Origin of the sequence: Thorsellia anophelis DSM 18579 (assembly GCF_900111395.1) — a bacterium.
Taxonomy (GTDB): domain Bacteria; phylum Pseudomonadota; class Gammaproteobacteria; order Enterobacterales; family Thorselliaceae; genus Thorsellia; species Thorsellia anophelis.
The window spans coordinates 173014-279850 of the sequence record NZ_FOHV01000001.1 but is presented as its reverse complement, the minus strand read 5'-3'; the positions used below and the strand labels follow the sequence as shown (position 1 = coordinate 279850).

The 106837-nt window shown below is 37.1% G+C and carries 100 protein-coding genes, 1 tRNA gene and 6 pseudogenes (1 of these 107 cut by a window edge); 36 read left to right on the top strand and 71 right to left on the bottom strand.

Going from position 1 to position 106837, the window contains the following annotated elements:
* From BMW37_RS01220 to BMW37_RS15855, 10 genes and pseudogenes are all read right to left on the bottom strand, one after another.
* Positions 1 to 2613: pseudogene (locus tag BMW37_RS01220) on the bottom strand (hypothetical protein); the annotation flags it as partial.
* A gap of 745 nt (positions 2614 to 3358) precedes the next feature.
* Positions 3359 to 3883 (bottom strand): hypothetical protein, encoded by a 525-nt coding sequence (locus tag BMW37_RS01215; RefSeq protein WP_093316912.1) that lies wholly within the window; start codon positions 3881 to 3883, stop codon positions 3359 to 3361.
* 105 nt (positions 3884 to 3988) lie between these two features.
* On the bottom strand, positions 3989 to 4513 hold the full coding sequence (locus tag BMW37_RS01210) for a hypothetical protein (RefSeq protein WP_093316909.1): 525 nt from the start codon (positions 4511 to 4513) through the stop codon (positions 3989 to 3991).
* 96 nt (positions 4514 to 4609) lie between these two features.
* Entirely contained in the window at positions 4610 to 5140 is a 531-nt protein-coding gene (locus tag BMW37_RS01205; protein ID WP_093316907.1) for a hypothetical protein, read from the bottom strand.
* 373 nt (positions 5141 to 5513) lie between these two features.
* On the bottom strand, positions 5514 to 6821 hold the full coding sequence (locus BMW37_RS01200) for a hypothetical protein (protein WP_093316904.1): 1308 nt from the start codon (positions 6819 to 6821) through the stop codon (positions 5514 to 5516).
* Positions 6822 to 7114: 293 nt separating this feature from the next.
* Complete coding sequence (locus BMW37_RS01195; RefSeq protein ID WP_143047583.1) at positions 7115 to 8185, bottom strand: hypothetical protein; 1071 nt, start codon at positions 8183 to 8185, stop codon at positions 7115 to 7117.
* 16 nt (positions 8186 to 8201) lie between these two features.
* A complete protein-coding gene (locus tag BMW37_RS01190; protein ID WP_093316898.1) occupies positions 8202 to 10763 on the bottom strand; it encodes an inverse autotransporter beta domain-containing protein in 2562 nt (853 codons plus the stop codon).
* 194 nt (positions 10764 to 10957) lie between these two features.
* Positions 10958 to 11293: a hypothetical protein gene (locus BMW37_RS01185; protein WP_093316895.1), complete on the bottom strand. Its 336-nt coding sequence runs from the start codon at positions 11291 to 11293 to the stop codon at positions 10958 to 10960.
* 84 nt (positions 11294 to 11377) lie between these two features.
* On the bottom strand, positions 11378 to 11845 hold the full coding sequence (locus BMW37_RS01180; protein ID WP_093316892.1) for a hypothetical protein: 468 nt from the start codon (positions 11843 to 11845) through the stop codon (positions 11378 to 11380).
* A gap of 785 nt (positions 11846 to 12630) precedes the next feature.
* Positions 12631 to 12786, bottom strand: a complete 156-nt coding sequence (locus tag BMW37_RS15855) for a glycerophosphodiester phosphodiesterase family protein (RefSeq protein ID WP_143047582.1) — start codon at positions 12784 to 12786, stop codon at positions 12631 to 12633.
* 517 nt (positions 12787 to 13303) lie between these two features.
* Here BMW37_RS15855 and BMW37_RS01175 point away from each other — a divergent pair.
* Both BMW37_RS01175 and BMW37_RS01170 read left to right on the top strand, forming a co-directional pair.
* On the top strand, positions 13304 to 13978 hold the full coding sequence (locus BMW37_RS01175) for an AAA family ATPase (RefSeq protein WP_093316889.1): 675 nt from the start codon (positions 13304 to 13306) through the stop codon (positions 13976 to 13978).
* Between the two features lie 191 nt (positions 13979 to 14169).
* A complete protein-coding gene (locus BMW37_RS01170; RefSeq protein WP_218139435.1) occupies positions 14170 to 14772 on the top strand; it encodes an HD domain-containing protein in 603 nt (200 codons plus the stop codon).
* 124 nt (positions 14773 to 14896) lie between these two features.
* Here BMW37_RS01170 and arcA read toward each other — a convergent pair whose 3' ends face one another.
* From arcA to xseB, 3 genes are all read right to left on the bottom strand, one after another.
* Positions 14897 to 15667, bottom strand: a complete 771-nt coding sequence (arcA, locus tag BMW37_RS01165; RefSeq protein ID WP_093316965.1) for a two-component system response regulator ArcA — start codon at positions 15665 to 15667, stop codon at positions 14897 to 14899.
* 187 nt (positions 15668 to 15854) lie between these two features.
* A complete protein-coding gene (gene ispA, locus BMW37_RS01160; RefSeq protein WP_093316886.1) occupies positions 15855 to 16811 on the bottom strand; it encodes a (2E,6E)-farnesyl diphosphate synthase in 957 nt (318 codons plus the stop codon).
* 162 nt (positions 16812 to 16973) lie between these two features.
* Entirely contained in the window at positions 16974 to 17213 is a 240-nt protein-coding gene (gene xseB / locus BMW37_RS01155; RefSeq protein ID WP_093316883.1) for an exodeoxyribonuclease VII small subunit, read from the bottom strand.
* Between the two features lie 338 nt (positions 17214 to 17551).
* On the opposite strand from xseB, the gene mutT reads away from it, so the two are divergent.
* Positions 17552 to 18007: an 8-oxo-dGTP diphosphatase MutT gene (gene mutT / locus BMW37_RS01150; RefSeq protein ID WP_245710988.1), complete on the top strand. Its 456-nt coding sequence runs from the start codon at positions 17552 to 17554 to the stop codon at positions 18005 to 18007.
* 62 nt (positions 18008 to 18069) lie between these two features.
* Here the strand turns inward: mutT and BMW37_RS01145 are convergent, their stop codons facing one another.
* The 3 genes from BMW37_RS01145 to mngA form a co-directional block, all read right to left on the bottom strand.
* Complete coding sequence (locus tag BMW37_RS01145) at positions 18070 to 19206, bottom strand: glycerate kinase (protein WP_093316880.1); 1137 nt, start codon at positions 19204 to 19206, stop codon at positions 18070 to 18072.
* Between the two features lie 52 nt (positions 19207 to 19258).
* A complete protein-coding gene (mngB, locus tag BMW37_RS01140) occupies positions 19259 to 21979 on the bottom strand; it encodes a mannosylglycerate hydrolase (protein ID WP_093316876.1) in 2721 nt (906 codons plus the stop codon).
* Between the two features lie 68 nt (positions 21980 to 22047).
* The gene (gene mngA / locus BMW37_RS01135) at positions 22048 to 23988 is read right to left on the bottom strand and encodes a PTS 2-O-a-mannosyl-D-glycerate transporter subunit IIABC (RefSeq protein ID WP_093316873.1); all 1941 of its coding nucleotides are present in this window, start codon (positions 23986 to 23988) and stop codon (positions 22048 to 22050) included.
* A gap of 239 nt (positions 23989 to 24227) precedes the next feature.
* Here mngA and BMW37_RS01130 point away from each other — a divergent pair, with 239 nt between their 5' ends.
* The 7 genes and pseudogenes from BMW37_RS01130 to BMW37_RS15840 all read left to right on the top strand — a co-directional run.
* Positions 24228 to 24950, top strand: a complete 723-nt coding sequence (locus tag BMW37_RS01130) for a GntR family transcriptional regulator (protein ID WP_093316870.1) — start codon at positions 24228 to 24230, stop codon at positions 24948 to 24950.
* Between the two features lie 89 nt (positions 24951 to 25039).
* Positions 25040 to 25116, top strand: a tRNA-Pro gene (locus BMW37_RS01125).
* Between the two features lie 250 nt (positions 25117 to 25366).
* Complete coding sequence (locus BMW37_RS15850) at positions 25367 to 25459, top strand: hypothetical protein (protein ID WP_425441738.1); 93 nt, start codon at positions 25367 to 25369, stop codon at positions 25457 to 25459.
* Positions 25460 to 25704: 245 nt separating this feature from the next.
* Positions 25705 to 25830 carry a hypothetical protein gene (locus BMW37_RS15685; protein ID WP_281241253.1) on the top strand — a complete coding sequence of 42 codons (126 nt, stop codon included), beginning with the start codon at positions 25705 to 25707 and terminating at the stop codon, positions 25828 to 25830.
* 23 nt (positions 25831 to 25853) lie between these two features.
* A complete protein-coding gene (locus BMW37_RS01120) occupies positions 25854 to 26177 on the top strand; it encodes a phage integrase central domain-containing protein (RefSeq protein WP_425441741.1) in 324 nt (107 codons plus the stop codon).
* A gap of 117 nt (positions 26178 to 26294) precedes the next feature.
* A pseudogene (locus BMW37_RS15845) lies at positions 26295 to 26825 on the top strand (DNA primase); the annotation flags it as partial.
* Positions 26826 to 26978: 153 nt separating this feature from the next.
* Positions 26979 to 27961: pseudogene (locus BMW37_RS15840) on the top strand (DNA primase family protein); the annotation flags it as partial.
* Positions 27962 to 27969: 8 nt separating this feature from the next.
* On the opposite strand, the gene BMW37_RS01110 reads toward BMW37_RS15840, so the two are convergent.
* On the bottom strand, positions 27970 to 29277 hold the full coding sequence (locus BMW37_RS01110; RefSeq protein WP_093316863.1) for an IS4 family transposase: 1308 nt from the start codon (positions 29275 to 29277) through the stop codon (positions 27970 to 27972).
* A gap of 164 nt (positions 29278 to 29441) precedes the next feature.
* Here BMW37_RS01110 and BMW37_RS01105 point away from each other — a divergent pair.
* A pseudogene (locus BMW37_RS01105) lies at positions 29442 to 29858 on the top strand (winged helix-turn-helix domain-containing protein); the annotation flags it as partial.
* 373 nt (positions 29859 to 30231) lie between these two features.
* Entirely contained in the window at positions 30232 to 30465 is a 234-nt protein-coding gene (locus tag BMW37_RS01100; RefSeq protein ID WP_093316858.1) for a hypothetical protein, read from the top strand.
* A gap of 450 nt (positions 30466 to 30915) precedes the next feature.
* On the opposite strand, the gene BMW37_RS01095 is transcribed toward BMW37_RS01100, so the two are convergent.
* From BMW37_RS01095 to BMW37_RS01070, 6 genes are all read right to left on the bottom strand, one after another.
* The gene (locus BMW37_RS01095) at positions 30916 to 31548 is read right to left on the bottom strand and encodes a hypothetical protein (RefSeq protein ID WP_093316855.1); all 633 of its coding nucleotides are present in this window, start codon (positions 31546 to 31548) and stop codon (positions 30916 to 30918) included.
* A gap of 1500 nt (positions 31549 to 33048) precedes the next feature.
* Positions 33049 to 33642 carry a hypothetical protein gene (locus BMW37_RS01090; RefSeq protein WP_093316852.1) on the bottom strand — a complete coding sequence of 198 codons (594 nt, stop codon included), beginning with the start codon at positions 33640 to 33642 and terminating at the stop codon, positions 33049 to 33051.
* An 811-nt stretch (positions 33643 to 34453) separates the two neighbouring features.
* Positions 34454 to 35908: a Fic family protein gene (locus BMW37_RS01085; protein WP_093316850.1), complete on the bottom strand. Its 1455-nt coding sequence runs from the start codon at positions 35906 to 35908 to the stop codon at positions 34454 to 34456.
* Positions 35901 to 36530, bottom strand: a complete 630-nt coding sequence (locus tag BMW37_RS01080) for a DUF4062 domain-containing protein (protein WP_093316847.1) — start codon at positions 36528 to 36530, stop codon at positions 35901 to 35903. Before BMW37_RS01080 ends, BMW37_RS01085 begins: the two co-directional genes overlap by 8 nt.
* Before the next feature lie 475 nt (positions 36531 to 37005).
* Positions 37006 to 37254 carry a transposase gene (locus tag BMW37_RS01075; RefSeq protein WP_143047581.1) on the bottom strand — a complete coding sequence of 83 codons (249 nt, stop codon included), beginning with the start codon at positions 37252 to 37254 and terminating at the stop codon, positions 37006 to 37008.
* 304 nt (positions 37255 to 37558) lie between these two features.
* Complete coding sequence (locus BMW37_RS01070) at positions 37559 to 38122, bottom strand: hypothetical protein (RefSeq protein ID WP_093316842.1); 564 nt, start codon at positions 38120 to 38122, stop codon at positions 37559 to 37561.
* 748 nt (positions 38123 to 38870) lie between these two features.
* On the opposite strand from BMW37_RS01070, the gene BMW37_RS15410 reads away from it, so the two are divergent.
* Positions 38871 to 39098: a hypothetical protein gene (locus BMW37_RS15410; RefSeq protein ID WP_245710987.1), complete on the top strand. Its 228-nt coding sequence runs from the start codon at positions 38871 to 38873 to the stop codon at positions 39096 to 39098.
* Between the two features lie 105 nt (positions 39099 to 39203).
* On the top strand, positions 39204 to 39419 hold the full coding sequence (locus tag BMW37_RS15405) for a hypothetical protein (RefSeq protein ID WP_245710986.1): 216 nt from the start codon (positions 39204 to 39206) through the stop codon (positions 39417 to 39419).
* A gap of 195 nt (positions 39420 to 39614) precedes the next feature.
* Here BMW37_RS15405 and BMW37_RS01060 read toward each other — a convergent pair whose 3' ends face one another.
* A complete protein-coding gene (locus BMW37_RS01060) occupies positions 39615 to 42083 on the bottom strand; it encodes an autotransporter outer membrane beta-barrel domain-containing protein (protein ID WP_093316840.1) in 2469 nt (822 codons plus the stop codon).
* 442 nt (positions 42084 to 42525) lie between these two features.
* Here BMW37_RS01060 and BMW37_RS15400 point away from each other — a divergent pair, with 442 nt between their 5' ends.
* The 3 genes from BMW37_RS15400 (at position 42526) to BMW37_RS01045 (ending at position 44155) form a co-directional block, all read left to right on the top strand.
* Positions 42526 to 42732, top strand: a complete 207-nt coding sequence (locus tag BMW37_RS15400; RefSeq protein WP_093316837.1) for a DUF6500 family protein — start codon at positions 42526 to 42528, stop codon at positions 42730 to 42732.
* Between the two features lie 734 nt (positions 42733 to 43466).
* Complete coding sequence (locus BMW37_RS01050; protein ID WP_093316959.1) at positions 43467 to 43652, top strand: type II toxin-antitoxin system HicA family toxin; 186 nt, start codon at positions 43467 to 43469, stop codon at positions 43650 to 43652.
* A gap of 86 nt (positions 43653 to 43738) precedes the next feature.
* Entirely contained in the window at positions 43739 to 44155 is a 417-nt protein-coding gene (locus BMW37_RS01045) for a type II toxin-antitoxin system HicB family antitoxin (protein WP_093316835.1), read from the top strand.
* A gap of 623 nt (positions 44156 to 44778) precedes the next feature.
* Here BMW37_RS01045 and sgrR read toward each other — a convergent pair.
* Positions 44779 to 46491 (bottom strand): HTH-type transcriptional regulator SgrR, encoded by a 1713-nt coding sequence (sgrR, locus tag BMW37_RS01040; protein ID WP_093316832.1) that lies wholly within the window; start codon positions 46489 to 46491, stop codon positions 44779 to 44781.
* A 559-nt stretch (positions 46492 to 47050) separates the two neighbouring features.
* Between sgrR and BMW37_RS01035 the strand changes: the two genes are divergently transcribed.
* Together BMW37_RS01035 and BMW37_RS01030 are read left to right on the top strand one after the other, a co-directional pair.
* Positions 47051 to 48304, top strand: a complete 1254-nt coding sequence (locus BMW37_RS01035; protein ID WP_093316830.1) for a DUF1479 domain-containing protein — start codon at positions 47051 to 47053, stop codon at positions 48302 to 48304.
* A gap of 244 nt (positions 48305 to 48548) precedes the next feature.
* The gene (locus tag BMW37_RS01030) at positions 48549 to 49784 is read left to right on the top strand and encodes an ABC transporter substrate-binding protein (protein ID WP_093316828.1); all 1236 of its coding nucleotides are present in this window, start codon (positions 48549 to 48551) and stop codon (positions 49782 to 49784) included.
* A gap of 191 nt (positions 49785 to 49975) precedes the next feature.
* Here the strand turns inward: BMW37_RS01030 and BMW37_RS01025 are convergent, their stop codons facing one another.
* From BMW37_RS01025 to rpsT, 4 genes are all read right to left on the bottom strand, one after another.
* Positions 49976 to 50269, bottom strand: coding sequence for a hypothetical protein (locus tag BMW37_RS01025; RefSeq protein WP_093316826.1), 294 nt, complete (start codon positions 50267 to 50269; stop codon positions 49976 to 49978).
* A 141-nt stretch (positions 50270 to 50410) separates the two neighbouring features.
* Positions 50411 to 51151, bottom strand: coding sequence for a pyruvate formate lyase 1-activating protein (gene pflA / locus BMW37_RS01020; protein WP_093316823.1), 741 nt, complete (start codon positions 51149 to 51151; stop codon positions 50411 to 50413).
* A 192-nt stretch (positions 51152 to 51343) separates the two neighbouring features.
* On the bottom strand, positions 51344 to 53623 hold the full coding sequence (pflB, locus tag BMW37_RS01015) for a formate C-acetyltransferase (RefSeq protein WP_093316956.1): 2280 nt from the start codon (positions 53621 to 53623) through the stop codon (positions 51344 to 51346).
* Between the two features lie 457 nt (positions 53624 to 54080).
* Entirely contained in the window at positions 54081 to 54344 is a 264-nt protein-coding gene (rpsT, locus tag BMW37_RS01010) for a 30S ribosomal protein S20 (protein ID WP_093316821.1), read from the bottom strand.
* A gap of 388 nt (positions 54345 to 54732) precedes the next feature.
* Here rpsT and mdh point away from each other — a divergent pair, with 388 nt between their 5' ends.
* From mdh to BMW37_RS00990, 4 genes are all read left to right on the top strand, one after another.
* Positions 54733 to 55671, top strand: a complete 939-nt coding sequence (gene mdh / locus BMW37_RS01005; RefSeq protein ID WP_093316819.1) for a malate dehydrogenase — start codon at positions 54733 to 54735, stop codon at positions 55669 to 55671.
* Between the two features lie 131 nt (positions 55672 to 55802).
* Positions 55803 to 56615: a hydroxyacylglutathione hydrolase gene (gloB, locus tag BMW37_RS01000; protein ID WP_093316816.1), complete on the top strand. Its 813-nt coding sequence runs from the start codon at positions 55803 to 55805 to the stop codon at positions 56613 to 56615.
* 412 nt (positions 56616 to 57027) lie between these two features.
* Positions 57028 to 58431, top strand: a complete 1404-nt coding sequence (locus BMW37_RS00995) for a transglycosylase SLT domain-containing protein (RefSeq protein ID WP_093316814.1) — start codon at positions 57028 to 57030, stop codon at positions 58429 to 58431.
* A 112-nt stretch (positions 58432 to 58543) separates the two neighbouring features.
* A complete protein-coding gene (locus BMW37_RS00990; protein WP_093316811.1) occupies positions 58544 to 59008 on the top strand; it encodes a GyrI-like domain-containing protein in 465 nt (154 codons plus the stop codon).
* Between the two features lie 215 nt (positions 59009 to 59223).
* Here the strand turns inward: BMW37_RS00990 and BMW37_RS00985 are convergent, their stop codons facing one another.
* The 5 genes from BMW37_RS00985 to BMW37_RS00965 form a co-directional block, all read right to left on the bottom strand.
* A complete protein-coding gene (locus tag BMW37_RS00985) occupies positions 59224 to 59790 on the bottom strand; it encodes a peptidylprolyl isomerase (protein ID WP_093316808.1) in 567 nt (188 codons plus the stop codon).
* Between the two features lie 22 nt (positions 59791 to 59812).
* Positions 59813 to 60118 carry a DUF167 family protein gene (locus tag BMW37_RS00980; protein ID WP_093316806.1) on the bottom strand — a complete coding sequence of 102 codons (306 nt, stop codon included), beginning with the start codon at positions 60116 to 60118 and terminating at the stop codon, positions 59813 to 59815.
* Positions 60108 to 60659 (bottom strand): YggT family protein, encoded by a 552-nt coding sequence (locus tag BMW37_RS00975; RefSeq protein ID WP_093316803.1) that lies wholly within the window; start codon positions 60657 to 60659, stop codon positions 60108 to 60110. The genes BMW37_RS00980 and BMW37_RS00975 overlap by 11 nt, the downstream gene beginning before the upstream one ends.
* A 94-nt stretch (positions 60660 to 60753) precedes the next feature.
* Positions 60754 to 61605: a pyrroline-5-carboxylate reductase gene (gene proC, locus BMW37_RS00970; protein ID WP_093316801.1), complete on the bottom strand. Its 852-nt coding sequence runs from the start codon at positions 61603 to 61605 to the stop codon at positions 60754 to 60756.
* A gap of 21 nt (positions 61606 to 61626) precedes the next feature.
* Positions 61627 to 62373, bottom strand: a complete 747-nt coding sequence (locus BMW37_RS00965; RefSeq protein WP_093316954.1) for a YggS family pyridoxal phosphate-dependent enzyme — start codon at positions 62371 to 62373, stop codon at positions 61627 to 61629.
* Positions 62374 to 62783: 410 nt separating this feature from the next.
* Here BMW37_RS00965 and rdgB point away from each other — a divergent pair, with 410 nt between their 5' ends.
* Complete coding sequence (gene rdgB / locus BMW37_RS00960; RefSeq protein WP_093316798.1) at positions 62784 to 63398, top strand: RdgB/HAM1 family non-canonical purine NTP pyrophosphatase; 615 nt, start codon at positions 62784 to 62786, stop codon at positions 63396 to 63398.
* An 8-nt stretch (positions 63399 to 63406) separates the two neighbouring features.
* Positions 63407 to 64558 (top strand): radical SAM family heme chaperone HemW, encoded by a 1152-nt coding sequence (gene hemW / locus BMW37_RS00955; RefSeq protein ID WP_093316796.1) that lies wholly within the window; start codon positions 63407 to 63409, stop codon positions 64556 to 64558.
* Between the two features lie 491 nt (positions 64559 to 65049).
* Here hemW and BMW37_RS00950 read toward each other — a convergent pair whose 3' ends face one another.
* The 3 genes from BMW37_RS00950 to rplM form a co-directional block, all read right to left on the bottom strand.
* Positions 65050 to 66288: an MFS transporter gene (locus BMW37_RS00950; RefSeq protein ID WP_093316793.1), complete on the bottom strand. Its 1239-nt coding sequence runs from the start codon at positions 66286 to 66288 to the stop codon at positions 65050 to 65052.
* Between the two features lie 169 nt (positions 66289 to 66457).
* Positions 66458 to 66850 (bottom strand): 30S ribosomal protein S9, encoded by a 393-nt coding sequence (gene rpsI / locus BMW37_RS00945; RefSeq protein ID WP_093316791.1) that lies wholly within the window; start codon positions 66848 to 66850, stop codon positions 66458 to 66460.
* Between the two features lie 15 nt (positions 66851 to 66865).
* Positions 66866 to 67294 (bottom strand): 50S ribosomal protein L13, encoded by a 429-nt coding sequence (rplM, locus tag BMW37_RS00940; RefSeq protein ID WP_093316788.1) that lies wholly within the window; start codon positions 67292 to 67294, stop codon positions 66866 to 66868.
* A gap of 343 nt (positions 67295 to 67637) precedes the next feature.
* Here rplM and BMW37_RS15835 point away from each other — a divergent pair.
* Positions 67638 to 68351, top strand: a pseudogene (locus BMW37_RS15835) (tRNA nucleotidyltransferase/poly(A) polymerase-related protein); the annotation flags it as partial.
* A gap of 552 nt (positions 68352 to 68903) precedes the next feature.
* On the opposite strand, the gene mltF reads toward BMW37_RS15835, so the two are convergent.
* From mltF to coaE, 3 genes are read right to left on the bottom strand one after another with little or no spacing between them, the layout of a single operon-like run.
* Entirely contained in the window at positions 68904 to 70382 is a 1479-nt protein-coding gene (gene mltF, locus BMW37_RS00930) for a membrane-bound lytic murein transglycosylase MltF (RefSeq protein WP_093316783.1), read from the bottom strand.
* 53 nt (positions 70383 to 70435) lie between these two features.
* The gene (locus tag BMW37_RS00925; protein ID WP_093316781.1) at positions 70436 to 71176 is read right to left on the bottom strand and encodes a cell division protein ZapD; all 741 of its coding nucleotides are present in this window, start codon (positions 71174 to 71176) and stop codon (positions 70436 to 70438) included.
* 1 nt (position 71177) lies between these two features.
* Positions 71178 to 71819: a dephospho-CoA kinase gene (gene coaE, locus BMW37_RS00920; protein WP_093316778.1), complete on the bottom strand. Its 642-nt coding sequence runs from the start codon at positions 71817 to 71819 to the stop codon at positions 71178 to 71180.
* A gap of 632 nt (positions 71820 to 72451) precedes the next feature.
* Between coaE and BMW37_RS00915 the strand changes: the two genes are divergently transcribed.
* Positions 72452 to 73597: a chorismate mutase gene (locus BMW37_RS00915; RefSeq protein ID WP_093316776.1), complete on the top strand. Its 1146-nt coding sequence runs from the start codon at positions 72452 to 72454 to the stop codon at positions 73595 to 73597.
* A gap of 116 nt (positions 73598 to 73713) precedes the next feature.
* Here BMW37_RS00915 and lexA read toward each other — a convergent pair whose 3' ends face one another.
* The gene (gene lexA / locus BMW37_RS00910; RefSeq protein WP_093316773.1) at positions 73714 to 74337 is read right to left on the bottom strand and encodes a transcriptional repressor LexA; all 624 of its coding nucleotides are present in this window, start codon (positions 74335 to 74337) and stop codon (positions 73714 to 73716) included.
* Between the two features lie 322 nt (positions 74338 to 74659).
* Here lexA and nhaA point away from each other — a divergent pair, with 322 nt between their 5' ends.
* From nhaA to BMW37_RS15055, 4 genes are all read left to right on the top strand, one after another.
* Positions 74660 to 75850, top strand: coding sequence for a Na+/H+ antiporter NhaA (gene nhaA, locus BMW37_RS00905; RefSeq protein WP_093316770.1), 1191 nt, complete (start codon positions 74660 to 74662; stop codon positions 75848 to 75850).
* Between the two features lie 346 nt (positions 75851 to 76196).
* Entirely contained in the window at positions 76197 to 77597 is a 1401-nt protein-coding gene (locus BMW37_RS00900; protein ID WP_093316767.1) for a Do family serine endopeptidase, read from the top strand.
* Between the two features lie 727 nt (positions 77598 to 78324).
* On the top strand, positions 78325 to 80433 hold the full coding sequence (locus BMW37_RS00895) for a hypothetical protein (protein WP_093316764.1): 2109 nt from the start codon (positions 78325 to 78327) through the stop codon (positions 80431 to 80433).
* 984 nt (positions 80434 to 81417) lie between these two features.
* Positions 81418 to 81573: a hypothetical protein gene (locus tag BMW37_RS15055; protein ID WP_177168548.1), complete on the top strand. Its 156-nt coding sequence runs from the start codon at positions 81418 to 81420 to the stop codon at positions 81571 to 81573.
* Positions 81574 to 81676: 103 nt separating this feature from the next.
* Here the strand turns inward: BMW37_RS15055 and BMW37_RS00885 are convergent.
* The 30 genes and pseudogenes from BMW37_RS00885 to rpsJ form a co-directional block, all read right to left on the bottom strand.
* Positions 81677 to 81943 (bottom strand): annotated as a pseudogene (locus BMW37_RS00885) (type II toxin-antitoxin system RelE/ParE family toxin).
* 134 nt (positions 81944 to 82077) lie between these two features.
* Positions 82078 to 83070, bottom strand: a complete 993-nt coding sequence (gene dusA / locus BMW37_RS00880; RefSeq protein WP_093316952.1) for a tRNA dihydrouridine(20/20a) synthase DusA — start codon at positions 83068 to 83070, stop codon at positions 82078 to 82080.
* A gap of 72 nt (positions 83071 to 83142) precedes the next feature.
* Positions 83143 to 83559, bottom strand: a complete 417-nt coding sequence (gene rplQ, locus BMW37_RS00875) for a 50S ribosomal protein L17 (protein WP_093316761.1) — start codon at positions 83557 to 83559, stop codon at positions 83143 to 83145.
* Positions 83560 to 83595: 36 nt separating this feature from the next.
* Positions 83596 to 84585, bottom strand: coding sequence for a DNA-directed RNA polymerase subunit alpha (locus BMW37_RS00870; protein WP_093316759.1), 990 nt, complete (start codon positions 84583 to 84585; stop codon positions 83596 to 83598).
* 30 nt (positions 84586 to 84615) lie between these two features.
* Positions 84616 to 85236, bottom strand: a complete 621-nt coding sequence (gene rpsD / locus BMW37_RS00865) for a 30S ribosomal protein S4 (RefSeq protein ID WP_093316756.1) — start codon at positions 85234 to 85236, stop codon at positions 84616 to 84618.
* A 30-nt stretch (positions 85237 to 85266) separates the two neighbouring features.
* Positions 85267 to 85656 carry a 30S ribosomal protein S11 gene (gene rpsK / locus BMW37_RS00860; RefSeq protein ID WP_093316753.1) on the bottom strand — a complete coding sequence of 130 codons (390 nt, stop codon included), beginning with the start codon at positions 85654 to 85656 and terminating at the stop codon, positions 85267 to 85269.
* 15 nt (positions 85657 to 85671) lie between these two features.
* Positions 85672 to 86028 (bottom strand): 30S ribosomal protein S13, encoded by a 357-nt coding sequence (gene rpsM, locus BMW37_RS00855; protein WP_093316751.1) that lies wholly within the window; start codon positions 86026 to 86028, stop codon positions 85672 to 85674.
* A gap of 135 nt (positions 86029 to 86163) precedes the next feature.
* Positions 86164 to 86280: a 50S ribosomal protein L36 gene (gene rpmJ / locus BMW37_RS00850; protein WP_093316748.1), complete on the bottom strand. Its 117-nt coding sequence runs from the start codon at positions 86278 to 86280 to the stop codon at positions 86164 to 86166.
* Between the two features lie 23 nt (positions 86281 to 86303).
* Positions 86304 to 87629: a preprotein translocase subunit SecY gene (gene secY / locus BMW37_RS00845; protein WP_093316746.1), complete on the bottom strand. Its 1326-nt coding sequence runs from the start codon at positions 87627 to 87629 to the stop codon at positions 86304 to 86306.
* A 7-nt stretch (positions 87630 to 87636) separates the two neighbouring features.
* Complete coding sequence (gene rplO, locus BMW37_RS00840; protein WP_093316743.1) at positions 87637 to 88071, bottom strand: 50S ribosomal protein L15; 435 nt, start codon at positions 88069 to 88071, stop codon at positions 87637 to 87639.
* Between the two features lie 3 nt (positions 88072 to 88074).
* Positions 88075 to 88254, bottom strand: a complete 180-nt coding sequence (gene rpmD / locus BMW37_RS00835) for a 50S ribosomal protein L30 (RefSeq protein WP_093316741.1) — start codon at positions 88252 to 88254, stop codon at positions 88075 to 88077.
* Between the two features lie 16 nt (positions 88255 to 88270).
* On the bottom strand, positions 88271 to 88771 hold the full coding sequence (gene rpsE / locus BMW37_RS00830) for a 30S ribosomal protein S5 (RefSeq protein WP_093316739.1): 501 nt from the start codon (positions 88769 to 88771) through the stop codon (positions 88271 to 88273).
* 12 nt (positions 88772 to 88783) lie between these two features.
* Positions 88784 to 89137 carry a 50S ribosomal protein L18 gene (gene rplR / locus BMW37_RS00825; RefSeq protein WP_093316736.1) on the bottom strand — a complete coding sequence of 118 codons (354 nt, stop codon included), beginning with the start codon at positions 89135 to 89137 and terminating at the stop codon, positions 88784 to 88786.
* Between the two features lie 9 nt (positions 89138 to 89146).
* Positions 89147 to 89680 (bottom strand): 50S ribosomal protein L6, encoded by a 534-nt coding sequence (gene rplF, locus BMW37_RS00820; RefSeq protein ID WP_093316734.1) that lies wholly within the window; start codon positions 89678 to 89680, stop codon positions 89147 to 89149.
* A 13-nt stretch (positions 89681 to 89693) separates the two neighbouring features.
* Positions 89694 to 90086: a 30S ribosomal protein S8 gene (gene rpsH, locus BMW37_RS00815; RefSeq protein WP_093316731.1), complete on the bottom strand. Its 393-nt coding sequence runs from the start codon at positions 90084 to 90086 to the stop codon at positions 89694 to 89696.
* A 31-nt stretch (positions 90087 to 90117) separates the two neighbouring features.
* Positions 90118 to 90423: a 30S ribosomal protein S14 gene (gene rpsN / locus BMW37_RS00810; RefSeq protein WP_093316728.1), complete on the bottom strand. Its 306-nt coding sequence runs from the start codon at positions 90421 to 90423 to the stop codon at positions 90118 to 90120.
* Positions 90424 to 90433: 10 nt separating this feature from the next.
* Complete coding sequence (rplE, locus tag BMW37_RS00805) at positions 90434 to 90973, bottom strand: 50S ribosomal protein L5 (protein ID WP_093316726.1); 540 nt, start codon at positions 90971 to 90973, stop codon at positions 90434 to 90436.
* 30 nt (positions 90974 to 91003) lie between these two features.
* Positions 91004 to 91318, bottom strand: coding sequence for a 50S ribosomal protein L24 (gene rplX, locus BMW37_RS00800; protein ID WP_093316723.1), 315 nt, complete (start codon positions 91316 to 91318; stop codon positions 91004 to 91006).
* Positions 91319 to 91328: 10 nt separating this feature from the next.
* Positions 91329 to 91700, bottom strand: a complete 372-nt coding sequence (rplN, locus tag BMW37_RS00795) for a 50S ribosomal protein L14 (RefSeq protein WP_093316721.1) — start codon at positions 91698 to 91700, stop codon at positions 91329 to 91331.
* Between the two features lie 209 nt (positions 91701 to 91909).
* Positions 91910 to 92167 carry a 30S ribosomal protein S17 gene (gene rpsQ, locus BMW37_RS00790; protein ID WP_093316718.1) on the bottom strand — a complete coding sequence of 86 codons (258 nt, stop codon included), beginning with the start codon at positions 92165 to 92167 and terminating at the stop codon, positions 91910 to 91912.
* Entirely contained in the window at positions 92167 to 92358 is a 192-nt protein-coding gene (rpmC, locus tag BMW37_RS00785) for a 50S ribosomal protein L29 (RefSeq protein ID WP_093316716.1), read from the bottom strand. Before rpmC ends, rpsQ begins: the two co-directional genes overlap by 1 nt.
* Positions 92358 to 92768: a 50S ribosomal protein L16 gene (gene rplP, locus BMW37_RS00780; protein WP_093316713.1), complete on the bottom strand. Its 411-nt coding sequence runs from the start codon at positions 92766 to 92768 to the stop codon at positions 92358 to 92360. Before rplP ends, rpmC begins: the two co-directional genes overlap by 1 nt.
* A 12-nt stretch (positions 92769 to 92780) precedes the next feature.
* The gene (gene rpsC / locus BMW37_RS00775; RefSeq protein WP_093316711.1) at positions 92781 to 93485 is read right to left on the bottom strand and encodes a 30S ribosomal protein S3; all 705 of its coding nucleotides are present in this window, start codon (positions 93483 to 93485) and stop codon (positions 92781 to 92783) included.
* Positions 93486 to 93502: 17 nt separating this feature from the next.
* The gene (gene rplV / locus BMW37_RS00770; RefSeq protein ID WP_093316708.1) at positions 93503 to 93835 is read right to left on the bottom strand and encodes a 50S ribosomal protein L22; all 333 of its coding nucleotides are present in this window, start codon (positions 93833 to 93835) and stop codon (positions 93503 to 93505) included.
* Between the two features lie 14 nt (positions 93836 to 93849).
* The gene (rpsS, locus tag BMW37_RS00765; RefSeq protein ID WP_093316706.1) at positions 93850 to 94128 is read right to left on the bottom strand and encodes a 30S ribosomal protein S19; all 279 of its coding nucleotides are present in this window, start codon (positions 94126 to 94128) and stop codon (positions 93850 to 93852) included.
* A gap of 24 nt (positions 94129 to 94152) precedes the next feature.
* Positions 94153 to 94974: a 50S ribosomal protein L2 gene (gene rplB / locus BMW37_RS00760; protein ID WP_093316703.1), complete on the bottom strand. Its 822-nt coding sequence runs from the start codon at positions 94972 to 94974 to the stop codon at positions 94153 to 94155.
* A 19-nt stretch (positions 94975 to 94993) separates the two neighbouring features.
* On the bottom strand, positions 94994 to 95296 hold the full coding sequence (gene rplW / locus BMW37_RS00755) for a 50S ribosomal protein L23 (protein ID WP_093316701.1): 303 nt from the start codon (positions 95294 to 95296) through the stop codon (positions 94994 to 94996).
* Positions 95293 to 95898, bottom strand: a complete 606-nt coding sequence (gene rplD / locus BMW37_RS00750) for a 50S ribosomal protein L4 (protein WP_093316698.1) — start codon at positions 95896 to 95898, stop codon at positions 95293 to 95295. Before rplD ends, rplW begins: the two co-directional genes overlap by 4 nt.
* Before the next feature lie 16 nt (positions 95899 to 95914).
* Complete coding sequence (gene rplC / locus BMW37_RS00745; protein ID WP_093316696.1) at positions 95915 to 96544, bottom strand: 50S ribosomal protein L3; 630 nt, start codon at positions 96542 to 96544, stop codon at positions 95915 to 95917.
* A 28-nt stretch (positions 96545 to 96572) separates the two neighbouring features.
* Entirely contained in the window at positions 96573 to 96884 is a 312-nt protein-coding gene (gene rpsJ, locus BMW37_RS00740) for a 30S ribosomal protein S10 (protein WP_001181005.1), read from the bottom strand.
* 346 nt (positions 96885 to 97230) lie between these two features.
* On the opposite strand from rpsJ, the gene BMW37_RS00735 reads away from it, so the two are divergent.
* From BMW37_RS00735 to mscM, 5 genes are all read left to right on the top strand, one after another.
* Positions 97231 to 98544 (top strand): DUF3748 domain-containing protein, encoded by a 1314-nt coding sequence (locus BMW37_RS00735; protein WP_177168547.1) that lies wholly within the window; start codon positions 97231 to 97233, stop codon positions 98542 to 98544.
* A 234-nt stretch (positions 98545 to 98778) separates the two neighbouring features.
* Complete coding sequence (locus BMW37_RS00730; protein WP_093316692.1) at positions 98779 to 100044, top strand: MdtA/MuxA family multidrug efflux RND transporter periplasmic adaptor subunit; 1266 nt, start codon at positions 98779 to 98781, stop codon at positions 100042 to 100044.
* A 76-nt stretch (positions 100045 to 100120) separates the two neighbouring features.
* On the top strand, positions 100121 to 103366 hold the full coding sequence (locus tag BMW37_RS00725; protein ID WP_093316950.1) for an MdtB/MuxB family multidrug efflux RND transporter permease subunit: 3246 nt from the start codon (positions 100121 to 100123) through the stop codon (positions 103364 to 103366).
* 1 nt (position 103367) lies between these two features.
* Entirely contained in the window at positions 103368 to 106544 is a 3177-nt protein-coding gene (locus BMW37_RS00720) for an efflux RND transporter permease subunit (RefSeq protein WP_093316691.1), read from the top strand.
* Positions 106529 to 106837: the start of a miniconductance mechanosensitive channel MscM gene (gene mscM / locus BMW37_RS00715; protein ID WP_245710985.1), read on the top strand. Its footprint extends 3048 nt past the window's final position; only the first 309 of its 3357 coding nucleotides appear in the window; it begins with the start codon at positions 106529 to 106531; its stop codon lies off the right edge, out of view. The genes BMW37_RS00720 and mscM overlap by 16 nt, the downstream gene beginning before the upstream one ends.

The following is a 106837-nucleotide window of genomic DNA, read 5'->3' as shown; positions in this document are numbered from 1 at the left end:
AGGATCACTGCTTTGCCATGTATATGTACTGTTAATGTTGATATCATTCCAACCTAAAATATTCAACACAAACTGCGCATTTTTAAAGCCCGTTTTCGGGAAGCCTGCATCAATACTAAACGGTGTTGCACTTGGATTTTGTACGGTATTAACGTTCGCAAACTTCGTGATAGACAACGTCGGCATTGGTAAGTCTGGGTAGAACCATTTTTTCACTTCAAATTGATAGCGTAATGGACTGCCCGGCACGCCCGCTTTCGGCGTTGCAATAATCGCGATTGGTGTTGCTTTTGCTGGCTCTTTCGCTAAGGTCACTTCACCTGCTGCGTTCACAGTAACTAGATCCGTTTCCCCTCCGGCGGCAAGTTCAGCCGTCCAAGTATATTGATCATTGATGGTCTTGGTTGCATCCCATGCATCAGCGATATTTAATTTAAATTTCGCATCTTTAAAGCCCGTTGTCGGGAAGCCTTCATCCAAACCAAACGGTTGTGCACTTGGTGCAAGCGGCGTAGTAATATTACTAAACGCGGTTGCCGCAGGTTTTGCTGGCATTGGCCTATCAGGATCAAACCAGGTTTCAACTTTAAACTTATAAGTTAACGGCGGATTGGTGCTGCCTGCAGGCGGTCTTGCCGTAATCGTGATCTCTTTCGCACTATCAGGTTTCGCGACTAAAGTGACAATACCCGCATTGGTTACCGTTGCTAAAGCAGGATCGCTACTTTCCCATGTATAGGTGCTGTTAATATTGATGTCATTCCAACCTAAAATATTCAACACAAACTGCGCGTTTTTAAAGCCCGTTTTCGGGAAGCCTGCATCAATACTAAACGGTGTTGCACTTGGGTTTTGTACGGTATTAACGTTCGCAAACTTCGTGATAGAGAGTGTTGGCATTGGTAAGTCTGGGTAGAACCATTTTTTCACTTCAAATTCGTAGCGTAATTCACCACCAGGGATACCTGGTTTTGGCGTGGCAATAATGGCGATTGGCGTCGCTTTTGTAGGTTCTTTGACTAAGGTGACTTCACCAAAATCAGGCCCGAATTCATTCACAGCCACTAAATCGGTTGTACCACCAGAGGCAAGCTCTGCTCTCCAAGTGTAATTCGAATTACCACTGCCTGTATCATCCCCGACATTGATTCTGAATTTCGCATTCAAGAAGCCCGTTTGTGGGAAGTTTTCGGCGTCGCCTAGTGGTTTAATTGGGAAGTTAGCTGCCGCTAACGGTGTGCTAATTGAGTAAAAACGAGTAGTAAGCTTATTACCTTCCTCTGGCAGCTTATCATTTGCAACCACTCCTACACTACCTGGAATATTATCGTCATTGATAGCACGTACCGCAAATATAAATGTTTTACCCGCTTGTGATGCGGTTATCGGGAATACTTGAGAGGTGCGCCCCGTTTCAGCATTAAAGGTACCATTAAATTCTGTTGTACTATCATACACCGATAATGAACCAGCAATCGTATCTTCAAAGAGAGATGAGTATGTCGAACGGTCGCGTGCGCCACCATCGGCATCATAGCGATAGCTTACTGTCCAGTTAGTGTTTTCACCAAAAATCCCTTCTACTTGTAAATCATTTATCCTTGGAATTGGGTACGCCGCGCTACCATCTAGATTGCGTACACAAACCTGATAGGCAGTTGCCTTATTATCGATATAACTGCTGGATGGCGCTGTGCCACCTGGTGTTAAGCTTGTGCGTTGATATTGATTACGTGTTGCAACCGTGTTACCCACTTCTGCCGCCCAATAGAAATCACTACTAGACTGCCCCGCCCAACGAGGAGACGCATTCGCATAATAATTTAAATCACCCCATTCATTCCATAATCGGCCATTGGCACTTCTTTCAGTGCCACTCGATAGGTGTTGTTCAAAAAGAGGAATAGCATAGTTTCTTTCAGGCTCACGCTGACAATAATAAGCAATATTTGGCCACTCACGGTTATAATCGCCACCATGAATAAACCAACGTTCTAAGGTAAAGGTATATTCAAGCTTATTGAAGCTAGCGCCCAGCGCAAGTGGCGAATTAGGGGTTGCAGTAATTTTGATAGGAGTCGTAGCATTTGCAGGCATACTTTCTAGCTTAACAATACCATCTGATGAAACACTGGCTAAAGTGGGCTCAGACGATTCCCATGAATAATTGCTTGCCTCAATTGGCGTTTGAATTGCAAATTCAGCCCCTTTAAAGCCTGTTTTTGGGAAACCTTCATTAAGCTTGAATTTAGCGCCATTGGCAACAATTTGCGGCGCATTGCCAATTTGCACCTGAAAGGTATGTGTAAAGAACTGGCTGGTAATACCATCTTCCGTTATATTTGTTCGCGGATAGCCTGCATCGGTTGTGGCTTTAACCGGCACGGCCACTTGTAATGTTAATCGTTTACCTGCATACGTTGAAAAGTCCGCTAACGCCTGCGCATTGGTGATTTCAGTTAGGCCATCAAACCATTTATAAATCACTGCATTTTTTTCTAAGTCCGCAACAGTCGCAGTCGGATTAGGATCACTATCCACATCGCTCACAACGGCATTACTCAACACGCCACTAAACTCAATATCTCGCGGCGATTGCGTGCTCTCAACCAAGATAACGTCTTCAGGTTTATACGTTGAGGCATTGATTACGGTTTTGACAGTAAAATTCGTAGATTCTACTTGTGGCGCAGTTCCCATGATAGGTTCAGCTGTCGTCACAAATTTGCTCACTGCCAAGATTTCATGTGAAATAACCGTAGCAAAAGAAACCGCGATAAACATCGCAATTCGAGACGGGGTAAATAATGGAGTTGTCGCTTTTATTTTCATCATTTGTCCATTTTATGTATTCAAAGTATTCTTTTATTAAAATTGGAGAACACTTAAGGTGATCCACTTTATTTTTAACAATTTTGTTATGTGCATTAAAGTTAAGGGAATATCAATATTAAAAATAATATTCCCCAAACATCCCACTAATAAAAATCATTACTTACTAGTAAAACTAAAAATATATTTTTCCATCATTAAGCCTGATGTTTTACTCTCTAGTTTGAGTTATGTTGCTTATTTCAATCTGAATCAAAAACTATATTTATCACTTATTACAATAATGACTCAAACTAAGAATAATGCTAAATATTCATTTAACATTTAATTTGAGAATATGCTCGCTCAAATAACACTTAGAGTAATTAAGACTTATCTACCCGAGACTAGTTTATTTTCTGTTAATCAAACAACACCTAATAAACTATTTAATCCAATAGTTTAGTTATCCCAATTATTAGTCCTAAATTTGGTTTGTAATATGCTCTTTGTACGAGCTTATACAATTTAAACTCAAATCATAATATTAAAGAGTAATGACACAGGGAGGTGGAGCTAAATTTGTAACGTTAACTATCCTTAAATCCCCATTATCAACACTACCAAGGTGTATACCATGAGTTTGAGTTGCATTTGCTGGCAAATTTACCCAATATATTGTTCCATCAAGCCATTTACTATTTGGATTTAAGCCAGGCCTCCCCCCCCATTCACTTACTAAACTTCCTACTCTACGTATAGTATGTGCGCCATTCGTGGTTGATGTAGTATTTGTTAAAGGTTTTTTCCCTAAATATGATAAGTTAACTTCCTCAACATTCGGTAATCTCCAGCCAGCACCCTGTAATTGACAAAATATAGCTGGATTTAGTGTAGGAGAAGTTAATTGCGCCCCCGTACCATTCGCAGGAAAGCTTACACCGTTAATAGTTCCCGCATTCCAATATCCATTGATTGTTACAGCACTATATGCAGCGCTGTGCAATAAAAATAGTGATAACGCAGTGATGAATTTTGTGTGTTTAAGTTGTTTGCAAAGAAAATTTTTCATGATTTTTTCCAAGTAATATTTGATAATAAGTAATAAACGACAATGCGATTTATTTCAGTTCGTTAACTAGTTTTTAGTTAGCTTAACGTGACATAATCAGTAAATTTAGAGTGTTCTGACGCATGCAACACTATGAAATGCCTCAGCAACTGGGCTACCCAAGCCCCCTCTCCCATCGAGGGTTACTATATGTCTGACTCCAATTGATATTGGCTCTTTAACCCAATAATTATCGATTATCCAACCGGCACCACTATAAACACTTAGTTTGCCTCCCCATTCCGTAGCTAAACTTCCTGACCGACGAGTACTATAATCACCGTTAGTAGAATTATTATTCCCAGAGAGTGGTACTTTATTCAGATAAGCAATATTGAAATCAGCTATTTCAGGAAGACGCTTGTTATTTCCCTGTAATTCACAAAATCTATCAGGGTTAGTAGCAGGATCAGCTTGTTGCATGGGTGTACCATTCGCATTGATTGTGACGCCTCTTATCACGCTTGCTTCCCAAAAACCTTGGGTTTGCACTGCAAACACTGATGAAGTAAAGAGTGCAACGCCGAGGGCGCAGCTGATAGTGGTGATTGTTTTTATTCTTTTGGTTGAGTGTTGGTGTAATGTATTCATTATTCTATTCCTTATATTAATGTCCATTCTCTTTGAATGTTGCAACATGCCTATTGCTAGCTGACGTGTGCGACATCAAATCGTTTATTTACTGAGTTATATATCTTGTACACACATAACATTCTGTTGAGTCGTTGGTACTGAGGCACTAAGCGTCCCAGCAGTTGGGCTGTTCAATAACACAAAATGACGCTGTGTCGTATTCATTGGCTCTGCAACCCAATATGAACCAGAGACCCACGGCGAAGATGTGTATAGGCTCGGTTGACCGCCCCATTCACTTATCACACTGCCCACTAATCGTAAATTAGCAGCACCATCGGTTGTATTGTTATTCCCCGACAACGCTAACTTCGTTTTATAAGCAACATTCATTTCGCCCATACGCGGCAATCGGGCACCTACTCCATTTATTTCACAAAGAAAATCAGGATTGGATAATGGCGTTGCAAGTTGGAGTCCGGTGCCATTAGCAGAGAACGATTTACCATTAATTACCCCTGTTGCCCAAAATCCTTCTGCTGTCACCGCAAATGCGCTTTGTGCAAATAAGCTACAACAAACTCCTGCAACTAGCATAGTAATGGGGAATTTCGCCTTAAACGTTTTATGTAGTATTGGTTTCATGGTTTATTTCCTCTTTTTAAACGACTGTTCATGCTGTTTTTCTCTATTTTTTTATGCTTGTTCATAGTTAATCAGGTCAATACTAAAATAGGTAAAGTAGCCTATTTTTAGATTTAAACGATGAATTATTTCATCGTTATTTACTTGTTATTTAATGCCCTTTTCATCAAGCATTGTAATAAATACATACTCAAATCATAATTTTCAAAATGGCTCGCGATAACATAAATTCTGCCAAATACTTAATGTCTTACTCCCAGACTGAAAGCCATTTTGAAAATAATCAAAATGATTTATTCTGTTAAGGAGTGCGCATTACCTGCGCACTCCTTGTTTTAATCATAACAACTTGAATAATGACTAGCTTGCTAGATTATTCTGATGTGCCGTCATCCACAGAGAATTTAATTCTAAATCCTTGCTCATTCAGACCTAATGCATCCGCACCTGGCGTTAAGTTAAGTGCATCAAGAATCGCTGTGCTGTCTTTCACACGATCCACAACTGAACCATCGTTATCCGTTTCTGCACCATCACCATTCAGATCACCTGCGCTACCAGCAACATTACTGTTTCTTAATGTGCGGAACGCCATTTCGCCATCATTGTCGATTTCAAATGGTGTACTATTATCTTGATCTACATAAGACCAAATTAATGTATCAGCGTATTCACTAGTCACATCTGTCGTATAATCTGTTACAACGGTTGAACCTTCGATTTCAGTTGCTAAGACAGTTGCGTAGTAAACAGTATCAGTTTTAAGGCTAAGACCCTGACCAGCATTCATGTCTAGGTTGTCACCAAAAATATCCGAAGCAGGTACTGTTGAGAAATCAGGTGCTGGACCGCTTGGATCCGCTTTATACGCTAGATACGCATCGTTGTACGCTTTATTGGTGTGAATAACTAGACGTAGATCAGCACCAGTTTTTGGTTCTACACCTGGGCCGCCATCACCTGGTGGAATGATTTCTGGGTTAGGACCTGGATCTAGTGGATCTACTGGACCACCCGGATTTTCAGGATCGACTACCTGACCTGCGAATTCCAACACGTTTGGCACTAAAAGTTTATTATTACGATCGGGATCACCTGTTGCGGTCATCGGCATAATCACTGCCGCAATTTGGTAATTCAAATCCCCTAATTTCAAGGTATACTCACCTTTGTCATTATCAGCAGTCAATTTTGTCCAGTTCGCTTCAACATCCCCAAGAGTGATCTCACCCGCTAGAGAAGGATCGGTTTCAATCATTTTGTACCACTCGATCACAACTTTACCGCCATTTTTTCTATCTTTACGATCACCTTCTTTATCGCCATCAAGATCAACAAACATTAACGAGCCACCCATCTTATTCACGCCAGGCACACCAGGTGCAGGTGCTGTATTTTGTGCTGATTTAGTTTCAATATCGCTTTGATCAAGTGGAGTCCACTTATCTTTAAAGAGATAACTAGTCGCGTCAGGTAGATCAAAAAAGAGGGTTGAATCTACCTGTAACGTCTCCGTACTTGACTTTACGTGCACGTAAGGAATAAACGGTGGTGCACCTTTAATGGTGCTGTTAGTCGTTTTTACGCTTACTGCCGCAGAAAAAGCTGTTCCACTCACTAAGAGTGATGACAGACCTAATGCCAAAACAAACGGTTTTACTTTCATACTAATTGATTTCATAAATGCTCCTCAGATAAAAAATATTAATTTCCGTATAAATACGTCAATTATTTGTTTTTACTGTTACCAGTAATTTTTTGTTACTACGTTTACTTCTTTAAATAGACTGAATAATTAAAATTGCGTTATTAATAAATAACCATGTTTTAACTATATTTTTGACTCCATTTTTTAAAACACTTTTTAATAACTGCTTTAAATAAAGTGTTTACTTTTTTTAAAATAAATATGTTAAATACCGTTTTTAATATGTGTATTTAATATGATTTATTTATAACAACTATTTTTATCATTTACTCGGTGATTGATATTTCAAATTTCATCCCTTGCTGACTTTGATGCTCAATACTTTTTGCTAATGTTGCTGGTTGAGTAACGCCATCTTGAGATTGTTCGTTATTTAATTCTTGTGTTTTAAATTCGAAATAATCTTTATCTTGCGTTTTAATATAATTCGCCTCAACAACAACACGATTAGATGCATCATTTACATCAACAAGCTCCCAAACAAGTTTGTCTTTATATAAACCGGTAATGTTAGCTCCGCGTATATACCCACCCGGATTTGCCGGATCGGGTTCTTTAGCAAACACTTTCACGGCATAGTAAGTTTTTACTTTTAACTTACCCTCCGTTTGGTCAAACGGTAGCTCTTCATATTCATACGCTTGTTTTGCTGGTGCAATATTTTTGTATAACACGATTTCAATATCATCGGTTGGCTGAATAACCCCACACTCTTGACCAGGAACGGTGGGTTGTATCACCACATTTGTGATGTTATTGACACCTAATATATAGCCATTATTAAATGCTGTGCCCGCAACTTGATTCTCAAACAGCATTTCTTGGCCTTGTGGCACTAGTGTGTGGGTAGTTCTTAAGTCAAACACCTCAAGAGGCTCCGCCGTCGTATTTGGATCGCCCGTTGTGGTCATCGGCTTAATCGAGATCCCAATAATCTTACCAGCATCTTCTGGCTGAACTTCATAGGTGAGTCCACCTGTTTTGAAAGGGGTACCATCACCGTCCAGAACAAAATTACCTTCAGCATCTTCTGTTAAGAAGTACCAAGAAATCTTTGCTTCCATTTCTGCTTTAGTAGACTCATTAGCCCAGTCTAAATCCGTATCAAGCAACCGATAATCGATAGTCAAAGTATTTCCCGTATAAATTACACCATCAGTACATGCGCTATTAGTCGTTACTGTCACTTCAATCCCCGGTGCATGACCTAATAAAGGACCAGGTAAGGCATCAGTTGACATATACGTTCTTCCAACTACATCTTCTGCATAGACGCCTTGGATGCTGCTTGCAATCAATAATCCAATCATTAAGGGCTTAATTAGTTTATGTTTCATCATCATCATTAACCCCTTAGCCTTGACCATTTAAAAATTGATATCCGTTGTATTCTTCGACCGCCTCAACAGCTGCACCACTATTTTCGCAATAGACATTAGTGTTTTCATCTAATACACCGTCTGGATTCCAATTACTGAGATCAATGCTTGGCATGAGTCTTAATCCTTGTTCAGTTTCCAGCGGGTGTCTGACTAAATTCCCCCAGCTGAACTCATTGTTATCAAAGTTTGTACGTTGCGTAGAGAACATCGCATAGCCCATACATCCTTCAAGATCGACTTGATTATTAGCTCCATCCACGTAATGCCATCTTATTGTATCCACAAATTGTCCTGTCACTTCGTTATTGTCTTGATCTAATATCACCACTTCATAATAGGTATCAATCTTCAAATTATCGTTTGGTGTCATCGCTGTTGTACGTGGTTGTTTACCATCTATGCCTCGTTCAAAGAGTTGAAACGATACGCTACCGAGTGTGTAGAACCGATTAAAATATCCATCATGGAAAATTGGATCTACTTTTTCACCCTCTATGACGCTGTAACCAATTTGAATTTTCACTGGAACATTCGCAAAATTAATCGCTGATACTATCCCATACTCAATACCATTGATTTCTATACCATTTTCATCTGATATTAAATCTTGCTTAACTAACAATAGAGTACTTTCATTCCCAAAATTACCATTTATCGTATTGATAAATTCTTCGGTACCATCAGGACTCATTACTCTTATCCACCATTGTCCATCAGTAAATTTGAGCATTTTCTCAATACCAGCTTCATCAAACTGCACCGCCTTAACTGACAGTTGCAAGATCTCATCAGAGGTATAATCACCAAATTGACCTGAAGGAATCGCAGAGACAGAAGTTGCCCTGGTTTCAGTATCAATAAACTTAAGTCGTGTCCTCGCTAATCCACCTGTACCCATACGCATATTTAATTCGAAAGGAATAGTGGAAACGGTCATCCCTGCTTGGTTAGTTACTGTTGCAATAATGATGTAATTATCTAAATCATCCGGTTTAAAATTCAGTTTTAAATCATTATTACTCAAATCTTGTGGGTCAAATCCCGTTGTTACGTCACGACCTAATTTGGTTTTAATACTCCAAACGACTTTAACAATTGGTGTTTTACTTGTCGTGAGCACTTGCAATGGCAAGGTCTCGCCCATCTCCATTGAATATGGCGTTGGTAAATTCCACATCACTTGGAAGATATTTTGGCGATATTCAAAGACAATGTCGTAGTTACGATCAACTAAATCATAACGACTACCTTTTAAGCTACGAGTTGCCGCAACATTATCAGGATCAAGTTGCTTTTCTAATGGCGTACCAAGCTGTAAGTTTAAATTCATATCTAAACGTGTATCTTTTTCGCCATCATCACCAAAACGCTGTGCTGCTTTGAAAGTCACCAATGGGATTGGGGTATAATCCAATCCAATCGATATGGCTTTTGGATCATGTTGTAACGCTTCTTTGTTTTCGCCAAATAGCCCTACTTGGTCACCAAAATATTGCTCATACTTTAGTGATGCACCTAATTGTTCATAGTTAGGCAAATACGCTTGAGCACGGATGTCAAAACCTTGCGCTGGGCGTTCTTCGAAATCTAACAACACATCAGACTCTTTCCAGTCAGATAGCGGTGTATAGTAGTTAGCCGCTAACTTTAGATTATCCATCCACAATTCTGTTCCTAAACCTAACCGTGTGTTGCTCCCAGTAAAATCATGATCAATAAAGGCGTTAGTCCCTAATAGATAACTATCTTGCTCATAACGGTAACCAAAACCAAAGTTACCAATGGTGCGTTCACGATTTTGGCTGTTGATACCAACTTGTGAAAAGAAAAGGCTCTCTTTATCATCATACCAAGGGCTTAATAAAGATAAGCTTGAGCTTCTTAAGCTGCCATCTTCATCAATCGAGATATTGACCGAACCTTTACCAAACCTACCGAGTAATTCATTAGCACCTTTTTCAATTGGTTCCATCAGCGCTTGTTTAGCTTGGTTTTTCGCCCAGGTCTCTGCATCATCTAGCACGATTTCTGGGGTTAAATTACTCCAATCTTGTGTTGCAACAGATTGGGCAATATTGGCAGTATTTTCTTCCGCTGTGCCTGTGACATAACGACCCGCAGGTGTTGTATTAATTAGCAGCTCGGTTGCCGTTTCGTTGCCTAATTCACGTGTACTGAGTTCAGGCAATGCGGTAATAGCTGAAACTTCTTCTTGTTGAGTCTGTGAAAATAAAGGCGACGTTTTAGGTAACACAATCGATTGTGCTGCCGCTAATATTTCTATGTTGTCTACTTGGCCATGGTTCAACTTGCGTAATGCATCCACGGTGATCCCGCTTTGCAATGCCAATTGGTAAAGACTAATGTCACTAGGCGCGGTATAAATTGCTGTCTCACCCTCAATACCAGCAACTTCTACTATGCCGTTGTTTATCTCGACTTCTGCGTGTGCCAGATTCGTCAATGGACAAAGGGAGAGCGCGAATAAGGCTGCTGCAGTTAATTTATTGTTGTCAATATATTTCCTTATCATTTACTCATCCTTTTTATGAAAATTATATTCTTAGTATTTAAACGATTTTGTACGTGCATATGGATGTTGTTTTCTACTCTTATGGTGTTGTCTATAACCCACCGTAATGCATTAAATCTTACAGTTCGGTGGTAGATACTGGTCATGTGGCTGCCAGTCATATATTCAGTTTGCATTGCATATCCACACCCTCATCAAAATAGTTTCCATTTCTTTGCATTATTCGCTATTAGTGTCTCTAACATTTCTTTGTGAACACGGATCTCAATTTCGTATTCATTAATTTTTCTATTTAATAAATCGTGTTGCTCTTTTAACTGACTATTTTCATATTCCACTTGTGATATAGTCAGTTTAGGTTTCTCCGGTTCATCAAACAGTTCATTCACAAAGCTCCGCTCGGTTGAATTAAATATTTCAACTAATTGTAGTGGAGTAATGTTGTAATCGCGGCAAATACACTCTGCTGATATCCCACCTAAAAATTCGTCTAATATTCGGTCTTTCTCTTCATGCGTTAATACCGCCATAACACCTTAATCCCTTATGCCTACCTGTTATCATTCAACCTGTTACAGATTTACTGTCTCTTGAAAGATAGCTCGTATAGATAACTACTTGAACGCACTATCCGCTACTTGCAGTATGCGTTTTCGACTCAATTTAGTTCGTTGCTGATTGACAGGCACAGGAATACGCAGCCAAGATGAGTAATATCTGACTGTTTTGGTTTTGGTTGTATTTACCGTTTCAGATTGAATATAGGGAGCGGGGTCATCTAAGATGACGGCAATAGCCTGACTGCCTAATTTAGTATTAGAAATGTGTTCGATACGGTTTGTTGGGTTCTCAGTATCATTTACTAAATGCGGGTACAATACAATAGCTAGCCCAGTAGGCGTAACTTTATATTTAGTTAATGCTGAATTTAAACAAATGAGTCTGTTTTGATTTGTTCGAAGAGAACTTAATGCTTTTTTATGCGAAGTATAGGGAAGCGTTAAATGTGTTAAAACATTTAAATTTGTAAGAAATGATCGCTGATCGCTGATCGCTGATCGCTGATCGCTGATTATACTCAACTTCTCTAGACATATCAAGCCTCAAAGTGGTATTCAATGATTGATTTGGTGTTAATTTTAACATAAATATTATTCTAATAAGGTAATTGCTACAGTTTACATGCTCAATATCTGAGCTACATAGATTAAAACTTAACTAAATATTACCATTTGAATTACTTAATTACAATAAGCAATGATAATAAATAATTAAGGTTTTGTCAGCTGCATTCTTTATTCTTATTAATTCAAAAAGTTACTTAGGTAATTATTTAAAAAAATATCAATCAGGCTAAATACTCATGCCTATAGATTTTATATTTAATAAAAAAATAGACAGGTTGGAATATTTTTCGATTTTATATAAGAGAAGGAATTATGTTTATGTATATCCAGCTAACATACTGTGAATACACATTAAAAATAATTGATGCTTTATAAATATATAAAAATTAACTTGTTGTAGAAACTTACTGCAAACTAGGATGCGATCGCTCACCTAAACAATCATTTAACTAAATCAGCTATTTGGGAAAACTATATACTAGCTTTATGTGGCTGAGTTTGTTTGCCTGCAAGTAATGTTTTAAAAGAAAATGAAAAATAAGAGGCGCTTAATTTCGATGTTTACCACCAAGCCAAGTTGATAGATTATTTCAGCAATTTTTGCAAAAGTAGCTAAGCATTCACTTTCGAACGGTTTAGTATACCCAACGTCCTGTATCTAAATTAGAAAGTGTTTGCTAGGAAGTTTTCGCTTCAAGTGCATTAAAATTCGTTGTATGGTTCAATTTATCATGATGGGATTAGAACGCAACATCATATTCAGAGAGCGTTACATCAAACTTCACCATTTTATGACAATACTCAGCATCGATTCGCAGCGAAGCTAACGTATTTTCAGGTGTGTATTTTCCAGCACCACGATGTGTCGCACTATTGGAGTGAAGTAATAAGGCCAATGTGACTGTGACATATCAATTTTCTTATAAATTAATCTATACAATTTACCTATAGTTAAGCAAGTAAATTGGATATCAATCGCTGTTAACTCTTTGTACCACTATCTATCATAATAAGTAGAATTAGCAATATTTGATTGTTATATTAATAGAAAGTCATCTGGGAATATGTCAATTTAACCATATTCAAAAAGTTAACAAGCCAACTTAAGTCTACCCTCATCTCCTCGACATAAAAGTGCAATATAAAATCAATAATTTTGTCACAATTATTGACTATCATCTTTAATCAAGAAACCTGATAAATGATATTTGTAAGATAAACATATCAATTACTTAGGACTAGTAAGAATATTTGTTCCCATCCCTATTTAACTCGATTGTTATTCTGTTTGACTATCGAAGTTAAATAGCTGATTTTTGCATTTAACACATTAATGCTAGCGACTAATTAATTGTTTTTAGTCTAGTAATGATGAGATTAACGTTATCAGTTTTGACTAAAGGAGATATTCTAATGGCGAAATTAATTTATTTAATGGGTGCGTCTGGATCAGGTAAAGATACTTTACTTAATTATTTAAAAGCACACAACATTAAGGACCTTGAACATAAGCAATTAAAAACCAGAAAAAATCCCCCTACCACCATAAACCCTCCCCATAGTATTTTTACCGACAATAAACAAAAAATAATCGTTGCTCATCGATATATCACGCATAATCAAGAAAGTTGTGATGAAAGTCATATTTTTTTATATGAAAATGATTTTCAGTTTCGCTTAGAAAATAGTTTTTTTGTTATGGCGTGGAAGTCAAATAACCTTAAATACGCGGTAGGCCGAGAGGTCTATCATTGGGTGAATGGTGGTCATAATGTTATTGTTAATGGCTCGAGAGCGTATTTACCTGTGGCAAAAAAAATATTTGGGGATTCATTAATTCCAATTTGTTTGAATGTGCCTGAAGCAATATTAGTAGAACGTCTACTCAGTAATGGTCATGCAAGTCAACGGGTAATAGAACAACGTTTAAGTCAAGCTAGAACATATGCTAATGGTTTACCTAACTATACTCATTTTATTGATAATGACTGCGATATTAAAACCTTAGCTATCCGTCTATACCAAATACTTAACACTGTTGATGATGAAAGTGCAAATTTCAGGCTTTATGAAGAGTTGAGTGATTAGTCTTGTATTTCAAATATTAAGATATCACAGGGCAGAATAATTTTTACTATTTAGACGTGATAAGGACAGATATTCAATTGCAAACATATCAGTAAGTGAGCTCAGATATTTGATGCTTATTTGCAATAACTTTATGAAAAAATAATTCACGTTAAATTAATTTATAAACAACCCTTAAATGAGAACACATTATGCCTACGATAAATCAACAACCAATTAACCTATCTCTTATGCCATTTAATTCAATCGAAGAAATTAAGGTATTGATGAATAGCTTTGGCGATACACAATATTACGGCTCGCCTGTTAGCCAATTAGAACATGCTCTACAATCAGCAATGCTTGCACAAGAAGCAGGTGAAAATGCCAAATTAATTACAGCATCTTTATTACATGATCTTGGTCATTTAGTATTATATTCAAACCAAATCAGAAATGAGATAAAAACCAATCAAGATTATCAACATCAAGAGCTTATAGCAACTTTATTGGTTAATCTTTTTGACGAAGAGGTGATCGAGCCAATTAGATTACATGTTGATGCCAAACGATATTTATGCGCGGTTAACCCTCTTTATGAAGAACAACTTTCACCTGACTCTATCCATAGTTTAGAATTACAAGGTGGGCGATTTAACGAGGAAGAAGTGGAAGCATTCCGCTCAAATGTGCATTTTGAAGATGCTGTAAAATTAAGACTTTGGGATGATGAAGCAAAAACCCCTAATACAATCACCCCTAGCCTCGATTATTTTCTATCTATTGCTGAGTCGATTAAAAAAATTCGGAATTAAGACTTTTTATTCGATTTTAGATGTGTTGCGAGTCAGATAACACCAGTTAAAGTCATTTGACTCACAATACACCTTATAAGTTAATATTTGATGGTAAAACAATTAATAAATCTAAACTAGCCACTTATGCCTGCAAATCTCCTGTAAAACGATATCCTTCACCATGTACGGTTGCAATGACCTCAGGCGTCTCTGGATAGTTTTCAAAATATTGCCTAAGTCGCCTAATAGTCACATCAACTGTTCTATCATGCTCTTTGAACTCACGGCCAGTCATTTTTTCAAGTAATATCTGCCTAGTTTGAATTTTGCCGGGATGAGTGCATAAGTGATGAAGCGCTCGATATTCGCTTCTCGGTAATTGAAATGCCTCTCCTGTAGGGCTAATTAATTGATGACTATCAGTATTGAGCTGCCATCCAAAAAAATTAAAATGCTGACTGATTGATGATTCTTCTGCGGCATTTAATTCATTTTGTTTCAAAATCTCTTCAGTACGCTGTTCAGCTTGTTGTTTCACTTTCATTGTACGTTGTAATAAATTACGCACTCGAATGGTTAATTCTCTTGGATTAAATGGTTTAGTGATATAATCATCCGCTCCGATTTCAAGACCTAAGATCTTATCAATCTCATTATCTCTACCGGTTAAAAATATCAGCCCTGCATCAATTTTATCTCTAATTTCACGAGCTAAAGAAAGACCATTTTTACCTGGTAAGTTAATATCTAATAAAACAAGATCGACCGCTTGCTTATCGAGAAATTCTTGCATTTGGTTCCCATTACTCGCTAACAGAACGGCATACCCTTCTGCTTCAAATAGAGCTTTTAATGTATTTCTTGTCACGATTTCATCTTCAACAATGAGAAGAGTGGGTATCGCATTATTCATCATGTTTGCACCTGCTTGTTATTTTGATGTTAAGACAAACTTATCCTTATCTCTAATCAATATCATGGTTTGTTGAAGGTGATATTAACGGCATTGTAGTCTAGTAACATTGATTTAACGTAATTTACTGACAATTTTTTTAGAATATTCTTTGTTCTCGTTAGATTGAGCAAAAAGCGTATTACCTCTAATGCTTACGCAAAATAATAAAATCGGCCAAATCAGTGAGTTGATTTAAGGCTATTTCATTTTTCTCAGACATTAAATCATCAACGCTAGCAAGAGCTTGCTTGGCCTCAATAATTAGCGTATTTGCCATTTCCATTGCCCCCTCTAAACCTAGCAAACTTGGGTAAGTATTTTTACCTAATAATACATCCGCCCCTGCTTGCTTGCCTAGAATTTTGGTATCTCCTATCACATCTAATATGTCATCTTGTATTTGAAAAGCAAGCCCAATAGCTGATGAATAAGTGTCTAGATGTTTGCCTATTGGGCTATTTTCTAGGTTTGCTGCAACGACAGGCATCATAACCGAGGCACGGATCAATGCCCCGGTTTTCAATTTATGAATAGCTTTTAACTTATCGAGGCTAATCACTTTTTTTTCACTGAGTAAATCAAGCATTTGACCACCACACATCCCTGCAGCCCCACTTGCTTGTGCTAAGTGTTGAATTAATTTAATTTGTCTATCAGGCTCTATAGGTAAACTATCTGCTGATAGGCGTTCGAATGCAAAAGTTTGCAAGGAATCTGCTGCTAAAATAGCGGTCGCTTCACCAAATTGAATATGGCAGGTTGGATGTCCGCGTCTTAATTCATCATCATCCATAGCTGGCAAATCATCATGTATCAATGAATAGGCATGAATCGATTCTATGGAGGTCGCGATTGCATTAGCGATATCATCAGAGACATTCAAAAATTGACACGTACTATAGACCAGATATGGTCTTAAGCGTTTACCGCCAAGTAAAAGGCCATAATGCATCGCGTTAAAAAGCACATCAGGTACATTTTGCTCTATTTTCAAACGATTTAAATCTGCAGATAAAACACAATCTATTTTGCGTTGTATCTCTACAAGGGTTTGATTGAATCTGTTTAATGATGTACTTGGTGGAGTAACGTCTTTTTGCATACCGTGATTCCATTTGTCAGGATTGATTTTATCGAAAGTCATAATAATTTAAGACATAATATCAGTCATACATTTGATTTGCGCGCATAAAAACTAAAAAAAACATTAAATCATTATCTTAACAATCAATAGTGTAATATAAACTTCAATTTAAAAGACAGTTTAAAAATCCGTTAATTGACTATTTTCATCTGGGTTAAGTAAGATTTTGACACGCTGTTCTGCTGCTTCTAATGTTTTTTGGCTCTGTCTTGCAAGTGATATTCCTCGTTCAAACTCTTTAAGTGACTCTTCTAGCGGTAATTCACCTGTTTCTAATTTAACAACAATACTTTCAAGAGCTTTCATTGCATCTTCAAATGATAAGTTCTCAGATTTTTGCACTTCAGATTGTGTAGGCATACTTTCTCCTATAGATAATTAATGTAAACATGCACCTAGGTTGGGAATAATTTTTCTATTGATTATCTTACCACAGCCTAGCATTAAAACCGATTTTTTCACTAGTCTGATGGTCTGTTTGAATCAAAAAATGCATCATACTGGCAGCTCACCCCTTAGCAAATCTATTTTTATGCAATAACAGTCCACTTGCTTAATTTCTTTTAGTCCAAATATCCGCTAATATGTTAAATTAGGTTGATCAAAATACGTGACTTAACTTAAGGTAATCAAAAGGGATGAGTTAGAACCTGATTGACATCGAAAAATAAACAATAGCAACATACTAAGGATATCACTTGGCTGACATACTTTCTGATATGAATAGACACTTAAATAACGAACAAAATATTGCAATCGGCATTATCATCAATACAAACAATGATATTTTTGTTGCAATTAGACCGGATGGTAAATCGTATGCTGGATTGTTTGAATTTCCGGGTGGAAAAGTCGAAGCTGACGAAGACATTCAAGATGCACTGCGAAGAGAATTGATGGAAGAAGTAGGTATATATGCAACTAAAATTGAGGATTTTAGTGTAGAGAAGAGCGTCGTATCTGAGTCTCTATGCTTAATACTCCATTTTTTCCTTGTTACGGCTTGGGAAGGAGAGCCTTTTGGAAAAGAGGGGCAAACCACTCAGTGGATAGCAGCAAATACTCTTATTCCAGACATGTTTCCTCCTGCAAACCAAGATGTCATCCTTAAATTGCAATCTGATATCATCCATCTAAACAAAAACAATCAATAATATCTAATGGCATTAAAAACACATCCTTCTTTAATGCCATAGCATGCTTTTGTGGTAATGAATCACTTAAATTGCATTTTAGTCACCGCGGCTACTGATACAGCAGTGTGATAAAGTGAATTAGACGCTGCCTGTAATGTGGCCTCAAGCGATTTGAGGGACTGTATTGATGGGAAAACGGCATCAAAATAGTCCCTTAATTGATCAGATTCATCTCCTACAACACCACATAAACCAATAACAGGTATGTTTGCTTGTTTGGCAATTTTAGCCACACCAAGTGGGGTCTTGCCTTCTAGGGTTTGATTGTCCATCTTCCCTTCCCCCGTGATAACCAGATCAGCTTGTTGAATAATCACATCGTATTTTAATTCATTCAATATGAATTCAATACCAGAGACAATCTTTAGTTTTGGATGAATAATCGATAAGCCATAAGGCGCCCCTCCCGCTGCTCCCATCGACTGCTTAGATGAACACACTGTTTCAAACTCAGTTTCTATTTTAGAAGCAAAATGCATTAACGCGCTATCTAGCGCATACCGAGTTGATTCATCCGCCCCTTTTTGTCCACCAAAAATATGACTTGCGCCATTAAGACCGCATAATGGATTATTTACATCACACGCAACAATTAATTCAACCTTAGATAATCTAGGGTCAATTTCACTCAGATCGAGCCTATCAAATTCCGTGAGTGCTAAACCACCTGGCGGCAAATTTTGACCTTCGATATTAGTCAACTTTCCACCAAGCGCTTGGATAATGCCCGCACCAGCATCGTTCGTTGCACTGCCTCCAAGGCCAATAATAATTTTATTAACTCCTTTATCTAGTGCTGCTAAAATGAGTTGTCCTGTTCCGTAAGTGGATGTAATACATGGATCCCTTTGACTTTCGGATAATAAAGGTAGACCAGAAGCTGCAGCCATTTCAATTACGGCAGTTTTTCCATCATCAATGATTCCCCAATTTGCATCAACTTCTCTAAGCAAAGGGTCAAGCACCTTCGTTTGATAAGGGTTCCCTGTTTTAGCGTATAAAATTGCCTCAACCGTTCCCTCACCTCCATCTGCTAGGGGCAAAAGGCTATATTTTGCCTCTGGAAAATGGTTTACAAACGCCATTTTAATGATTTCAGCAACGCGAGTTGCCGATAAACTTTCTTTATACGAATCTGGCGCAATCACAATATGCATAAGATACTCTCCTTATTTAATCAATAGGCCGTCAATTGACGGCCTATTTAATTTAAGAAGTTTGTGTGAGTTTCACACTAAAACTTCTGACCTGGTTTGGTTTAAATACCCCAAGTCCATTATTAAGGTTCTTTGATTCTGAAAGTTCTTTTTCAGCTAAGTTAACTTCTGCTAATTTCGCATGAGGAAGGTTAATCTGTAACGCTTTCTCTTCTGAACTATTAGAATGCGATGGATTGAACCACCGGATGATTATCGTTTCATCCTGCTCAGCTTTTTTAATTGCACTTAAGGTTAATTGAGTGGGCTGCATTTCGAGCAAGCTGAATTGAATCGGTGTTTGAAATGCCTCTAAATTAAGCTTCATCGCATCATACGGTATTTTGTTATAATAACAAACAGGTGTATTAAACGCTTTAGCAAGACGCATCACCTCGACCGAATCAACACTACCATCAAAAATTCCAAGACCAATTCTTGCATGATAACGACCTCTCATCTGGGAATCTGGTGTAGGAAGCTTGATTCCTGATGGGCGACCTGGGCGTAAAAGTAGATTCTCTTTGCCAAGCACCCCTATGGACCTAAAGAGAGTTAAAGCAATCGCTTGGTATCCTTGATGTTCAATAACCTCAAATTCTCTTAACCCTTCTGTAAATAACGCCATCGTTTGAGTTTTTTGTGCATCGTTTGTCTCTTCTACTGCAACAAAATTGAGTAACTGCCAAACTGGGATCGGAGCTTCTTTCCATCCTTCCTCTTCCCAATAATTCATTGCATCATCCTTCACAGGACGTGAAATTGTACCAAACTGAGTATCTGCAATGACATTTTGACTTATCCATTGGTAAGGAAATAAAATTCTGACTCTGTGGTCATCTGCTTGGTTATGCCATTCTACTTCAATTGCAATTTTAGGATCGCCCGCTGTTAATGTGACAGTAAACATCACCTCTAATAAGCCATCTTTAATTTTTTGAGCCCTTGATTGCAAATTATTTGGTACAGGCATAGAAATGGCAATACGTGCCTTTTGCTGCCAAGGAGTAGCACTGAGTTTAATGTCTGCTTGACAATCCAGGTTATTAAGTAACCATTCTTCACGTGAAGGAGAATAATCATATTCATCCCCATCGTCAGATCCTTCCTCAATTAACAACGCATTATCAAATCGTTGACCCGTACTGTTATTAATAACATTGATTGTGCCATTTTTATTTAATTCTATTTGATAAAACTCATTTTCAATTTTAAGATGAGATTCAATCATTGATGGCACAGGTATAACACAAGCAGCGGCTTTCTCTACCGTAGATTTTTCAATGCTAAGGGCAGTGTACCCCATAGCAGGTAAGTCAATTGATAATTGGATGTCATATTCCATGAAAGGATCATAATTACCATAATGAACAATTTGTCTATCTACAAGACCAGGATCAATTTCTTTTGCAGTTAAAATCGCATAAGAAACGGATCTGCCTTCGGCATCAAAAATTTGAAAATCTGTTGCTCTGATTCGTATCGTTGCATTCACAATTTCTTTGCGTGAGTAAGGTAAAAAATTAAAAAAAGCTAATCTATCCCTAACCCCTTCTCCAAATGAATTTGGTATTTTAGGCATGTTATCGACAATTTTTCTTAAATAAAACTGCAACAAATTTTCTGCCATATCATCAGCAAGCCAAAATCTTGACTTTATCTCTTGATGTACAGGATCGCTACAGCAACAGCTAATACTGTCATGCGCATGATTTTTCATGATCTCTTTCCACATCTTTTCAATTAGACCATGGTGATATTCACACCCTAATGCATAAGCGATAGTCGCAGCCGGTTCAAGTAAATTAGAAATTTTATTTTCGACCCTCGCATTATCAAGCTTAATATCCATCCGAGTAGAAGAGATAGTTCTATGGACTCGCATATATTTACCATCATTAAATTCACCCGTTAAGCGTGGTAATTGCGTTTTTTGAGCTTTTAGTTTGTCAAAAATCGTTTCAAATCGGCTGAGTAAAAAAGTACGTTCTGGAAATATCTCTTTTAAGAGTTCAATAATCTGGAATATATTTTGTTGAATTGGCATTTGATCATGCCCATTTGGTAATAATAAATCCCCACTGAATGATGCTTTTTCTAATACTTCAAGGTAACTATTTAATCGTTTATAGAGCGCTTCTTTATCTTCAGGTAGATATTTCCCTATTGCATAACCTAGCGGTAGCACTTGTGCAATGACTTCACTTCCATCTACTGATTGCCAGACAAATTCAGTATGGTGCGTACCATGTCTTTCACTACAGCCACGCCAAAACATCGCTGTGTCTATACCAAATCCATTTAAGATCTGTGGTAAAGCCTGACTCATACCAAATGAATCTGGCAAGTAGCCTATTTCCATCACCTCGCCAAATGGTTGGCAATCTTTCATCCCATATAATAAATTCCGGGTAATCGATTCAGCTCCAACCATCATTAAGTCAGTTTGGGTATACCAAGGTCCAATAATTAATTTTTTTTGTTGAACTAATCTTTCTACTCGCTCTTTTGCTTCAGGTTTTACCGCAAAATAGTCTTCCAATATGGCGGTTTGCCCATCTAAAACATAAAAAGGATAATCAGGATCATTTTCTAATCGCGTTAAAATTTCTTCCATGTTATTAACTAATAGCACACGAGAATGTTCAGCGGTAAAATACCATTCTCTATCCCAGTGCATGTGCGGTGTGATATGAACATTAATCTGTTTTTCACTGACCTGTTTTGTATTCATTATGTTATCCTCAAGACTTTTAGACTTTTTAAATCTGCCTATGGCTCATGCCATAGGCATAACCTACTTTAAACTGCAAATTTACCAGATGAAACAGCTTGTTTACGCCATGCAATAAGCGTGATTGTCGATATTAAAGCACCTAATAAAGCAGCGCCGAACCAAATACCAGCAGAAGCAAAAGCGCCTAATGGATTATCGGTCAATAAAAACATAGAGAAGATCCCTGCTCCTGGTGTCGATAAACCAATACTTGCCCATCCAACTAACGCTCCTGTTACAGCTGAGCCTAGTAGAAATGAGCCAATGACTCTGATAGGATCTTCAATTGCCATTGGTATAGCCCCTTCCGTAATCCCTGCTAAGCCTAATAGCCATGTTGATTTCCCTGTTTCAATCTCAAAATCTTTGAACAGTCTTGGTGCTATCATGGTAGAGGCGGTCACCGTAAAAGCAGAAACCATTTTCACAGAAGCAAAGATAGCGTAAGGTCCATACACACCATTTGCCATGGCGCCTAAGCAAAATGCATAAGCAGCTTTATTAACGGGTCCACCAAGATCGAATGATACGAAGCAACCAATAATTAAACCTAACAATAGCGCATTACTACCAGATAAAGAATTTAACCAAGTTGTGAGACCTGTATTAATTAAAGCAACAGGTTTACCTACCACGAAAAGCATTAAACTACCGGCGATTAAGGTACCGATAACAGGGTAAAGGTAAAAACTTAAAAATCCATTGAACGTTGGTGAAAGACGAATATGTTTTTTCACATAGCGCATGACATAACCTGCAATCAGACCACCAACCACTCCTCCTAGAAAACCAGAGCCAATTAAATTTGCAGCAACACCTGCGGCAAATCCTGGTCCTAATGCTGGTTTATCGGCAAGTGAATAGGCCGTATATGCAGATAAAACAGGCACCATTAATACGCCAAGTAAATTACCGCCAAGTTTTCGATATAACCATAGCCATGAATTTTCAGTTTCATAAACTTCCTGTAGGCCAAAAATTTGCGTGATCAAAACAGCAACAGCAAGTACAGTCCCTCCAGCAACAATGAGGGGAACCGCAAAAGAGATACCACTTAATAATGCTTGTTTCAATTCTGTTTTAACCGACACTTTTTGTTCAACTGGAGTACTTGTTTCTGTTACATTGGCTTGTCTAGGATTATGTTTAGCTTTTTCAATCACCTCTTGAATAATACTCTCAGCACGTTTAATAGGTTCAGCAACAGGGACTTTAATGGTAGGTATACCTGCAAAACGTTCAACTTCTTTTATCGCGACTTCAGCGGCAAAAATACATGCTGTTGCATTTTGCAAATCCTGATTAGAAATACGCCCTTCAATTCCATTGGCACCTTGTTTTTCTACCACAACACGAATACCAAGCTTTTTTCCCGCTTTTTCAAGATACTCTGCCGCCATGTAGGTATGCGCAATGCCTGCAGGACAAGCTGTCACACAAACCACTGTTAATTCTGAGCTGTCATTTTGAACTAAACTTTCTGTTTGGGTTGATTCTTCCGATTGTTTAGCAATGTTTTGGGATAACAACTCAAATAAATTAGCAGGACTTACCGCTTGAACAATTGCTTCACGAGTGTCATCATCGACTAAAGCGGTTGTAAGCTGAGTGAGTAACTGAATATGAGTTGTTCCAGCTTCGGCTGAAGGAATGGCAAGCAAAAAAACTAAATTAACTGATTCATCCCCATCAATCCCCTCCCAGTCAATTGAACCCTCTATGGTCGCGACTGCAAAAGCCGCTTCTTTAACACTTAAAGATTTACCATGTGGAATAGCTAATCCTTCACCAAGTGCTGTAGGTCCTTCACTTTCACGTTGCATAACAGCATTTAAAAATTCAGTTTTATCTGAAATTTTCCCTTGCTGATAAAGTTTGTCAATTAAGGCATTAATTGCCTCATCACGAGTTTTAAAGGGAGATTTAATTAAAATTAAATCTTGGTTTGTTAAGGCTGAGAGATTCATAGTTTTTCACCTCTATTATAGGTAAACTGTATCTAATATTAGCTAACGCTGTGTACTTTTTATAGCAAAAAAGCCTTGTGACTCGCTATAATCGCCAATTAATCGTACACTACTTCCTAAATAATAATACAAATTTAATACAAAAATAAGACAATTATCACATTTTTTCCTAAATTTTGCCAATATGTCGGCATAAAAAGTCAAAATAACAAAAATTGTCATATAAATAGAGGGTAATTATGGCTAAACAACCAATGTATCGGGTTATCGCTAATTCAATTAAGGAGCAAATCAAACGAGGGGAATTAGCGCCTGGAGATGCTATTTTTACCGAAGCTGAACTGTGCAATATCTTCAGTGTAAGCCGAGTAACAGTTAGGCAAGCCATTAAAAATCTTATTGAAGAGCGTGTCTTAGAGAGTATACAAGGTAGTGGCACGTATGTAAAAAAAGCACTCGTTGACTATGATATTTATCAAATGACTGGATTTGAAGAGAAATTCGATACAAGCAGTCAGCACACTCATAGTGAAATATTAAAGTTTGAAATCATCAAACCCAACAAAAACATAACAAATACATTACAACTTACCGAGGAAGATAAAGTATATTATGTTAAGCGAGTGAGATTCATCGACAAAAAAGCCATTACTCTCGAAGAAACTTGGCTCCCTTTAAAACTTTTCCCTGATCTCACCTATGAAATCATGCAAGGTTCAAAATACCATTATATCGAACAAATAAAAAAATTAGTGATTGATAGAAGTGAACAGGAAATTTTGGCTGTCATGCCAAGAGAAGATGTCTGTACGCATTTAGATATTCCTATTGAACAACCAATCATTGAAAAAATTACAATAGGTTATTTAGAGTCAGGGGTTATCTTTGAATATAGCCGAAACTTTTTTAAATCATCGGAATACAAATTCACTCTGACAGCAAAAAGAAAAAGCCTACGTTAATCATGAGAAACTCGTTTTGATTCATTTTTAATCACTTAATTAACGTGCGCTTGCATTTATCAATAGGTTCGTTATCATGTTGAGATTATCGGCGTGTAGCGCAGCTTGGTAGCGCATCAGCATGGGGTGTTGAGGGTCGGAGGTTCAAATCCTCTCACGCCGACCAAATCAATAAACGCTCATTAAAATTTAATGAGCGCTCACAAACAAGAAACCCGCACCAATACTAGATTGTTGTTTTTTTTATACCTTTTAGTCGCTATTTTCAACCTTCAATAAGCGGCCTCGGTTTGATTTTTTGGTAACACGTGAAATAACATGAAAACGAATTACTAAAAAACGTGTTACTAAATTGAGGAGCTAAAGGATGACAAAAAAACACACCATTAACCGACACCCAAATTAAGACCATCAAATTGATTGATAAAGACCTTACCTTATTTAATGGTGGCGGGCTTGAATTATTAGTAAAGCCTAGTGGGGTGAAAATATGGCGTTATCGGTGGTAATCACCACTACGGGTAAGCGTTCAATTATTACAATTGGTAAGTGCCCCTCTATTTCTCTTAAACTAGCCCATCATGACTAACTAATAATGACATCATTAGTTACCCCAGAGAGGCTAAAAAGCAAGAAAAAGATAGCGTGTTAATTAGATTTAGTAATACGTTTGAAAAACGTCGAGTTAGATTACTTTCAAGTAAAGAAAACCAAAGGTATATCAGAGAATACCCTTAAAGATTGTTGGCGCACTATGGAAAAATACATTTTTCCTCCCCTTGGTAAAATTCCTATACTGAAGTTACTTCAAATTGCAGGAGCAGATATTACTCCGCTTGCCATTCAGTGGGCGTTAAGTAATGCTAAAACCTGCATCTAGATTTCCATTGAGTATATAATGATATTACCTACCCTATCATTATAGGAATGATGAAACCACTTACCGCTACTGGTAAGTTCGAAATGGTAAAGAGAGTGATCCAACGAGTTAATAAGATTTTATTTCATGCCATCCATGCAGGATTAATTCACGCCAACCCCGCTGCGAATATTAGCAAGGCCTTTGAAAAAACCAAAGTAAAACACCACCCAAGTATCTCGCCAGAAGAATTACCCGAACTAATGAAAACTCTACAAGTGGCTAGTGTTAATCTACAAACAAGGTTAGTAATTGAATTACAGCTATTAACAATTACAAGGCTATCAGAAGCCTCAGGTACAAAATAGGACGAAATAACCCTTGATAAAGGGCTTTGGATTATTCCGACAGGTAGAATGAAGATGAAGCGTGAACGCGTCATAACTGGTAGCTGATTCTTTGGGGTGGCTTTACCTATCACCAACATGATAAGCAATAGCCACGATAATAAGCCTAATGGATACATAAAAAGCGCAGTGCGTAATTTATTGAGTACAGCCACCCCAAATACCCACCCCTATTTGATAAAAAAGGGCTATGACAATGTAAGGGTAAAGGTTCTACCAGATGGCAAGGCAATTATTCCACTGGTCACGCTTAAGGGGGAAATAACAGGGGCGCAAACAATCACCCTAGAGGGCGAAAAACGCCTTTTAACGGGTACTAAAAAAGTAGGAAAGTTTGCTTTAGCAAGTAAACTAATTGAGCAACCAAGTAGCGTAATTATTGCGGAGGGCTTTGCTACCGCCCTAGCCCTTAAGTCTATTTCAGATGATACCGCATTGGTATTATCAGCTATTGACGCAGGTAATTTAATTCATGTGGCTAGAGTGATAAGGGAAGCCATGCCAGAAGTAAAAATCATTATAGGGGCTGATAACGACTTGCTGAAAGATAGCAATATCAACACTGGCAAGGCAGAAGCAGAAAAAGCCGCCTTAGCGGTTAATGGGTGGGTAGCATTACCACCAACACCCCATAAAGCAGACTGGGACGACTACCGCCGTGATAATGGCGTAGAAGCAACCAGAAAGGCATTTAATGAATTGCTTTACCAACCAGAGGAGCAAGCCCCAAATAAAGCCCCTAACACTGAAAATGGTAAAACTTTGGATCTTAGCAATAGTAAACCTAAAAAAACCTTACCACTTTCACAAATGGGTGCAAGTCAAAGGGGTGAGGTATTACTTCACCGCTATGGGGGTGATCTCGCTTTAGAGGAACTAACGGAGCTTGTACACTTTTATGACGGTACAATGTGTAGACCTATTACCGATAGGGAATTAATGCGCGAAATGGTGGCAGTATTTATTGAAGCTGATGAGCCTTATACAAGCAAAGGCGTACAATCAGCCGTTGACGCATTAAAATTACAGTTGCCCCTAATGAGCAAGCCAATAAGCAATATTATAGGGTTTAAAAATGGCATATTTGATTTAGAAAAAGGGGAATTTAGGGCGCATGATAGGCACGATTGGCTAGTTGTTTCTAATGATATTACTTTCACCCATGCAGAAGCAGGGGAAACTCTAGCCACGCACGCACCTAATTTTTGGCAATGGCTTAATCGAGCCGCCGCGCACGATTCACGCAAAAAGGAACGTATTTTAGCCGCGTTATTCATGGTGCTAGCAAATCGGTATGATTGGCAATTGTTTTTAGAGATTACAGTCGCGGGCGGGAGTGGTAAAAGCGTTTTATCAGATATATTCACTTTACTGGCGGGAAAGGTAATACCGTATCAGCTAACATGGCGGCATTAGAAAACCCAAGAGAACGGGCGCTAGTGGTAGGTTATTCGTTAATCATCATGCCAGACCAAACGCGTTACGTTGGGGACGGTTCGGGGCTAAAAGCGATTACAGGTGGCGATGAGGTGGCAATAGACCCTAAACACAAACAACCCTACTCAACGCGTATTCAAGCGGTTGTGATTGCAGTTAATAATAATGCTATGAGCTTCAGCGATAGAAGCGGGGGCATTTCCCGCAGGCGTGTAATATTTAACTTTTCAGAGGTGATCCCAGAGAAAGAGCGTGATCCATTATTGCGCGATAAGATAGCAAAAGAGCTACCGATAATAATTACATACGATAGTCCTTAAGCTCGTTTTTTGTGCAGATATGATTCTAAGTATTTGATTTGGCAGTAAGGGATCAGATCTGATGTAAACATCTCAGTTTCTCTATCTCGTTTCGTATTAGATCTCCTACAATTCTTCGAAATAAATGAGAAAATTTCATCTAATAAACTGATATCTTGCTCATCTGATTTAAGATAATTCATTAATTTAGGAAGCCAGCATATGCTGCTTCTGCAGGTTTTCTGTGTTGAGATAATTGTTTGCCATAAAATTCCTACAGATAAGGCAACGTAACGCTTTATTATCAAGGTCAACAAGCTTGCCCATATCAGCGTTTTAACAATATTAGGATTTACTGTATTGACTTTCTTTAGACTGCAAAAAGATTTTAATTCTTTGAAAAATAGCTCAATTTGCCATCTTAAACCATAAAGGGACAGGACTTTTTCACCTGTAAATTGGCCTCTGTTCAGGTTCGTAATTAGGTAACCTTTGCCCTTTCTTTTTCTATCATAAAATTGAATGACTCTGAATGGAGTATTTGTTTTTATCCATTGTACATCCATGTCAACGAAATCATGGTCTTTAGATTTTAATTCTTTCAATTTCATTTCGTTATGAAAAAGCTCTGTACCCATTTCATTGTATTTTGCTACCACAAGAGGATTGATATTTGCTTTTGCCCTAACCACAAAAAAGCCACCTGATTGGCTTATTTTTTCAAGATAACCGATGTCAAAATAACCCGCATCCATCATTACTAAAGTTTCTTTTAGTCCTTTTTCAGAAGGCCTATAATTTTTCTCGCTTTCTTTATCCGCATCAAGCGCAATATAGTGGGCCACGCCTTTCACTAAATCCATCGTCAAATGGCACTCTATTGCTGCGGGTGCTGTTTTTGTAAAGCGACCAGGGAATTCCTCTTTTAAGCGAGGATTTAAGGTTAGGGAAGAACCGTCATGTAAAAATATGTTTTTAAAAGGAGTTTCTTTGGGTAGCGCTTGTTTAAAAGGCGCAAGAAAGAGCGCTTTAGTTGCCTCTTCAACCATGGATTGTATAAATGTGGTGCATTCAGCTTTTTTAATTTGATTGTGAAAAGGTTTGTATTGACTTGTTTCTTGTTCACTATCCATTATTCTCAAAATATCTGCTAAGTTAGCGTGATCTTTAAAGCTAAGCGTTTGAATTAAAGTACTTAAAAAACATTCGGGTTGCAACAATCGTATGCGTTGCATGAACTTTGTTTTCCTTGCAAATTCTCTAATCGATATTTTATCAAAAAATGATTTAAGTGGGCGTGAAAATGTGATAAATTCATTGTTCATAGGAACCTCTTTTTATGAAAATTGTATGTGTGAGAAACTACATTTGATCATAAAATTGGTTCCTTTTCAATTTTTTCCGCAAAAAAAAGACGTTAAAATTCCCATTAAAATCAAAAATATAATAATTTATTATAAAATCAATTACTTATAAGATCCGTCGAATGATAATAATCAGACATCTATTAGCAAGATTCAGCCTAGCCAGTGAAGCGAAAGCCTTACTTATTGAACAACAATTATCAGAGGAAGCACTGGATATCAAACGTGGCACTGATTCGCTAGTGGACTTTTGCGGGTATTTATTCGCGTCAATGGATTGCGAGGGCATGCTTATAGGCAATGCGGAAATCATTCCCTTTAACCCAAAGCGATACTTATATCACGCTTACTTAGCTTTCATGCGAGGAAATAACCTAGCGAAACCCGTATCATTGACACGATTCGGTATAGATATAAAGGGGGCATTAGCAGAACACAGCAAGGAATACTTACGCAAAAGGACTAAGGCAGGTATTCGCACTAATCTAAATTTAGATGCTGAAAATGCTAATGATTGGCTACCTCAAGCAAATGATAATTAAGCACACCCCAGTGGGGGTAAAATTATAGGAAAAACTGTTCATACTGTTCACCTTTAGTATAAATTATTGTAAATAAAAATAAATAACGGTGAACAGTTTACTTTAAAGTGTTCACCAAGTATTCACCACTGTTCACCTTTAATTTTTTATGGTGATGAGTTAATACTTAAGTGGTGAATACTTGGTGATGAGTTAAGCATAAACTGCACCCCTTAACTAACTGATATTAAATATTAATAATGGCGGGTGAACACGGTGAACAGTTTTTAGATAAATTTTACCACTAGGGGGTGGATAGGATACTAAGCCCACTTAAGCATAAAGTTAATTATGTTACACGGTAATAAATAATAACTAATTTGAGGTATTAACTATGGCAGGTAGTAAGATCACCAACGCACAAAGACAACAAGCCTACAGAAAAAGGCATAAGGCTAATAATGGCAGGAGAATAGATGTGCAATGCTCATTAGATGCCGTTTTGCATTTAGATTTAATTGAGAAGTATCAAAATAAAACTAAAAAGCAGGTGATAGAGGATTTACTTGCCCAAGAAGTTAAAAAGATATGGAATGAGCCAACATTCAACACAAACGACTATATTTAATCACACGGTAATATCACCTTTTCAGCTAGCCAAGAAAAAATCTTTCACTGGCTAGCTAATCCATTCAATCGATAGTATTACTTCATTCTTTCAATAGATTTTCAAGCAAGTGCCAACAGATTACCATCAAAGCGTCAACATGGTTACAACAGATTCACAACAAATCAGCCTATTTTGTATTATATTCTATCAGTCTTTATTACACGGTAACAGATACGCATTTAGAAAGTACGCAGATGGTACGCAGGGAAACCATACCCCTTTACACCCGTTATATAATTAGCTGTATTTAAAGCAAGCCTTAAGTTTAAGAGCATGTGCCATTGCAGACATTAAATGAGGAGTAAAATTAATTAGGAGCGTTTAAAATTAAACCAGTCCAATGCCAGCTTTAAACATCAGCATTGAACATACAAGAAAGGAAAAGCAAATTAATAATCACTAAATAGATTAAGATTTACTTGGTGTGGGAGTTGATGGGGTTGGGACTAAATCTCTTATACAGGCAACGTTGTAGAGCGAGTTTACATTGGTCGCTACATTACTATTAAGAGCAGTGTCACTTGGTGGATACGCTGTTGTACCAGTCGCGCCAAAAATAAATCGTCCATAACCACCACCATATTTCCAATTCTGACCATTATTGCCACCAGCAGGATAATTTATAACACTAATTTCAGTCGACCAATAATTCCCAGCTTCCCACCCGTTAGAGTATTTTGACACATCTCCCCATTCGTTATAGAGAGAGCCATTAACATTTCTAGTGGTATCATTAGGTAAGCGTGCTTTAGTCGTATCATTATTGATGTATTGTGACCAATGCGCTGGTGCTTGAGGTTGATAACTTGCGCCAGGTGAAAGACTTTTAGTTTGAGCATGAAATTCCCCTATTGAGGGTAAACGATAGCCACTGCCTTGAGATTTACAAAAGACATCTGGATTATTTGCGGCGGTTTTTTGTTGAATTGAGTTACCCACTAAATTCATTCTAGTAAGTGCTACTGGTGGCATAGGTGTGCTAGGCCAAAACTCATTTGGCATAACTAATGTATAACCATAAGTTTTTGGAGATGCTTCCAAAGAAGTTAAACATATAACCGTAGAAAAAACAATCGAGGCAGAAACTAGATATAATAATGGCTTAGTTGCGGTGTTGCGGTGTTGCGGTGTTGCGGTGTTGCGGTGTTGCGGTGTTGAACTTTAACATACTTTCACCTTTAAAATCAATAGTTAACATAAAAAATAAGCATTTAAAATGCAATTAGATACAAATAAACCCTAGCGTTAACTTTGGTTTACATTGAGAAATATTTTATCATACAGCTCTATTTTTATGCAAGTAATTATTAAATGGTAATAAACAGTGTTAACTCGTTAGGTATAGGGTAGCTTTTAACCAGATAAGCATATTTAAGATAAAGATCACTTTTAGATTATTTGGAGCTAAGAAGTTAAATACGACTAAATTATTAAAAACTTACTTTGTTTAGGCTAATTAACTTTCAATGATAGAAGTGCTGGTGTTATGCTTATCATGTAATTGATATTATTCTTTAACGTCAATTTTAGTAATCACATTAGTCCCCCTTAAATTGGAAGTAAAACAAGAAAACCTTAGACCATTACTTTTATCGAAGCACCTAAAATGGGTAACACGGCGAAATCAACCGCCCAAACCTCTATGGTGATAATCGCCATTCATCATTAAAGCTATTTCAACCGCTCAAATTGGGCAGGTCAAATCAACCATAACGGAAAACGTTATATTTCACCTGTACTAAAAACCTAATGAAACCTAATATTCAATTTATCTATTGGCAAGGCAAGCTACCTAACAAAACATAACGTTCAAAATACGAAATACTGTCAAAAGTTGACATTAAAAATAGATTTTTAGCATTTTGATACTTGTCAAAACTTGTCATTTAAAATGCTTAGGTTGTTAATAAATATTCAGATTGGAGACTACCTATCTGTTAACAAATATCAACATTCAAAATCGCTAACAGGTCATTTAGGACTTGATAAAACCTGATATTCAAAATAGCTATTTTGTGATTTAGAACTTAACAAAAGTTAACATTCAAAATTGACTAAGCACCCTATAAAATGATTACTTAAGCCTAGCCAAGAGAAAATCTTTCACTGGCTAGCTTATCGATTCAATCAGCTATCAACCTAACCCCATCAAATTACCAACAGATTACCAACGCTAATCGGTACACAGTAAAGCCTAGCGGTGAGGTTGTGCCAACAGATTACCATCAAAGAAGCCCTATTTTGCATTATATTCCACTAGCAATTATTACACGGTAACAGGTACGCATTTAGAAAGTACGCACATGGTACGCAGGGAAACCATACCCCCTTACAGTGCCTCACCTATATAATTAAATATATTGAAAGAGAGCTTTAAAGTTAACAGTATGCAACTTTGCAGATATTAAATGAAGAACAAAATTAATTGGGAGCGTTCAAAATTAAACTGGTCCAATACCTACTTTAAACATAAGCATCGGACATACAAGAAAGGAAAAGTAAATTACATTAAATCAATCAAATTAACAATCAAACAAAAGACTATGATTTACTCGGTGTAGGTGTTGAAGGTGTCGGAACTAAATCTCTTATACAGGCGACGTTGTAGAGCGCATTTACATTGGTATATACAGTGTAATCAGCACCACCGCTACTTGGTGGATATGATGTTGCACCAGTCCCGACAAAAATAATTCGTCCATAACCACCACCAGCAAACCAATTTTGAAAATTATTGCCACCACGAAAATTATTTAAAACACTAATTTCAGTCGACCAATAATTCCCAGCTTCCCACCCGTTAGCATATTTTGATACATCTCCCCATTCGTTATAGAGAGAGCCATTAACATTTCTAGTGGTATCATTAGGTAAACGTGCTTTAGTCGTATCATTATTGATATATTGTGACCAATGCGCTGGTTCTTTAGGTTGATAACTTGAGCCAGGTGAAAGACTTTTAGTTTGAGCATGAAATTCCCCTATTGAGGGTAAGCGATAGCCACTGCCTTGTGACTTACAAAAAACATCTGGATTATTTGCGGCGGTTTTTTGTTGAATTGAGTTACCCACTAAATCCATTCTAGTAAGTGCTACTGGTGGCATAGGTGTGCTAGGCCAAAACTCATTTGGCATAACTAATGTATAACCATAAGTTTTTGGAGACGCTTTCAGATAGGGTAAATATAAAATTGTAGAAAAAACAATCGAGGCGGAAATTAGATAAAATAATGGCTTAGTTGCGGTGTTGCGGTGTTGCGGTGTTGAATTTTAACATACTTTCACCTTTAAAATCAATAATTAACATATAAAACAAGCATTTAAAATGCAGTTGGATACAAATAAACCTTTGCGTTAACTTTAGTTTACATTGAGAAATATTTTATCATATAGCTCTATTTTTATGCAAGTAATTATTGGATGAAAATAAACGGTGTTAACTCGTTAAGTATAGGATAGCTTTTAACCAGAATAAGTATATTTGAGACGAAAAGAACTTTTGGATTATGTGAAACTAAAAAAGTTATATGAGCCTAAATTATTAAAAACTTCCTTTATTTGTTCGAATTAACTATCAATGATAGAAGCACTGACGTTAATCTTGTTATGTAATTGATATTATTCTTTAACATCAATTTGAATCCCCTACTCAAAATTGCAAGTAAGACAATAACACCTTAAGTCATTGACTTTATTTAAGTGCCTATTTTTGATGCTACGGCAACATTAATTACTCAAATTGAGAAGGTGAAAAATACTATAACACTACATAGTGATAATTACTATTCAGTAGTTACAGGAGTGACCTACAAGGCGTTATTATTGAGCCTGTTATAAAAACCTATTAGTCAATCTAGCTAATGACTGTAGTGGCAAACTACCAAGCAAAGCATAATATTAGAACTTAAGAGGTTGTCAAAACTTGATATTCAAAATAGTTATTCTGTTATTTATTCTTTTTGTCATTTAGTTGCTGCCTGACTTGTAACCCAAGCGGAGTTAATCGATATTTTTGGAGGCTGCTAGTGGGTTTTTCTGGGATGGTCATTTCCACCAACGCTGGTGTTATTCCAAGCGCAGGTTTTAAATAGTGCTTACGGAAGTGCTCAGCGTTTTTCAGCCCCATTAATTTCATTAATTCATCACGGCTATGTTCTTGGCTCATCAAATCGATCATTTTTATTACTTCCGTGGTGACTTCCGTGGTAACTTCCGTGGTGACTTCCGTGGTGACTTCCGTGGCAAAGAGTGTCAAAGTCACTCCTGACATATTATCTGAGTGCCATTTTGGAGAAGGCAGCCCAGCATTTTTACAAGCTTCCTGAATAACTACACTTCCACGACCAAGCTTTTCCATATAGCCTTTGAGGTATAAGATGTGCGCGATATCAGGATTACGCAATACCGAAATATGACCTTGTTCAATTTTAAGTTCATCAATACCTTGTGGAAAAGCTCCCGAATTCCAGATTTTTAACTGTACGGGACTGATCTCAACCTTAACTCCACCTGAAAAGTTGCTGTAATCTCGGTGAGCGAACGCATTCACAATCGCTTCACGTACTGCTTGCTCTGGATACATAGGTAACTCTTCGCGCTGATTATTGCCTGTTCTAAAATGTGCTCGCAATGGCGTATTACGCATAATAAAGGTAATTATCTGTTCGATCACTGTAAACATTGGTCCATCAAAATGCTGTAAATCTTGGTATTCGTCATCAGCCTTATGACGATAACAAACCGCGCGGACGCGTGCTTGCGGATGGCGTTTACCTGGAGAACTGGCAAGTAATACATCAGCGGCATTAGTTAAGCGCCCATACTTGGCCAAAGATAATAATTGCAACTGGTGTAACAATCCTTGTTCTGATTGCAGGATTTCTTTAGGGATGCGCTTAGCGGAAAGTAACTTCTTACAAGCACTAACAGATAAATCCTGTTCATTTAGTTCAGACGAAAACAAACGCTCCCAACGAGTAGGCTCTATTTGCTTACGCATAACCATATCACGAATAGTATCGATATCGGCTTTTTGAACTTGCTCATCTATAAGTGTATAAATATCACTATTAAAGGCATACGGAATATCTTTTCCAGCAGGTACTTCAATAATTAATAGCTGTTTGTTTTCGACTTCCTGTAACTCAACAGAAAACAGTACTGGTGGTTTAATAGATGATTTAAGTTGGCTTTCTAGTTGTTCTCCCACTTGTGTGGCATTGGCAATACCCTTTATTTGTCCTTTATCATCTATACCGCAAAGCAAGTAGCCACCTTTAGTATTTAAAAAGGCGCAGACTTGTGGACCACAGTATTTTAACTCGTCGCTTTCAATATATTTAATAGTTTGATTTTCTCCCAGTGACAGTAAATTTTTCAATTTTTCGACCGTTTTACTCATGAATTACTCCTACCGAAGCGCTAACCTGACTGACATTTTGAAAATGTTCAGTAAGGCGCTGCTCTAGATCTTGATATCGAGAAAATTGAGCGACCACAAAAAGATTTGCGTCATCATCGCGATCGAATTTTTGCACCCAATTGCCTTGGCGATCATCAAGTGGTAATTGTTCCATAGTAGCATCCTCATATAAGTCGACTACCTTAATACTAGAAATTGACGATGCGCCTTTTCGAAGATTCAGCTCTGAGCGCTGTTCTCTGGTTTTATAGCCTAAATCAATCAATAAGCGACGGGCAAACACAACTTGATCGTGCGCCAAAAACCAACGTGGTTTATTAAGTTCAATGGCTTTTTTCATCTCTTTATGGGTAATAGATAAACCCGTCTGGTCAACACCACTGCCGTATTGCGGGGTTATGATACCAATAAACAGGTTACATTTTTCTACTGCTTTTAGGCAGCTTTCAAAAGCGGTTTCGTTAGAGGAGACTGGCACTGTGCCTTTATGCGACATCCAAACTTCATATCCAAAAGCGGTTAGCAGCGAATAGATGCGGTCAAGTAGTTCCTCCACGCCATATACGGTGGATGACACCATTACAGTGAGCTTTTTACTCATAGTTCAAACCTGCCTTTGTTTATATTCTTATTCACAACAAAAATCTCAGTCAACTCATATGTTAGCTTTACTGCATCGCAATTAATGCAACTAGCGTTTGTTATAGAGCAAATCTAATCCTTGATCCAATTTCACTGTAATTGTTTACACATTTGCACAGCGATACTCGTGCTTAGATTAATTTCTAGCATCATTTATTTAATCCACCGATTCAATGCACTTGATTCTAACAGATCACAACATCTCGACAATGCTTTTTAAGCATAAACACAAGTATTTAGTACCAACGTTTACCCTATCACGATTATACTTACTCTCAAATAATGGCACTTAATCGGATATTATTGGATGTATTTTTCGATATACCCCTAATGATACGATATAGAGTTCAATAAACTTGGATATTTTCTAGCGATCCCTAGCTTTTTTTAAAATCAAACCAACCAAGTATGTTGAGCACGGTATGTTATAATCATCATTTTAATTTCATTACCTTATGAAAAAGTTTTAATCCCATTTCATTGTAAATTGCGACAACAAGAAGATTGATATTTGCTTTTTCCCTGACCACAAAAAAACCACCAGATTGGCTTATTTTTTCAAGATAACCGATGTCAAAATAACCCGCATCCATCATCACTAAAGTTTCTTTTAGTCCTTTTTCAGACGGTCTATAACTTTTCTCGCTTTCTTTATCCGCATCAAGCGCAATATAATGGGCCACGCCTTTCACTCAATCCATCTAATTATGCAAAGGGTGTCACTATATCATGGGTACAGTTTCCCTGCGTGCCATGTATGCACCTTTTAAATTCGCACCTGTTACAGTGTAATAATGGCTAGTGCAATATAATGCAAAATGCGGCTTCTTTGATAGTAATCTGGTTGTAATATTATGGAGTTAGGTTGATAGCCTATTAAATGAATTAGTTAGCTAGTGAAAGGCTTTTTCTTGATTCGATTACTTGCCAAAGATGAATTATCATTTAGCAAGTAAGGTATTTGAAAGGTACTAATATCTGATGATATTAGGTTTTACTTGGATTAGCTGTTGATGGTGTCGGCACTAAATCTCTTACACAGGCAGTGTTATAAAGATTGCCAGCATCACTTGTTAGAGCAAAAGTATCAATACGATCAGTAGGAGGATAAATAAGCCCCAATGTTGGGTCAAACTTTAAGCGGCCAACTCCTCTTGACCTACTGTAGCTTATATTTCGTACAACAGCCACCTCGCTAGACCAATAATTCCCAGCTTCCCACCCATTAACGTATTTTGATACATCTCCCCATTCGTTATAGAGAGAGCCATTAACATTTCTGGTAGCATCATTAGGTAAACGGGCTTTAGTCGTATCATTATTGACATATTGTGACCAATGTCCCGGTTGTACAGCTTGGTGACTTGAACCTGGTGAAAGACTTTTAGTATTCGCATGAAATTCCCCTATTGAGGGTAATCGATAACCGCTTCCCTGTGACTTACAAAAGACATCTGGATTATTTGCGGCAGTATTTTGTTGGATTGAATTACCTATACCACCAGGCAATGAAGGTGGGTTCGTAGTGCTAGGCCAAAACTCATTTGGCATTTGTAGTACATAACCATAAGTTTTTGGAGACGCTTTGAGAGAGGGTAAATATAGAATTGTAGAAAAAATAATCGAGGTAGAAACTAGATAAAATAATGGCTTAGTTGCGGTGTTGCGGTGTTGCGGTGTTGAATTTTAACATACTTTCACCTTTAAAATCAATAGTTAATATATAAAGCTTGCATTTAAAATGCAATTGTATACGGACAAACCTTAGTGTTAACTTTAGTTTACATTAAGAAATATTTTATCATATAGCTCTATTTCTATGCAAGTAATTATTAAATGGTAATAAAACGGTGTTATTAACTCAAACCGCGATACCTGATGCTCTCGGTGTGACAAAAGAAGCCGTTTCACAATGGCTTTTGCATAAATCTTTTCCGCACCCTAATAAACTTCTACAATTAGGGAAATTGCAGGATCTCTCCTTTGATGATTTAGTCGTCAGGGATGATCCACACACACCCAAAGTGGCATTCCGAAAAATGCGCGGTACAAACACAACGAATTCCCATATAGAAAAGGCACAATAAATGGGATATTTTCTACGCTACCTTACTCCTTATTTACCATTTTGATAGCTTCGAAATACCGCCAGTACTCAAATCACCAAACAGTGACTATAATTTCCTACGCAATCTTACGACTAAAGCCAGAAAAGATATAAACCTAGGCCCAGCTGTGGGTAAATTTTACTCATCTGATTGACCGATTCAGAGGCTTGCGGGCAGTTATAGTTCCTGTAATGTGGGGAGCGAAACAACGCCATGAAAATGCGGTGTATATCCATCTACCCGATTCGGGTAGTACATGGGGTTACCTTAATTTAAAGACGAATATCCGTGACTTTAAATTTTGGATGACATATGAATTAGATCACTCTCTTTCAGCCACTCTTGAGAGTGATGACGCTGAAAATTTTGCAGATGCTTTTGCTGCGAGTTTACTTTACCCTCATGAGCTTGCAGAATAAGCGTATGAGTCAACAATCTTGTAAACCTCATCAGCGGCTAAAATTACTCATGTTATCTACTTAGTTGATCTGTTAATAATCTCTCCAGGGACAGTTATTGATCAAGTGAATAAATATGCAACGTTTGTTGGAATAGCCCAGACAGCTCTCAATCAATCAGCTTTTTCTGGTACGATAACCAATTTTAATAAGACGTTTAAAGATCTCATCGAAGCCCTGTTTGGCAATACCGAACTTGATGAGCAAGAGATCCCAAACGAGCATGACAATATAGAAAAAAACAAAAAGTGTTTTCAAAACCCCTTTATTCACACTGCTTAGGAAATATTTTAAAGAGAATAAAAAGGGACCGCGTTATGTTCAATCTATGGTGGATATGCCATTTCTAGATGCACAGAGTATTGATGCAGAGTTGACCTGATACCATATTCTAAAATGCTGGTTTAGACTAATTAAAGGTCGTGATTAACTAGTTTACTATCAGCAACATAGCCTTTTTACTTTTGAAACAATTTGTTAGAAAGCGTATTTCAGTTGAATATTTCCACTCACACCTTCTCTTTTTCCTAAATAACCTTTTATTTCAAAATCTAGGTCGAGATTTGGTGCAGTTGTAGGAGTAAAACGAGTACCTAATAATAATGTCCCTGTACTGCCTTGAAGGCTTGGTTCTAAAATATCGTATTCATAGGCTTGCGCACTGGCTTTAGCATCAAACTCATATTCATAGCCAACGCCTGCTTTTAATTGTGTATTTTTGGTATATTGATGATCAACACGAGCATTTAACTGCGCACGATGGGAATTGATATCCTTAAATTTAACCTCATCACCTGCGATAACAACGTTGTCGCCATTCAATTGAGTCCAAAGATATTTACTGGAAACGTCAACTGTATTTTGCTCATCTAATTTAAATTGATAACCTGCTCCCAAATGCATACCATAATAGCCAGTGCTCATCTGGTAATTCGCATATTGTTTAGAGACTAAGTTTTGAATATCTTGCGTGCTGTATGTATTCCAACTTTTACCCAGGCGTAGAGCGCCGTCTAAATACATGCCAGAGTCAAAAGAATAGCGAGTCAATAAGCCCGCACCAGTAAATCGGTTATGTCCATTGGCTTTCACATCTGCCATATTTTCAAAGCTATTATATGTATCATAGCTTCCCCAACCACTTTCAATAAAAATACCCGTCGTTAGGCTTTCATTGCGATAACTTAAGCCACCAGTCAAAATGGCTTCTTTTGAATCAATATGTGAACCGCTATTGTAGCGTGTTAGCCCACCATTGAAGGAGATAAAAGGGGCGATTGTTGAGAGCAAATTTTGTTGTTCAATCACATGATACATATCATTTGCTATGATATCTGAAGCACGTCCAACTAGCATTGCTGTAGAAAGATGCCCTTCCGAAAGAGATTTCAGTTGAGGATTCACTTTTGCAATATTGGTAACGCCACCTGTGTTACCGCCAGAATTGTTATTATTCCCACCAGAATTATTGTTACTGCCACTGGTATTTCCTGAACCACTAGATTCGCCCGATACCACAGTTGCAGTTACTAATTTATTCGTTAAATCAACTTTTGTTTCTATGTCATAAAGCAAAGAAACACCCTGCTGTGCAATACCTTTACTCGTCAGCCCTTCAACCTCTCCTCTCATATCAGTTGATGCACGCATAAGGATAAATTCATCATTTAAGAATAATTGATTACCCGATTTAATACCGACAACTGCAATCTTTGAGGTTTTATCTGTACCACCTAAAGTATTTTCTGCGTTGGTACCAAATTGAATTAAGTCAGCTTGAATCAATGCCTTGTTGGTATTAGCTAATGTAGGATCAATTGTAAAATTGTAGTGCTCAATATTTGCGATACCATAGCTCAAGGTTATTGGAGATGCTGTAAAATTTAATGTATTTCCACTAAAAAGATCATATTTTACAGCAAAATCGAGCCCGTCTGAATAACCACCAAAAATAAAGCTTGAAACTTTAGCTGAATCATTGATATTAATTATATTATTAATCGCGTATTGGTTTGTTTTTCTAGGTTCAAGAGGCTTTGGAGCAATTGGATATATACCAGCGCGTTTAGTAGATAAACCACCAAAAATTGCCTGAGCTTCACTAGTATCATTTAAGGTAACCGTGTTATTGCTAACATTTATCTCTATTTCGCTTGTTATATCATAGTTCGCATCATCAAAGACAGAGCCAACGCCGCCTTGAATCAGATTTGTTACTCTACTATCGTGATTTAATGTAACTGAATTGAATGTGACTAATTGATTACCCACACCGACTGCCGTGGCACCAGAGGCATCTTCGACTTTCGTATTATCATTCAGGATAATACTATTTCCGCTAAGGTTAATTTCTCCACCTGAATTATTCGCAGTTACGCCAGAAGCGATATTCGTTACAGCAAAATTATTCAACACTAACCTATTATTTTCTAATAACATTTTAGCCTTACCCGTTAGGCCACCTCCGGCATAAACCATAAAAGATCTTGCAGCCGCACTATTTTGAGCAAAAGCATTATCATTCATCTCGACATTATTATTTGACAAATTAAAGTCATAATTACCACTCGTTGCTTGAATATCTGCGGCGTAAACTTCGTCTAATATAGATTGGCCAGTTAGCATAAGCCTATTATTATTTAAATCATATTGCCCTGAAGATACTGTTTGACTCGGTATATTAACTCGTGCCGCAGAGATAACTTGATAATCGCTTAGACCGTTAACATTTTCAGCTGACAATACATTATTACTCGTTGTCAGTGTTTCAATAAGATCTAAATCTAAGCGACTTATAGTATCGACACACGTTATTTGCGAACCTTCCTCATCTAAGCCTGACATATCAACATTACAAGCAGCCTGGACTTTAGGAATAAGGCATAATGCACCTGAAATAGTAAAAATAAGTTTCACTGCATTATTGGATTTAAAAATTTTTGGCATGATTATATCCCCTGAAATATAAATATAAATATAAATATAAATATAAATATAAATATAAAATGTAAGATTTTTATACGAACACTAATAGGCTTATTAATAATTATTATTACTGAGTGATAAGTTTTAAAGGCTATAAACTTAATTTCCAGCCTTTAAATTATACACTGAAATACTTACAACACAACAACTTAATTCATTGAAATTTATATAAATTACTAATGTAAATTCCATATGAAATATGATGCAAAGGCAATCACTTGACTTATTTTGTAATAAATTACTCAGTAGATAAATATTAAAAGCCGAATATAAAAATTTGCTTTCTGATAATATATCGGTAGATATTTAAATTCACGCTGTACTGATAATAGAAATCAGTGAGCAGATACGCCCCGCCACTATAGCCTGAAGGTACCGCCAATGAGGCTCTCTCAGAACTAAAATTATCCAAGTTTGTGACCAAAAGATTGCCGCAAAAGGAGAATCAGTTGGTCTTTCTTTTATGCTTTATTTTGCAAACAAAAATGATGACCCAGAATTATTAATGCAAGCAGCAACATGTTGGATTCAAAAGATGAAATTTGACCATTTTGAGAATGTAATAAAAATCAAAACACTTATTGAAATACTAAATAATTCAATAGATTGATCATCTAGCTGGGCAGAGAGCTGACTAGATCATTAATGCACTGATTAAAAATCATTTAATGTTGTAGTAATTGCTTAAACAACTTAGACCGTAACAATGTTTGGGTGATATTGAATACGTGAACAGGCTAGTGAATCGATCTGGGCATGCGTGAAAACAGTCACCTACCGAGATAAAATATCCCCTCTGAAAAGTCCTTCGGTTATAAATTAATTAGCATACAGCCGCTAACTCAGCTCTAACGGAAGGTTAAATTAATTTAGATATGACATGTGAGTAAAAAAACACCAATCAAACAAAATTGCAGGACAAAAAATGCGATGATTAAAAGGTCAAATCTGCACCTAAAAAATGAGGGAGCACTTGTTTCCCTCTCTCAGAACTCAAATCTGTTGTAAGGCTTTACCATCATGGAAAAATTTCATTCTATACTTGAGCCAACTGATTATTGATAAAACAAAATTATGCACTTTTTACTTCCATTGACATCTCGGATTTAAGCCCCGTGAAACAAATCAACAATCCAAAAATAAAATCAAAAAATTTAACTTTTTTCTACTGTATTAATCGTAAGCATGCGTTGTTTTGGTGCAAAACAAGAATAAGAAATAACACATGAATACACATTGCAATTTAACTTAGTGTGTATTCATGTGTATAATGAGACATCTCGTTAAGATAACAGATGCATGTAATTACGTATGATCGAAAAATATCAAGGTGATAAAAGCGCCATGAGTTCTGATGATTTAATCAAAAGGATTCAGCGTGATGGCTGGTTTAAAGTCGCCCATAAAGGTAGTCATGCGCAATTTAAGCATAAAACTAAAAGTGGACGAGTAACTATTCCCCATCCATCAAAAGATCTGCCCTTGAAAACTGTTAATAGTATACTAAAGCAAGCAGGTTTAGCTGAATGATAATTTACCCGGGGAATATCCCTGGGTAAATTACAAAACTTTTAGCTAATGAGGCATAAGAAAATATATAAAATTAGGAGTTAAGCATGTATATCCCTGTTGTCATCCATAAAGATACAAATTCGGATTATGGCGTTACCATACCTGATATTCCTGGTTGTTACTCTGCAGGCACAAGCGTTGCTAGCGCATTAAAAAATGCTAAAGAAGCCATTATTTTTCACATTGAAGGGCTTCTAGAAGATGGGGAACTCCCTAACTTTAAGTTTAGAGAGATCGATGATATTGTCCATCTTGATGAGTACCAGGGCGGTTTTTTTTCGTTAGTTGAGGTTGATCTCAGTGATCTAACAGTTGAAGCTATACGATTCAATGTTAGTTGGCCTAAATACATTCTAGCAACTCTCGACAATTATCTAAAAGAGACACACGAAACACGTTCTGGTTACTTGGCTAAATTAGTGCTTCAAGATTTGCGTAAGAACAGATCAATCTACGAGTAAACTAATTAGGGAGAAAAATATGGCTAAAGGAATAGTAAAGTTATAAAATTTAACATAATTCCCTCTCATGCTCGTATATTAGCAATATGGTGATGTTATCACTGTACGTAAATAGGTAAAAAGTAATCGGTCGGAATCATCTGGTCAAAAATAGTTAAAAAGTAACTAGGCGATTCATTACTGATTTGGTTTCCTTCATGTAAAACTTATTTTTACATGAAGGAAACACACTCAAAACTTCATTCAATCGTTGCTGCTCTGCATTCCTTTATTTTTTTATTTTAATATATCCAATGCGTTAAAATCAGCACTCACTTAATAGTGATATGACATGATTTAATAGTGTAAAAAATAAAGTTGATTGAATTAGATTATGCATATGCTATTTTTCTTGAAAAAAATGACTCTGTAATGTCAATAGTTAACAAAGCTAATTTGAAAGCCCAAAGTTTGAAAAATTAAAACTTATTAATTATCTTTCATACCGGTTACGGTAAACATCTAGTTAAAAAATTCTTCAAAAATAAGATATTGATAAAAGAATTTTAAATCTATTTTCAACACTTAACCCTTAATTTTTAACTCGTTATAAATACATTATTAGGATAGGCTTAATAGGCTATTTATCGATACCAAGCTTTTTTAAAATCAAACCACCCAAGCGTATTGATTTCAGTATTTTGTAGCCCTGGTTGATTATACAAATACAACCAATGGTGAAATAATGGATGTAAATCACATTCGGCCAATAATTTTTCACACCATTTTTCTAATGAAAATACCTCAGCTTTCCAATCTGTTAAACAACTGAATCTTGAATGAGTTGCGAGCTTGAACAAAGGCAATTCATTTAACGTAGCGAAGACAGAAAAAGATAGAGGATGATTGAAACTCAAGCTACCGAGCCAAATATCCGTTACATCTTGTCCTGATTGCCAAATATCATAGTCCACACATTTAATGGTAACACTAATATCAAATTCACTGAGAATACTTTCAATTGCTTCTGCAATGACCGCATACTCAGGTTGATCAGCATAGTATGTGATGGTTAATTTTTTTATTTCATTTGGCTGCTGTATATCTGAGCCATAACAATAGGTTTTATGGTTCCATTGCGGTAATAAAGAATTCGCAATAGCCCAATAATGATCATAATGCGCACACTTACTCAGGATGTTTTCGGAAGATAATACCTGGCAAAGCCAAGATTTGAATGTAATTGATTGCATTGCTGATGAACGATTATCGAAAAGTAAAAAATAACAGCCATCTTCTAATCTCCTTTCAATCAATTCCTCTACAGCGGTATGCCTTAATGGAATAGGCATCGTTGCAATTGGGTTGAGTGATAATACATCCATATCAGCACTAATATACACGCCTGCGTATATTGAGTCATTTGCAAGTTTAGGTAATACCCAAATAGTGATCTCATCTATTAATGACCTATATCCAAAATATTGATCAAAGGCTATTATTTTAAGGTGATTACTTGTATGGCTTTCAACTTTAAATGGTCCAGTACCAATAGGATGGTGTGCAAAATCAGGTAACATTTCCCAATCTAACGGTATAATGAGCGCAGGTACGCTCGAAAGAAGGGCGAGTAAATTAGTATCTACTTCATTTAACAAGATATCAATCACTAAAGGTGCTGGCGAATTGATATCAACTATATGCTGATAAGTCTCTAGTACAAAAAAACGTTTTAGTGAATAAATAATATCCTCTGCGTTCAATAATCTACCATGATGAAAAAATACCCCTGAGCGTAAATAAAATTGCCAATGATAATCAGATATTTTTTGCCAAGAGTGCGCAATATCCCCTGTTATCTGTTGCGTTAATTCATCAAACTGTACGAGCCCACTGAATATTTGTTTAAGGATATGTTTTTCAGAACGTCGATGTGAAGCTTTAGGTACTAGGTCTCGAAACTTCCGATAATAAAGGATATTTAGCATCGCTTTACCCTTTCTAAATCGGTAGCCTAATTGAGAAAAAATCAATTGCTGGACATGTGCTTTATCCCCCAATAAATTAATTGCGTGTTCTAGTTTATTTTCATCAAGTAATTTTTGAGCCTGCTGTTCTTTAATCTCTGTACCAGATAAAAATAAATGTAGTGTTGATTTCTTTGATCTACCAGCAACTGCCTCCCATTTAAGCCAATTTTGTTTCTGCATCGCTAATAGTAAAGAACGTGCATGCCTTGGTGTGCAACACAAAATATCAGCTATTTCCGATAATGTGATTAAACACTGATGCTCATATAAAGTTAAGCCACGCCATAATCTCAAGTATTGATTTTGCAATCTTAGTAATTTCATCATATTGGTATCCAATGCAATCTAATATTATAGATGACAGACTCCATATTTCTACCCCAACCATTTGGGATAGGTAATTACTCCTTTCTACCTGGGCAAAAAAGAGCACTCAGAGGTATGATTGTACATTATGTGCGCAATTTTAACTATTAACGTAATGACATCACCTTATTTTCAATTAACTAATAAATGCAGAAAATAAATCAATAAGCTTTAATTCTTAAACCATTCCACATTAATTATTTTAAATCAAAGCGTTAGAAATAATGATTTATCTAATTGCTAATTTAAGAACAAACTTAAAGCAAAATGAGTGTCATCCTACGGAGAATTATATAAGCATAAAAAGCACATAAATTTAACAAAATAAATATAGAACCTCACTTAACTCAACATCTAATTGTTAAATAATAAAAAAATAATCAAATATTACAATTCATAAAAGAGGAAATTTTTAACAAAAATTTAACTCTTTTTCTTCCTATTTTATTAGCTAATAATAGCAATACTGTTAAAAGAGACTCGTTTGTTAATTTATTTTCTAAATTCAGGAGTGTTCAATATGACTTTACCTAGCCTTGACAATTTACCTCAAGCCATCACTGAGATAAAAAGAAACTTAAGACAGAATTTACCCAACTACCAAAAGGTATTCCTTGAACTACAAGCTAATATAGAAGAGCAAATAAAAGAGATTACATCTGAATTAGAAAATGGGATTAACCCAGTCCCTCAAGTCCATATCAACGAAATCCTCAATAATCAAGTTACCAAAGAGACGATAGAAAAAATTAAGAAACGTGGTTGCTGTGCTATTTTAGGGGTATTTTCAAAAGAAACCGCAACGCGTTGGAATGAAGATATAGGTCATTATCTAGACGCCAATGATTTTTACGAAAAATTAAAACATGCCGCAGAGGATAATTACTTTGGAACATTAGCCTCTAGCAAACCGCAAATATACGGTATCTATTGGTCCGAGGCACAAGTTAAAGCAAGACAAGATGTCAACATGAATGCCGCTCAAGTATTTCTAAATACGTTATGGAAATCCTCAAATGGAACAGAATCCTATTTTGACCCTAATCGTATTGTCAGTTACGCAGATAGGATAAGGAGAAGACCACCAGGCTCAAGTTCCCTAGGACTGTCTCCTCATGTTGATGGTGGTTCGATTGAAAGATGGCTTGATCCAAATTTTAGACATGTGTATCGTCATATTTTTTCAGGTAATTGGAATCAATATGACCCATTTTTAGCTGAAGGGCGTACATTAGTCAAAGAATATCCTTCACCTGCAGTCTGTTCTATGTTTAGAACATTCCAAGGTTGGACTGCACTCTCACCACAGAGAAAACATGCAGGTACACTCAATGTCTTACCCGTAGCTAACGCAATGGCATATATTTTACTAAGAGCAATACAAGATGATGTTCCAGAAGACGAATTGTGTGGAGCTGCTCCCTGCCGTGCGCTCTCAATATCAGAGCAATGGCATTCTCTTTTATTAAAAGGGATGTCGCCTATTCCTGATTTAGAACCTGGAGATTGTGTTTTTTGGCATTGTGATGTGATCCATTCTGTTGAAAATGAACATAATGGGGAATTTGACAGTAATGTTATGTATATTGCATCTGCACCTTGGTGTGAAAAAAATGCGGCCTATTTAGAAGCGCAGCGATTACATTTTCTTGAAGGTAAATCACCACCTGATTTTGCAGCTGATGATTTTGAAGTAGATTTTCAAAACAGAGCCACAGAAGCGACTTTAACACAGTTAGGACGTGAGCAGTTAGGTTTCATAGAAAAGTCATAATAAACTAATAAGCATGATTCATTAAATAGCAACGTATTCAAGGTCTATTATTTTTCCTATAGCATAAATAATAGACACTGAGTTCATGAAGCATAATTTTAAATGCATTCCAATTACAACTGTCATCTTAAATAAATGCAATCTAAATATTTCATAGTAATAGAATTTAAGTTTGTATCAGTGAGCCTAGTCAACAGTTAGATGTTCCGTGTCCATTTTTTTAAAATATATACAGGGGTTTAACATGAAAAAAACTTTATGTGCATTAATAATTTCTTCCTCAATCAGCATTCCTGCTTTTGCTAACGATAGTGTTGAAGTACTTCATTGGTGGACAGCTGGTAGCGAAGCGGCTGCATTGAATGTATTAAAAACAAACTTAGAAAAAGACGGGATCACTTGGAATGATATGCCTGTTGCAGGTGGCGGTGGTGAGGCTGCAATGACAACTGTTAGAACTCGTGTGCTTTCAGGTAATCCCCCTACAGCCGTACAAATGTTAGGGTTTGATATCACAAACTGGGCAGCAGAAGGTGTGCTAGCCGACATTAGCCCAGTTGCTAAAGAAGGTAACTGGGATGCGGTGGTTCCTGCTGCGATTCAAGCTTTTTCAAAATATGAAAATAAATGGATTGCTGCGCCTGTTAATGTTCATTCAACTAACTGGGTATGGGCGAATAAAGCCGTCATGGATAAAGTGGGAATTACTCAAATTCCCGCGACTTGGGATGAATTTATTACTGCAGCTGAAAAAGTGCAAGCCGCCGGTTTGATCGCCCTTGCACATGGTGGTCAGCCTTGGCAAGATGCAACCATATTTGATGGTGTCGCACTTGCAACAGGGGGAGTGGATTACTATAGAAAAGCATTTATCGAGTTAGATCAAGATACCATTAAATCAGATACTACTCGCCAAGTTTTTGCAAGAATGGCACAGCTTCGCAAACTCGTTGATAAAGATTTTTCAGGACGTGATTGGAATGTCGCATCTGGATTAGTTATTAATGAACAAGCTGCATTTCAAATTATGGGGGATTGGGCTAAGGGAGAGTTTATCTCTGCTGGAATGACACCTGATAAAGATTTTTTATGTTTCAGATTACCTGGAACACAAGGAGCTGTGACGTTTAACACCGATCAATTCGCCATGTTTAAGGTTGGGGAAGAATCGGTTAATGCACAAAACAAATTTGCCGCTGCAGTCATGGATCCAAGTTTCCAAATTGCCTTTAACAAAGTCAAGGGTTCAGTTCCAGCTAGAACTGATATTCCCGATACTGAATTTGATGCCTGTGCAAAAAAAGCAATGAAGGACTTATCTGAAGCCAATCAAAATAATACACTTTTAGGTTCTATCGGGCATGGTCATGCAGTTCCACCGTCTATTAAAAATGCATTTTTTGATGTTATTACTCGACATTTTAATGGGCAAATAGATGATAAAACGGCTGTGGAAGAGATGGCTATCGCAGCACAATAGTCAAAAGCTGTTTTAAAACCTATGACTAATTGAAAAAACGAATAGCAGGGCAATAGCAATGTCCTTAATCAAATAAAATAAAAAAACCGATGGAATAATTTGATAACCATCGGTTTTTATTCGTACATCTTCTACAAGGTTTAATAGTGATGCACTACTATATCAAAATATATCATAAAGAACTGGTCAAGTTACTTAGGTATCTCAATAGAACGTTCTTGCATGACTAATGCATACTCTTTGCGCATTCTTCTATTATAGAAAAAGACAACTACACCAAGCCCAGGAAAAAGAACAAATACGACAAGTGAAACAAGTATGATTAGAATGGGGTTAGTATTTTTGTATGCTTTAACCAATCTTTCATCAGTAAAATTAGGTAACTGTTTCATTGTTTTTGAAACCATTAGCCGGTATATGCCATAAAACATTAAACACACAAGTGCAATAATAACAATAAATATCAAAATATCAGTAACTTTCATTTAATCCCCTATTTAAAAATATAAAATAAAATAGCAACTACGAATAGCCATGCTCTCATAGAGATAACGCTCATTATCTCTTTAATGATCTAGCCAAACAATGTTCATGAACAAAACATGACTAGTTTAATTACAAAGCAGTTAATAAACAACGGGTAATCCGTAGCCAGCAATAATATTTTTAAGGCGGTCTAATGTTTCTTTTGAAGGAGGCTTAGTGCTTTCTAAGGGGTAAATTTCCCCCATTGTTGTCCATTTGTGCTTACCTAGTTCGTGATAGGGTAATAACTCTATTTTTTCAATGTTGTACATATTACTGGTAAACTCGCCAAGCAGATGTGCAGACGCATCATCATCTGTCCACCCTGGCACAACCACATATCGTACCCACGTTCTTTTATTTTTTTGAGCGAGATATTTTGCAAACTGAAGAGTTCTTTGATTAGAGACTCCTGCAAGTTGCTGGTGTATTTCATCATTGACTTGTTTAATATCCAGCATAACTAAATCAGTGGCTTCTATCATCTCATCAATGACGATATCGTAATGCCTGACAAATCCATTAGTATCAAGACAAGTGTGTATTCCTTCAGCTTTACAAGCTCTAAACCAATCCCGAATAAATTCGGGCTGTAATACTGCCTCTCCGCCCGTAGCTGTAACCCCTCCCCCGGAGGCATTCATATAAGCACGATAAGTGACAAGTTCTGACATGAGTTCATCCACGGTCACTTCCCTTCCTGAATGCAAATCCCAAGTGTCACGATTATGACAATACATACAGCGCATCAAACACCCTTGAAAAAAGACCACATAACGAATACCTGGGCCATCTAATGTGCCACATGATTCAATTGAATGTACTCGACCTAAAGTAGACATAATCAGACTCCTAAAATATTTATCATCTCTGATTAAAAGTTAAATGAACCATCACATCCTTTGATTTTGAATGACTCTAACATATTTCATCCACTTAGACTGTGATCACACTTCAAAAGAAAGCCTCGCATTGCGAGGCTTTTAAGTTAGATTATCAGTTTATTTGCACTTACCTGTACAAACTTTTTACCTTTACATGGTTGTTGTAAAAGTACGAGTAATCACATCTTGTTGTTGCTCACGAGTCAATGAATTAAATCGCACCGCATAACCTGATACACGAATAGTTAATTGTGGATACAATTCAGGATCATTCATAGCTTCAACTAGCATCTCACGATTTAAGACGTTCACATTAAGATGCTGACCACCTTCAACTTGCGCTGAGTGATGGAAATAACCGTCCATCATGCCTGCAAGATTAGTTTTACGTTCTTCATCTGTTTTGCCTAACGCATTAGGAACAATCGAGAATGTATATGAAATGCCATCTTTTGCATAAGCAAACGGTAATTTAGAAACTGAAGTCAATGAAGCAACTGCACCTTTCTGATCTCTGCCATGCATTGGATTTGCACCTGGTCCAAATGGTGCACCAGCACGACGTCCATCAGGTGTGTTACCCGTTTTTTTACCGTATACAACATTTGATGTAATGGTTAACACTGATTGTGTTGGCACTGCATCACGATAAGTTTTCAATTTCTGAATTTTCTTCATAAAACGTTCAACTAAATCACAAGCAATATCATCGACTAATTTATTATTATTACCAAAGGTCGGGAACTCACCTTCGATTTCAAAATCAATCGCAATACCGTCTTCATCACGAATCGGTTTTACTTTCGCATATTTAATTGCTGACAGTGAGTCTGCTGCAACAGAAAGCCCTGCGATGCCACACGCCATCGTTCTACGGACATCTCTATCATGTAATGCCATTAATGCAGCTTCATAGCTATACTTATCATGCATATAATGGATACTATTAAGCGCAGTAACATATTGCTTAGCTAACCAATCCATAAATCCATCTAAGCGATTCATCACATCATCAAAGTTTAAATACTCATCTTTAATTGGTTCTGCTTTCGGTCCAACTTGGATTTTTAATTTCTCATCCACACCACCGTTTATTGCATAAAGCAGTGTTTTAGCCAAGTTGGCACGTGCACCAAAAAATTGCATATGCTTACCGACCACCATTGGACTCACGCAGCACGCAATCGCATAGTCATCACTATTAAAGTCAGGACGCATTAAATCATCATTTTCATACTGAAGTGATGAAGTATCGATAGAGACTTTTGACGCATATTTTTTGAAATCAATCGGTAATTGCTCTGACCATAAAATCGTCATATTAGGCTCAGGGGAAGGACCCATTGTATAGAGCGTATTTAAGAATCTAAACGTAGTCTTCGTGACCATCGTACGGCCATCTAAGCCCATACCCGCTAATGATTCTGTTGCCCAAATTGGATCGCCAGAGAATAACTCATCATATTCTGGTGTACGCAAGAAACGTACCATACGTAATTTCATTACAAGATGATCAACAAGTTCTTGAGCTTCAATTTCAGTAATTTTACCTTCACGTAAATCACGATCAATAAACACATCTAAAAATGTTGAAACACGACCAAATGACATAGCCGCACCGTTTTGTGATTTTACCGCAGCTAAATATGCAAAATAAGTCCATTGAACGGCTTCTTGTGCAGTCGTCGCAGGTTTTGATATATCAAAACCATGTTTTGCTGCCATTTCTTTCATTTTACCAAGGGCACGATGCTGCTCAGAAATTTCTTCACGTAACTGAATAGTCATATGAAGATCTTCACCTTGCTCAAATTTTTCTTGAAGTGATTTAAATTGTTTGACCTTATCAGCCATTAAGAAATCAATACCGTATAACGCAACGCGGCGGTAGTCACCAATAATGCGCCCACGCCCATAAGCGTCTGGTAAACCAGTTAAAACACCTGATTTACGACAGCTTAAGATATCTGGTGTATAAACATCAAATACACCCTGGTTGTGTGTCTTACGATAATCAGTAAAGATTTTCTTTAATTCAGGATTTAGTTCGCGTCCATAAGCTTTAAATGAACTTTCAATCATCTTAATGCCACCAAATGGCATGATAGCACGCTTTAAAGGAGCATCTGTTTGAAGACCAACTATCTTCTCTAAAGACTGATCGATATAACCAGCATCATGAGAAGTAATAGTCGAGATAATTTCGGTATCAAAATCTAATGGAGAATGAGTACGATTTTCTTCCTTGATTCCTTCCGATACTTTTTCCCATAATTTTGTCGTTGCAGGTGTTGCTCCTGCTAAGAAACTTTCATCCCCTTCATATGGAGTGTAATTTAAGTGGATAAAATCTCGGACATCGACATTTTCTTGCCAATTACCGGCTTTAAAACCACGCCATGCAGTATTTTGCAACTCTTGAATATTCATGCTGTTAGCCATAACTTTTCTCCTAAGTTAATCAATCGGTACAGCCTTTTGGGCTAAAAGCAGAGTACCAAGCCAAATGGTCATACCATTTGACCTAGATCATTAAAACAGCACTAATTAAAATTTAACCACTTTTTCATTGAGAAAGAAAAAAAGCTTGTCCTTAATAAAAATGACACTTAAATTAAAACACATTGATTTTTCAATATTATTTAAAATACGTCACCAAGCAAATTTACAAATCAAATAGTTAATATATAGAGATGAGAAAAAGTTTAGAGTGAAGCATATTATGCTAAGAGTACTACTCTTAAACATACAGGATAGGAAATGTACTAATTAAATTAGGGGAATTTAAAACAAAATATGCAAATAAGCATTAAAAAACTTCAATGCTTATCAAAAAACAAAAAATCCCGTAAAATAACGGGATTCATAGAAGCGCTAAAAAGCTTGATTAAGCCATCGCAGCGATGTGCTTAGTAAGGTTAGCCTTATGACGTGCTGCTTTGTTTTTGTGGATTAAACCACGTGCTGCTTGACGATCTAAGATCGGTTGCATCACAGCAAAAGCAGCTACTGCTTCATCTTTATTATTTGCTTCAATTGCAGCGTAAACTTTTTTGATGTATGTACGCATCATTGAGCGACGGCTAGCATTATGTTGGCGGCGTTTTTCAGATTGAATCGCACGCTTCTTAGCTGATTTGATATTAGCCAAGGTAAACTCCTGAGTATCTTAAATGTAAGTTAATAAAAATGGTTAATTTTCGCGTTTTCACGCAGACAACCAAACAGAAAAAATTAAAGCCTAATAGATGTCAAAAATAAAACTTCAATCCTAAAAATTGAATTGGGTTTTAAAGGGGTAAGAAAATAGCGATTTTAAGCACAAAAGTCAATCTGATTTTATCATTTGGGTAAAAATAGTTGTAATTTTAAGCATAAAATAGAAATAATAATTATTCTTTCAATAAAAAATGAAAATCTGAGAGATAGTGCACTATTCAAAAAAGTAATAAAAGTGTAATGTATTAGTTGCATACTTATTTTTTAACGAATTTGTTACAAACTATATTTCCAATTTAAATTACTTAGGGAGTCATTCAATGAAAGTTGCAGTTCTAGGCGCCGCAGGCGGTATCGGACAAGCGTTAGCACTCTTACTCAAAACTCAGTTACCTGCCGGTTCTGAATTATCTCTTTATGACATTGCACCTGTTACCCCTGGTGTTGCTGTTGACTTAAGCCATATCCCGACACAAGTCAGCATAAAAGGCTTTAGCGGAGAGGATGCGACTCCTGCTTTACAAGGAGCTGATATCGTATTAATTTCAGCTGGTGTGGCACGTAAACCTGGGATGGATCGCTCTGATCTATTTAATATCAACGCAGGAATTGTTCGTAATTTAATTGAACAAGTTGCTAAAACTTGCCCTAATGCATGCATTGCTATCATCACTAACCCTGTCAATACAACAGTGGCGATTGCAGCTGAAGTCTTGAAAAAAGCAGGTGTATATAACAAAAATAAATTATTTGGTATCACAACACTTGATATTATTAGAGCTAATACATTCGTTGCAGAACAACACGGCTTAAATCCTGCAACTGTAAATGTACCGGTTATTGGTGGTCATTCTGGTGTGACAATTTTACCATTACTCTCACAAGTACAGGGAGTTAGCTTTACCAATGAAGCTGTAGAGAATTTAACTAAGCGCATTCAAAATGCAGGAACTGAAGTTGTTGAAGCAAAAGCAGGTGGTGGTTCAGCCACGCTTTCTATGGGTCAGGCAGCAGCAAGATTTGCATTATCTATTATTCGTGCAATGCAAGGCGAGACAAATGTAGTAGAATGTACTTATGTTGAAGGTGATGGACAATATGCTCGATTTTTTGCTCAGCCAGTTCGTCTAGGTAAAAACGGAATTGAAGAACGTTTACCAATTGGCGATTTAAGCCCATTTGAAAAAAATGCCCTAGATAGCATGTTAACTGTGTTAAAAGCTGATATAGAGCTAGGCGAATCATTTATAAACGCTTAGACCTACTATCTATTTTACTCCCATGATGAAATTCAATTGCGTGGGAGTAAAAAATGAAAACTCAAATTGCTTGATATTATCTTCATTACCTTATTTTTCTAATCAATCAGTCTCTAGACAACAATCATATTATGACTACTTTAACCTTAAGCGATCTAAATGTTAGCTATATTAACGATTGGCAACTCACTGCTCTTCCCGTTTTAACCGATAATTATATTTGGCTTTTAACAAAAATGAGCAGCTCAGATAAAGAAACAATTATCGTTGATCCTGGTGTGAGTGAACCTGTCATAAACTATCTAAATCATCACCAATTGACGCCAACAGCTATTATCTTAACTCATCACCATTATGATCATACAGATGGGGTAGAGGCGCTTGTAGAGCATTATAAAGGACTGTTAGTTTATGGACCTGAAGAAACTAGGCACAAAGGCGCTAATCAAATTATAAAGGATCAAGACCAAATCACATTATTAGGCAAGCCATGCAATATAATAGAAACTCCTGGCCATACGCTTGGGCATGTTTGCTATTATTTTGGCGAAATTCTATTTACTGGTGACACACTTTTCTCAGCAGGCTGCGGTCGATTATTTGAAGGAAGTTATCAACAAATGTTTGATTCTTTAAATAAATTAATGGAGTTTCCAGCAAGTACGCTTGTTTGCCCTGCTCATGAATATACTTTATCTAATCTTAAATTTGCAGCTTCAATTTTTAAACATAATCAAGAGATTAAATCTCATATTCAACTCATTGAATCACGTTATCATAGCAAGCAACCAAGTGTTCCCTCAAGCATTGAAATTGAACAACGCATCAACCCGTACTTATTGTGTAAATACATTGATTTAAATGAAATTCCTGTTAAAACTTACAACTATTTCGATACACTTCAACGATTTAGTGAATTACGTAAATTAAAGGACAATTTTTAACCAAAAGGTTGTACTCTGAGCAAAAGGTGGTTATCATCAGCCGCCCGAGCAATAGGTTTGTATAATTTAAATACAACTTAAACTAATAATTCCTGAGAAAGGAAGCGTGCTTTGGGTGTCACTTAATGAGTGATATTAGAAAACTCCCACTTATTGTGAGTGGGATATGTATTATTAACCCATATAGATATGTGTAGCTGGTAAATAACCGTCTAGCACTATCTAATAAAAATGAAATTACTTTTTGGTCTGAAGGTTTAAGTACTTCGCATGTTGATATCGAGGTTGAATTCAACATAAGACTGATGTTCAATCTATGCAATGATCCATTATTGCTTTTTGGCTTTGAGCTTCATGTAAGCTTATTGTGAAAGTGATTGAACTAGGTAACCAATGATGAGTAAATAAAATTATGAAGAGATTACAAACAGCACTTTTTACAACACTCCTAGCAATCCTTTTTTTATCAGGTTGCCAAAATAGTTCCAATGCAGTCATGTCACCTGATCCAGTTAAAAAACACGACAACCCAAGTTTAAATTGGATTGATGATACTTTTAGTGAGCAAACAGTTTGGCAATATATGGCAAAAGAAATGACGATGCCAACTGAGAGCAACTCCAGAATTGAAAAAGAGATCGATTTTTATAAAAATAAGCAACGCTATTTTACCGATGTTTCAACTCGTGCAGAGCCTTATATGTACTGGTTATCGGAACAAATAAAAGAACGCAAAATGCCGATGGAATTAGTGTTAATTCCTATCATTGAAAGCGCATTTAGAACAGATGTTGTTTCTTCTCAAAATGCTGCTGGTATCTGGCAAATTGTACCAAGTACAGGTAAAAATTTCGGTTTGAAACAGAATCAGCTGTACGATGGCAGGCATGATGTGGTTGCCTCAACTACCGCAGCGCTTGATTTACTCGAACGCTTACATAAAATGTTTGATAATGATTGGCTACTTGCTATTGCAGCTTACAATAGTGGTGAAGGTCGAGTGATGCAAGCTATCGCAAAAAATAAAAAACAAGGAAAACCAACCGATTTTTGGTCTTTAAGTACGCTTCCGCCTACTACGAAACAGTACATTCCTCGTTTACTAGCCCTTCAGTCTATTTTCAAAAACCCTGAAAAATACGGTGTAAAACTGGCTAAAGCAGACAAGGCTAATGCGCTTATACCAGTAAAAATTGATCAGCCGATTGAATTATCAGCCGCAGCCGATCAAATTGGTATCAGTGCAAATCGTTTACAACATTTAAATGCAGGTTATAAAAAAGGGGTAACGAATGCTAATGGAGAGCATTATATTTTATTACCTCGCGCACTTGAGACTCAATTTATTTCATCAATTGAGTCGGGACAAATTGCTAGAGCAAAAGTTAAGTCAAGTACAGATCAGCCTAATACGCAAACAGCCTCTAATTCAAAAAATAAAACGCCTAATACACAAGGGCAGTATACGATTGAAAAAGGGGATAGTTTGTCGTTAATTGCGAGCAAAAATAACGTTAAAATATCTGATTTGAAAAAATGGAATAACTTAACGGATAAAAGCTTAATTTTACCTGGGCAAAAACTTATCGTAAATTCAACGAAATTAGCGAATGCTCAAAATAACACTGCGCAGAAAAATGATACTAATAAACGCCAAAAAATTGTATATACTGTGAAACAAGGTGATTCACTTGGTAAAATTGCTCAAAAGCACGGTGTAAAATTAGCTGAGCTAAAATCGTGGAACACGATTAAAGATGATAAGAAACTTAAACTAGGTTCTAAGGTAACCGTTTATGTGGACTCAAATTCTTAACAAGTAACAGTCAATTCGCTTAAATTGGGGCAAATTTAGCCCCATTCTATTAGGTATGGATACAAGATTTATGTGATCCATATGTTATTTAATGAACGTGTAAGGATAAGATATGGATAACATAGCCACCCCCATCGAATACGAATGCTCTGCTTTTACTGTGTATGGTTTTAATATTAGAACAAATAACCGTACTGAGGCTGACGTTGGAACTGCAAAGATTGGTCAATTATGGCAGCGTTTTGGCTATGAGGTTGCACCTAAAATGAGTTCACAATCATCTGTATATGGTATTTATACGAATTATGAAGCCGATATGCATGGTGAATATGACGTATGGGCCGGCATCACTGAAATAAATGAACACGCAAACGCACTAGAAAAAACTAACGTACCTGCTGGGCGTTATTTAAAATTTAGCCATCACGGTGAAATTCCTAACGTGATTATTGAGTTATGGCAACATATTTGGGCATATTTTACTGACCCAAACTGCTCATATGAACGCGCTTATACAGCAGATTATGAATTTTATTATTCAGCGACGCACGTTGATCTTTTTATCGCAATCAAATAATTGTGATAAACCAATATTAAATGATCTTGGTTCATATAAGCTTACAACTGACTCCATAGCGCATAAGCATATTACACTTAGATAAGATACATGCCGAGAAATTTTAGTGTTTAATATGGATTCTAAAATCCAAAAATAAATATCGCTTATTTAAAATTACGTCATTGGGCTGTATTTATCACTCAATGACGCTCTTTACTCTACTGATATAAAAACTATTTAACGACTTCTACTTTTTCAATAATGACAGCTTGTGTAGGGACGTTTTGATGGCCACCTTGATTTGCTGTTTCCACATTAGCAATCGAATCTACTACATCCATTCCTTCAGTTACTTCACCAAATACCGCATATCCAAAATCTCTTGCGCCATTATCTAAAAATTTATTATCAACAACGTTAATGAAAAACTGCGATGTCGCGCTATCTTTATCGCTTGTTCTTGCCATCGCAATCGTTCCCCTTGTATTAAGCAAACCATTATCTGCTTCATTTTTAATGGGGCTTCTCGTCTCTTTTTGTTGCATATCAGAGGTAAATCCCCCACCCTGAATCATAAAACCTGGAATCACTCTGTGAAAGATCGTGCCATCATAGTAACCCGCCTGTGCATATTCAACAAAATTACTGACACTTAGAGGTGCTTTATCACCATCAAGCGTTAATGTAATCGGTCCCTTATTTGTTGTCATTTTCACAGTAATTTGTTCTGCAAAAGCATTTAAACCAACAAGTAATGTTGACATAGTTAATACTGCTAGTGCGGTTTTTTTTAGAAACATACTGGTTCCCTCTTTAGTTTAATTAATTGATAATTTTGACAACTGAAGCTAATTCCTCAGGTATCAATGTTGGAAATTGAATACTAATACGTTTATGCCGACCGAGCTCACCTTGTTCAATCATAATATTCTTTTTTGCAACTTTAAATGTCTTAGACAGTAACTTAATAATATGATCATTTGCTTTACCATCCACTGGCGGCGCTGTAATAGCAAGTTTATATTCCTCACCATACCAGCCCACCCACTGATCTCGGCTAGATTTAGGTTGTATATACAAACACAGCATAATTTTTGTTGGTAAAGGATTGGATGACTTAAATTCCATACAGTGCTCTTGTAATGAAAAACGTTACTTGCCCATGTAAATAATTTAAAAAGTAGAGTCCAAATAAGAATATCATTATCGAAAAATCAATCATTCCTACTGGAGGAACGATACGTTTAATCGGTCCAATAAGAGGTTGAGTCAGTTGATAAATCACTGCATCAATTGGATTACGTCCTTGACTTACCCAACTTAAAATCACATTAATGATCATTACCCAAAAAACCGTCTGTCCAATTAAATGGGTAAAATCTAACACTGAAAATACAATTAAGCCCACAATATCAAATGACCCAACAGAACTTACAAATGAATTGATTAAAAACTTCCCAAAAATAAGCACATAAGCAATTAATAAAGACGCATAGTCAATGGCCCCTCTAGCTGGGAAAAGTCGCCTAGGCTGCGCTGTAATGTGCTCTGTTAATTTAACGATCGTTTGAGAAAATGGGTTATAAAAGTCTGCACGAGCAATTTGTAGCCACACTCTCAGTATTAACACCATGACATACAAATTAATTATTTCATAGATTAAAATCATAACGCTATTTCCTTAAATTCCTAACATTCATATTTTTAGACCAATCATTGGCCACCCTTACTCTACAGTAATTAGCCTATTTTATCGACAAAAATTATCGCTTACCTGCTGACATTGTGCGTGATTTATCTGATGCAGCTTTCATTGCATCATATACCAAACTAAATAAATCGCCTTTTACGAACGCATTAAGAGCCTGCTCTGTTGTGCCTCCCTTAGATGTCACCTGCTGAGCTAATGCTTCAAATGTATTTGATTCAGCCGCCTCAGCTAACAAGACTGCTCCTTTTGCAGATTGTAAAACAAGCAGCTTAGCCTCTTCATCACTACAACCAAGCTTTATCGCCGCTTCTTGCATAGCTTGCATGAATTTAAAAAAATAAGCAGGGGCACTGCCAGCGGTAGCAATAAAGGCATGCATCTGTTCTTCTTGCTTTAATGTGTGAACTAATCCAACACTTTGCATCAACTTTTCGACAAACATTTTTGCCTGTCCGCTCGCCTTATCTGAAGCATAGATACCGCTAACTCCCTCACCTATGATGGCAGGTGTATTAGGCATGACTCGTATAATCTCAATCTCATCCCCTAACCATACTTGATACTGCGCTACTTCTATTCCTGCTGCTAACGTCACTAACAATTTATTCGATAAATTAACATGCTGTCTTAATAACTCACATACCGCTTGCATCATTTGTGGTTTGACCGCTAGTATAATCACATCAGCATCAAGTGCATTTTGAATATTATCATGATGATGGGAAACGCCATATTCATGACTCAGTGCAGCACGCCTAATTTCAGAAGGTGAGCTTACGCATATTTCTGCAGCGGGGTAGCCTGTTTTAATCAAACCAACAATAATCGCTTTTGCCATATTTCCCGCACCGATAAAACCAAGTTTAGGATAGACTTTATTACCATAACGCAAAGGGGAATGCATAGTTACCTCATTATGTAATCATTAAGTTCTTGCACCAAAAATCGCTGATCCAACCCGCACTAATGTACTACCAGCCCGAATAGCGACTGAAAGATCATCACTCATACCCATAGAAAGTGTATCTATCTGACAATTTTGATGGTGCGGATATTCTTGTTGCAACTGTTTAAATTTATCTGTTAATTTCATTAGACTCAAATAATGCTGCTGTATCTTCTCATCGGTAGGATTATCACCAATAGGCGCTGGAATCGTCATTAACCCTCTAAAACAGAGTGTTGTTTCAGCTAAAACACACTGCACTAATGTATCAACCTCATCTAGATCAATTCCTGATTTTGTTTCTTCACCACTAATATTAACTTGGATTAGTACATTCAATCGAGGTAAATGCAAAGGACGCTGCGCACCGAGTCGCTTAGCTAATTTTTCATTATCTAACGTATGCAACCAATCAAAATGTTGAGCGATATATTTGCTTTTATTACTTTGCAAAGGTCCAATAAAGTGCCAAATCAATTGCTCACGATAGGGTGTCGTTTCAAAATATTGTATTTTTTCTATACCCTCTTGGACATAATTTTCACCAAATTCATTTTGATTAGCATGGATTGCATGTTCAATTTGGTCAATACTTTTTGTTTTACTGACCGCAAGTAACGTGATGTCTGTCGGATTTCGTCCATATTGCAGTGCGCTCTGAGCAATTTGTTTCCTGACATTTGATAATTGTTCTGCAATTAACCCATGTTCTTGTGTCGTATTCATGACGATTGATTCCTCATGCCTAAGTGTCTTACTTTTATCATTTTCATTATGCACGATTGTAATAGGCATAACCGCTTTAAACAAGCCTAAGAGGTTAATTGCTGTGATTAAGTTAGCTTGAGTGTTAGGAAAAAACTCTTATCTTCGGAAAAACATCAGCATTATATAATGCAGCATCACATAAGTCACATCAGCATAAGATAAGTTCACAATACTAGACGAAAGATGAGAAAACCTGCAATAATTCATCTAGCGTTTAAATGAATTAATAAAGTAACCAAATGCATTTTTGGATTCTCATCGCATCAACTCAATTACAAAAAAAGAAATAGGCACGAAATATTAAGTAATCATGGTAAAATATCATCTCACTCTTATCAGATACTTTTAATTTTACAGGTATTTTTATTATGCAAAAACTCGTTCTAGCTACTGCCAATCCCGGTAAAGTCAATGAAATTCAACACTTATTAGGTCAATTTGGCTGGGATGTTATCGCGCAAACAGATCTTAATGTCACATCTGTTGAAGAAACAGGTCTAACATTTATTGAAAACGCGATCCTCAAAGCAAGACATGCATCTTTAATTACTGGGCTTCCAGCACTTGCAGATGATTCAGGTCTAAGTGTCATAGGCTTACAAGGAGAGCCAGGAATCTATTCTGCTCGTTATGCAGGAATAGACGCAACCGACCAAGAAAATAATACTAAACTCATTGAAACATTAAAGCAAAATCCAACTATCAATAGAGAAGCGACTTTTCATTGCGCACTGGTATTTTTAACCCACGCAACAGATCCTGCTCCGATTGTCTGCTACGGTATTTGGCATGGTCAAATTATTGATGAACCCAGAGGAAATCAAGGTTTTGGCTATGACCCTTATTTTTATATTCCTGATCTTGACAAAACTGCTGCCCAATTAACTCGTGAGGAAAAACATCAATATTCACACCGAGGGCAAGCGTTAAGTGCGTTATTCCAACATTTTAACTCTGATACCTCTTACACTCATTCTAAATAGGGTTAATTATGACACTCAAAGCGCATTCTAACTTCACACTAGCACCACTTAGTCTGTATGTTCATATTCCATGGTGTGTGGAAAAATGCCCTTACTGCGATTTTAATTCTCATGCCCTAAAAACTAAATTACCGCAAGTTGAGTATATTGAGCACTTACTGAAAGATTTAGAAATCGATGCAAAATTAGTTAAAGGCAGACAAATCCAATCTATATTTATTGGTGGTGGAACGCCAAGCTTACTTGATGGTGATGTTCTAGATACCTTGTTAAAAGGTATTTTTGCAAGAGTAGAGGTGAGCCCATCAGCTGAAATTACCATGGAAGCAAATCCCAATAGTGTTGAAGCGCTTCGTTTTTCTAATTATCAATCCAGTGGAGTCAATCGTATTTCGATAGGTGTGCAGAGCTTTAATGCTGATAAGCTCATACGCCTAGGCCGCATTCACGATCCTAAAGAGGCCATCAATGCAGCACACATTGCGAAAAAACTTGGCCTGCAAAGTTTCAATTTAGATATCATGCATGGCCTGCCAAACCAAAGTACCGAAGAAGCATTAAATGATATTAAGCAGATCATTGAATTAGATCCTCCTCATTTTTCTTGGTATCAATTAACCATTGAGCCCAATACCAACTTTGCCTCCAAACCACCTAAATTACCCGATGATGATATTCTTTGGGATATTTATACACAAGGAAATGAATTACTCAGTCAAGCAGGCTACGTACAATACGAAACCTCTGCCTACTCAAAAGTAGGATACCAATGCCAACATAATTTAAATTACTGGCGTTTTGGGGATTATCTAGGAATTGGCTGCGGTGCACATGGAAAAATAACATATTTAAATGGTTCAATTATTCGAACGCAAAAAACAAAACATCCAAAAGGCTACATGGAAAGCCGTTATTTAGACCAATCATGGCAAGTACCTCTTGAGGAAAGACCTTTTGAGTTTTTTATGAATCGTTTTCGATTATTTGAACCTGTCGCTAAAACTGAATTTGAACATTACACCTTTTGTGAATTAACTAGCATTGAAAAGGCAATTTCAGATGCTACTTCAAAAGGCTTTATAGATACAACGGATTCTCATTGGCAAATTACATCTAAGGGAAAATTATTTTTAAATGATCTACTCGACCTATTTTTATAGATGCAATGTCATTTTATAACAGACTAAAAAGTCATTTCCTATTCAAATCAAGAAAAATAGCGGACAAAATTTATCATTCAAGCTTACATCCTCCCTTGAAAGGGAGAATGTAAGCTATTGCTAAGAAGTAAAAAAATTAAACACTAAGATGGTTAATCAATCATTATTCACATTGTTGAGTACTTGATAAGAGACATGACATTTTTATAATTAGCTTCCGAAACAATATGATATATAGAAGGCCGTTTATAAAAGGGAGTAACCCATTTTCCTGATGCTTTTTAAGCCATTTCTTCTGATTGTTTTTTCGTATTATGTTTTTTTGATAGCGAACTCAAGTGGCGCGCTAGAGATTGGATAGGATGAGAGGCAACCAAAGGCTTGTAAGAGCCGATAGATGATTAAGGGTGTTAATCATCTATACAGTTTGCTATGACATTAAATAGACCACATCATCAATAGAACGTGCAATTTGAATTCACCTCATCGAATTATAAGCATTTCGCTTTTTTATATGTACTGATAAATGCAAACGCACACATGGCCCATAAGACAATACAAATTAAAGACATTAAATTAAAGCCAATTAAATCAGTCAATAGGTAAGCATGGTTTGCTAATTCAATTCCACCTGCAAACATAAAAGCATTTATCATACCAAGCGCAGCTGAAACGGTTCCTTTACTGATTTGACTTGAAAATAACGTTAAACGATATAACCCTGCATTCGCCACACCAAGCCCATAGGCATAAATTGAAATACCGACCACCATAAATTGATAACTCTCTGGATTAAACAACGTACCTATCGCTGCAATTAAGATCCCAATCATCATAGGAATGGCCCCTAGAAAGATAGGACGCGTAATAGCCACTTTGCCAGTTAAACGTGCAAGCGTAAAATTACCTAACAATAAGCAGACAAAAACTGGTATTTGCAATAAACTATAGTGCTTATTCGTTAATGCTCTATCTGTCATGAATATAAGAGGAGTCTGGGCAATCCAAGTCAACAAAGGAATAAGGGCAAATCCTATCGCTAATGATCCTCTCAAAAATTGAGGATTAGCAAAGATTTGTCGATAATCAGTCCAAATTTCTTTAACAACGAGGGGTTGGCCTTTTAATGGTGCGCTTTCTGGCATAGACTTAAAAAGCCCTAAAAAGGCGATAAGAGATAAGATTGCAAAAAGGATGAATATCACTTGCCAAGGTGCAATCTCAATAATTTTACTACCCAATAAAGGTCCAAGCATGGGAGCAATTAGAGAGACATTCGCCATGATAGCGGTTAATTTAATAGCAATTACTTCATTAAAAGAATCTTGAACAGCCGCATAACCCACTGCACCAATGAAACATAAACCAATGCCCTGAAGTATTCGCATCATCATAAATTGCTCTATATTCGCGACAAATAAAATCGCAAGGCAAGTGATAATAAAAAATGCCACACCACTTAACATGACTACTCGGCGCCCCTTTCTATCTGCAAGTGGGCCAATTAACCACTGTAAAAGCATCCCCCCAAAAATATAATAGCTCATCGACTTAGCACTCCACTCAGAACTCGCATCAAAATAGCGCAGAATGTGGTTAGGCATCGCAGGTAGAGTCATATCATTACCGATGTAAACAGTAAATTCATATAAAACAAGGCAAATCGGAAAAAGCAATACCGCAAAACTAAGTTGTCTTAGAGAGGTTATCTGTGGTGAGGGGCTATTCATAAATACTGATACCATGGTGTTCGCAATTGATCATATTATATTAAAAAATACTTAAGAGCACTCTATCTTTAATACATAAATAAAAAAAGAGACAGGTCGCTAAACCTATCTCTTCTGATTATTTAATCATATAACACACTATTTAATCTGTTATATGCATTTAAAACAATTAACGTTTAGAGAATTGTGGACGTTTACGAGCTTTACGTAGACCCACTTTCTTACGTTCAACCTGACGTGCATCACGAGTTACGAAGCCAGCTTTACGTAATTCAGGACGTAGTGACTCATCATACTCCATTAGAGCACGAGTGATACCATGACGAATTGCACCAGCTTGACCTGAAATACCACCACCTTTAACCGTAATGTAAAGATCAAATTTTTCAGTCATTTCAAGCAACTCTAATGGTTGACGAACAACCATACGCGCCGTTTCACGACCAAAATACTCTTCTAAAGTACGCTTATTGATTACGATATTACCAGAACCTGGTCTGATAAATACACGTGCAGTTGAGCTTTTGCGGCGCCCTGTACCGTAGTTTTGATTAACAGCCATTTTATAGTACCCCGATTAAATGTCTAGAATTTGCGGTTGTTGTGCAGCATGGTTATGCTCAGCACCTGCGTAAACTTTTAGCTTACGATACATGTCACGGCCTAACGGTCCTTTTGGTAACATGCCTTTTACCGCAATCTCAATGACACGCTCAGGATGGCGTTCAATCATTTGTTCAAAGGTTGCTTCCTTCAAACCACCAACATAACCAGTGTAGCGATAGTACATTTTATCAGTACGTTTTTTACCTGTTACCGCAACTTGTTCTGCATTGATAACAATAATATAGTCACCTGTGTCCATATGAGGTGTATATTCTGGTTTATGCTTACCACGAAGACGACGAGCAATTTCAGTTGCTAAGCGACCTAAAGTTTTACCTGTAGCATCAACCACAAACCATTCACGTTTGATTGTAGCTGGAGTAGCTGTAAAAGTTTTCATTATTTATCTACCTAAAATTAAAAAAAAACCACTTTGAATCAAATGATTCACCGTTATGACTGAATCTTTACCCCTTCGAGCAATCTTCAGTTTGATGCTTGACTCGGGAATAGTCAACACCGTAACGTGGGGTCGCGCGATTATACAGATAATTCACAGGATCTCAAGCTTTGCTTACAATTAATAGGCTATTATAGTATATTTAGCTCTAATTTATCTGGCATACGGTATAAACCTTGTCCTTCAAGGTGCAGAAGATGTCAAGTTTATGAAATAATTAACTATCTTCCTTTTATTTCTATTAACCTTTTAGCTTCAATTAATAATAACGAATAAATTCAATATGAAAGTATATTTAGTCGGCGGTGCAGTTAGGGATGGTTTGCTTGGACTGCCTATCAAAGATCATGATTGGGTTGTTGTCGGCACAACGCCAGAAGAGATGCTGCGTAGTGGTTTTCAACAAGTTGGTAAAGACTTCCCTGTTTTTTTACATCCCGACACTCATGAAGAGTATGCACTGGCAAGAACTGAACGTAAATCTTCAATAGGTTATACGGGATTTGAGTGCTACGCTTCTGCTGATGTCACTCTTGAAGAAGATTTATTAAGAAGAGATCTAACAATTAATGCAATTGCCTTTGATTTTGAGTTATTCAAGTTACACTATCCTAGTTGCTTGACTCCTGAACAAGCAATTAAACACTGTAAGACCCTTGATTGCATTAATGAAACCTATTTCATTGACCCATATCATGGCATAGATGACTTAACAAGCCGCACATTAAAGCATGTTTCAGATGCCTTCATAGAAGATCCTTTAAGGGTGTTAAGGTTAGCAAGATTTAAGGCTAAATTTGCTGATATGCAATTTAACTTAGCTGCAGAAACCCAAAAGCTCATTAACAAGATGGTTATCAATGGTGAATTAAATACACTTACAAAAGAGAGAATCTGGCAAGAAACCCACCGAGCGCTGGAAACGAATTTACCATCTGAATATTTTAGATTATTAGGTCAATGTGGCGCTTTTGAAATTTTATATCCGAATTTTAATGCTGCTATAACAGCACATTCCCTAGCTTGTCTTGATGACGCAGCAAAAAAAGGGGCCTCTCTAGCAGTGTGCTTTGCGGTATTGCTCTACCCGTTATTCGATATTGACACAAATCATTCATTAAGAGACAAAAAAAGATTTAATGCACTATTTGACTCGCTCAGGATAGGGAAGGTATATAAAGATATGGTTTGGCTGATTGCAAATCACTATACATTCTGGATGAATTTAGACCATCCTAATGCAGAAGAAATCTTAACTCTATTCGAGAGCTTAGCTGCATTCAAGCATCCTCAATTAATTAATGATTATTGCTTTATGTGCACATTGATTTACCACTCATCTGAAGTGGCATCTAGTTCAGAAAGTAAAAGAGTATTATTAGTCAACGCTCTAGAGAGCCTAAATAATATCAATATAGAGGCTATATTAGCATCTGGTATCAAAGGAATAGAAATAAAAGAAGCAATTACTCAGCTAAGACTTCAAACACTAAGGACGTTATTGCAAGCTAGAGTATCATTGTAAGCATTTCTGCAACTAAATTGACAGCTAGCCATTTGTTTGGGTTTTCACATTTGGTTCAAGCGATGAAATATTCTCTATTTGAATATTCATATCACTCATCGCTTCTAGCCCTAATAGACTTGTATAATATCGCCTTATATTTTCAACATACACTAATGCTTCATCCCCCCTTGCAAATCCATATTTTAAAGTCGGGTAAATTGCTTCATCTCTTAGAAGAGGCAGATTTTTTTTGACATCATGCCAACTATCTGGATTTCCACCTCGAAGTAATGTTAAATCACGTGCATCCCATAAATGACCTATACCCATATTGTATGCTGCTAACGCAAACCAAATTCGTTCATCTGCTTCTACAGTTTCAGGAATTCTTTCTAACAAGAATCGCAAATATTGTACGCCCCCTAAAATACTTTTTTCAGTATCTAGCCTATCATCAATTCCTAAGTAAGATGCGGTATCTCGAGTTAACATCATCATACCTCTTACACCTGTTGGAGATTTAGCAAGTGGATCCCAATGTGATTCTTGATAGGCAATGGCTGCAATTAGACGCCAATCAAATTCTTTTGCATGCTCGACAAAAAAGGGTTTAAACTCGGGTAGCTTGTGTTTAACTGACCGAATAAATCGGTAAGTATCAACTTTATCAAATGGGGCTATGGGTGTGAAATATTTTTCTGCTAACTTATCGAGAATATCTAATGTCTGTGGCTCTTGATGGAATGATTCGAATGCTTTTAATAAAGAATCTTCTCCACCTGGCGCTGCAAAATGCCATGCAAATGCTTCATTTTCAGCTATATTCGTGATAATTTTAAGCTCTGGGTGAATTCGCCTAAAAATTGCAGCAGAGACTGAATCTACAATTGCAAAGTCCTCTTTTCCTGAAATCAATCCTATTAATGGATAAAAGGGATTACCACTTTCATATGCTTGAATATCACTAAAGGTATATAAATCGTCCTCTTTCGATAAGCTCGTCAACAGATATCCTGACTCATCATTTTGTTTGAGAACTGAATCAAAGACGTCACTTTGTTGTAATGTTTCGCTGATTGCTAGCTCGCTCTGATAAAGCTGTCTACTGGTTTCAAGCTGAATATTTGTATTGTGGAGTGCGACAAGCTGCAAGTGTTGCGTATAAATAGGGGGGCCTATCAGCCAGTTTTCAATAGGATCTTGTGGTAACCCAATAATAATATCGGGTTTAATAATAACGTCTTGTAAACTTTCAGTATGGATAATGTCTAACTCAACGCCTAAATATTTTGCAAAATTACGGGCAAGATCATCATTAAACCCAGCAGAATATGTTGAGTAAACGAGCTTGAATGGAGAATTGATAATAACAACAGTTAATTTATTCTGCAAAAGAACGTGAGATAATTGCGATGTATTCATTCCATTAAGGCTTTTAATTGATTGACTTTGCTTTAATAACACCGTTGTTATTAAAATAACAATCATTAAAAATAACCATAAGAACTGGTTTTTGCTCATTTCTCTGCTCAAATTGTTCGGATAAATACCAAATCAATCTCCATCAACATTAATTAACAGCTTGATATCACAAATTCCAATTCATCTGGAACGGTACCGTTATCAGCGTCATATGGTAAAAAGCGAATCATAAATCGATTTTTAACACCTGAAATTTGCGGGTAAATTAAATCAGTCACATCTAACTTCACTCTTAATAACTCTTTATTTTCAGCAACATCCTGAAAGAAACCTTTTTTTGCTACTGCGACCTGATGTGCACCTGTATTACGAGTCAATGAGACAATTGTAGTAATCGATTCTTTAAGAAAAACTAAAGGGCTGACCCATCCATCTATAATTTGCATTTGTGTTTTTTTAGGTAAATGCAACCAAACATGAAGCGTTGGAAGATCAAAATTACAGCAACCTCCTGGTATAGATAAGCGTTGCCTAATTGTATTGAGCAATTTATCATTTTGTAAATGAGCATTAAACCTCGCAACTTGTTTTACATTTTGAGCTAAAGAATTTAATTTAACTTGCCAAGCCTTTATTGCAGCATGATCTACATCAGGTGACTCGGCCCAAATCGCAAATCGCCCAAGCAATCTATCTAGATCTTTATACAAATCGACTTTAATATCACCTCTTTCAAGTACTTCTGATAATTCAATCAAACTTTTTAATAATGATAACGCCATAACATCAGTCTCAACTGATTTAACTTCGAAAATAGTATCTAAAAGGTTCTCTAATCGTAACCAAGTACGCATTTTTTCTGTTAAGGGGTGTTCAAATATAATTTCTGTCATTCTATAGATTTATCCTAGAGGTATGTTCACTCGTTTGGTATGCTTGTTCCAGATATTTTTGATGCAACAGTATAACCTGCTTCTCTATCGTTTCTAACATCTCATCACCATATATTACATCATCCGCTAAAGAAAGCCGAGTTTTTCGGCTGGCTTGCGATTTTAATATCTGTTCAACTTGGGTTTTAGAAACATTATCTCGATTAATTGTCCTTGCTATCTGTACTGACTCAGGCACATCAACAACCAGTATCCTATTAGCTTTTTTCTGTAGTCTATTTTCAAATAATAAGGGGACTACCCAAAGAACGTATGGGGAAGTAGCATTAGCGATTTGCAACTGGGTCTCTTTAGCGATTAATGGATGAAGAATTTGATTGACCATTTCTTTTGTCTGAATATGTTTATCTGTCTCGCCAAACATCATATTTCTCAAATGCCCCCTATCAAGGGTCCCATCTGGTTGTAAGATAGCTTGGCCAAATTTTTCTACAAGAATCGATAATCCATAACTTCCAGGTGCAACAATTTCTCTTGCAATGATATCTGCATCAATAATAATAACGCCTAATTTAGCAAAAAAATTAGAAACCGTTGTTTTACCGCTTCCAATTCCACCTGTTAATGCAACAGTATATTTCATATAAATGCAATGCCTTATGTTAAATGTAAGATGTGCATAATTAAATAATTCATCAAACCTTATTGCTTGAAAGTACTTTAAACTCATATACTATGAATCTACGGTATTTTAAATTTTATCATGTAGCACAAAAATCCTCTCATAAGATTTAATATTATTTTTGTATTATTTCCCTCCACCCTAAAAGCAAGAGATCCCTACTACGGTTAGTTTATTACTCACTTTTCATTTGGCTTTACACCAATTTTTACTACATTTTATTTTATGCATTAGCTATTTTTGTCATTTCGCTAATGTCGACTCTTCTGTTTTTAATGCTATTAATCGGTTTAAAATACTCGCCACGACTTAACGTCGCAAATTTTGCGATTCCCTTATCAATACTATTATCGCCCCTATTGAAAATAGGAGGGCGAAATTAGTATTCAGTTTGAATAGAACTATACCATTGAATACCACAAGAATAACGACTCAGCCGTAATGGATAAAAACCTTATCCGCCTAAAAATATCTTCCTAATACCACCGTTTTTTAGCAAGCGTAATTTTTTGCTTGTATTACGCCAAACAAGCGGTATGATTGAGCTTACTATGCAATTTATCTCCTTTGAACCATAAGATAAAAATATACCTATGCCAAATCAAAACTTAATCAACCTTAGAGAACGCATTACCGAAATTGATGAACAGTTATTAACACTATTATCAAAACGGTCTGATATTGCAACAGAAGTTGCGAAAACTAAACTTGCATTGCATAAACCCATTCGTGATGAAATTCGCGAAGCTGAATTACTATCAGCTTTGATTGAAAAATCTAACGCTTTAGGATTAGACCAAAATTATATCGCGAGAGTATTTCGTTTAATTATTGAAGATTCTGTTCAAAAACAACAAAAATGGATGAATCAAGAATTAAGCTCTACCGATTCCTCAGCATCAAGAGTTGCATTTTTAGGTCCTAAAGGTTCTTATTCACATCTTGCAGCACGAGCTTTTGGACACAGCCACTTTGATAAAACCATTGAATGTAGTTGTCATCGATTCGATGATATTTTTGAAATGGTAGAAACAGGTCACGCAGAGTATGCAGTAGTTCCGATTGAAAATACTAGCTCAGGTGCAATAAATGAAGTGTATGATCTCCTTCAATCAACTAGCCTGTCGATTGTTGGTGAAAAAATTATGCCTATTGAACACTGTTTTATGGGAATAAAACCAATTAACCTTGATGAAATCACAACTGTCTACAGTCATCCACAACCTTTTCAGCAATGCAGTCAATTTTTATCTAAATATCCACATTGGAAGATTGTTTATTGTGAAAGTACAGCTGCCGCGATGGAGATGGTCTACAACGAACAAAATAGTTCTCATGTCGCAATAGGAAGTGAAGCTGGTGGGCAGATTTATGGGCTAAACCTCATAGAAAAAGTACCTACTAATCAAGGTCAAAACATGACACGTTTTGTAGTACTTCATAGAAAGCCTAAAACCATTCCTTTACACATTCCAACGAAGTCAACTTTTTTGATGGCTACTGGACAACATGCTGGCGCATTAGTTGAAGCGCTTATTATTCTAAAAAATCATAACATTGTCATGAGTAAGTTAGAATCAAGACCTATGAAGGGTAATCCATGGGAAGAGATGTTTTACATTGATGTGCAAGCCAATTTAATTTCAGAAGAATTTCAAGAGGCAATTACGCACCTAAAATCTGAGACTCGTTTTTTTAAAGTATTAGGTTCTTATCCAGTCGATGGCATTCTTTTTTAACTGATTTACAGCCATTATGTTTATCAGTAAAACACAGAATAACACACCCAAAATCTTCACCAAATCCCAACTACTTGTCATGGGATTTGGTGATCCAAATTATTTGGTTTTACAGATTAAAATTGACCATTTCGAATAACACCAACAGCTAACCCTTCTATGGCAAAATGCTGTGTTCTTAAATCGACTACAATTGGTGAAAACTCATCATTTTCAGCTAACAAATAAATGATATTACCCTCACGCTTCAAACGTTTAACAGTAACATCTTCATCAACTCTAGCTACAATTACTTGACCATTTCTAACTTGCTCTGTTTTATGCACTGCTAATAAATCACCATCAAGAATACCTATTTTTACCATAGACATGCCTTCAACTCGGAGCAAAAAATCAGCAGAGGGTTTAAACAAATTCGCATCCACTTGATAAAATGAATCAATATGCTCAATAGCTAAAATAGGCACACCTGCTGCAACTTTTCCAATTAAAGGAAGTCCTTCTTGAGGTTTCATAAATGCATCATCTTCTAGCAATAATCTAATTCCTCTAGATGTACCTGCGATAATTTCAATATACCCCTTCTTAGCAAGAGCTTTCAAATGCTCTTCTGCTGCATTCGCTGAACGAAACCCAAGTTTCTTAGCAATCTCCACACGCGTAGGTGGCATGCCTGTTTCATAAATGGCCTCTTTAATGAGATCATAAATTTCTTGTTGCCTAACGGTTAAATTTTTCATTTTATATCACGAGGAACTATGTTTTACATAGGGGATAGCACCTGCTACTTAGCAGCCAACCTCGCACCTCCTTAATTAGTATGCTATCAGAATGAATATTATTCTATAATTAAAGTATATTACATTAAACTTAAACTGTATATAAAAACAGTGTTTTTATATACAGTTATGCTTGTTTTTAGTTTTAGATGCTGATGAAAACAGCAATTTGATGACAGGAAACAAATTCGATTCGAAAAAAAGCGTGAACCAAACCCATTTTACCTTTACACTTAGCCTTATCATAAATACTAGTAGGATTTATATTCGAGGAGGAAATTCAATGAAACAGTATTTACAACGCTTCTTAGCTTTCGAGGCGAGCGGGGGGATTATTCTTATCCTAGCCGCAATTGCAGCACTTATTATAGCTAATAGTCCTATGGGGATTATCTATGACACTATTCTTAATACATACTTTGTAATTGGCCTAGATCCAATCATTATCAAAGAATCTATCATTCATTGGATTAATGATGGACTCATGGCTATATTTTTCTTAATTATTGGCCTAGAAGTTAAAAGAGAACTATTAATTGGTGCATTAGCTAGCCGTGAAAGGGCATTATTTCCTTTTATCGCTGCGATAGGCGGTATCATAGCTCCTGCAATTATCTTTATTCTTTTTAATGCTTTTAATCCAGAGACCAGAAATGGATGGGCGATTCCTACCGCAACAGATATTGCATTTGCAGTAGGTGTACTTTCTCTATTAGGTACTCGTATACCTATCACATTGAAGGTATTTTTGCTTGCATTAGCGATTATTGATGATTTAGGCGCAATTTTAATCATCGCATTTTTCTACACTAAAGACATCGCTTGGGAGGCGCTTACTATTGCTGCAGTTGCAACTGCTATCCTCACATGTCTCAACTTGCTTGGGGTAAGACGCCTCACTCCCTACATGGTGATTGGTCTTATATTATGGGTTGCAGTGTTAAAATCTGGTGTTCATGCAACGATTGCAGGTGTTATCATTGGATTTTGTATACCGTTACGCCAAAATAAACGCGATCATTTACACGTCAGTGAGTCGCCTTCAGAGAAATTAGAACATACCTTACACCCTTGGGTAACATGGCTGATATTACCGCTATTTGCATTTGCTAACTCAGGAATTGTATTGTCTGGGATTACTTTAGATAAGATATTCTCAGCACTTCCATTAGGAATTGCATTAGGTTTAATTTTAGGTAAACCTCTTGGGATATACTTTTTCTCCTGGTTCGCTGTTAAAAAAGGCATAGCGACTTTACCGGATAATGTTACATTCCGACATATTCTTGGGGTATCTTTTATCTGTGGGATTGGTTTTACTATGTCTATTTTTATCAGTATTTTAGCTTTTGGATTAGAAAATAAGGAACTAATCAATTATGCAAAAGTCGGTATCTTAGCAGGTTCTATTATTTCAGGACTACTTGGTTACCTATTTTTACGACTGATACCGGCACCTAAGCCTATCAAATAAATTTAAACTCAATTCTATTTTATGCAAGTGGCTGGTATTTTATTGCCACTTGCCACTCAATTTATTTACTTGTTTCCTCAAATTTATAATATGATTTGCAAATAAAATGATTCATCGCAGGATCTTAACGTATAATGTGAATTATTTAATTGGAAAAACACAATATACCTAAAAACTGAACATTCTTTAACTAACTTTACAGCTTATCACTATTTATTTTCACTGTATTTAGTAAGAATACCAATACATTTTTTATTCAATAAAAATGGTAACAAGGGTTCTAACCCTACACCAGAAGGATATTTTCACACTTAACATAATAAAATACTATTTTGGAGTATACATAATGCGAACTAAATTGAATTTAAATAAAAATAAACTCTTCATGATGCTTGCTCTAAGTCTTGGACTCTCATGCATGTCAATGCAGCCAGCAATTGCAACCCTACCAGCAAGCATTACAGAAAGCCAATCTCTAGCCCCTATGCTTGAAAAAGTCTTACCAGCTGTTGTTTCCGTTAAAGTCAGTGGTGAAAGACAACAAGGACGTCAAAGACAGCAACAGTTACCAGATGAATTTAGGTTCTTTTTTGGCCCTAACTTTCCAGGTGAAACACCACGCTCACGTGGCTCAGATAAATTTGAAGGATTAGGTTCAGGTGTAATTATCGATGCTAAAGAAGGCTATATCATTACAAACAACCATGTTGTGCAAGGTGCTGATAAGATAAGAATTCAACTAAATGATGACAAAGAGTATGATGCAACTCTGATTGGTTCTGATGAACAATCTGATATTGCACTTTTAAAAGTTGAAGATCCAAAAAATTTAACTGAAATTAAAATCGCTAATTCCGATGAATTAAGAGTCGGTGATTTTGCTATTGCGATAGGGAATCCTTTTGGACTAGGTCAAACAGTTACATCAGGTATTATTTCAGCTCTCGGTAGAACCGGATTAAATCTGGAAGGATTAGAAAACTTCATCCAAACAGATGCATCAATAAATCAAGGAAATTCTGGCGGTGCGTTAGTTAATCTAAACGGTGAACTTATAGGGATAAATACAGCTATACTAGCGCCTGGTGGCGGTAATATAGGTATTGGTTTTGCCATACCGAGTAATATGGCTAAAAATCTGAGCCAACAATTAATTGAACATGGGGAAGTAAAACGGAGCTTACTTGGTATCAAAGGCAGTGAAATGACGCCTGATATTGCTGAAGCGTTTGGAGTTGATGCACAAAGAGGCGCTTTTGTAAGTGAAGTTTTAGCTGATTCTGCCGCAGAAAAGGCTGGGATACAATCAGGAGATATTTTAGTTTCTTTAGAAGGAAAACCCCTTAAAAGTTTCGCTGAATTAAGAGCTCGCATAGGTACAACTACTCCAGGTGAAGAAGTGACCATTGGTTTAATCAGAGATGGAGAAGAGAAAGATGTTAAAGTTACTCTAGTTGCTGATACTAGCAATACAGCAAGTGCTGAAGCAATTTCTAAATTCTTGACAGGAGCAACACTTGCTGATCATGTCAACGAAAATGGCATTAAAGGTGTCATAATAGAAAGTGTTGAAAAAAATTCTCTAGCGGAGCGTTATAATTTGAAAAAAGATGACCTTATTCTTAGTGCCAATAGAGTCCCGGTAAAATCAGTATCGGAGCTTAAAAAAGCATTACAAGACAAACCAGACGTTGTTGCCTTAAATATTTTAAGAGGTAATAGCAATATTTATCTAGTCTTCCGCTAATAAAGTTCATTATCGATTAGTCTTTTGACATACTCCCCTCCCTAAAGGAAGGGGAGCTATACTAAGGTTAGTTTATTACTCACTCATTTTTGTGAATCCTTGTTGCAGACTCCTACCATGAAACAAATACTTTGAAATTCACTTCACACACAAACAAGCCATGTCTTTAATGCATTGATCGCTCCAATAACATCCACATTCTTTTCAAATCCCCATTCAATGCTTTTGAAATAAGCTTGTGCAAACGATTTTCGTTCAATCTATGAGAGTCGAGAGGACATGTTCGCTGGGTATGTTTAGGTGGCACAGCGATTAATTGCCAAGCTAATTTATCTGCAAGTTACCTTTGAAACTCAAATCATGATTGATCTCATATCGCTTTATTCAATCCTGATTTTTGTTTAACCTATTTTACATGTTTCTCTTTATGGTCTTTTGCTAATTTGGACAGGTTTTTTATCTTCAAACAGTCAATATAGGCTATTGCATGGTTTTGGCTAAACTTATTGGTGATTTGGTAAAGGTGATGACTCCTAACATTTGCTTAAGCGTGTCTCTGATCGATTTTTATCGTATAAAAGTTACAAAATCGTATACCAGCACAAAGTGATATTCACCCTGTCAAGGTGAAATGATATAATAACTTATTATTGATGTTAATAACGTTTAACATCTACCGGACGTCTCGTCATATTCTAATTACGAATAAATGAAAAGGTATTTCAACATGGGGCAACATGTCGGTATAATTGGAAAAATTAATATTAAAGAACATGGCATTAAAGCTTTTCTAAAGTCAGCAGAGGCTAAACCTTTGATTGAAGCCATTACACAAGTGATTTTGCAACAATCCGATGACTGTTATATCTTGAATTATGATAAAGAAACGTCCGTTTTGTCTTTTTTTATCTATTATAAATACGCCACTCAAGAGACTCTCCAAGGAGAAGATTTTAAAGCATTATTATCACTTTCCTCATTTTTTACTAGAGATACCTCTGGCTATTTGATTGGGTATAAGGATATATTCAATATCTCAGATGATGATATTATTTATACTTATCAAGTTGACAACCAACAATGGCAATTCAGTGAAATAGCTCTGAGTAAAGAACAATCGTATGAAGTTACAATCCAGCATAACGAACATTTTAAACTTTTATCAAAAGGGAAATTTTGTAAGCATTATTCCAAAGCACACTTAATGATGCCTTTATTAACCCTAGTCAAAAAGCATCTTAAAGCGGCTAAACACAGTAATCACCTGGTTACTTTAGCTGATGCTTCCCCACTCAATCCATTACTAATTTTTGGCGGCTACTATTATAATGGGATGTGTGTTTATACAACTAGTGCCATATTAGATGGGATAGATCTGGCTACGTTTGTTCAAACTAAATATGGTGGGGCGGATGCTAATCATATTGTGGTGGACAATTGTGTCTACAAAACGGATCCAACACAATTCAAACACCTATTTGCTGACTATTATAGTATACCTGGCAAAGTTTTGTATTATTCGCATATCGAGAATATGCTAATTGAAATTAAAGGAGCATGCCCTAAAAGCTTTAAAGATCATGGTTTGATTTGTGAAGATGATAATGCCATTTATTTCAAAAAACAACGCATAGAGAAATCACTGCTTTCTAGTTACCGTATTTATCCAGACTCTGGGAATTTTACCAAGATTTTCATGAGTCCAGAAGTAGCTTACTTTAACAACAGCCAGATTGATTTGAGGTTACTTGATGCAAGTAGTATCAAATTTGTTCAGTATTTAGCACGGCCCACTTTTCCGGATATCATTGAAGCGATAGATAACACTGGTAAAATGATACTCATGTTAGACAACATTACTCAAAACGTAAGTGTAAGTAGAGATGTTAATTTTATCAATCAGATGATAGCGAGTATAAGTGATGCTTCAAAGGTGGATCATCTAAGCCAAATTGATTCACCCAAATTTCAAAATCATTATAAGCAACACAAAAAACACTCAGAATTCTTTACCGCTATCTTAAAGTACTTCAGTACTTCTGAAAAGCGCTATCAAGCTAATGGGCAATTATCAGAGTTACAAAAAATTATTAGGTGTTATGAAACAATCAAAGAAAGTACTTATTGTGCACCATATTTATATCCCTTTGTCATCAAAGCATATGCTTTATTAGGCGATAATCAAAACTCACTCATTACGATTAAGCATGCAATTATCTCTGGCTATCATGAAATGCCAACAATTTGGAAGTTTCCATGTCTAACAACGTTACATAGTGATCCCACTTTTCAAAAACTGATACACTTCGATGAGCATCGCATTAAAGTAAATGGACTTTATGTCGCCTCATTACCCCTTATCAAATGGCTTAATAACTTATCTGATGATGAGTTATCCGCTTATAGAAAGGAATTTTTTTCTCGCCATTATTTTCCAAGCTTAGAAGAAATGCGTGCGTATAGAAGTCATTCAGAGTTTAAAAAAATACATCTAGATGATGAGCCTATAGACTGGGAAATTTATATTGCATCAGTTCAACATATTATCAGTAGGCTGTTTAAATATGGTGGCTTTGATACAACAGCGCAATATGACATATATGCCGAACATGAATCAATACCAATTGCAGTTCATCTCTCTGATCTACAAATGAAGTTTACTATGTTGCATGTTTTAGGCAAAATGAGTGGCAATTTAAATTTATTACCATTATTTCAACGCATTAAAACGCTAATATCTATGATAGACCAGCAACCTGAGACGCAAAGACAAGCATCTTTATCAAGCTTAAAATCTAATATCGTGCATCGCATCTTAATAGGTGACACACTTTGAGTATCATTAGGTTATACCCCAACAATCACATCTAAAAACATTAGCTTTTAGTCAAATCATGTGGAATTGGGGTATTTTAGCAAATTAATTTAGTGAAGTTACTTCAAGTTTCAAGGGCAGATATTATTCTGATAGCCATTCAGTGAGCGTTAAGTAATGATAAAACCTGCATTTTGATTTACATTTAGCATATGTAGATGGCTGTATTTAAACGGATGATTTTGGCTTTTCACCCCGTTTACATGACATCAATCTGTCTGACTGATTTTTTGTTTATTCTGTTGTTTGATAGCGCATTAGGATTGTGGGCTAGATCATCTTCTAGGTTCATTGATGACAAATCCGTCAAAACAATACCCTCTATCGTAGTGCGTGCAAATAGATATCTGTTTTCCACATTCCAAGCAAGCTAGTATCAATCAATTGTATAAACGATAACTGTCATGACACCCTTTCATCTAACGATTCAACCCATTTGATGTCAAACCCAGGTAAAAGCCTAATCAATGAGGAAACAGTGAATGAAATTGACATAGTCCCCCTGCTAAAGCAATGGGATTCCTACTGCGCACATCTAATTACATAAATTTGAGGAAAGTTTGAAACCTGTCATAAATCTCCAATGAAAAATACAGTTAGAGATAGACATGGAATATTGATTCTTAACATATCCCAAACTCATTACGCAAGTGATGAGTTTGGGATATAGCAATTTTCCACCAAGAAAATTTGCGTTACAGCACTCGCCTAATTTAGGTCTGGTTGTTAATAAACACAATCAGACCTAATCATAAAGCAGTTCGCCAAAACACCATTCCCAAACAAGAGCTAAATCACACTAGCTAATCTGCCCATTGCGTTCGTATTTTCATTGCATAAATACAGTTAATTTTTAATTAATTCTAAAAAATACTACGCTTTTAAACACCCATCTAAACTAATCGATAGAATCCTATTAAAGTTAGCGTGTGCTTTGGAAGGTGATTGAAATTTTTGATCTACATGCATCAACATATTTTTGAAGTGTCTTTAAACTCGCACCAGTGGGTGCTTTCTAAGCAAGTTATGGCGGCGGGAGATACACCGACTCGCTTGGCTAAAACACTTTTATTAATATTCGAATGTTCTCAAATTGCATAAAGTAACTCTATAATCTCCAATTCCCGGTCCGCTCTTTCATATGCTTCTATAGCCTCTGGGGTATTAAGCATGCGAGATTTAAGTTCATTTATTGATATTGTTTTCATTTAAAAAAGTCCTCTAGTCGTTGTCGAGCTAGACTAATTGTACGAAGTGGTGTTTTATCAGATTTTTTGATAAACGCATGTAATAAAAAAATCTGTTTACCATCGGCATAAGCATATAAAGTTCTTGCTATATCTTTACCACCGACTCTTAGTTCAAATATCCCTCCACCAATAACTTTGCTATGTGGCATACGTAATTGACCTTCTTGCTCTAACCGTTAAATCAATCTAAACATTTGCGAAGCACACCAGGCAACTAACAGAGTTCTTGGGCGGCTAATTCCTGAGTTTTAATATTGTACAAAACTCCTCCAATGAAAAAGCCTACAAATACAAACTTTATCACCTATTCCTAGCATAAGCGAACAGCTAGGAATTACGTAAAACATAACTGTAATCAATCTAATTGAATGTATTTTAGCGCTTCCACTAATACCTCAATACCTGAGTTCTCCTTATGAGCATTTTCGCTTAAATACCGACGCCATAGCTTAGCTCCTTTAGCCCCTTGAAATAATCCAACCATATGTCTAGTAATATGACCTAACTTATTACCCTGAGAAAGTTCATTTTCAATATATGGGTACAATGATCTAATTTTTTCGACCGAGAGTGCATGTAAATTAGATGGATTAACAGGAGATTCACCAAAAAATAATGAATCAACATGCAGCAAAAGGGAAGGGTTTTGATACGCTTCTCTCCCAAGCATAACACCATCAACATAATTGAGTTGGTCATGAGCAATATTTAAATCACTTAGTCCGCCATTAATAATAATTGTTAAATCAGGAAAATCACGTTTAAGCCTGTATACTCGCTCATAATCAAGGGGAGGAACTTCACGGTTTTCTTTAGGGCTAAGACCTGAAAGCCATGCTTTTCTAGCATGGATAATAAAATGATTGCACCCACCTATTTGGTGGACTTTGCTAATAAAATCAGTCAAAAATTCATAGCTGTCTAATTCATCTATTCCCAATCTTGTCTTAACAGTGACAGGTACTTTTGTTGCTAATTTCATTTCAGCTATACATTCAGCAACCAGATCTGGCTCTTTCATCAAGCATGCACCAAAAGCACCATTTTGTACACGATCAGAAGGGCAGCCTACATTTAAATTAATTTCATCATACCCATATTCTTCAGCTTTTTTTGCGCATAGAGCAAGGTCTTTCGGTGATGACCCACCAAGCTGCAACGCGATTGGGTGTTCAATTTTATTATAATATAGATGATCATATTTACCATATAAAATAGCACCAGTCGTGATCATTTCTGTATATAGCAGAGCATTTTTAGTGAGTATTCTATGAAAAACTCGGCAATGGCGTGTTGTCCAATCAAGCATAGGTGCAACGGAAAAGCGATAGGATGGATATGAATTCATTTGAAATTTTCTAGGAAAATAAAAACCAAAAAAAATGCCCACATAAGTGGGCACTTTCAATCTTAGAGTTAATTACTCAGCTGCTGTTTCTTGTGTCTCAGGACGATCAACAAACTCAATGTAAGCCATTGGAGCGTTATCACCAGCACGGAAACCTGCTTTTAAGATACGAGTGTAACCACCAGGACGGTTAGCAAATCTAGGTCCTAAGTCGTTAAATAATTTCATAACGACATCAAACACAACTTTGCCATTCTTATCACGAATTGCAGGTACACGAGTACGAGCAAATGCAATACGACGGTTAGCAACACTATCATTTTTAGCTAGTGTAATTAATGGTTCTACAATACGACGTAACTCTTTCGCTTTTGGTAGCGTAGTGTTAATGATTTCATGCTCAATCAATGAGGCAGCCATATTACGAAACATCGCTTGACGATGGCTACTATTACGATTAAGTTGACGTCCACTTTTACGATGACGCATAACTATATCCTTCTTTTAAGACTATAAATAGTCAAATCAATCTTCTGCAATACTTGCAGGTGGCCAATTCTCTAGACGCATTCCGAGAGATAACCCACGCGATGCAAGCACGTCTTTAATTTCTGTAAGCGATTTCTTACCTAAATTAGGAGTTTTAAGTAACTCAACTTCTGTTCTCTGTACTAGGTCACCAATATAGTGAATAGATTCTGCCTTCAGACAGTTAGCAGAACGAACTGTTAATTCAAGATCATCAACAGGACGCAGTAAAACAGGATCAAATTCAGGTTTTTCTTCTTTAATCTCTGGTTGACGCACATCACGTAGGTCAACAAATGCTTCTAATTGCTCAGCAAGAATTGTTGCCGCACGTCTAATAGCTTCTTCAGGTTCGAGAGTGCCATTAGTTTCCATCTCAATAATTAATTTATCAAGATCAGTACGTTGCTCAACACGAGCAGCCTCAACGATGTAAGAAATACGTTCAATGGGGCTAAAAGAAGCATCTATCAATAAACGACCAATAGGACGTTCATCTTCATCAATGTGTAAACGAGCTGAAGCAGGTACATAACCTCTACCACGTTGAACTCGGATTCGCATTGACAATGTAGAGTCTGGTTGCGTTAGGTGACAAATAACATGATCAGGCTGAGCAATTTCGACATCACCTGATAGCATGATGTCACTTGCTAGGACAGGACCAACACCTGACTTATTCAATGTAAGAATAACATCATCCTTACCATGAATATTAACTGCTAAACCTTTAAGATTTAATAGTATTTCCAGAACATCTTCGTGTACACCTTCTTTCGTGCTGTATTCATGCAAAACACCGTCAATTTCGACTTCTGTGACTGCGCATCCAGGCATTGAAGACAATAAAATACGGCGCAATGCATTACCAAGCGTATGTCCAAAGCCACGCTCTAATGGTTCTAAGGTGACTTTGGCATGAGTTAAACTGAGTTGTTCAATCTCAACTAGTCGTGGTTTAAGAAATTCTGTTGCAGAACCCAGCATTGTGTCCTCTCTTTAACAAACTGTATTACATTACTTAGAGTAAAGTTCGACAATTAAACTCTCATTAATATCTGGTGATAAGTCAGAACGTTCTGGCTTACGCTTAAATATTCCTTCGACTTTACTAGAATCAACTTCAATCCAAGTTGGTTTTTCACGTTGATCCGCTAACTCGAGAGCAGCTAAAATTCTAGCTTGTTTTTTACTTTTTTCTCTAATCGTAATCGTGTCATTAGGTGAAACTTGGTAAGAAGGTATGTTAACAACTTTTCCGTTAACTAAAACAGATTTATGGCTAACAAGTTGTCTTGATTCAGCACGTGTTGAACCAAAACCCATTCTGTAAACAACATTATCTAATCTGCCTTCAAGCAACTGAAGAAGGTTTTCACCAGTATTACCTTTAAGGCGAGTTGCTTCTTTGTAGTAGTTACGGAATTGACGTTCTAAAATACCGTACATACGACGAACTTTTTGCTTCTCTCTTAGTTGAACACCATAATCAGAAAGACGCGGTTTACGAGCACCATGTTGGCCAGGTGCTTGTTCAATTTTACATTTTGTATCGACCGCTCTAACACCTGATTTAAGGAATAAATCAGTGCCTTCACGACGGCTCAATTTGAGCTTTGGCCCTAGATATCTAGCCATTGTTATTTCTCCAATAATCCAATCGAAATTTTAAACACGGCGCTTTTTAGGCGGTCTGCAGCCGTTATGAGGAATAGGTGTCACATCAGTGATATTCGTAATACGGAAACCCGCTGCATTAAGTGCACGAATAGTAGATTCACGACCAGGACCAGGGCCCTTAACCATAACTTCTAAATTCTTAATGCCATATTCTTTAACAGATTCCGCACATCTTTCAGCAGCAACTTGTGCAGCGAAAGGAGTAGATTTACGCGATCCTCTAAATCCAGATCCACCTGCTGTAGCCCAACCCAAGGCATTACCTTGACGATCAGTTATAGTAACAATTGTATTATTGAATGAAGCGTGGATATGTGCAACACCATCCGCGACTTGTTTTTTCACACGCTTACGCGCGCGTACAGGAGCTTTTGCCATGATTAATTACCCTAACTATTTTTTAATTGGTTTACGTGGACCTTTTCTTGTGCGAGCGTTGGTTTTCGTTCTTTGTCCACGTACAGGTAACCCTCTACGATGGCGAACACCACGATAACAACCGATATCCATTAAACGTTTAATACTAAGAGTAACTTCACGACGCAAGTCACCTTCTACAGTGTACTTAGCTACTTCTTCACGTAGTTTTTCGATTTGCTCTTCACTGAGCTCTCTGACCTTAATGCTTTCAGAAATTCCCGCTGCAGCACAAATTGCTTTAGAACGAGTTTTACCGATGCCATATATTGACATTAAACCAATAACAGCATGCTTTTGGTCAGGAATGTTTATGCCTGCAATACGGGCCACTGTGCACTCCTTAAAATTTAATATAAAAAAATATACAGCTAAACTCTGAAAAGCCCGTTTTCAGGATACTCAAGTTTAGCTGTCACTATAAAAGCCTAACACAATACCAAGATTTCAAAAATATGCAACCTTTTTTTAACCTTGACGTTGTTTATGCTTTGGTTCACTACTACAGATAACTCTTACAACACCATGTCTTTTAATAATTTTGCAATTACGACATAATTTTTTTACTGAAGCTCTTACTTTCATATATACCTCACGGAAATCGGATTTTACCGACCAGAATTCCTTAAATTAGCTTTTTCAAGCGCTGGACCATATTGTGTAGACATAAGAAGCGACTGAACTTGCGCCATAAAATCCATGATAACAACTACAACAATTAGCATTGATGTTCCACCTAGATTAAATGGTAGACCAAATGAACTTTTCATAAGATCTGGTACAAGACAGATAAACGTAATATACAAAGAACCAACTAAAGTTAATCTTACTGTAATAGCATCGATATATTTAGCTGTTTGCTCGCCTGGTCTGATACCTGGAATAAAAGCCCCAGATTTTTTCAGATTTTCTGCGATTTCTCTTGGGTTAAACATTAAAGCTGTATAGAAAAAACAAAAGAAAATAATCGCTGAAGCAAGTAAAATTATATAAAGTGGCTTCCCTTGTGCTAGTGCTAAAGAAATATATTGTAACCAACCAAAATTCGCACTACTTCCTAACCAAGTTGAAATTGTAGCTGGAAATAAAATGATACTTGTTGCGAAAATTGCTGGCAAAACGCCTGCCATATTAATTTTAAGTGGCAAGTGAGTTGTCTGAGATTGATATACTCTTCTACCTTCTTGTCGCTTAGCGTAGTTTACTACTATCCTGCGCTGACCTCTTTCAATAAAGACGACAAAATAAGTCACAGCTAAAACAAGAATACCAACGCCTAAAACCAAAATGATATTAGAGCTGTCTTCTCTTGCCATTTCTAATATTTGTGCAATTGCTGGCGGGAATCCCGCAACAATACCAGCAAATATTAGTATAGATATTCCATTACCAACACCACGTTCCGTAATCTGCTCACCAAGCCACATTAAGAACATAGTACCAGTAACTAAACTGATTACAGAAGTAAAATAGAAAGAAAAACCAGGATTTAGAACCAACCCATTTATCATATTAGGTAAACCTACAGATATACCAACAGCCTGAATAGTTGCAAGTATAAGGGTACCGAAACGAGTATATTGAGTTAATTTTTTCTTACCTGATTCTCCTTCTTTTTTTAATTCAGCAAGGCTAGGCACTATCGCCCCTAACAGCTGGACGATAATTGAAGCAGAAATATATGGCAAAATTCCTAACGTAAAAATAGATGCACGGCTCATAGCACCACCAGAGAACATGTTAAACATGTCAAGCATAGTGCCACTACTTTGATCCATTAATTGCGCTAGTACAGCTGTATTAACACCAGGTATAGGTATATAAGAACCAATACGGAATACAATCAAAGCACCGATAACAAAAAATAAACGACGCTTTAACTCTTGCATGCCACTTTTAGCACTTTGAAATTCTAAGCCTGGTTGCTTTGCCATTTTTTAACTATTCCTCAATTTTTCCACCAGCAGCTTCAATTGCTGCACGTGCGCCTTTAGTCACACCGATACCTTTAAGTGTTACAGGTTTAGTTATCTCACCTGAAAGTATCACTTTAACAGTTTCAATTTTAAGACCGACTATGTTAGCTTCTTTAAGTGCTGCAAGATCGATTACTTCGTTAGCAACTGATGCTAATTCGTGCAAACGTACTTCAGCATAAAGTTTAGCGCTTAGTGAAGTAAAACCAAATTTAGGTAAACGTCTATAAAGAGGCATCTGGCCACCTTCAAATCCACGACGAACTGTACCACCAGAACGTGCTTTTTGACCTTTATGACCTTTACCACCTGTTTTACCTAATCCAGAACCAATACCACGTCCGAGCCTTTTTTCACTATTACGTGAACCTTCAGCTGGAGAAAGAGTATTTAAACGCATAAACTACTCCTCTACCTTAATCATATAGTACACTTGATTAATCATACCACGCACAGCAGGAGTATCCTCACGCTCTACAGTATGACCAATACGACGTAGACCTAATCCCATCAAGGTTGCTTTATGTTTAGGTAAGCGACCGATAGAACTACGAGTCTGTGTTATTTTAATTGTCTTTGACATTTCAATCCCCTATCTATTATCCGATTATATCTTCGATAGACTTACCGCGTTTAGCAGCAATCATTTCGGGTGATTTCATTGCAGCCAATGCATCCATAGTAGCTCTAACTACATTTATAGGATTTGTTGAACCGTAAGTTTTTGCAAGTACGTTACGTACTCCAGCAACTTCTAGCACCGCACGCATTGCACCACCAGCGATGATACCTGTACCCTCATGAGCAGGTTGCATGAAAACACGCGAACCTGTATGAGTTCCCTTAACAGGGTGAAATAAAGTGCCATCATTGATTGAAATTGAAATCATATTACGACGTGCTTTTTCCATTGCTTTTTGAATTGCAGCTGGAACTTCACGTGCTTTACCGTAACCAAAACCAATTCGTCCGTTACCATCACCTACTACTGTTAAAGCAGTAAAGCTGAAGATACGACCACCTTTAACTGTTTTAGAAACGCGATTAACAGCGATCAGTTTTTCTTGCAGGTCACTTGTTTGTTTCTCGTTGTTTACCATCTTGATATCCTCTTAGAACTGAAGGCCAGCTTCACGCGCAGCGTCAGCAAGTGCTTGCACACGACCATGGTATTGGAAACCAGCACGATCGAAAGCAACAGCAGTTACGCCTTTTGCAATTGCTCTTTTCGCAATCGCGGCGCCAACAGCAGCAGCTGCATTGATATTACCAGTGTACTGTATCGCAGCTTTAACTTCTTTATCTAAAGTCGAAGCAGTTACGATTACATCAGAACCATTTGGTCCAATCACCTGCGCGTACATGTGGCGAGGGGTACGATGAATAACCAGACGGGTAGCCCCCAACTCTTTAATTTTTTTGCGGGTGCGTGTAGCACGCTTAATCCGAGCAATTTTCTTATCCATTGTATCACCTTACTTTTTCTTAGCTTCTTTAGAGCGAACAACTTCGTCCGAGTAACGAATACCTTTCCCTTTGTAAGGCTCAGGGCGGCGATATGAACGAATATCAGCAGCGACTTGACCTAAAAGTTGTTTATCGTTACTTTTCAGAACGATTTCAGTTTGAGAAGGGCATTCAGCATTTACACCGGCTGGTAGCGGATGCTCAACTGGATGTGAAAAACCGACCGTTAAAGCGACACTATTGCCCTTAATTGCTGCTCTATAACCGACACCAACTAATTGAAGTTTTTTTGTAAAACCTTCAGTCACACCAACAACCATGTTGTTGATAAGTGATCTAGCTGTACCAGCTTGTGACCAACCATCAGTAGCTCCATCAACTGGAGAGAAAACGATTTGGTTTTCTTCTTTTGCAACTTTAACTGATTTATTGATAGTACTATTTAAAGTACCATTTTTACCTTTTACAGAAATTTCCTGACCGTTAACAACAACTTCTACGCCAGCAGGAATTAAAATAGGTGCTTTTGCAACACGAGACATTATTTCCTCCTAATTAAGCGACATAGCAGATGATTTCGCCACCAAGTCCAGCTTGGCGAGCGGCACGATCAGTCATGATGCCTTTTGATGTAGATATAATCGCTATACCTAAACCGGCCATTACTTTAGGTAATTCGTCTTTTCTCTTATAAATTCTAAGACCTGGACGACTTACTCTTTGAATTTTTTCAACAACTGGTTTGCCTTGGAAGTACTTTAATGTCACTTCCAATTCAGGTTTTGTATCGCCTGTAATTTTATAATCTTCAATGTATCCTTCTTGTTTCAAAAGCTGCGCAATCGAAACTTTTAATTTTGAAGATGGCATTAAGACAGCAACTTTAGCTGCTGCTTGACCATTACGGATACGGGTTAGCATATCCGCGATAGGATCTTGCATGCTCATAAGGTATTTCTCCCGTGATTAATATTTAATATTACCAACTAGCTTTTCTAAGGCCTGGGATTTCCCCACGCATAGCAGCTTCACGCAATTTAATTCTGCTCAATCCAAACTTGCTCACGATTCCGTGTGGACGTCCAGTTTGACGGCAACGATTACGTTTACGCGATAAACTAGAATCACGAGGAAGACTTTGTAATTTCATTACAGAATCCCAACGCTCTTCGTCAGATGTTTTTGGATCAGATACCAGCTTTTTTAGCTCCATACGTTTTGCAAAGTATTTTTCAGCTAACTCAGCACGTTTTGCTTCACGAGCTTTCATAGATTTTTTAGCCATTTTTTATGCCTCACTTACGGAATGGAAAATTAAATGCTGCTAATAAAGCGCGACCTTCATCATCATTTTTAGCACTAGTTGTGATTGTAATATCAAGACCACGGATACGATCTACTTTATCATAATCAACTTCAGGGAATATGATCTGCTCACGTACACCCATGCTGTAATTACCGTGACCATCAAAAGATTTAGCTGAAAGTCCACGGAAGTCTCTAATCCTTGGCATTGCAATTGTTACCAATCTTTCAAAGAATTCCCACATACGCTCACCGCGTAATGTTACTTTACAACCTATTGGATAGCCCTGACGTATTTTAAATCCAGCAACTGATTTACGTGCTTTAGTGATTAGGGGTTTTTGACCTGAGATTGCAGTCAAATCAGCCGCCGCATTTTCAAGCAATTTTTTATCAACAATTGCTTCACCTACGCCCATATTCAATGTGATTTTTTTAATCTGAGGGACTTGCATGACAGAGTGATAACCAAATTCTGACATCAGTTTTTTTATCACTTCGTCTTTATAAAAATCATGCAGTTTCGCCATCTTACTTACTCCATAAATTCAAAATAAAAACTACTTAACGATTTCATTGTTTGATTTGAAAAATCTTACTTTTTTTCCATCTTCAAACTTGAAACCAACACGATCTGCTTTACCTGTAGTGTGATTGTAAAGTGCAACATTAGAAATATCTAAAGCAGCTTCTTTTTCAATAATACCACCAGGTTGGTTTAGGTTAGGGTTAGGTTTCTGGTGTTTTTTAACCATATTAATACCTTCAACCATTACTTTACCTGTACCAAGCATTTGTTTTACTTTACCGCGTTTACCTTTATCTTTACCGGTAATCACGATAACTTCATCATTAAGACGTATCTTAGATGCCATTATCCGCTCCTTACAGTACTTCTGGGGCTAATGAAATAATTTTCATGAATTTTTCGCCGCGAAGCTCACGCGTCACTGGCCCAAAAATACGCGTTCCAATTGGTTGTTCACTGTTATTATTTAAGATAACGCATGCATTACCATCAAATCTAATTACTGAACCATCAGGACGACGCACGCCCTTTCTAGTGCGCACAACAACCGCCTTCAGAACATCGCCTTTCTTCACTTTACCACGAGGAATTGCTTCCTTGATAGTAATTTTGATGATATCGCCGATATCTGCGTAGCGACGGTGTGAGCCACCTAGAACCTTGATACACATTACGCGACGCGCACCTGAATTATCAGCTACTGTCAGCATGCTCTGCTCTTGGATCATCTTGTGCTCCGATTAGTCTACTACCGAACATATAAAAGCTAACATCTTAAAAAACAGATGTTTACTTTCAACCTTTTTGTGATCTCTCACAAACTATAAAAACCCAAATTAAGGGGTCGCAAAGTATATAACACTTTCCTCTCTTTGGATACAAAAAAATAAGCGACTCATTAAAATAATGAATCGCTTATTTAAATCGTTTTGCTAACTTAGATAATAGCTTTAGCTACAACATTGACTAAAGTCCATGATTTAGTTTTAGAAATTGGACGGCATTCACGTATTTCTACTAAATCTCCGATTCCGCATTCATTATTTTCATCATGTACATGAAGTTTAGTTGTACGTCTGATAAATTTACCGTAGACAGGATGTTTTACAAATCTATCTATTGCGACTACGATGGATTTATCCATTTTATCACTAGTTACACGACCTTGAAGTGTACGAATATTTGTTTGACTCATTACACACCAGCCTTCTCTGTAATAATTGTTTTAACACGCGCAATATTTCGACGAACCTGTCTCAATAAGTGAGTTTGTTGCAATTGACCGCTTGCAAGTTGCATGCGGTAGCTGAATTGCTCACGAAGTAATTCAATAAGCTCTTCATTCAACTGTTCTACACTTTTTTCACGCAATTCTTTTATATTCATTACATCACCGTTTTGGTTACAAAAGTGGTTTTAATTGGCAGTTTGGCTGCAGCCAGTTTGAACGCTTCTCTTGCAAGCTCTTCTGGCACGCCATCCATTTCATAAAGTACTTTTCCAGGTTGGATTAGGGCTACCCAATACTCAACATTACCTTTACCTTTACCCATACGTACTTCTAATGGTTTTTCAGTAATTGGTTTGTCTGGAAATACTCTAATCCAAATTTTACCCTGACGCTTAATCGCTCTTGTCATTGCACGACGAGCTGATTCAATTTGACGCGCAGTCAAACGACCACGATCAACTGACTTCAGACCAAATGAACCGAAACTAACATCAGTTCCAGCTGCTAGGCCACGATTACGTCCTTTATGAATTTTACGGAATTTAGTACGTTTTGGTTGTAACATTCTCGAATCTCCTTACTTACGGTTCTTGCGAGGCTTAGCCGGTTGAGGCGCAGCTGGTTTATCAGCTTGTTCAAGTTCAGCCATACCACCTAACACTTCACCTTTGAAGATCCAAACCTTGACACCAATAACGCCATAAGTTGTATGCGCTTCAGCAGTATTATAATCAATATCAGCTCTTAGCGTGTGAAGAGGAACACGTCCCTCACGGTACCATTCAGTACGTGCGATTTCAGCACCACCTAAACGACCACTCACTTCAACTTTAATACCCTTGACATCATTCATGCGCATTGCATTTTGTACCGCACGCTTCATAGCACGACGGAACATAACACGACGCTCTAATTGTGAAGCAATGCTTTCAGCAACTAGTTTTGCATCTTTGTCTGGGTTTTTAATTTCAGCAATATTGATTTGAGCAGGTACACCTGCAATCTTGCTAACAGCTGCACGTAATTTTTCTACATCTTCGCCTTTTTTACCTATAACGATACCAGGACGAGCTGTATGAATAGTTACACGAATGCTTTTAGCAGGTCTTTCAATTACAATGCGTGAAATTGATGCTTTAGCTAATTCTTTTATCAAAAATTGGCGAACTTTAAAGTCACTGTCTACATTATCAGCGAAATCTTTAGTACCTGCGTACCAAGTTGAGTTCCACTGCTTAACAATGCCTAGTCTAATACCATTTGGATGAACTTTCTGACCCATTGCTATTCTCCTGAGTCTTAGCGGTCTGACACAACCACTGTAATGTGGCTTGTACGTTTAAGAATACGATCAGCGCGCCCTTTTGCACGAGGCATAATACGCTTCATGCTTGGACCTTCATCGACAAAAATTTTACTTACTTTCAAATTATCGATGTCTGCGCCATCATTGTGTTCCGCATTTGCAATTGCAGACTCTAAAACTTTTTTCACTAAAGCCGCAGCTTTTTTATTAGTGAAAGTTAAAATTTCAAGTGCCTGCATGACATTTTTACCGCGTATTAAATCCGCTACTAAACGTACCTTCTGTGCAGAAGAGCGAGCGTGGCGATATTTTGCTATAGTTTCCATCTCAACCTCCTACCTTAGCGCTTTTTGGCTTTTTTATCGGCCGCATGACCGCGATAAGTACGTGTCGGCGCAAATTCACCTAGTTTATGACCAACCATTTCGTCGGTAATAAATACTGGAACATGCTGACGACCATTATGTATTGCAATGGTCAATCCGATCATATTAGGAAAGATAGTTGAACGACGTGACCAAGTCCTAATAGGCTTTTTGTCACTCACTTCGACCGCTTTCTCTACCTTCTTCAGCAAGTGCAGGTCAATGAAGGGACCTTTCTTGAGAGAACGTGGCATAACTTACCTCTATTTAATTAGTAATTATTTTTTACGACGGTGAACAATAAACTTATCAGTACGTTTATTGCTACGAGTTTTCTTACCTTTGGTTTGTAAGCCCCAAGGCGTTACAGGATGTTTACCAAAGTTACGACCTTCACCACCACCATGCGGATGATCAACTGGGTTCATCGCAGTTCCGCGTACTGTAGGACGAATGCCTCTCCAACGAGATGCACCAGCTTTACCTAAAACTCTTAACATATGTTCAGAGTTTCCTACTTCACCAAGTGTTGCACGGCAATCAACAGGGACTTTTCTCATTTCGCCAGAACGTAAACGAATTGTTACATAAGCGCCATCACGAGCAACGATTTGAGCATAAGCACCTGCTGAGCGAGCTAATTGACCGCCTTTGCCTGGTTTCATCTCAATATTATGAACTGTCGCACCGACAGGTATATTACGCATTGGTAGCGCATTACCTGGTTTGATTGCTGCTGCACTTCCTGAAATAATTTCATCACCTGCTTTAAGACCTTTTGGTGCAAGAATATATCTTCTTTCACCGTCTTTATATAGCACTAAAGCAATATTCGCTGAACGGTTAGGATCATACTCTAAACGCTCAACAACTGCAGGGATACCATCTTTATTACGTTTGAAATCTATAATACGATAATGTTGCTTATGACCACCGCCGATGTGACGAGTGGTAATGCGTCCATTATTGTTACGTCCGCCACTTTTAGTTAATTTTTCTAATAGTGGTGCATGAGGCTTACCTTTATGTAGTTCAGGATTGACAACTTTCACTACATGGCGGCGGCCAGGAGACGTAGGTTTACATTTAACAACTGCCATCGTTATTCACTCCTCTGACCTATTCGACGCTGCCAGCTAAGTCTAAATTCTGGCCTTCTTTTAATGTAACATAAGCTTTTTTCCAGTCACTACGGCGACCGATACGTTGACCGTGACGTTTTACCTTGCCTTTAACAACAAGAGTATTCACATCCTTAACTTCAACTTCAAATAGCTTTTGTACAGCAGCTTTTATTTCAAGTTTCGTAGCATCTTTAGCAACTTTAAGAACTAATGTATTAGTTTTTTCCATTGCTGTTGAAGCTTTTTCTGAAACATGTGGTGCACGAAGCACACTTAATAAACGTTGTTCGCGGATCATGCTAACATCTCCTCAATTTGTTTCACTGCATCAGCTGTCATTACGACTTTATCAAATGCAATTAAACTCACTGGATCAATTCCAGCTGTGTCACGCACATCAACTTTATATAAATTACGCGCTGCTAAGAATAGATTTTCATCAAATTCATGAGTAACGATTAACACATCATTTAAAGACATATCTTTTAATTTTTGTGCTAATAATTTTGTTTTTGGCGCTTCAACAGCGAAGTTCTCAACAACGATCAATCTATCTTGACGTACTAATTCTGATAAAATACTCAAAATTGCGCCACGATACATTTTCTTGTTTACTTTTTGGCTGTGATCTTGTGGTCTTGCTGCAAATGTCACACCACCAGAACGCCAGATTGGGCTTTTCGCATTACCAGCACGCGCTCTGCCTGTACCTTTTTGACGCCATGGTTTTTTACCTGTTCCTGCAACTTCAGCACGTGTTTTTTGCGCACGAGTTCCCTGACGAGCACCTGCTGCATAAGCAACAACTACTTGGTGAACGAGTGCTTCATTAAACTCACGACCAAAGGTAGCTTCGGAAACAGATAGTTGACGATTTGCGTCTTTGATTACTAATTCCATGCCTATCTCCTAGACGTTAAGCCTTAACAGCGGGTTTAACGATTAAATCACCGCCAGTTGCACCTGGAACAGCGCCTTTAACTAACAGTAGATTACGCTCTGCATCAACACGAACAACATCTAAGCTCTGTACTGTTACACGCTCGTTACCTAGCTGCCCAGCCATTTTTTTGCCTTTAAATACTTTACCTGGTGTTTGGTTTTGACCAATTGAACCTGGTACACGGTGTGATAAAGAGTTACCATGTGTCGCATCTTGAGTACGGAAATTCCAACGTTTTACTGTACCTGCAAATCCTTTACCTTTAGAATTACCAGTTACATCAACTTTTTGGATATTTTCGAAATATGTCACACTGATATCTTGACCAATTGTGTAGTCTTCACCTTCTGCAAGACGAAACTCCCACAATCCACGTCCAGCTTCTACACCGGCTTTAGCAAAATGACCTGCTTGTGGCTTTTTTACCCTGCTAGCTTTTTTCGCACCAGTTGTAACTTGGATAGCGCGATAACCATCGCTTTCTAAGTCTTTAACTTGTGTTACACGGTTAGCTTCTATTTCAATTACTGTTACTGGAATCGATACACCTTCTTCAGTGAAGATACGTGTCATTCCTAATTTCTTACCGACTAAACCAATCATTATCTTAACCTCTCAATCTTGATGCCTGTTAACCCAGACTAATCTGGACGTCAACACCAGCAGCCAAGTCCAAACGCATAAGTGCATCAACAGTTTTTTCTGTTGGCTCAACAATATCGACTAGGCGTTTGTGAGTGCGAATTTCATACTGATCACGCGCATCTTTATTAACATGCGGAGAAATCAATACAGTAAAACGCTCTTTGCGCGTTGGCAAAGGAATTGGACCACGTACTTGTGCGCCTGTGCGCTTAGCAGTTTCAACAATTTCAGCTGTTGATTGATCAATTAAGCGATGATCGAATGCTTTTAGGCGGATACGGATTCTTTGGTTCTGCATGAGACCAGAGCTCCCTTTGTTTAATTAATTTGAAAACGAAAAAAATCACACTTGCTTAATACTCTAAGCTAGCATGAAAGTCCTTTGTATTTAACCCCCCAATCGGGAGTATTGTACGATGTATCGTGTTTTAAATTCACTTTACATACACACCTTAATTAGATATGTTCTGTCTATTATACACATAGTTTAATTTATCGCAATTTTTTTCTTCATTTATTTTAACGCTTAACCACCATCACAATTTTATTTTTACTGCTATACTCTTTGACTAAAGTTTAATATTTACCTATATTTTATACCTAAATTGTCTTTTCCTTATATTCAAATGAGTAAAGGTCCTTTTATGCTTAAGCAGATTACATCTCAACCTGAGTTTCACCAATTAACTAACGCCCAAGTGTGGTCTTCTGATTCGAATTGGCTCGTCTATGATTGTCGCAAATCACAATCAAAATTTGACAATACAGTCATTGAACGTATCAATATTCACACAGGTGAGATTGAGTGTATTTATCGTTCATCTCACCAAGCCTGTGTAGGTGTTGTTACCGCTAACCCCGCTATTGATAACCAGTATATTTTCATTCACGGCCCTGAAAATCCATATGATGCGTGGCAGTACAACTTTCATTATCGCCGAGGTGTGATTGCTACTTGTGATCAATATGGCCACTGGCAAGTAAGTAATTTGGATAGTTTCAATGAGTCTATCCCTCGCATACCAGGCGTTCTAAGTGGGGGCTCTCACGTTCACATGTTTTCTCATGATGGCACCAAAGTAAGTTTTACCTATGATGATTTTTTACTTTCCATTACCAAATCTCCATTTGCTAAGCGCAATGTTGCAATAGGCTACAAAGGTCCGCCTGTATCGTTTATTCCTGCTCATGATAAGCAATATGTCGGTGAATATTATTGCGCACTTATTACTCAAACCACTGATTTAGCTACTTTTGGATCTGATGAAATTGAAAAAGCATATGAGGAGTGCTGGATTGGTAATACTGGCTATCTACTTTCTGATGGAACTAGGCAGCGTTGGTCTATTGCGTATATGGGGGATGTAAGAACAGAAGAAGGCAATTTAATCACTGAAATTTTCATTGCTGATTTACCTAACGATGAAAGTAAATGGCATACACCGCACCATCAACATATGACTGAAGATAAATTGCTTCTGCCACCTACAATTAGTGGCATTCGACATCGTCGATTAACTCATACCCAAGATAGACTCTTTCCTGGCATATGCCATAGTATCCGACATTGGCTTCGCTCCTCACCGTGTGGTCAGTACATAGCTTGTTTAATGAAAGACTCTCATGGTGTCACTCAATTATGCATAGTAGAAACAAAAAATGGTTTAATTACACAATTAACCCATTCTATTTCATCCATGCAATCGGCTTTTACTTGGCATCCCAGTGGCTCTTGTATTGCAATCGCCTGTAACAATGCAATTTATCTTAGTTTTATCAAAACGAAAGTTTTCATTCCAATAACCCAATCACTATCACCTCCCATCAATCCAGAAGCAGTCGTTTGCTCTCCTGATGGTCGCTATATTGCTTTTACGCGTGACATACCCATTAAAAACAACAATTTTCGGCAAATTTTTACTCAGAGAATAGCAGATGTTTATTTAGCGTTAATGTAACGCATCATGCTAAAGTTTTATTTTTAGCTCATATTTGTATGTCATATGCCAATTATTTGGCTTATCGTTTATTAACCCCCAATAATTGACACTGTTTTACATTGTTTTTAGTATCTTTGCGCATAGGCTATTTATAAAAAAAATGTAATGACTATGCTATCTCTTTATATGATAGATTCATGCACTCATTTTTCTCATTTAAGTTATTCACCAATATTTTTTTAAAGGAACGCCATGGCACTGTCAACAAATCACCTTGAACCTCGCAAATCAAAACTTAAAAAATATTTTTTAATTATAGGTTTATTTGTATCAATTGCCATTGCTGCTATCTGGTTTTATAACCGTGCAGCGAACTCAGATGCTAAAACGTCTGCTGATACGCCTAAAACATCTTCTGCAAGGGGAGCAAGAGGTGGTGCGAATCAACCTCTTCCTCCTGTTAAAGTCGTGCCTGTTACTTTGCAGGATATTGCAAATCAACTCAACTCACTCGGAACCGTTCAAGCAAAAGAAACCGTGACTATTACAAGCCGAGTGAGTGGTGAATTAATACAGGTTCATTTTAAAGAGGGGCAATATGTTAAAGAAGGGGACTTATTATTTAGCATCGATCCTCGTAGTTTTGAAATAGCGCTTGAACAAGCTAAAGGGCAATTATTAAAAGATCAAGCTAATTTAGATAATGCAAAAGCTGATGTGGCTCGTTTTAATCAACTCAAACTGCAAAGTGCAGTTTCACAACAAGAGCTTGCTACTCAAAAAGCTCTAGTTAAACAACTCGAAGGAGTTGTGGCAAGCAGCCAAGCCCAAGTAGATAATGCTGAACTCCAATTGAGCTACACGCAAATCTTAGCACCCATCTCTGGCAACAGTGGGCTGGAACAAATCAGCGTGGGTAACTATGTCCAAGCAAGCACTCAACCTTTATTGACACTTACTCAAACTAATCCGATTGATATTTTATTTAGCTTACCTGAGCGCTATGTGCAAGAGATACGAAAAGCATTTAATCATAATGAAATTACATTAGAAGCTTGGAATAGTGACCTTTCAGAACAGCTCGCGCAAGGAAAGGTGATTAGTTTTGATAATCAAATTGATAGAACAACAGGTACTTTGCAAATTAAAGCTGAATTTCCTAATTCAGAAAATCTGCTATTTCCAAACCAATTTGTCAATTTAGTGATTAAGCTCAATACCCAAAAAGATGCTTTAGCCCTGCCAGTTTCAGCGATTCAAACAGGTGCCCAAGGTGAATTTGTTTGGCGTGTTATTCCTGCAGCCAGTGATAGTTCTTCACCTGAAAGCAATGAACACTCCGCTCCTGCTTGGCAGGTTGAAAAAGTCAATATTAGAACTGGAATACGGCATAACAATTTAGTTGCGATAGAAGACGGTCTAGCCCTCAATGATACGATTGTTACCGATGGTGTTGATAGGCTAACACAAGGTGCAAAAGTCCAAATGATTAACCAACCAATGGTATCGGATAATTAAAATGACGCAATTAAATACAAGCAACAATGTTGAACAATGCTCTGAAAACCAAGCAAATACTATCTCCCAAAGTGGTATGAATACTGACGGCACACACACACAAAGCATTTCATCATTATTCATATTAAGACCTGTTGCAACGACATTATTGATGTGTGCTATTTTGATTGCGGGGTTATTAGGTTATCGCTCCTTGCCTGTCGCTCCTTTGCCACAAGTAGATTACCCGACAATACAAATAGTAACCTTTTATCCTGGAGCAAGCCCTGATATTATGGCAACAGCCGTAACCGCACCACTAGAACGGCAATTTGGAAAAGTTTCAGGCCTTCAAGACATGTACTCTCAAAGTTCGAATGGTGTTTCCGTCATTACACTACAATTTAGCTTATCTTTAAGTATGGATATTGCTGAGCAAGAAGTTCAAGCAGCAATTAATGCAGCGTCAAACTTACTACCAAAAGATTTACCGTACCCACCTATTTACAATAAGGTTAACCCAGCAGATCCACCTGTTATGACCCTTGCTGTTGTCAGTGACAGTTTACCCATGACACAAGTTGCCGATTTAGTTCAAAATCGCTTAGTGCATAAACTCGCACAAGTCAGCGGAATAGGACTTGTTTCGCTTTCTGGCGGCCAAAAACCAGCTATCCGCATTGAACTCAATCAAGCTCTATTAGCGTCCTATGGCATTGATTCAGAAACTGTCAGAACAGCTCTTGCAAGTGCAAGCGTTAATTCAGCAAAAGGGAGTTTTGATGGGCCAGAAAGATCCATTACACTCTCAGCAAATGATCAATTGGCGACCCCTGCTGAGTACCAAAATATCATTGTCTACTATAATAAAGATAAAAATTCCGTAGTAAGACTAGGTGATATTGCGACTGTTCAAGAAGCACCAGAGAATCTATATTTAGGGGCTTGGAGCAATCGTCAACCTGCAATTATCGTCAACATTCAAAGGCAACCTGGTGCAAATGTCATTGAAACAGTTGATGCGATTCGAGATTTTTTACCAAATTTAATTGATACCTTACCTAAAAGCGTTACTGTTAACGTATTAACAGATAGAACTGATAGCATCCGAGCATCTATACACGATGTGCAAACTGAACTATTTTTTGCAATTGGTCTAGTTATCATGGTTATCTACTTATTCCTGAGGAATATGGCTGCAACCTTTATTGCAAGCATTGCGGTACCACTATCTTTAGTAGGTACCTTTGCTGTCATTTATTTATTAGGATATTCAATTAATAATCTTACGTTAATGGCTCTTACTATTGCAACTGGATTTGTCGTAGATGATGCTATTGTGGTGATTGAGAACATATCGAGATATTTAGAGTCTAAAAAGGGAGATGCTGAGCTTAGAGCAGCAAATGGTGAAATAGTCGAGCATGATGGAGGTCTTTCCCCTTTAGAGGCAACTTTGATCGGCGCAAAAGAAATCGGCTTTACTATTATATCGTTGACCTTGTCACTAGTTGCAGTCTTGATCCCTCTACTTTTTATGGGGGATATCATCGGGCGATTATTTCACGAATTTGCTGTCACTTTAGCAATTGCGATCCTCATTTCAGGTGTCGTATCTTTAACTTTAACACCAATGTTATGTGCGAGATTCTTAAAAAATCCTCACTTATACAAACAAAATCGTTTTTCCGTTATGATTGAGCATTTTTTTAATTATATTATTGCGCTTTATGGCAAGGGATTACGGCGAGTACTAAACTACCCTAAATTGACCCTTAGTGTTGCAATTGCAACTTTTGTCATCACGGTATTGATGTATTTTTTTATACCGAAAGGATTCTTTCCACTTCAAGACAATAGCTTAATTCAAGGTACCATTATTGCAAAACAGTCTAGTTCTTTTGAAAAAATGACGTCTTTACAAGAAGAGATAACGGTCGCACTAGAAAAAAATCAATACATAGATAACATCACAACATTTGTCGGTGTAGATAGCACAAATTCAACATTAAATAGTTTGAAAGTTCAAATTGCTTTAATTCCTCTATCCGATCGCACAACCCGAATTGATGAAATTATTTCTGACATTAAAGAAACATTGAAGATGATTCCTGAAATTGAGGTTTATCTTCAACCGCAGCAAGATCTGACAATTGAAACACAAGTGTCCAGAACTCCTTATCAATTTACATTACAAGCAAGTTCACTTGACCAATTAGAGCGCTGGGTGCCTACTTTTATGCAAGAATTAAATAACTTGCCTGAAATCATAGATGTCAGTAACAATTGGCAAAATCAAGGGGCGATGTTATATGTAAATGTAAATAGAGATACAGCCACTCGACTTGGGATTAGCATGAGTGCAATTAACAGTGCCCTTTATAATGCATTTGGTCAAAGACAAATTGCGACCCTTTATACCCAATCTAACCAATATCGTATTGTATTAGGATCTCTTGGGGAGAATAAAACCAACCAAACAGGTGGTGAACAAAATGCATGGTCACCTATTCAATCACTTGAAACAATCCACTTAAAAAATGCCAATGGTGACATGATACCATTGCGAGCAATCGCGAGTTTTGAACCAAAGTCAACCCATCTATCTGTGAATCACCTTGCACAGTTTCCCGTTGCAACTTTTTCTTTCGATGTCAATCGGCTAGAAGGTTATGCATTGAGTGATGCCGTATCAGCAATTAATCAGGTAAAAAGTCAAATTCAATTACCTGAGGATATGCAAACACGTTTTCAAGGCTCAACTCTTGCATTTGAAGCGGCGCTGAGTAGTACGGTTTGGCTAATTATTGCAGCAATCATTGCAATGTATATTGTGCTAGGCATCTTATATGAAAGTTATATTCATCCAATTACGATTCTGTCCACCTTGCCAACTGCAGGGATTGGCGCTTTGCTCGCATTATTTATTGCAGGTAAAGAACTTGATATGATAGCCGTAATTGGGATCATATTATTAATTGGTATTGTCAAAAAAAATGCAATCATGATGATTGACTTTGCTTTAGCTGCTGAGAGAGAGAAAGGCTTAACACCAAAAGAGGCAATTTACCAAGCTTGCCTGCTTAGATTTAGGCCTATATTAATGACAACCATGGCTGCAATACTCGGTGCGATTCCTTTAATGTTAGGGACAGGTGTCGGTTCAGAATTAAGACAACCACTTGGCATTACAATGGTCGGCGGCCTATTAGTCAGTCAAGTGTTAACTTTATTTACCACACCTATCATTTATCTCTTTTTTGATAAGTTTTCAACAAAAAAGCATCTCAATCCGGTAAATGCACTCAATTTAAAGACTAATTTAGTTGTGGAGAAAGGGTGATATGAAATTTTTTCATCTTTTCATCCATAGGCCAGTTGCATCTTGGCTACTGAGTATTGCAATTTTGCTTGCCGGTAGTCTTGGCTTTAATTTATTGCCAGTCTCTCCTTTACCTAATATTGATTTACCTGTCATTACAGTGTCAGCGTCTCTTTCTGGTGCAAATCCTGAAACGATGGCCTCAAGTGTCGCAGCCCCTCTAGAAGCTGCATTGGGTACAATTGCAGGTGTTGAAGAGATGACATCCACTAACTCATTAGGTTCAACCCGGATCGTCTTATTATTTGATATCAGCAAAGATATCAATGATGCAGCAAGAGAGGTGCAAGCGGCGATTAATTCAGCTATGCCAATGTTACCAAGTGGTATGACTTCAGCGCCAAGTTATCGCAAAATCAATCCATCAGATGAACCCATTATGATTTTGACGTTAACCTCAAATAGCCATACGCTAGGTGAGTTATATGATATTGCTAACACACAACTTTCCCCTCAAATAGCCCAAATTGAAGGAGTGGGAGATGTGTCATTAGGGGGCAGTGCCTTACCAGCGATTAGAATCAAGTTGAATCCTCTTAGCTTGTTTAATCAAGGTATTGCAATACAAAATGTTGCGACCATTATTAGCAATGCAAACCAAAGACGTCCTTTAGGTGAAATTGAATCTCAAAGCGCACATTATCAAATCTCCACAAACGATCAGCTCAAGCAGACTTCTGATTATGAGAATATTATCTTGCGTTATAGCTCTACAGGTGGCGTAGTTAAATTAGGAGAGGTTGCTGATATCAATTATGCAACCCAAGATGAACGAACTTTAGGTATGAGTGATGGCAAGCCTGCGATTTTAATGATTGTTACAAGAAGTCAAAATGCAAATATTATAGCGACTGTAGACAGAATCAAAGAGAGATTACCCCAACTTACATCACTACTGCCTGACGAAATTAATTTAAACGTTGCACAAGACAGAACCCCTACTATCCGAGCATCGTTAGCAGAAGTTGAACACTCTTTAATTATGGCTGTTATTTTAGTTATTATTATTGTCTACCTATTTTTACAGTCAGCCAAAGCGACCTTAATTCCTGCAATTGTAGTGCCAATTTCCTTAATTGGGAGCTTTAGCGTAATGCATTTTCTTGGTTTTAGCCTAAATAACCTGACGTTAATGGCTTTAACTATTGCAACTGGATTTGTTGTTGATGATGCAATTGTCATTTTAGAAAATATCTCAAGACATATAGAAAAAGGAGAAAAACCATTACGTGCTGCTGAAAAAGCCTTAAGTGAAGTGGGTTTTACTGTTTGTGCAATTAGCCTTTCTCTTATCGCTGTATTCATCCCACTTTTATTTGCACCAGGTATTCAAGGGTTAATTTTCTATGAATTTGCCGCGACACTCAGTATCGCAATTTTAATTTCTTTATTTGTGTCATTAACCTTGACTCCTATGCTGAGTGCAAGATTATTTAAACTCAAAGCATCTAGCTCTGTTAACCTTACAGCTTCGCCTTTATCAGAAGGTAAACTAAAACAATCCAATACACAAACACTATTGCATTACGTTAAAATAGTAGTATCAGCACCAAGTAGACTATTTATAATATGCTTTGATAAATTGGAACTTGGATATGGCAAATTGCTAAAAATCGCCATTCGTTTCAAAACCATCACTTTTTTTATGTTTTTAGCCACAATAGCCATGACAGTTTGGTTATTCATTAGCTTGCCCAAAACATTCTTTCCAGAACAAGACACAGGTAGAATTTCTGCATTTATTAGAGCTGATCAAGCAACATCATTTCAATCGATGTCAGAAAGACTCAAGACTTTTATGGAAATTGTCAAAGCCCACCCTAGTGTTGATAATGTCAGTGGTTATACTGGCGGTTCAAGGACTAATAGTGCGAATATGTTTATTTCTTTAGTACCATTAGCAGAACGAGGCTCAATTCAAAGCGTGATCAATGACCTTAAAGAAAACTTAAAAGACCAAGCTGGTGCCACACTATTTATGAGACCAGTACAAGATTTTAGGGCTGGTGGCCGTCAAGGAAATGCCAGTTATCAATTTACCTTGCTCAGTGATGATGTTCAATTACTAAGAGAATGGGCGCCTAAAGTAAGATTAGCATTGTCAGCTTTACCTGAACTTGAAGGTGTTGATTCTGACAGCCAGGATAATGGCGCTGAAATACGATTAAATTATCAACGTGATACCTTAAGCCAGCTTGATTCCAGTATCAGCGAAGCGAATGCTTTGATCAACAGTGCATATGGGCAACGTACTGTTTCAACCATACTAGATGATCGCAATCAATATCAAGTTATTTTGGAAGTGAAGCCTGAGTTTACCGCTGATGAACAGTCCTTATCACAAATGTATTTAGTTAATCGTTTTCAAAATCCAATCTCACTTGCCTCAATTGCGACTTGGCAATCTACTAATGCACCTTTATCAGTCAATCACCAACAATTATCCGCAGCGACGACTATTGCTTTTAATATACCTGAAGGATATACACTCTCATCAGCAACAGAAGCGATTAGCCGAACCATGGTTGAAATTGGGCTACCCAATACCATACAAGGTAGTTTTGCTGGTACGGCAAAACTATTTAAACAAAACAATCAAGACCAACTTTACTTAATTCTTGGGGCGATTATCACTATCTATTTAGTACTTGGGATATTATATGAAAGCTATATTCATCCTTTAACCATTTTATCAACTTTGCCATCAGCTGGCCTAGGTGCATTACTTGCGCTTAAGCTATTTGATGCACCGTTTAGTTTAATTGCCTTAATAGGGATTTTATTACTTATTGGTATTGTAAAGAAAAATGCTATCATGATGATAGATTTTGCACTAAATCTACAAAAAAATGACAATAAAACAGCTATAGAAGCAATTGAATTAGCGTGTAAAATACGGTTTAGGCCAATTATCATGACAACACTTGCCGCTATTTGCGGCGCAATTCCATTGATGATAGGACAAGGAGATGGCGCCGAATTACGTCAACCTCTTGGTATGGCTATCGTTGGGGGATTAGTAGTTAGTCAGTTATTGACTCTATTTAGCACACCCGTTATATTTTTAGCATTTGAAAGACTTAAACGCATTCAACTGGTTAAATTCACTCGCAAGGATACATCATGTTTAGGGAAGTAAAACGAATAGAATTTATGGATAAATTTAAAACTCATATGCGAGCACTAATATACTCAGGAAAAAAATGTATATGTCTTCTTGCTATGATAAGCTTATTTCTTGCGCCACCGCTATACGCGCAGGTTACGATTGAACAACTAGAAAGTGAGCTTAGCGCAGCGGAAAGTAATAATAATCTCTTAAATCAAACAGAAATTATAGAAAGCCTTAAAACGAGTATCAATTGGTTAAAAGAAGCACAAAACTCACGAGCTAATAGCCAACGCTATCAGTCAGTGATTGATAATTATAAT

Coding starts and splice junctions, on each gene's coding strand:
- BMW37_RS01215 (WP_093316912.1), bottom strand. CDS start 3,883: ATGAAAAATTTTCTTTGCAAACAACTTAAACACACAAAATTCATCACT.
- BMW37_RS01210 (WP_093316909.1), bottom strand. CDS start 4,513: ATGAATACATTACACCAACACTCAACCAAAAGAATAAAAACAATCACC.
- BMW37_RS01205 (WP_093316907.1), bottom strand. CDS start 5,140: ATGAAACCAATACTACATAAAACGTTTAAGGCGAAATTCCCCATTACT.
- BMW37_RS01200 (WP_093316904.1), bottom strand. CDS start 6,821: ATGAAATCAATTAGTATGAAAGTAAAACCGTTTGTTTTGGCATTAGGT.
- BMW37_RS01195 (WP_143047583.1), bottom strand. CDS start 8,185: ATGAAACATAAACTAATTAAGCCCTTAATGATTGGATTATTGATTGCA.
- BMW37_RS01190 (WP_093316898.1), bottom strand. CDS start 10,763: ATGATAAGGAAATATATTGACAACAATAAATTAACTGCAGCAGCCTTA.
- BMW37_RS01185 (WP_093316895.1), bottom strand. CDS start 11,293: ATGGCGGTATTAACGCATGAAGAGAAAGACCGAATATTAGACGAATTT.
- BMW37_RS01175 (WP_093316889.1), top strand. CDS start 13,304: ATGGCGAAATTAATTTATTTAATGGGTGCGTCTGGATCAGGTAAAGAT.
- BMW37_RS01170 (WP_218139435.1), top strand. CDS start 14,170: ATGCCTACGATAAATCAACAACCAATTAACCTATCTCTTATGCCATTT.
- arcA (WP_093316965.1), bottom strand. CDS start 15,667: ATGAATAATGCGATACCCACTCTTCTCATTGTTGAAGATGAAATCGTG.
- ispA (WP_093316886.1), bottom strand. CDS start 16,811: ATGCAAAAAGACGTTACTCCACCAAGTACATCATTAAACAGATTCAAT.
- xseB (WP_093316883.1), bottom strand. CDS start 17,213: ATGCCTACACAATCTGAAGTGCAAAAATCTGAGAACTTATCATTTGAA.
- BMW37_RS01145 (WP_093316880.1), bottom strand. CDS start 19,206: ATGCATATTGTGATTGCGCCAGATTCGTATAAAGAAAGTTTATCGGCA.
- mngB (WP_093316876.1), bottom strand. CDS start 21,979: ATGAATACAAAACAGGTCAGTGAAAAACAGATTAATGTTCATATCACA.
- mngA (WP_093316873.1), bottom strand. CDS start 23,988: ATGAATCTCTCAGCCTTAACAAACCAAGATTTAATTTTAATTAAATCT.
- BMW37_RS01130 (WP_093316870.1), top strand. CDS start 24,228: ATGGCTAAACAACCAATGTATCGGGTTATCGCTAATTCAATTAAGGAG.
- BMW37_RS15685 (WP_281241253.1), top strand. CDS start 25,705: ATGGAAAAATACATTTTTCCTCCCCTTGGTAAAATTCCTATACTGAAG.
- BMW37_RS01110 (WP_093316863.1), bottom strand. CDS start 29,277: ATGAACAATGAATTTATCACATTTTCACGCCCACTTAAATCATTTTTT.
- BMW37_RS01100 (WP_093316858.1), top strand. CDS start 30,232: ATGGCAGGTAGTAAGATCACCAACGCACAAAGACAACAAGCCTACAGA.
- BMW37_RS01090 (WP_093316852.1), bottom strand. CDS start 33,642: ATGCCAAATGAGTTTTGGCCTAGCACACCTATGCCACCAGTAGCACTT.
- BMW37_RS01085 (WP_093316850.1), bottom strand. CDS start 35,908: ATGAGTAAAACGGTCGAAAAATTGAAAAATTTACTGTCACTGGGAGAA.
- BMW37_RS01080 (WP_093316847.1), bottom strand. CDS start 36,530: ATGAGTAAAAAGCTCACTGTAATGGTGTCATCCACCGTATATGGCGTG.
- BMW37_RS01070 (WP_093316842.1), bottom strand. CDS start 38,122: ATGCCAAATGAGTTTTGGCCTAGCACTACGAACCCACCTTCATTGCCT.
- BMW37_RS15410 (WP_245710987.1), top strand. CDS start 38,871: ATGTGGGGAGCGAAACAACGCCATGAAAATGCGGTGTATATCCATCTA.
- BMW37_RS01060 (WP_093316840.1), bottom strand. CDS start 42,083: ATGCCAAAAATTTTTAAATCCAATAATGCAGTGAAACTTATTTTTACT.
- BMW37_RS01050 (WP_093316959.1), top strand. CDS start 43,467: ATGAGTTCTGATGATTTAATCAAAAGGATTCAGCGTGATGGCTGGTTT.
- BMW37_RS01045 (WP_093316835.1), top strand. CDS start 43,739: ATGTATATCCCTGTTGTCATCCATAAAGATACAAATTCGGATTATGGC.
- sgrR (WP_093316832.1), bottom strand. CDS start 46,491: ATGATGAAATTACTAAGATTGCAAAATCAATACTTGAGATTATGGCGT.
- BMW37_RS01035 (WP_093316830.1), top strand. CDS start 47,051: ATGACTTTACCTAGCCTTGACAATTTACCTCAAGCCATCACTGAGATA.
- BMW37_RS01030 (WP_093316828.1), top strand. CDS start 48,549: ATGAAAAAAACTTTATGTGCATTAATAATTTCTTCCTCAATCAGCATT.
- BMW37_RS01025 (WP_093316826.1), bottom strand. CDS start 50,269: ATGAAAGTTACTGATATTTTGATATTTATTGTTATTATTGCACTTGTG.
- pflA (WP_093316823.1), bottom strand. CDS start 51,151: ATGTCTACTTTAGGTCGAGTACATTCAATTGAATCATGTGGCACATTA.
- pflB (WP_093316956.1), bottom strand. CDS start 53,623: ATGAATATTCAAGAGTTGCAAAATACTGCATGGCGTGGTTTTAAAGCC.
- mdh (WP_093316819.1), top strand. CDS start 54,733: ATGAAAGTTGCAGTTCTAGGCGCCGCAGGCGGTATCGGACAAGCGTTA.
- gloB (WP_093316816.1), top strand. CDS start 55,803: ATGACTACTTTAACCTTAAGCGATCTAAATGTTAGCTATATTAACGAT.
- BMW37_RS00995 (WP_093316814.1), top strand. CDS start 57,028: ATGAAGAGATTACAAACAGCACTTTTTACAACACTCCTAGCAATCCTT.
- BMW37_RS00990 (WP_093316811.1), top strand. CDS start 58,544: ATGGATAACATAGCCACCCCCATCGAATACGAATGCTCTGCTTTTACT.
- BMW37_RS00985 (WP_093316808.1), bottom strand. CDS start 59,790: ATGTTTCTAAAAAAAACCGCACTAGCAGTATTAACTATGTCAACATTA.
- BMW37_RS00980 (WP_093316806.1), bottom strand. CDS start 60,118: ATGGAATTTAAGTCATCCAATCCTTTACCAACAAAAATTATGCTGTGT.
- BMW37_RS00975 (WP_093316803.1), bottom strand. CDS start 60,659: ATGATTTTAATCTATGAAATAATTAATTTGTATGTCATGGTGTTAATA.
- proC (WP_093316801.1), bottom strand. CDS start 61,605: ATGCATTCCCCTTTGCGTTATGGTAATAAAGTCTATCCTAAACTTGGT.
- BMW37_RS00965 (WP_093316954.1), bottom strand. CDS start 62,373: ATGAATACGACACAAGAACATGGGTTAATTGCAGAACAATTATCAAAT.
- rdgB (WP_093316798.1), top strand. CDS start 62,784: ATGCAAAAACTCGTTCTAGCTACTGCCAATCCCGGTAAAGTCAATGAA.
- hemW (WP_093316796.1), top strand. CDS start 63,407: ATGACACTCAAAGCGCATTCTAACTTCACACTAGCACCACTTAGTCTG.
- BMW37_RS00950 (WP_093316793.1), bottom strand. CDS start 66,288: ATGAATAGCCCCTCACCACAGATAACCTCTCTAAGACAACTTAGTTTT.
- rpsI (WP_093316791.1), bottom strand. CDS start 66,850: ATGGCTGTTAATCAAAACTACGGTACAGGGCGCCGCAAAAGCTCAACT.
- rplM (WP_093316788.1), bottom strand. CDS start 67,294: ATGAAAACTTTTACAGCTACTCCAGCTACAATCAAACGTGAATGGTTT.
- mltF (WP_093316783.1), bottom strand. CDS start 70,382: ATGAGCAAAAACCAGTTCTTATGGTTATTTTTAATGATTGTTATTTTA.
- BMW37_RS00925 (WP_093316781.1), bottom strand. CDS start 71,176: ATGACAGAAATTATATTTGAACACCCCTTAACAGAAAAAATGCGTACT.
- coaE (WP_093316778.1), bottom strand. CDS start 71,819: ATGAAATATACTGTTGCATTAACAGGTGGAATTGGAAGCGGTAAAACA.
- BMW37_RS00915 (WP_093316776.1), top strand. CDS start 72,452: ATGCCAAATCAAAACTTAATCAACCTTAGAGAACGCATTACCGAAATT.
- lexA (WP_093316773.1), bottom strand. CDS start 74,337: ATGAAAAATTTAACCGTTAGGCAACAAGAAATTTATGATCTCATTAAA.
- nhaA (WP_093316770.1), top strand. CDS start 74,660: ATGAAACAGTATTTACAACGCTTCTTAGCTTTCGAGGCGAGCGGGGGG.
- BMW37_RS00900 (WP_093316767.1), top strand. CDS start 76,197: ATGCGAACTAAATTGAATTTAAATAAAAATAAACTCTTCATGATGCTT.
- BMW37_RS00895 (WP_093316764.1), top strand. CDS start 78,325: ATGGGGCAACATGTCGGTATAATTGGAAAAATTAATATTAAAGAACAT.
- dusA (WP_093316952.1), bottom strand. CDS start 83,070: ATGAATTCATATCCATCCTATCGCTTTTCCGTTGCACCTATGCTTGAT.
- rplQ (WP_093316761.1), bottom strand. CDS start 83,559: ATGCGTCATCGTAAAAGTGGACGTCAACTTAATCGTAATAGTAGCCAT.
- BMW37_RS00870 (WP_093316759.1), bottom strand. CDS start 84,585: ATGCTGGGTTCTGCAACAGAATTTCTTAAACCACGACTAGTTGAGATT.
- rpsD (WP_093316756.1), bottom strand. CDS start 85,236: ATGGCTAGATATCTAGGGCCAAAGCTCAAATTGAGCCGTCGTGAAGGC.
- rpsK (WP_093316753.1), bottom strand. CDS start 85,656: ATGGCAAAAGCTCCTGTACGCGCGCGTAAGCGTGTGAAAAAACAAGTC.
- rpmJ (WP_093316748.1), bottom strand. CDS start 86,280: ATGAAAGTAAGAGCTTCAGTAAAAAAATTATGTCGTAATTGCAAAATT.
- secY (WP_093316746.1), bottom strand. CDS start 87,629: ATGGCAAAGCAACCAGGCTTAGAATTTCAAAGTGCTAAAAGTGGCATG.
- rplO (WP_093316743.1), bottom strand. CDS start 88,071: ATGCGTTTAAATACTCTTTCTCCAGCTGAAGGTTCACGTAATAGTGAA.
- rpmD (WP_093316741.1), bottom strand. CDS start 88,254: ATGTCAAAGACAATTAAAATAACACAGACTCGTAGTTCTATCGGTCGC.
- rpsE (WP_093316739.1), bottom strand. CDS start 88,771: ATGGTAAACAACGAGAAACAAACAAGTGACCTGCAAGAAAAACTGATC.
- rplR (WP_093316736.1), bottom strand. CDS start 89,137: ATGGATAAGAAAATTGCTCGGATTAAGCGTGCTACACGCACCCGCAAA.
- rplF (WP_093316734.1), bottom strand. CDS start 89,680: ATGTCTCGTGTTGCAAAAGCACCTATTTTAATTCCTGCTGGCGTAGAA.
- rpsH (WP_093316731.1), bottom strand. CDS start 90,086: ATGAGCATGCAAGATCCTATCGCGGATATGCTAACCCGTATCCGTAAT.
- rpsN (WP_093316728.1), bottom strand. CDS start 90,423: ATGGCTAAAAAATCTATGAAAGCTCGTGAAGCAAAACGTGCTGAGTTA.
- rplE (WP_093316726.1), bottom strand. CDS start 90,973: ATGGCGAAACTGCATGATTTTTATAAAGACGAAGTGATAAAAAAACTG.
- rplX (WP_093316723.1), bottom strand. CDS start 91,318: ATGGCATCTAAGATACGTCTTAATGATGAAGTTATCGTGATTACCGGT.
- rplN (WP_093316721.1), bottom strand. CDS start 91,700: ATGATCCAAGAGCAGAGCATGCTGACAGTAGCTGATAATTCAGGTGCG.
- rpsQ (WP_093316718.1), bottom strand. CDS start 92,167: ATGAGTCAAACAAATATTCGTACACTTCAAGGTCGTGTAACTAGTGAT.
- rpmC (WP_093316716.1), bottom strand. CDS start 92,358: ATGAATATAAAAGAATTGCGTGAAAAAAGTGTAGAACAGTTGAATGAA.
- rplP (WP_093316713.1), bottom strand. CDS start 92,768: ATGTTACAACCAAAACGTACTAAATTCCGTAAAATTCATAAAGGACGT.
- rpsC (WP_093316711.1), bottom strand. CDS start 93,485: ATGGGTCAGAAAGTTCATCCAAATGGTATTAGACTAGGCATTGTTAAG.
- rplV (WP_093316708.1), bottom strand. CDS start 93,835: ATGGAAACTATAGCAAAATATCGCCACGCTCGCTCTTCTGCACAGAAG.
- rpsS (WP_093316706.1), bottom strand. CDS start 94,128: ATGCCACGTTCTCTCAAGAAAGGTCCCTTCATTGACCTGCACTTGCTG.
- rplB (WP_093316703.1), bottom strand. CDS start 94,974: ATGGCAGTTGTTAAATGTAAACCTACGTCTCCTGGCCGCCGCCATGTA.
- rplW (WP_093316701.1), bottom strand. CDS start 95,296: ATGATCCGCGAACAACGTTTATTAAGTGTGCTTCGTGCACCACATGTT.
- rplD (WP_093316698.1), bottom strand. CDS start 95,898: ATGGAATTAGTAATCAAAGACGCAAATCGTCAACTATCTGTTTCCGAA.
- rplC (WP_093316696.1), bottom strand. CDS start 96,544: ATGATTGGTTTAGTCGGTAAGAAATTAGGAATGACACGTATCTTCACT.
- rpsJ (WP_001181005.1), bottom strand. CDS start 96,884: ATGCAGAACCAAAGAATCCGTATCCGCCTAAAAGCATTCGATCATCGC.
- BMW37_RS00735 (WP_177168547.1), top strand. CDS start 97,231: ATGCTTAAGCAGATTACATCTCAACCTGAGTTTCACCAATTAACTAAC.
- BMW37_RS00730 (WP_093316692.1), top strand. CDS start 98,779: ATGGCACTGTCAACAAATCACCTTGAACCTCGCAAATCAAAACTTAAA.
- BMW37_RS00725 (WP_093316950.1), top strand. CDS start 100,121: ATGAATACTGACGGCACACACACACAAAGCATTTCATCATTATTCATA.
- BMW37_RS00720 (WP_093316691.1), top strand. CDS start 103,368: ATGAAATTTTTTCATCTTTTCATCCATAGGCCAGTTGCATCTTGGCTA.